The following is a 110,862-nucleotide window of genomic DNA, read 5'->3' on the forward strand; positions in this document are numbered from 1 at the left end:
ATCCTCCGCCCGCCCTTCCTGGCGATGCCCTTCAACCGTTCGATCCTTGGCACCAAGGGCGGCCCGCGCACCAACGAACATGCGGAGGTGCTGCGTCCGGATGGCAGCGTCATCGCCGGGCTGTTCGCCGCCGGTGCCTCCTCCGCCAACCCGCTCGGCACCCGTGGCGTCGGCACCGGCACCACGATCGGGCCGTACATGGCATGGGGGCACGTTGCCGGGTTGCGCCTGGCGCAGCGCAACGCGGGGCCGTAGCCGGATGCGACCCGGGCCTGGATGATCCGCGCCGATGGGAGCGCGGGTCATGATCTAGCCTTTTGGCACTTCTGCGTAATTCATGCCTTCGGCAATCACGCTCTAGCCCGACCGCCGCTTCAGCATCCGCAGCGCATCCCGCAGGTCGAGCCCTCCCAGCAGCTGCGCCATGCCGAAATACGTCACCATCCCGCTGCCGACGAGCATGGCCAACGCCGCGAAGCGGGCGAGGCTGCCTGCCACCGGGAACAGCACCGCCTCCAGCCCCCACAGCACTGCGCCCATGGCCAGCGCCGCCAGCAGCAGCCGCGGTACGCGCTGGCGCAGCCGGCGGTCCAGCACCAGCTGCCGGCGCCGCACCAGCAGCACGGCCAGGATACCGACATTCACCCAAGCGGCGATCGAGGTCGCCAATGCCACGCCGACATGCGCCAGCAGCGGCATCAGCACCAGGTTCAGCGCCAGGTTCAGCGCCACCACGAAGATGCCGATCTTCACCGGCGTGGCGGTGTCCCCGCGCGCGAAGAAGCCCGGCGTCAACGCCTTCACCAGCACGAAGGCCGGCAGGCCCAGCGCACCCGCCATCAACGCCGCCGCAGTGGCCGAACTGGCCGCGGCACTGAACTGGCCGCGCTCGAACAGCGTGGTGATGATGGCCCCTGCCGTGACGATCATCGCCAGCGCGGAGGGCAACGCGAAGGCCAGGGACAGCTCGATGGCGCGGTTCTGGCTGCGATGCGCCGCCAGCGCCCGCCCGGTACGCAGTTGCCGCGACAGCAGCGGCAGCAGCGCCGTGCCCACCGCGGCGCCGATGACGCCGAGTGGCAGCTGCGCGACGCGGTCGGCATAATACAGGTAGCTGACGGCGCCGGCCGGCAGCAGCGAGGCCAGGATGATGTCGATGGCCAGGTTCAGCTGCGTAACCCCGGCCCCCACCAGGCCCGGCAGCATTCGCTTCAGCACCAGGCGCACATCCGGGGTCATGCGCGGCCGGGTCAGCGGGTTGATCGCCATGCCGGCCATCCGCACCGCCACCAGCAGAAGCAGCAGCTGCACCACGCCGGAGGCCGCGACACCCCAGGCCAGCGCGTGGCCGGGCGTCGCGACATAGGGCGTCAGCCCCAGCAGCGCCGCCATCATCACCAGGTTGAACAGCACCGGCGTGGCGGCGGCGGCGGCGAAACGATCCATGCCGTTCAGCACGCCGGACACCAGCGCCGCCAGGCAGATGAACAGCAGGTAGGGAAAGGTGATGCGCGTCAGCTCGACCGCCAGCGGAAACCGCTCCGCCTCCCCCACGAAGCCGGGTGCCAGCACGAACAGCACCTGCGGCATGAAGACGATGCCGAGGATGACCAGTCCGGACAGCCAGATGCTCATCAGCCCGGCCAGCGAATTCGCCAGCGCCCGCGCCTTGGCCGGGCCATCCAGCGCGAAGCTGCCGGCGAAGGCGGGCACGAAGGCGGAATTGAACGCGCCTTCCCCGAACAGGCGGCGGAACAGGTTGGGCAACTTCAGCGCGATGAAGAAGGCATCCGCCACCGGCCCGGCGCCGAGCCGGGAGGCGATGAGCATGTCCCGGGCGAAGCCGAGGATGCGGCTGGCCATGGTCCAGCCGCCGACGGTGAAGACACTGCGAAGCATGCGGCCTGTGTAGGGGGTAATCGCCCGGGCCGAAACCGGGGGAGCCGACCGCCGCCTTAAAGGTTTGGTTGCCGCCGCCATGGCAGGGTGGGGCATGAAATTTTGCAACCACGCCGCGAAGGCGCGCGGCGCGCACCTCGCGACAGCCGCGGCGCCGGCCCTGCTGCTCGCGGCGACGCTGGGGCTTGGGCTGGCGCAACTGGTGCCCCGGCCGGGCCAGCCCGTGGCGCTGCTGTTTTCGCCCGGCCTGGGGCAGGACGCGGCCCTGCGCCAGATCCTGGCCCAGCCGGGGTGGGACCCGGTCGCGGTGCGCCAGATCGGTCCCTTCACCCTGGCACTGGTCGCACCCGCGGCCCTCGCCTTGCCCGGGCAACCCGGCCACTCCCTGCCGGCCGCGGCCTGGCTGGTGCTGGCCGCGCCCGGCCTGCCGCCCTGCCTTGCCACCCCTCTGCCGATCACCTGAACTGGACAAGCCCAATGGATCTCGATCTCGTACGCCGCGACAGCGGCAGGGCGCTGCTGGCACTGCTCGGCCTGTTCGCCGCCGCCATGCCGCCGTTGGCCTGGATCAATGGCGCGGCGGAGGCGGAGATTTGGGGCGGCGGGGCGCTCGCCGGCCTCGCCGCCCTGGCCGGCTTCGCCGCCGCATCCCGCGGTGTGTCCCAGCCGGCGGCGCGGCAGGTCCTGGCGGTGGCGCTGATGGTGCAGGTCTCGGTGCTGGTCTGGGTGGTGCCGCCGGCCCTGCGCACGGACCTGCACATGGCGTATTTTGCCGTGCTGGCGATGCTGGCCGGGCTGGTCGACCGCCACGCCATCCTGCTGGCGACGCTGACCGTGGCGCTGCACCACACGGTTCTGTCCCAACTGGCGCCCCTTGCGCTGTTCGGCGGCGGCGGCACGCTGGGCCGCGTCGCGCTGCATGCCGCCATCCTGGTGGCGGAAGCGGCGGTCCTGCTGCTGATCGTGAGCCACCTGGAACGCGCCGCCACCGCCGCCCGCCAGGCCGCGGAGGCGACCGGCGTGGCGCAGGCGCGGGAGGCCGCCGAACAGGCCCGGCGCCACGCCATGGAAGCCGAGGCCACGCTTGCCGCCCGCCGCGGCCGCCTCCGCCTGGCGGATGCCGTGGCCGGCGATTTTGATGGCGTTGCCCAGGTGGTGACGGCGGCGGCCGAACATCTCGGCACCGCAGCCGCCGCCCTGTCCCGCACCTCGCGGGATGGTGCGCAGGCGTCGCAGGCGGCGTCGCAGGCCACGACGGAAGCCGCGGGCGGGGTTCAGACCGTTGCCGCGGCGGCTGAAGAACTGGCGACCTCTGTGCAGGAGGTCACACGCCAGGTCGCCAACGCCGCCGCTGTGGCACGCAACGCGGCGGACCGGGCGCGCAGCACGGACGCCATCGTCTCCGGCCTGTCGCAGGGAGCCGGCCGAATCCATGAGGTGGTGGTGCTGATCGGCGCCATCGCCGGCCAGACCAACCTGCTGGCGCTGAACGCCACGATCGAGGCCGCCCGCGCCGGAGAGGCCGGCAAGGGCTTTGCCGTGGTGGCCGGGGAGGTGAAGGCGCTGGCCGCGCAAACCGCCCAGGCCTCCGAGGAAATCGGCCGCCAGGCGGCCAGCATCGGCGCCGCGACCGGCGACGCCGTGCTCGCCATCCGCGGCATCGTGGAGGTGGTGGCGGAGCTGGAGCACGTCGCCAGCGCCATGGCCGCGGCGGTGGAACAGCAGGGCACCGCGACGCGGGAGATCGCCGGCACCGCCGCCCATGTGGCCCAGAGCACGGGTCGCGCCTCCGGCGCCGTCGACCTGGCCGGCGAGGCCATGGCTGCGACCGGCCGCGAGGTTGCCGCGCTGGAACGGACGGCGGGACAGCTGGATCAGGGCGCGGCGTCCCTGCGCCAGGCGCTGCGGACGACGCTGGAGGGCCTGCGCGCGGCGTGACCGGCGGCCCGGTGATCGCCGCCCGGTGATCGCCGCCCGGTGATCGCCCCCCGGTGATCGCCGCCCGGTGATCGGCGGCCCGATGATCTGCGGCCCGGCCGGCTACGCCTTGCCGCGGTGCAGCAGGCCGCTTAGGTGAAGCGTCACGCTTACCCCCCTCTGCGAGTCAGAAATCTCGATCATGAGCGATACCCAGGACACGCCGACCCCCGCGGAGGCGCAGGACAGCCAGCCGAACGGCAGCCAATCGAACAGCGCCCAGCCCGAGGCGCCGCCGCCCACCGACGCGGAGCGCATCGAGATGCTGGAGGCGGAGCTCGGCCAGATGCGTGACAAGTGGCTGCGCGCCGAGGCCGACATGCAGAACCTGCGCAGCCGCACGAAGCGGGAGGCCGAGGATGCCCGCCTCTACGCCGTGCAGAAATTTGCCCGCGACGTGGTGGAGACGGCGGAGAACCTGCGCCGCGGCCTGGACAGCCTGCCGCCGCCGGCGGAGGACGAGCCCGAGTTGCTCGGCAAGCTGCGCGGCGGGTTCGAGAGCGTGGAGCGCGCCTTCGTCGCCATGCTGGAACGCCATGGAGTCGCCAGGGTAGAGGCCCAGGGCCAGCCGTTCGACCCGGAGCTGCACCAGGCGATGGCCGAGCAGCCGGCGCCGGAAGGCACCGAGCCCGGCACCGTCATCCAGGCCTGGACCCCTGCCTGGACGCTGCATGGCCGCCTGCTGAAGCCGGCCATGGTGGTGGTGGCGGGGAAGGACTGAGAGCCTATCCCCTCCGCCGCCGTCGGCGCATCCGCACCCAGACCAGCGCCGCCACCACCGGCACCATTACCGCCAGGATGATGTCGAGCTGCAACCCGGTGGCGCCGAAAGGCACCGGCTTCAGCGCATAGCCGGCCAGCGACAGCACGTAGTAGCTGATGCCGGCGACGGAGAGCCCCTCCACCGTCTCCTGCAGGCGAAGCTGGGCGCGGCCGGTCTCGGCCATGGCGGCCAGCAGCTTCTGCGTCTGGGCTTCCTGCGCCACGGCGACCCGGGCGCGCAGAAGGTCCACGGCGCGGCCGCAGCGGACGGACAGGGCGGAGATCCGCGCGCCCGTGGCCTGCACCGTGGCCAGCGCCGGGTCCAGCCGGCGTTCCAGGTATTCCGTCAGCGTCGGCAGCCCATGCAGCCGTTCCTCCCGCAGCACCTGCAGCCGGCGGCCGACCAGGGCGTGGTAGGCGTGGGCGGCTGAGAATCGATCCGCGGTCGCGTTCGCCAGTTGCTCGATGCCGGTGGCGAGGTCGGATAGCTCCTCCAGCGCCTCGCGCTCCGCCTCCAGTTCCTCCAGCGCCGTCAGGCGGGCGGACAGGGAAGCCAGCCGGTCGGAGGACCGGGCGAGGTCGCCGGAGGCCGCGCGGGCCTGAGGCAGGGCGAGCAGTGCGAACAGCCGGTAGGTCTCGATCTCCCACAGCGCCTGCGCCAGGCGGCCGGTGAGCGCCGGGGTCAGGCCGTGGTCCTGCAGCAGCACCCGGGTGAAGCCATCCGGCCCCAGCCGGAAATCGGTCCAGGCGGTGGCGGCGCCACCGGCGAGGGAGGCACCGGCCAGGCCATCCGGCGCGAAGCAGCCGGGCGGCGGCGCCTCATCCTCTCCGTCCGTCCGGTGCACCGCGATGTGGGCAGCGACCAGCGTGTGGCCGGGCAGGCCCGCCAGCCAGTCCGTCGGCACCGCGGCGATGGCGGTGAAGGCGAAGGGGTCGTCCGGGTGGTCGGACAGGCCGGGCCGCAGGAAGGTCCAACCGTCGAATTCGGTGTGCCGTTCATAGCGCAGCCGGAAGGCGCCGAAATCCGCCAGCACGAAATCCGCGCCCGGCGCCGGTGGCGTGACGCCGTAGCGCCGGCACAGCACCGCCAGGTGCGCCACCGCGGCGCCGCGATCCGCCCCTGACTCCCCAGCCAGCGCCAGGCGGCTGATCGCCACCGGGGTGTGCAGGGGAAGCGGGGGCCGGGCATGGAGTTCGCCCGTCAGCACATCGCGCTGCGGGTGGGGGGGGAGGTTCTGGATCATGTCGCAGTCGCACCTTAGGCATCGCGGCGCGCCGCGAACAGCAGATTGCTTGGCGTCCGGGGTCTTGTCCGCCGCCCCCTGCCTGAATACATGACGGACGCGCGGCGGCGGGTGCGAAACCCGTCCGTCGCTTCCGTGAACCACCCCCCTACCCCACCACCATCCGTCAAGGATCTGGGGGCGGGCGCGGTGCCGAAGGGTTCTTCACCCATGGGCCGCCCCCGTCCGCCGCACAGGAGATAGACTCGGATGAGCAAGGTCATCGGCATCGACCTCGGCACCACCAATTCCTGCGTCGCCATCATGGAAGGCAAGGACGTCAAGGTCCTGGAGAACGCGGAAGGTGCCCGCACCACCCCCTCCATGGTCGCCTTCGCCAAGAATGGCGAGCGCCTTGTCGGCCAGTCCGCCAAGCGGCAGGCCGTCACCAACCCGACCAACACGCTGTACGCCGTGAAGCGCCTCATCGGCCGTCGCTTCGACGACCCGATGGTGAACAAGGACAAGGGCCTGGTGCCCTACCAGATCGTCCGCGCCGCCAACGGCGATGCCTGGGTCGAGGCCGACGGCAAGCCCTACGCGCCGCAGCAGATCAGCGCCAACATCCTGACCAAGATGAAGGAGACGGCCGAGGCGTACCTGGGTGAGAAGGTGACGCAGGCCGTCATCACCGTCCCCGCCTACTTCAACGATGCCCAGCGCCAGGCGACCAAGGAAGCCGGCTCGATCGCGGGCCTCGAGGTGCTGCGCATCATTAACGAGCCGACGGCAGCCGCGCTGGCCTACGGCATGGACCAGAAGAAGGGCGGCACCATCGCGGTGTACGACCTGGGCGGCGGCACCTTCGACGTCTCGATCCTGGAAATCGGCGACGGCGTCTTCGAGGTGAAATCCACCAACGGCGACACCTTCCTGGGCGGCGAGGACTTCGATGCCCGCGTCATCGACTACCTGGCCGATGAGTTCAAGAAGGAGCAGGGCATCGACCTGCGCGGCGACAAGCTCGCCCTGCAGCGGCTGAAGGAAGCCGCGGAGAAGGCCAAGATCGAGCTGTCGTCGAGCAAGCAGACCGAGGTGAACCTGCCCTTCATCAGCGCCGACGCCTCCGGGCCCAAGCACCTGGTGATGCAGCTCAGCCGCGCCAAGCTGGAAGCGCTGGTCGACGACCTGATCACCAAGACGCTCGAGCCCTGCAAGCAGGCGCTGAAGGATGCGCAGGTCACGGCCGGCGAGATCGACGAGGTGATCCTGGTCGGCGGCATGACCCGCATGCCCAAGGTCATCGAGCTGGTGAAGCAGTTCTTCGGCAAGGAGCCCGCACGCAACGTCAACCCGGACGAGGTCGTCGCCATCGGCGCCGCCATCCAGGGCGGCGTGCTGAAGGGCGACGTCAAGGACGTGCTGCTGCTCGACGTGACCCCGCTGTCCCTGGGCATCGAGACGCTGGGCGGCGTGTTCACCCGGCTGATCGACCGCAACACCACCATCCCGACGAAAAAGTCGCAGGTCTTCTCGACGGCCGACGACAACCAGTCCGCGGTCACCATCAAGGTGTTCCAGGGCGAGCGCGAGATGGCGGCCGACAACAAGCTGCTCGGCCAGTTCGACCTGACCGGCCTGCCGCCGGCGCCGCGTGGCGTACCGCAGGTGGAGGTGACCTTCGACATCGACGCCAACGGCATCGTGTCGGTCTCCGCCAAGGACAAGGCGACGGGCAAGGAACAGCAGGTGCGCATCCAGGCCAAGTCCGGCCTGTCCGATGCCGACATCGAGCGGATGGTGCGCGACGCCGAGGCGAATGCCGAGGCGGACAAGGCACGCCGCGCCGCGGTGGAGGCGCGCAACGGCCTCGATGCGCTGGTGCATTCGACCGAGAAGACCATCCGGGAGAACGGCGACAAGATCCCGGCCGCCGAGAAGGCCGAGGTTGAATCCGCCATCGCCGCGGCACGAACTGCCATGGAAGGCCAGGACCTCGACGCCATCGCCAAGGCGAACGAGACCCTGTCCCAGGCCGCGATGAAGATGGGCGAGTCGCTGTACAAGGCGCAGGCCGCCCAGGCCGAGGCTGCCCCGGCCGACGGCACTGGTGCACCGGGCGGCAACCCGAACGACAAGGTGGTGGACGCCGAGTTCGAGGAGGTTGATCCGAACAAGAAGAAGCCGTCATAAACCACGGCTTCTTCCGGATCACCTGAACCGGCGCGCCCGGCGTCCATCTCCTCCGGAGATGGGGCCGGGCGCTGCCTTGTCGACCACGCCGCCCCGCGAGGACCCCCGGGACCATGGCCAAACGCGACTACTACGAAATCCTGGGCGTCGCCCGGGACGCGAGCGAGGAGGACCTGAAGAAGGCCTACCGCAAGCTCGCCATGCAGCACCACCCCGACCGCAACAAGGGCGACACGGGGTCGGAAGCCAAGTTCAAGGAGGCGAACGAGGCCTACGACGTGCTGAAGGACGCCGAGAAGCGCGCCGCCTATGACCGCTTCGGCCACGCCGCCTTCGAGCAGGGTGGCGGCGGCAGCGGTGGCGGCGGGGCCGGCTTCGGCGGCGGCAACCCCTTCGGCGGCGCCTTCGAGGACATCTTCGAGGAGATGTTCGGCGGCCTCGGCGCCCGCGGCCGCGGTGGCAGGCCCGCCGCGGGGCGTGGCAACGATCTGCGCCAGCAGGTCGATGTCACGCTGGAGGAAGCCTTCGCCGGCGTGAAGAAGACCATCCGCGTGCCGTCCTCCGTCGTCTGCGAAGCCTGCAAGGGCAGCGGCAGCGAAGGCCCGGCGGCACAGGCAGCGGCCACCTGCACCACCTGCAACGGCGCCGGCAAGGTGCGGGCGCAGCAGGGCTTCTTCCTGATCGAGCGGACCTGCCCGACCTGCTCGGGCAGCGGCCGCATCATCAAGAATCCCTGCAAGGTCTGCGCCGGCCAGGGCCGTACCCAGCGCGACCGCACCCTGTCCGTGACCATCCCGGCCGGCGTCGAGGACGGCACCCGCATCCGCCTGTCCGGCGAGGGCGAGGCCGGGCTGCGCGGCGCGCCGGCCGGCGACCTGTATGTCGACGTGGCGGTGAAGCAGCACGCGCTGTTCCAGCGCGACGGCGCCAATATCTTCGTCCGCGTCCCGCTGCGGATGACGCAGGCGGCGCTGGGTGGTGGTGTGGAAGTGCCGGTCATCGATGGTGGCCGCGCCCGCGTCACCATCCCGGCCGGCACCCAGACCGGCGACCAGTTCCGCCTGCGCGGCAAGGGCTTCTCCGTGCTGCGCTCGGCCGCACGTGGTGACATGTATGTGCAGGTGGCGGTGGAGACGCCGCAGAACCTCTCGAAGCGGCAGCAGGAATTGCTGACGGAGTTCGAAGCGGATTGCGAGAAGACCGGCCGCAGCAGCCCGGAAACCGAGGGCTTCTTCGCCAAGGTCAAGGAATTCTGGGACGGGCTTGGCCGCTAGGGCGCGTCCTGGCTGCAACGGTCAAGTTTTTTCCGATGTGGATGGAACCCGCCGCGGCGGGCTAACGTTGAAGCTCCCGACCGCCGCATCCCCCCTGCGGCGGCCCCGGCAGGCGGTGGCACGGTTCCCCTGGTCCCAACCCGTGCCCCCGCCGGCCCCCCTCCCTTCTCCCCCTTGGCTTGACCCCCCATCGCCTTGACCGCGGGCGCCCGCTTCGCGCAGCCTGCGGCACGAAACCGCGGGGGCCCCACTTCATGATCCGCATCGGCATAACGGGCGCTGCCGGCCGAATGGGGCGGCTGCTGGCGGAGGAGATCGTCGCGGCCGGCGCCACCCTGTCCGGCGGCACCGTGCGCCCCGGCTCGGATCGCGCCGTTTCCGCCGACATCACCCTGATGCCCGATGCGGCCGCGCTGTTCTTTGCCAGCGATGTCGTCATCGACTTCACCCATGCGGAGGAGGCGGTGCCGCACGCCACCCTCGCCGCCCGCACCGGCACGCCCCTGGTCCTCGGCTCCTCCGGCCTATCACCAGCGCAGGAACGCGCGGTGGCGGAGGCGGCGACGCAGGTGCCCGTGGTGCACGCCGCGAATTTCGCGCCCGGGGTGAACCTGGTGCTGGCCCTGGCCGAGCGCCTCGCCGCCGCGCTGCCGGGCGAGAGCTACGACGCCGAGATCGTCGAGATGCATCACCGCCAGAAGGTTGATGCCCCCTCCGGCACCGCCATCGCCATCGGCCGCGCCGTCGCTGCCGGACGTGGCACCACACTGGAGGACGCCGGCCGCGAGAGCGGGCGGGATGGCCACACCGGAGCACGCGGCACCGGCACCATCGGCTTCGCCGCGCTGCGCGGCGGCCAGGTGGTCGGCGACCATACGCTGCTGTTCGCCTCGGCCACCGAGCAGATCTCCCTCACCCATCGCAGCTTCGACCGCAGGTCCTATGCCGTGGGCGCGGTGCGGGCGGCGATGTGGCTGCGCGACCGGCCACCGGCGCTGTATTCCATGATGGACGTACTGGGCATGCGCTGATGCGCTGGGATGCCGCGGCGTTCTGCGCGGCGACCGGCGGCGTCGTCTGGCACGTGGCCGCGGTCGCAGCCCTGCCGATGCTGCACCGCCACGGGCTGTTGACTGCCGCGGATCTGGTCGCGCTGTTCGAGGTGCCGGAGCCCGAGGCGACCCGGCTGCTGGAGCAGAACCGCAGCCGCTTAGTGACCCTGGCCCACCCCCGGCACGGCCAGGTGGAATTGCGCCGCCAGCAGATGTGGGACAGCAAGCTCGGCCCGGCCCTGGCCGGCAGCGGCACCTCGCCCGCCGCCTGGCGCCGGCACATCAACGGCCATGTCTTCTTTTGGCTGGATCGCGCGCGGGCGCAGCGCCTGGCGGATGCGGACCCGAAGCGCCCGCAGGTCGCGCTGCGGATCGATGCGCGGCGGCTGCTGGCCCAGCACGGCGATGCGGCCTGGCTCACCCCGATCAACACCGGCGCGGTGCGCCACCCTGGCCACCGGCGCAGCCTGGCGGACTGGCATCGCCTCGGCGCCTATGCCGATCCAAAGGACCGGCGGCCCGTGGAACTGGCCCTGCAACGATCGCTGCCGGACCTTGCGCAGGTCCTGCTGGTGGACCCCTGGCCAGCGGGCTGAGGCGCGGGCCCGCTTCGGCTTGACCCCGCTACAGTGCACTGCAATACGCACCCATCCCGGATCCCCCGGGCCATCCAGCCAGGCCGGGGCGAACCGGTCTTCCCGCGACAAGAGGCCGAATCACGCCATGCGCGACACAGGCGAATACCTTTTCACGTCCGAAAGCGTCTCCGAAGGCCATCCGGACAAGGTGGCGGACCGCATTTCGGATACCGTGCTCGACGCCTACCTCTCGGCCGATCCCTATTCCCGCGTGGCCTGCGAGACGCTGGTGACCACCAACCGCGTGGTGCTGGCGGGCGAGACCCGCGGCCCCGGGAATGTGACGCCGGAACTGCTGATGCACCTGACGCGCATGGCGATCCGCGACATCGGCTATGAGCAGGATGGCTTCCACTGGCAGAATGCCAGCGTCGAATGCCACCTGCACGCGCAGTCCGCACATATCGCGCAGGGCGTCGACGCGGCCGGCAACAAGGATGAAGGCGCCGGCGACCAGGGCATCATGTTCGGCTATGCCTGCCGCGAGACGCCGGAGTTGATGCCGGCGCCGCTGTATTACGCCCACCTGATCCTGCGCCGCATCAGCGAGATGCGCCGCGCCGGCGACCTGGCCGTGTCCGGCCTGCTGCCGGACGCCAAGTCCCAGGTGACGCTGAAATACGTGGACGGCAAGCCGGTGGGCGCCACCAGCATCGTCGTCTCGACGCAGCACGAGGAACGCCTCGACCAGGCCGAGATCAAGCGGATGATCCGCCCGATCATCGAGACCAGTCTGCCGAAGGGCTGGATGTGCCCGGACAACGAGCTGTACGTGAACCCGACCGGCACCTTCGTCATCGGCGGGCCGGATGGTGACTGCGGTCTGACCGGGCGCAAGATCATCGTCGACACCTACGGCGGCGCGGCCCCGCATGGCGGCGGCGCGTTCAGCGGCAAGGATCCGACAAAGGTCGACCGTTCCGCGGCCTACGCGGCCCGCTACGTCGCGAAGAACGTCGTCGCCTCCGGCATCGCGGACAAGTGCACGATCCAGGTGAGCTACGCGATCGGCGTCTCCAAGCCGCTGTCGGTGTATTTCGACCTGCACGGCACCGGCCAGGACGTCGACGAGACCAAGCTGGCGAAGGTGATGGATGGGCTGATGAACCTGTCCCCGCGCGGGATCCGGGAGCATCTGCACCTGAACCGCCCGATCTATGCCGTGACCAGCGCCTACGGCCATTTCGGCCGCACGCCGGATGCGGAGAAGGGCACCTTCACCTGGGAGAAGACCGACCTGGCCGACGAGATCCGCCGGGCCTTCAACCGGTAGTCCACGCAAACCCACTTTGACCTGTTGGGCGGCGGGCGCAGGCTCGCCGCCCCTTTTCTTTTCGAGGCCTGCATGACAGCGGACCGCCCACCCCTGGCCGAAGGTGTCCCCGACCGGCTCTATGGCCGCCAGCGCGGCCACAAGCTGCGGCCGCGGCAGCAGCGCCTGCTGGACGAAACCCTGCCGCGCCTGCGCCTCTCGCCCGATCAGGCCGCCGATCCTCGTGCGGCCTTCGGCGTGCCGGATGCGCCGCTATGGCTGGAAGTGGGTTTCGGCGGCGGCGAACACGCCCTGGAACAGGTGCGCGCCCATCCTCGGGTCGCCTACATCGCGTCCGAGGTGTTCGAGAACGGGCTGTGTTCCCTGCTGACCCGGCTGGTGCCCGAAGGCGGGGAGGCGACGGCGCCGCTGCCGGCAAACCTGCGCCTGTGGCCACAGGATGCGCGCCACCTGCTCGGCCTGCTGCCGGAGGCATCGCTGGACCGGCTGATGCTGATGTTCCCTGACCCCTGGCCGAAATCGCGCCATTCGAAGCGCCGCTTCGTGCATCCGGAACTGCTGCCGCTGGTCGCCCGCGTGCTGCGCCCCGGCGGCGAGTGGCGCATCGCCAGCGATGACCCGACCTACCAGGCCTGGGTGGCGGAGGTCTTCGCCGGCACTAAGCTGTTCACCCTCACCGAGCGCCACACGACCCGCCCCGAAGGCACGCCCGGCACGCGGTACGAGGCCAAGGCCATGCGGGAGGGGCGGCATCCGATCTGGTGGGTGTTCGTGCGGGCCTGACTCCGCTTGCAGCCGCCACGACGCTTCGCTATATCTGTTGCACGAGTTCGCTTTCCGATGTGTCCGGGAGGTGGCCCCTAACCGGGCCGCCTTTTTTGTTGGCCGATCCTGGCCCCGGGCGTTTCGGCCTGGAATGCACGCATGGACGACGACCAGCCACAACATGAGGGCCTCGAGGCCCGGATCGCCACGAGCATCCTGCCCACGCTCGGCCAGCTTGGCTATGAGCTGGTCCGCGTGCAGGTCAGTGGCAAGGAACGCCCGGTGGTCCAGATCATGGCCGACCGCGCGGATGAGGCGACCTTCACCGTCGAGGATTGCGAGGCGATCAGCCACGCCGTCGGCGCCGTGCTGGATGTCGAGGACCCGATCCGCGGCGAATGGCAGCTGGAGGTCTCCTCCGCCGGCATCGACCGGCCGCTGACCCGCGCCAAGGACTGGAACCGCTACGCCGGGCAGCTGGCGCAGGTGGAACTCGCGGTGCCGCAGGATGGCCGCAAGCGTTTCCGTGGTATCGCGTTGGGCGCCGATGCGGCGGAGGCGCGGTTGCGGCTGGAGGATGGCACCGAGCTGGTGGTGCCGCGCGGCAACATCCGCCGCGCCAAGCTGGTGCTGACAGACGAGCTGATCGAGGCCAGCGCAGCGTTGGCCGCGGCCGCGAATGCACGCCGGGATGCGCTGCGGCCTGCCGAAGACGTGCCGACGGATGACCTGCCGGCCGAAGACATCTCCGACGAAACCGACGATTCCAAGAGGAACTGACGCCATGGCGATGGATGTCGCGATCGCGCGCCCGGAACTGCTGCTGGTGGCGGATGCCGTCGCCCGCGAGAAGATGATCGAGCGCGACGAGGTGCTGGAGGCGATGGAGCAGGCCATCCAGAAGGCCGGCCGCGCCAAGTACGGCCACGAGAAGGACATCCGCGCCGTCATCGACCGCAAGTCGGGTGAAGTGAAGCTCTCCCGCTGGACCGAGGTGGTGGACGCCGAGCCGGTGGAGAACGAGGCGACGCAGCTTTCGCTGCGCATCGCCCAGAAGATCAAGCCGGGCATCAAGACCGGCGAGTTCATCATCGACCCGCTGCCGCCGATCGATTTCGGCCGCATCGCCGCCCAGACCGCCAAGCAGGTGATCGTGCAGCGGGTGCGCGAGGTCGAGCGCAACAAGCAGTACCTGGAATACAAGGACCGCGTCGGCGAGATCATCAACGGCGTCGTCAAGCGCACCGAATACGGGAACCTGATGGTCGAGCTCGGCAAGGCGGAAGCCCTGCTGCGCCGCGACGAGACCATCCCGCGGGAGGCGTTTCGGAATGGCGACCGCGTGCGCGCCTACATCTATGACGTGCGCGAGGAGCCGCGGGGCCCGCAGATCTTCCTCAGCCGCACCCATCCCGGCTTCCTGGCAAAGCTGTTCGCGCAGGAAGTGCCGGAAATCTACGACGGGATCATCGAGATCAAGGCGGTGGCTCGCGACCCCGGCTCCCGCGCCAAGATGGCGGTGATCTCCCGCGACAGCAGCATCGATCCGGTCGGCGCCTGCGTCGGCATGCGCGGATCGCGCGTGCAGGCGGTGGTGCAGGAGCTGCAGGGCGAGAAGATCGACATCATCCCCTGGTCCGGTGACCAGGCGACCTTCATTGTCAATGCCCTGGCCCCGGCCGAGGTCACCAAGGTGGTGCTGGACGACGATGCGCGGCGGGTCGAGGTGGTGGTGCCGGACGACCAGCTTTCGCTGGCCATCGGCCGCCGCGGCCAGAATGTGCGCCTTGCATCACAGCTCACGCGCTACGATGTAGACATCCTGACCGAGGCCGAGGAATCGGAACGCCGGCAGGAGGACTTCCGCAAGCGCAGCGGGCTGTTCGTCGAGGGCCTGGATGTCGACGACGTCATCGCCGGCCTGCTGGTGACCGAGGGCTTCGGCTCGATCGAGGACATCATCAACGTCGACGACGAGGAACTCGCCGAGATCGAGGGCTTCGATGAGAACGTCGCCACCGAACTCAAGCGCCGCGCCCAGGCCTTCCTCGACAAGCGCGAGGGCGAGATGGACGACAAGCGCCGCGAGCTCGGCGTCGAGGACGCGGTCGCCGAGGTCGGCGGCTTCTCCGCAGCCATGCTGGTGGCGCTCGGCGAGAAGGGCGTGAAGACGCTGGAGGACCTGGCGGATCTGGCCGGTGACGAGCTGGTGGAAATCCTCGGCACCGATGCGGTGGACGAGGATACCGCCAACGCCGTGATCCTGGCCGCACGCCAATCCGCCGGCTGGTTCGGCGACGAGGACGTGGCCGGCGCCCACGCCGCGGCGCATGGCGGCTATGAATATGCCGAGGGCGAGGACGCCCCCGAGAGCGAAGACGAAGGTGCCGAGGGCGTGGACGTAGCCGCCGAAGGCGGGGACGTGCCGGCCGAAGGGGAGCCCGCGGATGAAACCGCCGGCGAGCCCACCGATGGGGAACAAGACGACGCAGCCCGCTCATGACACCCAGCCCGATGATCTGACGCCCGATCTGCCGGACGCGGACGAGCCCGAGACCGGCCCGCTGCGGCGGTGCCTGGTGACGCGCGAACGGCTGCCGAAGGAGGCGATGCTGCGCTTCGTGCTGTCGCCGGACCGCGAGTTGGTCCCCGACCTGAACGCAAGGCTGCCCGGCCGGGGAATGTGGTTGAGCGCGCGGGCCGATGTGTTAGAACGTGCCGCGACCCGCGGGGCCTTTGCGAAGGCCGCGCGTGGTCCGGTGCACGTGCCCCCCGATCTTCGCGCGCGGATCGAGACCGGCCTGCAGGGGCGGGTTCGTGATCTCATCGGGCTCGCCCGGCGCGCCGGGCAGGCGGTGAGCGGGTGGCAGGCAGCCCTCGAATGGCTGCAGGCGGGGCGCGCGGCGCTGCTGGTCCAGGCTTCGGACGGCAGCGCGGCGGAACGGGCGCGGTTGGTGGGGCTCCGGCAGGTCCCGGCGGTGACGCCGCTGACCGGCACGGAGCTTGGGGTGCTGTTCGGACGTGACCGGGCGGTGCATGTTGCAGTGGCGCCAGGTAAGCTGGCGCAGGCGATCGCGGCGGAAGCCGCACGGCTCGCGGGCGTCGCCGCCGCGGCCGACAGCAGGGGTGTCGCGCCAAAAGCGCCACCCTAGGCGGACTGCCCCCTCGGCCGGAGGCCGGGGTTTTTTACCCGGCCCAGCGCCGGGGATTCGATCGTCGCGCTCCGTGTTCCAGGGGTGCGGTTAAGACTTCACCCGCGTTCGCGCGGACTGCACAGGGTGTCGCGCTTCGGTGCGGCTGGATATGACGGACGAAAGATCAGGTTCGGATCGGCGGATGAGCGACCAGAACGACCAGGATGCGGCCAAGGGCCGGCTCTCACTCCGGCCGGGTGGGCGCCTGGAGCTGGGCAAGACGGTGGATGCTGGCAGCGTGCGCCAGTCCTTCAGCCATGGGCGCAGCAAGGTGGTGCAGGTGGAGGTGCTGAAGAAGCGCGCCGCCCCGGCCGCCGCACCGGCGCAGGCGAGGCCCGGGGTCTCGCCGCCAACGCCAGGCGCGGCAGGACCGCGTCCTGCCGTGGGCGGGCCGCCGAAATCCGGCAGTGCCGCGCCGGCAGGCAAGCCGCCGGCGGCCGCGGGCCGCCCGCTGACGCAATCGGAACTCGCCACGCGCCAGCGCGTGCTTGAGGAGCAGCGCCGCGCCGAGGCGCAGCGCCAGCGCGAGGAGCGTGAGCGCCAGGCCCTCCAGGTGCGCTCCGCCGCCGAGGAAGCGCAGCGTCGCGCCGAGGAGGAGCGTCGCCGCGCCGAGGACGAGGAGCGCCTCGCTGCCGAGGAGGCGCGTCGCGCCGCCGAGGAAGCACGCCGCGCGCCGAAGCCGCCGGTGGTCGAGCAGGAGCCGGAGGACGAGCCGGCGGAGCCGCAGGCCCCGCCTGTCGCCGCCGCGCCTGCCCCGGCTGAATCCGGCCCGACGCCGGCCGCCGCGCCGCAGCCGCCGGCACAGCCCGTGTCCCGTGGCCCCGCGCCGCGCGCCGCGGAGCCTGCCCCGGCCCGCTCGCCATCCGGTCGTCCCGGCATGCCGTCCCTGGCCCGTCCGATGGCGCAGCCGCTGCGCACCGGCCGTCCCGGCCCGGTGCCGACGGCGCTCGGCGCACGGCGTCCCGCCGCGGCCGCCCCGGCCCCGGCCGCGCAGCCCGGCGCCGTGCCGGGTGCGAAGCCGGCCGCCCCGGCCAGCGATACGCCCGCCGCCAAGCTGACCCTCAAGGCCCGCACGCCGCTGACCGACGAGGATGAGGCACCGCGCGGTGTCGTCCGCCGCCCCGGCATGCCCGGGCCGGCGGGTGCCGCGAAGAAGCCGGCGCTGCCGCCGGCGAAGAAGTCCCTGGTACCCGGCGGCGACCGTCGTCGCGACGGCCGCATCGACGTCTCGGCCGCGATCGAGGGCGAGGATGAGCGCACGCGCTCCATCGCCTCCGTGCGCCGTGCCCGCGAACGCGAGCGCCGGCAGCAGGAGCTGCAGCGCCTGCGCTCGGGCGCCGAGAAGGTGGTGCGCGACGTGGTGGTGCCGGAAGCCATCACCGTGCAGGAACTCGCCAACCGCATGGCCGCCCGTGGCGGCGAGGTGGTGAAGGCGCTGTTCCGCATGGGCGTGATGGCGACCCTGACCCAGTCCATCGACGCCGACACGGCGGAGCTGGTGGTGCAGGAATTCGGCCACCGGGTCCGCCGCGTCGCCGAAAGCGACGTGGAGATCGGGCTGGAGGGCGAGGTGGATGTCGACGCCGACATGCAGCCGCGCGCACCGGTCGTCACCATCATGGGTCACGTCGACCACGGCAAGACCAGCCTGCTGGACGCCCTGCGCCAGGCCGACGTGGCAGCGCGGGAAGCCGGTGGCATCACCCAGCACATCGGCGCCTATCAGGTGACCGTGCCGGGTGGCCAGAAGGTGACGTTCATCGATACGCCGGGCCACGCCGCCTTCACCGCCATGCGCGCCCGTGGCGCCAGCGTGACGGACATGGTGGTGCTGGTGGTGGCGGCCGATGATGGCGTGATGCCGCAGACGGTCGAGGCCATCAACCACGCCCGCGCCGCCAACGTGCCGATCATCGTTGCGATCAACAAGATCGACAAGGAAGGCGTGCGGCCGGAGCGCGTGAAGCAGGAGTTGCTGCAGCACGAGATCGTGGTCGAAAGCCTGGGCGGCGAGACGCAGGAAATCGAGGTCTCGGCGACCAAGAAGCTGAACCTCGACCGCCTGCTGGAAGCCATCGCGCTGCAGGCCGAGATCCTCGACCTGCGGGCCAATCCGAACCGCGCCGCCGAAGGCACCGTCATCGAAAGCCGGCTGGATCGCGGTCGCGGCCCGGTGGCCACCGTGCTGGTGCAGAAGGGCACGCTGAAGACCGGCGACATCGTCGTGGCCGGCGCCGAGTGGGGCAAGGTTCGCGCCATGCTCGACGACAAGGGCCGCCAGCTGAAGACGGCGCTGCCGTCCCTGCCGGTGGAGATCCTGGGCCTGTCGGGCGTGCCGACGGCCGGCGAAAACTTCATCGCCGTCGAGGACGAGACCAAGGCGCGCGAGATCAGCGAATTCCGCCAGCGCAAGCTGCGGGAGAAGCAGGTGGCGGCGGTCTCCGCCGGGCGCGGCAGCCTGGCCGACATGCTGGCCCGCATCCAGGCCGGTGCGCAGAAGGAAGTGGCTGTCGTCGTCAAGGCGGATGTGCAGGGCAGCGCCGAGGCGATCGCCGTCACTCTGGCAAAGCTCGGCAACGAGGAAGTCCGCGTGCGCATGCTGCACAGCGCGGTCGGCCAGATCACCGAGAGCGACATTCAGCTGGCCAAGGCGTCCAACGCCGTCATCGTCGCCTTCAACGTCCGCGCCACCACCCAGGCGCGCGACCTGGCGACGCGCGACGGCGTCGAGATCCGCTACTACTCCATCATCTACGAGGTGGCGGACGACATCGAGGAACTGGTGCGCGGCAAGCTGGCGCCGGTGCAGCGGGAGAAGTTCCTGGGCTACGCCCAGATCCTGCAGGTCTTCGAGGTCAAGCGGATCGGCAACGTGGCGGGCTGCCGCGTGACCGAGGGCGTCGTGAAGCGCGGCTGTGGCGTGCGCCTGCTGCGGGATGGCACCGTCATCCACCAGGGCGAGCTTGCGACACTGCGTCGCTTCAAGGACGACGTGAAGGAAGTGACCAACGGCTACGAGTGCGGCATGTCCTTCGTGAACTACAACGACATCCGCGTCGGCGACCAGATCGAGTGCTACGAGACCGAGACGGTCGCCGGCACGCTCTGACGCTTCATTGGCCGCAGGATGAAGGGCGCGGCGCACCAGCGCCGCGCCCTTTCCCGTTGAAGGATTTTCGCACATGGCTCGCAAGACCCGCGATGCCGCGGATGCGCCGCGGCGCGACACCAATTCTGCCCTCGATCGCGCCACACGGCCCGCCGCGAAGAAGGGCGGCGCACAGGGGCCCAGCCAGCGGCAGCTGCGCGTGGCGGAGGAAATCCGGCACGCGCTTTCCGCCGTCTTCACGCGGGAGGAGTTCCGCGACCCGGACCTGTTCGACCTCAAGGTGACGGTGACGGAGGTTCGCGCCTCCCCTGACCTCAAGCACATGACGGCCTTCGTCAGCGGCCTGGGCAAGGACCTGACTTCCGCCCAGTTCGCCGGGCTGAAGCGCATCCAGCCCTTCCTGCGCACGCAGGTCGCGAAGGCCGTGCGCCTGCGGGTGGCGCCGGAGCTGCATTTCCAGCCGGACACCGCGCTCGACTACGCCATGCACATCAGCAAGGTCATGCAGCTTCCGGTGGTCCAGCAGGACCTCGGCAAGCCCGCGGAACCGCCTCAGGACTCCGAAGAACCGTGAACCAGCCGAACCGCCACCGCCACCGTAGCAAGAAGCCCAAGGGGGTCGCCCTTGATGGCTGGTTGATCGTGGACAAGCCCTCCGGCATCGGCTCCACCGACGTCGTCAACAAGGTGAAGCGCGCCTTCGATGCGCAGAAGGCAGGCCACGGCGGCACGCTGGACCCGCTGGCCACAGGGCTGCTGCCGGTCGCCTTCGGCGCCGCGACCAAGACCGTGCCCTACGTCATGGACGGCACCAAGACCTACCACTTCACGCTGAGGTTCGGCGAGGCGCGCGACACCGACGATGCCGATGGCGCCGTCATCGCCACCAGCGACATCCGCCCGACCGACGCCGAGATCGAGGCGGCGCTGCCGGCCTTCCGCGGCGACATCATGCAGGTGCCGCCGGCCTATTCCGCGATCAAGATCAATGGCGAGCGCGCCTACGACCTGGCGCGCGACGGCCAGGTGGTGGAGATTGCGCCGCGTCCCGCGCGGATCGACCGCTTCGACCTGATTTCCCGCCCGGATGCCGATACCGCCATCTTCCACGTGGAATCCGGCAAGGGCGTCTACATGCGCAGCCTGGGCCGCGATATCGCCCGTGCGGTCGGCTCCGTCGGCCACATCACGGCGCTGCGTCGCCTGCGGGTCGGCCCCTTTCGGGAGGAGCATGCAATTCCCCTGGACAGGCTCGTCGGAACCGGCGATACGCCTCCCCCTTCCCCGGACCTCCTGCTTCCGGTGACGACCGCGCTGGCCGACATCCCGGCACTGGCCGTCACCGCTGAGGAGGCCATGCGTCTCGATCAGGGCCAGGCGATCAGCCTGGTGGAACTGATGGGACGGATTCCTCGCAATGCCGATCCCGAAGGGGGCCTGCTGCGCGCGATGGCGGGGGAGCGTCTGCTCGGCCTGTGCCGGCTGGAGAGTGGTTGGATGCAGCCCGAGCGGCTGATCCAGCTCGATTCCGGGCAACAGTCGCGCAACGTGGCTTAACCCCGACCTGGAGGATCCCTGATGTCGACGACGACCACCCCGGCCACCGAGCCGAAGCCCGCTGCCAAGATCATTGCGGCGACCGATACCGCCGCCCGCGCGGCGCTGATCAAGGAATACGCCACGAAGCCGGGCGACACGGGCAGCCCGGAGGTTCAGGTCGCCCTGATCTCCGCCCGTGTCACCATGCTGACGGAACACCTGAAGGCGCACCCGAAGGATTTCCACAGCCGGCGCGGCCTGCTGGTGCTGGTCGGCCAGCGCCGCGGCCTGCTGGACTACGTGAAGCGCAAGGACCAGAAGCGCTACGAGACGCTGATCGGCCGCCTCGGCCTGCGTCGCTGATACCGGCCGCGGCCGGGGATCAAGCCCCCCGGCCGCGCCGAACCTGCGGAGTTCCTGCCCGTGCTCGCCTTGCGCGTGATCCCGTGCCTGGACGTCAAGGACGGACGGGTGGTCAAGGGCGTCAACTTCCTCGAATTGCGCGATGCGGGCGACCCCGTCGAACAGGCACGCATCTACGACCGCGAGGGCGCGGACGAGGTCACCTTCCTCGACATCGGCGCGAGCCATGAGGGCCGCGACACCATCCTCGATGTCGTCTCCCGCACCGCGTCCCAGGTCTTCATCCCGCTGACCGTGGGCGGCGGCGTGCGCCATGTGGACGACATGCGCCGCCTGCTGCTGGCCGGCGCCGACAAGATCTCCATCAACTCCTCCGCCGTCGCCGACCCGGCGCTGGTGACGCGCGGCGCGGAGGCCTTCGGAAGCCAGGCCATCGTCGTCGCCGTCGACGCGCGCGGCGACGGCAAGGGCGGGTGGGAGGTCTTCACCCATGGCGGCCGCCGCGGCACCGGAATTGATGCCGTGGCGTGGTGCCGGCAGGCCGAGGCGCGCGGCGCCGGAGAGATCCTGTTGACCTCCATGGACCGCGACGGCACCCGCGCCGGCTTCGACCTGGACCTGCTGCGCGCGGTGCGGGCGGCGGTCCGCCTGCCTATCGTCGCCTCGGGCGGGGTGGGGGAGGCGCGACACTTCGTCGAAGGCGCGCAGGCCGGCGCCACCGGGCTGCTCGCCGCGAGCGTGTTCCACTACGGCCAGATGCGGATCGGCGAGGCGAAGGCGGCGCTGGAAGCCGCTGGCCTTCCGGTGCGTCCCCTGGCGGAGTCCACCTGAATGGCCAAGACCGCGAAGACCCGTACCGGAAAGGCGCCCGTCGCCAAGCGCCCGGCGGCCAAGCCTGCGAAGGCGAAGCCGGCGAAGGCCGTGAAGGCCGTGAAGGCCGTGAAGGCCAAGCCCGGCAAGGCGCAGCGCAAATCCGCCAAGGTGGCCGCCGCCCTGCCGATCCCGGCCTCGATCCCGGTGCCGGAGCGGCTGGCCCGGCCGCGCGCGCTGGACGCCGGCAACGGCGCGCTGGCACCCTACGCCGTGGAGGGGGCTGGCGCGGATATTCTCGACACCCTTTGGCGAACGGTCGAGGCGCGTCGCGCCGCCGGCGACATCGCCACCTCCCACTCCGCACGCCTGCTGGCGCGCGGCACGCCGAAGGTGGCGCAGAAGCTGGGCGAGGAGGCGGTCGAATGCGTCATCGAGGCGACGCTGGGCAACCGTGCCGCCACGGTGCTGGAGAGTGCGGACCTGCTGTACCACCTGATCGTCGTCTGGGTGGATGCCGGCATCGACCCGTCCGAGGTCTGGGCCGAACTGGCCCGCCGCCAGGGCATCTCCGGCATCGCGGAAAAGGCGGCGCGTCCGAAGGCACTGGTCCGCGCGGCCAACACCACGAAACTACCCTGAACCGCTACCGCACCAGGTCGCGGATATCGTTGTTGCGCCAGGGCGCCGGCAGGCTCGGCTGGGGGCAGAGCCGGGCGCGGGCGGACCAGCCATCCGTGCTCGTCAGGCGGTAGGAGGTGCGGTTCGGTGTCTCGTAGGTGACGGTGATCGTCTCGGCGGGACCACCACCTTGCAAATCGCCGCAGGCCTGCGTCACGCGAAAGCGGTTCGGCCCGGCAGGCTCGATCCGCTGGAAGCGGCAGAAGTCCCGCGCACCGCCGATGCCGTCCCGGCGCAGCAACTGCAGCGTGGCGTGGGAGGCGCGACCGCAGGGCGTGCCTTCCGCGACATAGTAGCCGCGGTCCAGCGGCAGCATCGCCTGGGCGGCGGCCAGGTTGGGCAGCATCCAGAACACCATGCCCATCAACGCGCGCCGTATCTTCTGGCTCGGGCTCGGCTGGATCCGGCGCATCGCGGAAGCTCCTCGGCTGTCCTGCAACCATGGCGAATGCATCCACGCGCCGCACCTCACATCCCGGCGCTTGCGCAGGGGCCGCACCCTCGCCAGAACAAGGGTGATCCACCGGAGAGCCACGATGCGCGTGACCGGCCTGCCGCCCTACGACCCCGGCAACATCTTCGCCCGCATCCTGCGCGGCGAGATTCCGGCACAGACGCTGCATGACGATGCCTTCGCGCTGGCCTTCCGCGACATCAACCCGCAGGCGCCGGTGCATGTGCTGGTGATCCCGAAGGGCGCCTATGTCAGCCAGGCGGATTTCGCCGCGAACGCCTCGGATGCCGAAATCGCCGGCTTCTGGCGTGCCGTCGGCAGCGTCGCCCGCGCGTTAGGGCTGGAGGAGCAGGGCTACCGCATCCTGTCCAACATGGGCGAGGATGCGGGGCAGGAGGTGCCGCATTTCCATGTCCACATCTTCGGCGGCCGCCGGCTCGGCCGCATGGTTCCGCAAGCCGGGAGCTGAGGGATGGTCCCGCGAAGGGCGGGCTGGGCCATGACCAACGCCGAGGCCGAGGCCCGGGCGGCACTGGCCGCCATCGGCAGCCTGCCCGATGCCGAGATCGACATCGCCCAGGCGGCGCTGCAACTGGCCCGCATCGACGCCCCCGCGCTGGATTGGCGTGCCGGCGCGGAGCACCTGACGGCCCTGGCGCGTGAGGCCGTGGCAGCCGCGGCCGCCGACCCTGTCGCCGATGCCGGCGATCCCTCCCGCCGCCGCGCCGTGCTGGCCGAGGTGATCCATGGCCGCTTCGGCTATGGCGGCGATGGCGACACCTATGAGGACATGGCTAACGCGAACCTGCTGCGGGTGATCGAACGGCGCCGCGGCCTGCCCGTGACGCTCGGCATCCTCTGGCTGCACGCGGCGGAGGCGGCGGGGTGGGAGGCGCATGGCGTGGACTTCCCCGGCCACTTCCTGATCGCCCTGGCCGGGCGCGGCAAGGTGGTGGTGGATGTCTTCGCCGGCGGCACCGCCATGGATGCGCGCGACCTGCGCGCCACCCTGAAGCGCTTCGCCGGCGACCAAGCGGAACTCGGCCCCACCAGCCTGGCGCCGATGGACCGCCGCGCCGTGCTGCTGCGGCTGCAGAACAACATCAAGGTGCGGCGCCTGCGGGACGGCGACTTGGCGGGTGCCGTCGCCTGCACCGAGGACATGCTGCGCATCGCCCCGGATGCCGCGCCGCTGTGGCGCGAGGCCGGGCTGATGCACCAGCGCCTGGACCATATCGGCGCCGCCATCGCGGCGCTCGAGACCTTCCTGACTCTGGCGCCGGAGGGGGTTCAGGCGATGCGGGTGCGCGGGCTGCTGGAGGAATTGCGCCAGCGCCTCAACTGAGCCGCGGACTCAGCCGGCGGGGGCGCAGCTGGTGAAGGTGACGCGCAGCACCGTGTTGTCCCGCGTCGAGCCACCCGGCGTGAACGCCTGGATCGAGGCTTGCCCGCCCGCCGGCAGCACGCCCGAGCTGATCGACCCGGATTTCCGGCTGTTATTGCCCGAAAGCTCGACATTGGCGGTGATGCGCACCGGTGCGGTACCGTCGTTGCGGACAGTCAGGAAAATGTTGCTGAGGCCAAGGCTGCCGCTGTGCGTTGCCATCGGCGTCCGCAGCCGGCAGCCATTCATGGTGTTGCCCGATGACAGCAGGGTCGGGCCGCTCCAGGTATAGGCGGCCTGCGCCATCGCCTGGGCCGGGGCCAGGGAGGCGAAGCCGCTGCACAGTAGGGCGGCCGCGATGATCTTGCGCATGATTGGGTTGTCCCTGTTCGTCCGGCGCGATTGCCGGTGCAGGGGCAGAATGACCGGACAGGGCGCCGAGGTCGATGCGGTGCCGTCGATACTGCCGATAGATCAGGCCTTGGCGTCAGCGGCGCGCAGATCCGCGACGAAGGCGGCAAAGCCCTCGGCCTGCATCGCCGGGTCGGGCAGCCGCAGCAGGTAGCTGGGGTGGACGGTGGCGAAGACCGGGTGCCCGGTGAGCCCCGTCACCACCTGCCCACGCGTCTTCAGCACCGGCAGCTTCTTGCCCGTCACCGCCAGCAACGCGGAGGCGCCCAGCGCGACCACCATCCGCGGCCCCACCGCCGAAATCTCCCGCGCCAGGAAGGGCCGGTAGTAGGTGATGTCGCCGGCATCCGGCGACTGGTGCAGGCGGCGCTTGCCGGTGGGCGTGTATTTGAAGTGCTTCACGGCGTTGGTCATGTAGGTCTCGGCGCGAGCCACGCCGGCCTGCTCCAGGGCGCGGTTCAGCAGACGCCCGGCTGGGCCGACGAAGGGGCGGCCGGCGATGTCCTCCTCATCCCCCGGCTGTTCTCCCACGAACAGCAGCTTCGCGCCGACCGCACCCTCGCCGAACACCGGTTGTGTCGCGCGCGCGGCGAAATCCGGCAGGTCGGGGCGGGAGAGCAGTTCCTGGCGCAGATCGGCCAGGGCGCGCTCGGGGTCGGGATGGGCGTCAAGGGCTGTAAACAGGCTCATATCCGCCGGAACGCCGGTGGGCGCCGAAAGATGCGCATCGAGGTACCGGGCATCCTGCGGCCGCGGATTGGGCGCGGAGGCGCCGCGCGCCACCATCTCCGCCACCCGGCGCGGAGCCTCCGCCATCAGGCGCGGAATCTCCGCCGCCTCCGGCAGGTTGCGCCAGTATTTGCGCGGCATCTCGGCCCGCATGGCGCCGGGCTTCAGGCGCGCCGGGTTGAAGATGGAGACGTAGTAGGCGCGCCACAGCGGCTCCATCGCATCATCCGGCGGCACGTCGGCGCGGCGGCCACCGGGGCCGAATGCCAGCGCCTGACCGTCCCAGGCGACGCTGCGGCGCGGAGTGACGATGGACCATCGCAGGCTGGCGAAGCGGCGGACGAAGAAATCCGCCTCGGCTTCCTCGATGTGGTGGTCAGGCTCGAACCAAGCGACGTGGCGCGGGCCGTCCTCGGCCTGCACCTCCCGGAACCGGACGAAGGCGTGCATCTTGTGCGCGTCGCGCCGCACCGCCTTCACCAGGGTGGAAAGCCGGATGATGGCCGGATCGGTGGCCAGCTGCATCAGGTGCCGCTCCCCCTGCACCAGGCGCCAGAGCAGGCCGTACAGTAGCGCGAAGCGCTCGCGGTCGCTGTGCCGGATGGCAATCGCGGCCTGTTCCACGAAGGCGCGCGGCACGCCAAGGGGTGCGGTGGAAACCGGCGCCGGTGCCTCCGCGAACAGCCCCGCGGCCTCGCCCGCCACCTGCCATTCCACCGCATCCGGTGGGATGCCCGCCGCCACCAAGCCGCGCGCCGCCTGGCGCCAGCCAGGGAAATCGGCGGGACCAGGCAGGGTCGCCAGGTGGATCATCAGAACAGGGAAAGCTGCGCCGGGCGGGCGCCGCCGGGCAGGGCCGTGGCGAAGCCGGTGGCGGGCAGCAGCAGGCGGCGCAGGCCGGTGCTGTCCAGCCCGCGCGGCGCATGGTCCGCCAGCACCACGAAGGGCAGGATTTTTGACAATTTCACCCGCAGCCGCGCCAGATCCGCAACGCGCAGCGTGGTGTGGCGGCGGGCCGCCAGCAGCCGATCCACCGTCTTCGCGCCGAGCGCCGGCACGCGCAGCAGCGCCTCCCGCGGGGCGCGGTTCAGATCCACCGGGAAGTCCTGGCGGGACCGCAGCGCCCAGGCGGTCTTCGGGTCCAGCTCCAGGTCCAGCATGCCGCCCTGGCCGCCGGCCATGATCTCCTCGCGGGAGAAGCCATAGAAGCGCAGCAGCCAATCCGCCTGGTATAGCCGGTGTTCCCGCACCAGCGGCGGCGCGACCGGCGGCAGCAGCCGGGACGCGTCCGGAATCGGACTGTAGGCTGAATAATAGACGCGCCGCATCCGGTAGCTGGCGTAAAGGTCCGTCGCCGTGCCGAGGATCGCGCCATCATCCGCCGCATCGGCGCCGACGATCATCTGCGTGCTCTGCCCCGCCGGGGCGAAGCGCTTTGGCCCGGCGCGGCGCGCGGTCTTCACCTCATCCTGCGAGCCCTCGATCCGCGTCCGCAGGCCGGCCATGGCGTGGCGGATCCGGCGAAAATCCTTCTCCGGCGCCAGGGATTCCAGCCCGGCGACGGTCGGCAATTCCATGTTGATGGACAGCCGGTCGGCATACAGACCGGCCTCCGCCAGCAGTTCCGGCGCCGCATCCGGGATGGTCTTCAGGTGAATGTAGCCGCGGAAGCCGTGGTTCAGCCGCAGGGTCCGGGCCACGCGCACCACCTGTTCCATGGTGTAGTCCGGCGATCGGATGATGCCGGAGGACAGGAACAGACCCTCGATGGTGTTGCGGCGGTAGAAGCCGAGCGTGAGTTGCACCACCTCCTCCACCGTGAACCGCGCCCGTGGCGTGTTGGAGGAAGCGCGGTTGATGCAGTAGGCGCAGTCGAAGACGCAGGCATTGGTCAGCAGCAGCTTGAGCAGCGAAATGCAGCGGCCATCCGGCGCATAGGCATGGCAGATGCCGCTGCCCTCGGTACTGCCAATGCCGCCCTTCAGACTGTTGCGCTTGCTGGTGCCGGAGGAGGCGCAGGAGGCATCGTACTTCGCCGCATCGGCCAGGATTTCGAGTTTCTGCAGCAGCTCCATGGGCGAGGGCATCCTGGGGCGGGTTCATCGTTCATATTATGTTCCTAGCGACGTACGCAAGGCCGCCCGGTGTCGGAAAACCTACAGTCTTGTCTATGGCGCCCGTTCTGCTCCAATATTGTGGAAATGTCCTCACACGCTGACCAGCAAGAACCTGATCCGGAAGCCGCGGGGCCGCTGCCCGTAGCGCGGTCGCTCGATTCGATCCTGCTGGAGCTGCGTCAGCTTGCCTTGATCGCGCTGGATTCCGACCAGCCCATGGCCGCGGTTCTGATCGCCGGCACCGCCGACCGTCTGGAGGCGACGATCCCACCACTGCCGCCGAGGCCCAGCTACCCTTAGCAGGCTGTGGAAACCCGCCGAAAAGCCCTCTCGCCCACGTCTCTTGGGGTTCGGCATATATGCCGAGCGTTAGGTGAGGAGGTCATGCAAGTAGCTGCGATCTCTCACTAATTTCGCGCCCCCCTCACCCGAACCCTCTCTCCACTGTGGGTGGAGAGAGCCTTTTCCGCAGCCTATTGGCGTCGCCTCCCGGCGCTTTCTCAGCTTCCGAGCGGAGCGATGCGGCAGGTCAGGCTGCCGCGGCCGGCATAATGCCCCACCAGCACCCCACCCGCCGCCGGCACCGGCAGCAGGCCGGTCTGGCTGCCGAGCGTCACCACCTCTCCGGCCTGCGGCGCATGGCCGATGGCGCGGCAGCGGTCGCGCCAACCCAGCACCAGCTCGTCCAGCGGCATGGACCGGTGCGGCCCGACGTGATGCGCCACGTCGATGCCATCGACGCTCAGCCGCATCTCCAGCGTTTCGACATCCGCCCAGTCCCAGGCACCGGTGGGCGGGCCGAAGCTGCAACTGCCGTTGGAGACGCAATCCGCCAGCTTCTCCAGCTCACTGGCGGGCGGCTCCGCGGCGAAGCGGGTTTCCACCCATTCATACAGGATCACGAGGTCGGCGATGGCAGGGATATCCTCCACCCGCAGCGCCGCCAGCGCCGTATCGTCCAGCGCCCGGGTCAGCCGAAAGGCCGCCTCCAGCTCCATCCCGGCGCCGAGCGGCAGGTGCAGCGTGGCGTCGCCGGCTTGTGCCAGCGCCGTCGCGGGCAGCGGCGCCGCGATCGGCCGGCCCTGGGCGCGGCCGACCTTCCAGCCGCCGATGGACCAGCCGAGGGCGGCATAGGTCGCCAGCTGCATCGCCTCGGCTTCCGCGATATCCTGTGGGCGCAGCGCCTCCGGCAGGCCGGGCAATGGCGCGCGGCGGCCACGGCGGACATCGGCAAGCAGCGCGGCGGCGCCGGCGATGCGGGAGGCAGGGGTTTCGGCGGTCTGGAACATCCGGACATCTCCTTCGGAACGCGAAGGGTAGGCCGGACGATGGCGCGGCGGAACCTCAGCCCGCCTTAAAGCTCAGGCGGGACTGCCGTTCCACACCGGGAAGCTGCCGCGCGCCACCTTCTGCCCGGCATCCCGGAAAATCGCGCGCCAAGCTACCTGTTCAAACACCACGCCCATGTGGACCATGTGGCCGCCCGCGGTCAGCTCGATCTCCGCCAGCGCCGTTCGCTGCGCCGGGGCCAGGCCTTGCAGCACATGCGCCTCCAGCGCATGCCGCGGCACGCCATGGATGGCGGCGTCGACGGGCAGCGGGCCGGGCGGCAGGAAATCGAAGGGCATCTCTGTCTCCGCGACGCTGAGAGGGAGACCCGTTTTTCGGGGCAGGCAGCGGCGATCCTGGCCGGCGAGGACCATTAGACGCACCGAGGATTGAAAGAGGGTTAATCGCAACGGCCCTTTCCGCACCGCCCGCCATGCGCCATGTGCGAAGGATGAACCGACGCCTCCTGCTCACGGCCGCCGCCGGCCTGCTCGCGCCTCGCTTTGCCTCGGCGCAAGGCAACCTGGACCGTGCAGCGATCGCGCGGGTCGAGGCCTATCTGAACGGACTGCGCACGCTGCGCGCGCGCTTCCTGCAGGTGGCGCAGAACGGCGCCTCCGCCCAGGGCACGGCACTGATCAGCCGCCCCGGCCGCATGCGCTTCGACTACGACCCGCCCGAACCCCTGTTGCTGGTCGCCTCCGGCGGCCAGGTGCTGATGTATGACCGGGAGCTGCGCCAGCCGACGGCGGTGCCGGCCTCCTCCACCCCTCTTGGCATGCTGCTGCGGCCGGAGATCCGCCTGGCGGGCGACATCACCGTGACCGCCACCGAACGCTCGGGTGGCTTCCTGCGGGTCTCCATGCACCGCACCGGCGCGCGGGCGGAGGGGCTGCTGACCCTGGCGCTGGCGGAACAGCCGATGGAATTGCGGCAATGGACGGTGCTGGACGCGCAGGGCCGCGAGACTCGGGTCACCCTGTACGAGGTGCAGACCGGGATGGCGTTGGAAAACCGCCTGTTCGACTTCAACGATCCGCGCTTCCTGGAAGGTGAGGCACGGCGCTGATCAGGGTTTCCGCTGGCCTTTCGGGCCACTTCATGCCATAGGCCGAGCGGGTTGGTCCCGATTCCGGGGGCGACCTTCGCTGCGATGGCAGCGGATGCCTCGCGGACCAGCCGCGCCCGGGTGGGCGATGACGGCGCCTCCGGCCACATGGGCGGCCCTCTCAGCGCCGTCCCCATCGCGTCTTCCCTGGCCTCGGGGCAGAAACGCGGTGGGACCCATGCCGCCCGAGTCGCCGCGCATCTTCCGGGCTCGAACCCCTGGTCAGCCTCATGGGCATCCGCCTTCGTCGCGTTCTGGCCGGTCCTGCGCCCCGCGCGTGGCCGGCGACATGCTGTGGCCCCGCATCCGGCGGGTCCAAGAAGGACGATCCATGTTCGACAAGTATTTCCGCAAGGACATCTCCTGGGGCGGCCAGCTGCTGACGCTGGAAACCGGCAAGATCGCCCGCCAGGCTGATGGCGCCGTGCTGGCCCGCCTCGGCGACACCATCGTGCTGTGCACCGTGGTCGGCGCCCGGTCCGTGAAGCCCGGCCAGGATTTCTTCCCGCTGACCGTGAACTACCAGGAAAAGGCCTTTGCGGCCGGCAAGATCCCGGGCGGCTTCTTCAAGCGCGAAGGCCGCCCGAACGAGAACGAGACGCTCGTTTCCCGCCTCATCGACCGCCCGCTGCGCCCGCTGTTCCCGGATGGATTCCGCAACGAGGTCCAGGTGGTCGCGACCGTGCTGTCGCATGACCTGGAGAACAACCCGGACGTCGTCGCCCTCGTCGGCTGCTCCGCCGCGCTGACGCTGTCCGGCATTCCGTTCTTCGGCCCGGTCGCCGGCGCCCGCGTCGCCTACATCGATGGCGGCTACGTGCTGAACCCGACCGCCGCGCAGCTGCAGCAGTCGCAGCTTGACCTGATGGTCGCTGGCACCGCCGAGGGCGTGCTGATGGTGGAATCGGAAGCGCAGGAGCTGTCCGAGGACGTCATGCTCGGCGCCGTGGAATTCGGCCACAAGTCGTTCCAGGCGGTGATCCAGGGGATCATCGAGCTCGCCGAGGTCGCCGCCAAGGAGCCCTGGGCCCTGCCGGAGGAAGCCGACAGCGTGAAGACGCTGAAGGCCCGGATCTCCGAGCTCGGCCGCGCGCCGATGGCCGAGGCCTACAAGGAGACGCAGAAGCTGCTCCGCCAGGGCCAGGTTTCCGCGGTGAAGAAGCAGGTCGTGGCCGCGCTGGAGGCCGAGGGCCTGGATGCCGGCGCCGCCAAGGGCCTGCTCAAGGACCTCGAGGCCGACGTCGTCCGCAACGCCATCCTTGACACCGGCATGCGCATCGACGGCCGCGACACCAAGACCGTGCGCCCGATCGTGGCCGAGGTCGGCATCCTGCCGCGCGCCCATGGTTCCGCCCTGTTCACCCGCGGCGAGACGCAGGCGCTGTGCGTCGCGACCCTCGGCACCGGCCAGGACGAGCAGGTCATCGATGCCCTCGCGGGCGAGTACCGCGAGAACTTCATGCTGCACTACAACTTCCCTCCGTACTCGGTGAACGAGACCGGCCGCATGGGCTCGCCCGGCCGCCGCGAGATCGGCCACGGCAAGCTGGCGTGGCGCGCGCTGCACCCGCTGCTGCCGGAGAAGGACAAGTTCCCCTACACGATGCGGGTGGTGTCCGAGATCACGGAATCCAACGGCTCCTCCTCCATGGCCACCGTCTGCGGCACCAGCCTCGCGCTGATGGACGCCGGCGCGCCGCTGAAGCGCCCCTGCGCCGGCATCGCCATGGGCCTGATCAAGGAAGACCGCGGCTTCGCCGTGCTGTCCGACATCCTGGGTGACGAAGACCACCTGGGCGACATGGACTTCAAGGTGGCGGGGTCCGAGGCCGGTATCACCGCGCTGCAGATGGACATCAAGATCACGTCCATCACCTTCGACATCATGAAGATCGCCCTGGGCCAGGCCAAGGACGGCCGCCTGCACATCCTGGGCGAGATGGCCAAGGGCCTTTCGGGCGCCCGCGGCGACGTCGCCGCGACGGCGCCCCGCATCACCGTGATCAACATCAACAAGGACAAGATCCGGGACGTGATCGGCTCGGGCGGCAAGGTGATCCGGGAAATCACGGAACAGACCGGCACCAAGATCGACATCGACGACGACGGCACCATCAAGGTCGCTGCCACCACCATCGAGGCTGCCCAGAAGGCCATCGACCGCATCATGGGCATCGTCGCCGAGCCGGAGATCGGCAAGATCTACAACGGCAAGGTGGTGAAGACCGCCGAATTCGGTGCCTTCGTGAATTTCCTCGGCGCGAAGGACGGCCTGGTCCACATCTCCGAACTGCAGAACGAGCGCGTCCAGAAGACCACGGACGTGGTCAAGGATGGCGATGCGGTGAAGGTGAAGGTCATCGGCTTCGACGACCGTGGCAAGGTGAAGCTTTCCATGCGCGTGGTCGACCAGGCGACCGGTGCCGACATCTCCGAGCAGGTCGGCGCCCGCCGGCCGCGCGAGGAGGGCGAGAGTGGTGGCGGCGAGCGCGGCGCGGAGCGTCCGCGTGGCGACCGTGCCCGCCGCGATGGCGGCGAGCGTGGGTTCCGCCCGCGCCGCGAAGGCGCCGCGGAGTAATCCGCGCTGAATCCGCAGGGGACCCCCTCCCCTGCGGCATCTGTGTCGCCATATTACAATGATGCGCGGGGCACCTAGGGGTGACGGCGCAACGTACAGTTCGCGGAGCCCGAAAAAATTGAAGGCGATCAACCCGATTCGCATGGGTGGCGTCGATGTCCTGCCGCTGATCGAGGGCGGCAAGGGCGTTGCGGTCTCCAACGGTGCCACCTGCGGCGGCTGGGCCTCCGGCGGTGGCGTCGGTACCTTTTCGGCCGTCAATGCCGACAGCTACGATGCCGAAGGCAACGTCATCCGGCAGGTCTATCACGGCCGCACCCGGCTGGATCGGCATGAGGAGCTGGTGGCCTACGGCATCGCCGGCGGCATCGCCCAGGCGCAGGAAGCGCATGAGCGATCGGGCGGCGTGGGCCGCATCCACACCAACATCCTGTGGGAGATGGGCGGTGCGGAACGCGTGGCACGCGGCATCCTGGAAGGCGCCAAGGGCCTGGTCCATGGCGTGACCTGCGGCGCCGGCATGCCCTACCGCCTGGCCGACATCGCGCGCGACTACGGCGTGCACTACTACCCCATCATCTCCTCCGCCCGCGCCTTCAACGCGCTGTGGAAGCGCGCCTATTCGAAGACGCGGGAATGGCTCGGCGGCGTGGTCTACGAGGATCCCTGGCTGGCCGGCGGCCACAACGGCCTGTCCAATTCCGAAGACCCGAAGAAGCCGGAAGACCCCTTCCCCCGCGTTCTCAAGCTGCGCCAGCAGATGCGCGAATTCGGCCTGGGCGACGTGCCGATCATCATGGCCGGCGGCGTCTGGTGGCTGGAGGAGTGGGAGGACTGGATCGACAATCCCGACCTCGGTCCGATCGCCTTCCAGTTCGGCACCCGCCCGCTGCTGACCCAGGAAAGCCCGATCTCGGAAGCCTGGAAGCAGCGCCTGCTGAGCCTGAAGCCGGGCGATGTCTCGCTGCAGCCCTTCTCCCCGACCGGCTTCTATTCCAGCGCGGTCCGCAACGAGTTCCTGCGCGAGCTGGAGGAGCGCAACGAGCGCCAGGTGGCCTATACGTCGGAGCCGGTGGGCGACCATGTTGCGCCCTTCGGCGTCGGTCCGCGCAAGCGCCTCGTCTACCTGACGCCGCACGACCTGGCGCGGGTCCGGCAGTGGGAAGCGGATGGCTTCGTCGAGGCGATGCGCACGCCTGACAACACGCTGATCTTCGTGACCCCGGAGAAGCTGGCCGAGATCGTCAAGGACCAGGTCGACTGCATGGGCTGCCTGAGCCATTGCCGCTTCTCGAACTGGGCGCAGGTGGAACCGGACTACTCGACCGGCAAGAAGGCGGACCCGCGCAGCTTCTGCATCCAGAAGACCCTGCAGGACATCGCCCATGACGGGGCGCTGGAGCGCAACCTGATGTTCGCCGGCCACAACGCCTACCGCTTCGGCAGCGACCCCTTCTACTCCAACGGGTTCGTGCCGACGGCCAAGCAGCTTGTGGAGCGTATCCTGACCGGGCGCTGAGCGCCCGCGTCCGGGGCGGCCAATATGTCGGCCGCCCTTTCCGTACGCCCCCGCATGGCGGTATCCTGCTCGCGATCTCGGGAGCCTGACTGCACGCCATGCGAAACCTGCTGCACGCGCTGGACCGTGACCGCCTCGTTGCACATCTCCGCAACGCGCTGCTGCGGGACCTGGTGGTGGGTGAACGCCGCCTGATCGCCCTGGCCGAAGGCGCCAGCATGACGGGCGGCAGCTTCTGCGCAGCACCCGCCAACGCCCTGGCTGCCGAATTGCTGGCGCAGCCCGAGATCCGCGACGCGGACCCGGCCTTTGCCGATGGCATCCTGGATTTCGTGATGGCCATGGCCGATGCACCGCTGCCCTGCCGGCGCGCTGCGGCCGGCGGGATCGAAGTGCTGCGTGAGAACCTCGGCGATTTCGAGATCCTGACCCCCTTCCACCGCTTCACCGGCGACCTGTCGGCCGGGGTGGTGCGCCAGGAACCGCGGGATGGGTCGCAGCCGCCAGCCGAGGTGATGCACACTGGCAACCTGGTGGAATTCCGCCTCGACCGGCATCGGAACGGCGTCGATGCCGAGAACACCATCACGCATTTCACGCTGCGCCGGACGACCGACGGCATCGTGCTGATGCATGAAAGCCGCATCATGGGCACGGCCGGGTGGCTCCGGCCGCGCCAGGTGGAAGCCGGCACGCTGCGCTACCAGTACGAGATCCTGGCTGGCTCGCCGCTGCTCCGGCTTTCCGTGACCTTCACCGCGGCACCGCGTCGTCGCATCCGCCACCTGCGGCTGACCACCGCGGTGGACCAGTTGGGCGGCGGGGGCACCGCCATAGCGGAAGCGATGGTTGGCACAGGTCCGGCGGGCGCCATGGCCTGGCGCGACATCGGCGTGCCGAAGCTGCCCGGATTGAGCGTCTGGTCGGATGGGAAGCCTGTGCCCCATGTCGCGCTGGGGCGCACGGGTTGGCCGGCGCAGGCTCCGGTGCTGCACGTCCGTCCGGCCGCCGCCGACGGGGTGATGTCGGTGAAGGCGGTCGCGCAGCGTGCCGGCGCATTGCACTGGGTGATCCTGCGGCATGGCCCGCACGCGCTGGCAGGTGGCGCCTCCGTGGAGGTGCGGGAGGATCGCCTGCTGACCACCGGCGGCGCACCGGATGCCGTGGCGTCCGCCATGGCGCTCGCCGCCAGGGCCGGCGATTCGGTACTGGGGCTGGACCTGGAGGCGATGCCGCCGAGCGGGGCGGCGCTGAACGCGGTGGCGACCCAGTTGCTGATGACGGCGCATGGCGCCTACCGCTCGCCGCCCACCCCCGCGCGTGTCGCGGCGCTGGAAGCCTGGTTCGACCGGGAATTCGCGGCCCTGATGGCCGGGCAGGCGAAGCCGGTGGATCTCGGCCACGCGATGCTGGCGACGGAAGCGCGGTTGCGGGCCGGCAGCAGCGTGGAGCCTTTCGGGCCACTCCTGCAGCAGGTCCTGGCGCTGCAGGTCCCGGATGGCCGCTTCCAGGGGCGGGGCGAGCCGCCGGCACCGCTGGCCGATCACGCGGTGATGCTGCTCGCCCTGGCCCGCGCCGTGCCGTATTTCGAACCGGCGGTGCTGGCCGGGCCGATCGCGCGCGCGCTGGCCGCGGTGCAGCCCGGCACGGTGACGCTGGCCGAGGGCGTGCGCAGCAGCACGGTGGAGGCCCTGGCCCTGGTCGGCGGCGGCGCGATGCCACAGCAGGATTACGCGCTGGCCATCGGGCTGATGGCACGCGCGCTGGGGGCGGTATTGCTGGCCGATGAGGTCCGGCCCGGCACTGTGCCGGCCGATGCGCTGGCGCATGCCCAGGCGCTGCACCGGCAGGCGCTGGCGCTGCTGCGCCCCCTGGTGCGGCCCGCCGGAGCGGCGCTCGAGGTGGCGTCCTCGCCCCTTGGCGGCTCGGCGAATCCGGCCGGGCAGGCCGCGCTGGTGCTGGGGCTGATGGCGCCGGATGCGACCATCCTGCGGCTGGTTCCGGTGGCGGCTTGAGGCACGCAGCTTGAGGGCGGGGGCCTGGGCAATCCTGCTGGCCCTGCTGGCCGGCTGCGCCGCGCCCGCACCGCCGCCACAGCCGCCGCTTCCCTACCCACCGGCTGCCGCGCAGCGCGTCGTGCGTCTGGCCCTGGCCGAGTGGCGCGACTGGGGCAGCCCGGTTCGGCACGCCTGGACGCCGGCGGCCGAGGCACCGCCCGCCGAATCCGCGCCGGCCAATTTTCCGCGCGTCCTGGCCTACTGGCGCGCGGTGGAGGATGACGAGGGCGCCATCCGCGACAACCGCCCACTATACCTTTCCGCCCTGGCCGGCACCGCAGCCACCGAACTGTGGTCCGAACCGGCCTGGTCGGCCGCCTTCATCTCCTGGGTGTTCCGCAGCGCCGGCGTCGATGCGCGGGAGTTTCCGCCGAACGCCACACATTCCTTGTACCTTGACGCGCTGATCGCCGATGCGCTGCGCTTCCCCGCCCTCGCACCTTTCCTGCCGCGCGATCCCGCCGAACATGCGCCGCGGCCCGGCGACCTGGTCTGCTTCGACCGCAGCAGGGCGAAGCTCGCACAGTGGCGCGACCGGCTGGCCGAGACCGGCCGCCCGCGCCCGATGCACTGCGACATCGTGACTGGCATCGCGCCCGGCGTGGTGGAGGTGGTGGGCGGCAACGTCTCCGATGCCGTCACGATGACACGCTACCCCGCCGATGCCGCCGGCCTGCTGGTCCAGGCGCCGCCGGGGCAGACCCCGGTCCTGCTGGTGATGGAAAGCCGGCTTGGGCGACTGCCGCCTTTTGACACCTCACTTATCGCCACCGCACAGGATTTCTCGACCCGATGACCGATCTGTTCTCCCCCCTGACCCTCCGTGGCGTGACCTTGGCGAACCGCATCGGCATCTCGCCGATGTGCCAGTATTGCTGCGACGACGACGGCCGCCCGACCGACTGGCACCTGGCGCACCTGCTACAGCGTGCCATCGGCGGCGCCGGGATGGTGATGGCGGAGGCGACCGCGGTGACCGCCGAGGGTCGCATCACGCCGGGCGACCTCGGGCTGTGGGAGGATGGGCAGATTGCCGGCCATGCGCGGCTGGCGAGCGCCATTGAACGCGCCGGTGCGGTGCCGGCGATCCAGATCGCCCATGCCGGGCGCAAGGCCAGCCGGGCGCCGGCCTGGATCGACGCGCCGGCCGAGCCGGGGTGGGACATCGTCTCCGCCTCCAACCTGCCGATGGGCCACTTCGCCGCGCCGCGGCCGATGACGGAGGAGGAAATCCTCGCCATCCCCGCCGCCTTCGCGGCCACCGCCCGGCGGGCGGTGACGGCGGGTTGGAAACTGATCGAGCTGCATGGCGCGCATGGCTACCTCCTGCACCAGTTCCTCTCGCCCATCTCCAACACCCGCAACGACCGCTGGGGTGGCGATTTCGAGGGCCGCACGCGGCTGCCGCTGGCCGTCGCGAAGGCGGTGCGGGAGGCAGTGGGCGAGGATCTTCCCCTGTTGCTCCGCATCTCCCACACCGATTGGCTGGAAGGTGGCTGGACCACCGAGGAGTCGGTCGAGCTCTCGCGGCGCATGCAGGCGGTCGGCATCGACATGATCGACGTCTCCTCCGGCGGCATCGACCCGGCCCAGAAGATCGTGCTCGGCCCGGGCTACCAGGTGCCGGGGGCGGAGGCGGTGAAGCGCGGCGCCGGCGTGCTGGTCGCGGCCGTGGGCCTGATCACCGAGCCGGAGCAGGCCCAGGCCATCATCACCGAGGGCCGTGCCGACCTGGTGCTGCTGGCGCGGGCCACGCTGCGCGACCCCTACTGGCCGATGCGCGCCGCCGTGGCGCTCGGCCGGGTGGATGCGGTGCGCAGCCCGCCGCAATACGACCGCGCCTGGGGCACCATCGCCCGCATGGCGATGCGCGCCGAGACCGGGGAGCCGATGCCGGCGCTGTAACGGCCGGCGGGCGCGCTACCGGCTCTGCTCGTAGCGCGCCTTGGTCTCCGCGTTCGGCGGGTACAGCCCCGGCAGGGCGAGGCCCTTCTCGACCTCGCCCATGATCCAGGCCTCCAGCCGCTCCTGCTCCACGGCGGCTTCCGTCACAGCCTCCAGCAGCGCCGCCGGGATGATGACGGCGCCGTCCTGGTCCGCCACCACGATATCCCCTGGGACCACGGTGACGCCGCCGCAGCCGATGGTCTCCTGCCAGCCGACGAAGTTCAGCGCGGCGACGGAGGCCGGCGCCACGTAGCCCTGGCAGAACACCGGCAGCCCGGTGCCGATGACGCCGGCGCCGTCCCGCACCATGCCATCCGTCACCAGCCCGGCGACACCGCGCTTCGCCATGCGGGCGCACAGGATGTCGCCGAAGATGCCGGCCTGGGTGCTGCCCATGGCATCGGCGATGGCGACGCAGCCTTCCGGCATCGCCTCGATTGCGGCGCGGGTGGAGGTGGGGGAGGACCAGCTTTCCACCGTCGCCAGATCTTCGCGCGTGGGGGTGAAGCGCAGGGTGAAGGCGGGGCCGACGATGCGGCGCGTCGGGCCAGGCACGATCGGCCGGGCCGCGGCGACGTAGCAGAAGCGCACGCCCTTCTTCAGCAGCACGGTGGTGAGGGTGGCCGTGGTGACGCCCATCAGGGCGTCCTTCACCGATGCGTCCATGGGAGTGTCTTCCGTCCTGATGCCCCGCCGCTTGAAGCGCAGTGGCGGGCTTGCGTCCAGATGACCTCCGCACCGTGACAATTGCACAAGGCGACGGAACGAATCCCGCCGGCCGTCGTTCGCGCTGCCAGGAGGCGGCGGCGTCGCTGCCAAAAACGCGGCACTGCCCCGACGAAGGGAACCGACCCTTGATAGCAGAAGTGTTTGTAGTTCCTGAAATATAATGTCTTTTGACAGAATTTCTCAATTCTCGTAGGTTCATGCCAACCATTGAAGATGAGCGGCGCCCGGAATTGAAATGGCGCCGGTCGTATTTCGCGATCTGCTCACGCGATACACCTCATCCTGAGCCTCATCGTACCAAAAATGAAGGAGAAATCCTATGGACATGCTGTCCTTGGAGGCCCGGTCGGGCCGTTTCAGCCATTGCGTTAACATTGATGCGGGAGTGGGTTGATTGGCGGCGCAGCGCCCGGCACAGGCTGCCGCCCGTCCCTCCCGCGCGCCGAAGCGTGCTGCGGCCCCCGCTGCCGCACAGCCCGCGGCTATGACGCCACCTCCGGCCGAGGCTGCCCCAGCCCCCAAGGCAAGGGCCATCTACTACGCCTCGCCCCTGCTGCTGGGCGGCGGCGGGGTGCGCGACGCGCATCTGAAGCGCATTGCCGGCCTCGGCTTCGACACGCTGCTGATCGCCCCGCCGAGCCGGCCCGGCCGCAGCGGCAACCTGTTCGACATCGGCGAGGTGGACCGGCTGCATCCGCTGCTGGGTGAAGGCCCGGTCTCGGACTACCTGGCGGAGCTGTCCCAGGCCGCCGCCGCGCATGGCATGACGCTGTTCGTGGATCTGGTGACGGACCACCTGGCGGCGGATTCGCCGCTGGTGCCGGCGCATCCGGATCTGTTCCGCCCCGGCGGCACGGCGGATGGCCTGCCGCCCGATCCGCGCCGGCCGCTGACCCGGCCGGATGCCACCTTCGCGCAGTTCGACAGCCAGGCGGCGCATGACCAGGCGCTGGCGCTGTTCGGCGGCATGCTGCGCGACTGGGCCCAGGCCGGCGTCACCGGCATCCGCGCGCTGGCGCCGCAGCGCGTGCCGCCCGAGTTGTGGCAGCGCCTGCTGAGCGACCTCCGCGCCACGCATCCGGGCTTCACCGCCATCGCCTGGACCCCGGGCCTTGGGCCGGAACAGGTCACGGCGCTGGGCGAGGCCGGGTTCGACCGCAGCGTCGCCAGCACCCCCTGGTGGGATTGGCGCGCCAGCTGGCTGGCCCGCGAGTATGAGGTCCGCCGCACGACCCTGCCCTCCATCGGGCTGGTGGAGGACCCGGCCGGGCCGCGGCTGCGGCTGCATGGCGCGGATGCCGGTGCCGCTCGCCGCGCGCTGCGCCGGGCGCTCGCCATCGCGGCGGCCAGCGGCGCCGGGCTGATGCTGCCCATGGGGGCCGAGCGTGGCGCCCGCCGCGCCATGGACTTCACCGCCGACCGCCCCTCCGACTGGGATTGGCGGGAGGACCCCGACCAGGCGGAGATGGCCGGCGACGTGGCGGAGGCGCTGGCCCTGCTGCGCGGCTGCGCGCCGCTGTCCCAGCCCGGCCAGATGCTGCCGCTGTCCGGCCCCGGTGCCCCCGTGGTGGCCTTCGCCCGCGCCAGCGGCGGCGACATGCGCCAGGCCGAGGAGGCCGCCGTGGTGGTCGCCACCACCCGTGCCGATGCCGGTGCGACGCTTCTGCCCGACCACATCCTGTCCGCCTTCGACGGCCGCTTCCCGGCGCTGCGCCAGGTCTTCCCCTCGCGGTCGGACGAGATACTGGTGCCCGGCCGGCCGGTGACGCTGCTGGCCGGCGAGCTGCGCATCTATGCCGGCCGCGCCGCACCCACACCGAAGCTGACCCTGCCCGCCCTGACGCAACAGGCCGCCCGCGCCATGCCGCGCGTGGCGATCGAGCGCGTGGCGCCGGCGGTGGATGACGGCCGCTTCGCCGTGAAGCGCCTGGCTGGTGAATCCGTCGAGGTCGAGGCCGACATCTTCGCCGATGGCCACGACAAGCTGGCCGCGGTGGTCGCCTGGCAGGTGCCGGGTGATGCCACCTGGCACGAGGCGCCGATGCTGCGCGGCGTGAACGACCGCTGGACGGGGCGCCTGCCGCTGACCGCGCTCGGCACCCATCGCTTCGTCATCGAGGCCTGGCGCGACCTGTTCGCGAGCTGGCGCGACGAGGTGGAGAAGAAGCACGCCGCCGGCATCCCGGTCTCGCTGGAGCTGCGCGAGGGCATCGCGCTGGTGCAGCAGGCCGCGACGCGGGCCAAGGGCGCCGATGCCGCAACCTTCACAGGCCTGCTCAAGCGGCTGGAAGCCGGTGGTGATGGCGACCGGCTGCATGAGTTGCTGTCACAGGATGCCATCGCGCTGATGGCGCGCTGCGCCGAACGTACGCAGGCGGTGCGGACGAAGCCCTATCCGGTGATGGCGGACCGTCGCGCCGCGGCCTTCGCGAGCTGGTACGAGATGTTCCCGCGCTCCGCCGCCAACGACGTGACGCGGCATGGCACCTTCGACGATGTCATCACGCATCTGCCGCGCGTCCGCGCCATGGGCTTCGACGTGCTGTACTTCACGCCGATCCATCCCATCGGCAAGTCGAACCGCAAGGGGCGCAACAACACGCTGACACCGGGCCCGAACGACCCGGGCAGCCCCTACGCCATCGGTGCGCCGGAAGGCGGACATGATGCGCTGCATCCGGAGCTTGGCGGGCGCGACGCTTTCCAGCGGCTGATCAAGGCCGCCCGCGACCAGGGCCTGGAACTGGCACTGGACTTCGCGATCCAGTGCAGCCCGGACCATCCCTGGCTGAAGGACCATCCCGGCTGGTTCGCCTGGCGGCCCGACGGCAGTCTCCGTTATGCCGAGAATCCGCCGAAGAAGTACGAGGACATCGTCAACGTCGAGTTCTACGCGCCGGATGCCGTGCCGTCGCTGTGGCTGGCGCTGCGCGACGTGATCCTGCACTGGGCGGAGGAGGGCGTGCGCACCTTCCGGGTGGACAACCCGCACACCAAGCCGCTGCCGTTCTGGGAGTGGATGATCGCCGAGGTGCAGGCGCAATTCCCCGACGCGCTGTTCCTGTCGGAAGCCTTCACCCGGCCGAAGATGATGCAGCGCCTGGCGAAGCTCGGCTTCACGCAGAGCTACACCTACTTCACCTGGCGCAACACCAAGGCGGAGATGACGGAATACCTGACCGAGCTGACGCAGACCGAGGCCGCCGACTTCTACCGGCCGCATTTCTTCGTCAACACGCCGGACATCAACCCGGTATTCCTCCAGACCTCCGGCCGCGCCGGCCACCAGATCCGCGCCGCGCTGGCGGCAACGCTGTCCGGCCTCTGGGGCGTCTACAACGGCTTCGAGCTGTGCGAGGCAACGCCGATGCCGGGCAAGGAGGACTACCTGGACTCGGAGAAGTACGAGATCCGCGCCTGGGACTGGCATCGCCCCGGCAACATCATCGCCGATGTCAGCGCGCTGAACCGCATCCGGCGCGAGAATCCCGCCTTGCAGACGCATCTCGGCCTGCAGTTCCTGAACTGCTGGAACGACAACGTGCTTGCCTACCGCAAGATGACGCCGGACCGCGGCAACCTGGTCCTCGCCACCGTCAGCATGGACCCGCACCATGCGCAGGAAGCCAGCTTCGAGGTTCCGCTGTGGGAATTCGGCCTGCCCGACGATGCGGAAGTCCAGGTTGAGGACCTGATGGATGGCCGCGTCTTCACCTGGCGTGGCAAGGTCCAGCATATCCGGCTCGATCCCGGCGTCCGTCCCTTCGCCTTGTTCCGCATCACCCCCCCGGGGAGCCCCGCATGACCACCGCCGCCAATGCCGAAGCCAACACGCCCGGCAACAAGGACCCTTTGTGGTTCAAGGACGCCATCATCTACCAAGTGCATGTGAAGTCCTTTTTCGATTCGAACGATGATGGCATCGGCGACTTCGAGGGCCTGATCCGGCGGCTGGACTACATCGCGGGTCTCGGCGTCAACGTGATCTGGCTGCTGCCCTTCTACCCCTCGCCACGGCGCGACGACGGCTACGATATCGCGGACTACCGCGGCGTCCACCCGGACTACGGCACGATGCGCGATTTCAAGCGCTTCGTGGCGGAAGCCCATGGCCGCGGGCTGCGGGTCATCACCGAACTGGTGGTGAACCACACCTCCGACCAGCATGAATGGTTCCAGCGCGCGCGCCGTGCGCCGAAGGGATCCTGGCAGCGTGACTTCTACGTCTGGCGCGACGACGACAAGGGCTTCGGCGATACGCGCATCATCTTCGTCGATGCGGAGAAATCCAACTGGGCCTGGGACGACGTGGCGAAGGCGTATTACTGGCATCGCTTCTACAGCCACCAGCCGGACCTGAACTTCGACAACCCGCGCGTGCTGCGCGCCATTCTCGACGTCATGCACCTGTGGCTGAAGATGGGCGTGGACGGGCTTCGGCTGGACGCCGTGCCCTACCTGATCGAGCGCGAGGGCACGAACAACGAGAACCTGCCGGAGACGCACGACATCATCAAGAAGGTGCGCGCCGAGATGGACGCGCACTACCCCGACCGCATGCTGCTGGCGGAAGCCAATCAGTGGCCGGAGGATGTGAAGGACTACTTCGGCGACGGCGACGAATGCCACATGGCGTTCCACTTCCCGCTGATGCCGCGCATGTACATGGCGATCGCGCAGGAGGACCGTTACCCGGTCACCGACATCCTGCGCCAGACGCCGGCGATCCCACAGACCTGCCAATGGGCGATCTTCCTGCGCAACCATGACGAGCTGACGCTCGAGATGGTGACGGAATCGGAACGAGACTACCTGTGGAACACCTACGCGACGGACCGCCGCGCCCGCATCAACCTCGGCATCCGCAGGCGCCTGGCGCCGCTGCTGGAACATGACCGCCGGCGCATCGAGCTGATGAACGGCCTGCTGCTGTCGATGCCCGGTACGCCGGTGATCTACTACGGCGACGAGATCGGCATGGGCGACAACATCTTCCTCGGCGACCGGGACGGCGTGCGCACGCCGATGCAGTGGTCTCCCGACCGCAACGGCGGCTTCTCCCGCAGCGATTTCGCCCGCCTGGTGCTGCCGCCGGTGATGGACCCGATCTACGGCTTCCAGGCGGTGAACGTGGAGGCGCAGCGCGCCGATGCGCACAGCCTGCTGAACTGGACGCGCCGGATGATCACGGTGCGGCAGACCCACGCCGCAACCTTCGGCCGCGGCGAATACCGCTTCCTGTACCCCGGCAATCGCAAGATCCTGGCCTACATGCGCGAGCATGACGGGGAATCCATCCTTTGCGTCGCCAACCTCTCCCGATCCCCGCAGGCCGTCGAACTGGACCTGGCGCAGTGGCATGGCCGCGTGCCGGTCGAAATGCTCGGCCGCACGCCGTTCCCGCCGATCGGCGACCTCACCTACCTGCTGACGCTGCCGCCCTACGGCTTCTTCTGGTTCGTGCTGGCGGAGGAACACGCGCTGCCGAACTGGCACACGCCGACGCCGCAGCCGATGCCGGAACTCGTCACCTTCGTATTGCGCGACGGGCTGCGCACCGCCTTCGGCGATGCCGACCGCAAGGTGTTCGAACAGCAGGTGCTGCCGGCCTACCTGCCGCTGCGCCGCTGGTACCACGGCAAGGGTACGAAGCTGGCCGAGGCGCGCGTGCTGGAAGCCGTGCAGATGCCGACGCCGGACGGCGAGATGGTGCTGCTGCAGGTGGAGACCGCACCGGGCAGCACGGACCGCTACATGCTGCCGCTGGCCGTGGTGTTCGAGGACCAGGACCGGCCCTCCGCGCTGTCGGTGCAACTCGCCCTGGCGCGCGCGCGCCGTGGCCGCCGCGTCGGGCTGGTGACGGATGCGATCTCCCGCGATGCCTTCACCCGCGCCATGCTGTCCAACCTGGCATCCGGCGCCACGCTGAAGGCCGGCAGCGGCGAGATCCGCTTCCGCCCGACGCCGAGGCTGGGTGAGCTGGAGCTGGATTCGGAAGCCGCGATCTCGCGCTTCGGTGGCGAACAGTCGAACAGCACGGTCATCGTCGGCGACGTGGTGCTGAAGATCGTCCGCCGCACCTTCGTGGGTACGCATCCGGAAGCCGAGATGGGCCGCTACCTGACGGGCCCCGGCGGCTTCGAGGGCACGCCCGCCTTCCTCGGCGATGTCGTGCAGGTGGAGCCGGACGGGCAGGAACGCCTGATCGCGGTGGCGCAGGCCTTCGTCCGCAACCAGGGCGATGCCTGGACCTGGACGCTGGCCCAGCTCAACCGCCTGCTGGACGATGCGCTGGTGCATGACGGCGTGGCCGGCGATGCCACGGCGGTGGCGGAGGCGGCGCAGCCGCTGGAGACGCTGGCCCCCTTCCTCGCCACGCTCGGCCGCCGGGTTGGCGAGATGCACCTGGCGCTGGCACGGGACACGGAGGACACCGCCTTCGCACCTGAGCCCTTGCAGGCGTCCGATGTCGAGGACTGGACCGCGACCGCCGTTCGCGAAGCCGCGGCGGCGCTGGACCAGTTGGCGACGCGCACGGAGGATCTGCCGCCGGACGCAGCCCTGTCCGCGGCCGCGTTGCTGGAAGGCCGCGAGACACTGCTGGAGGCGATCCGCGCCCTCGGCCAGCCCCTGCAGGGCGGGCTGAAGACGCGCATCCATGGCGACCTGCATCTCGGCCAGGTGCTGGTGGCCGCCGGCGACGCGGTGATCGTGGACTTCGAGGGCGAGCCACTGCGCCCGCTGGAGGAGCGCCGCGCCAAGGGTCCGCCGGCGCGCGACGTGGCCGGCATGCTGCGCAGCCTGGACTACGCCGCCGATGCCGCGCTGCGCGGCCTGGCGCCACAGCCGCCCGGCTCGCCGGATGTCCGCGTCGCGCTGGTGGAACGCTGGCGCGTCGCGGCACGCGAGACCTTCCTCGGCGGCTACGACACGGCCATCGGCAACTCGCCCGCCTGGCCGAGCGATGCGTCTGAACGGCAGGCCTTGGTGAAGCTCTTCGTCGCTGCCAAGGCCGCCTATGAACTGACCTACGAGCTGGCGAACCGCCCGGCCTGGGTCGGCATTCCGATCGCCGCGCTGCTGGCGCTGGCGGGCATCGCGGTGCCGCAGCAGGGAGACGATGCGCATGGTGCATGACCTGAACGCCGCGATCCCGGCCATCGTCGAGGGCCGCCACGGCGACCCCTTCGCCGTGCTCGGCCCGCATGGCAAAGAAGTGCGGGCCTTCCTCCCCGGTGCGCGTGGCGTCGAGGTCATCGGCGCCAACGGTACCTCGCGGGGCACGCTCGCCCGCCGCCACGATGCCGGATTCTTCGCTGGAGAAATCTCCGGCACCGGCGCCTATCGCCTGCGCATCGACTGGCCGGGCAGCGTGCAGGAGACGGAGGACACCTACGCCTTCCCGCCGCTGCTCGGCCCGCTCGACCTGCACCTGATCGCGGAAGGCCGGCATCGCGAACTCGGCCGCGTGCTCGGCGCCCATGCCGTGACGGTGCAGGAAATTCCGGGCGTGCGCTTCGCCGTCTGGGCGCCGAACGCGAAGCGTGTCTCCGTCGTTGGCGACTTCAACGGCTGGGACGGCCGCCGCCACCCCATGCGGCTGCGCATCGAGGCCGGCGTGTGGGAAGTGTTCATCCCGCGCATCGGCCCCGGCAGCCGCTACAAGTATGAGGTCGTCGGCCCGGATGGCGTAACGCTGCCGCTGAAGGCGGACCCCTGCGGCGGCCAGGCGGAACTGCCGCCGGCGACCTCCTCCATCGTGCCGGAGCCGCCGCCGCCGCGGCATCGCGAGGGCCATGGTCCCTCCCACGCACCCGACGCGCCGATCAGCGTGTACGAGGCGCATGCCGGGTCCTGGATGCGCCACGAGGACGGCACGCGCCTGACCTGGGACCAGCTTGCGGACCGCATGATCCCGTACGTCGCCGGCATGGGCTTCACGCATATCGAGCTGCTGCCGATCACGGAACATCCCTTCGATGGCAGCTGGGGCTACCAGCCCGTCGGCATGTTCGCGCCCACGTCGCGCTTCGGCCCGCCGGATGGCTTCCGGCGCTTCGTCGATCGTGCACATGCGGCCGGCATCGGCGTGATCCTGGACTGGGTCCCGGCGCACTTCCCGACCGATGCGCATGGCCTCGGCCAGTTCGACGGCACCGCGCTGTACGAGCATGCGGACCCGCGGGAGGGATTCCACAAGGACTGGTCGACGCTGATCTACAATTTCGGCCGGCACGAGGTGCGCGGCTACCTGATTGCCTCCGCCCTGCATTGGCTGCGCGAGTATGGCTGCGACGGCCTGCGCGTCGATGCCGTGGCGTCCATGCTGTATCGCGACTATTCGCGGAACGAGGGCGAGTGGACGCCCAACATCCATGGCGGGCGGGAGAACCTGGAGGCGATCGCCTTCCTCAAGGAACTCAACGAGGCGGTTGCCGAGCACGCGCCCTGGGCCACCGTGATCGCCGAGGAAAGCACCTCCTTCCCCAAGGTCTCGGCACCGGTTTCCGAAGGTGGGCTCGGCTTCGGCTACAAGTGGAATATGGGCTGGATGAACGACACGCTGCACTACATGCAGCGCGACCCGGTGCATCGCGGCTTCCACCACAACGCCATGACCTTCGGCATGGTCTACGCCTTCAGCGAGCGCTTCCTGCTGCCGATCTCCCATGACGAGGTCGTGCACGGCAAGCGCAGCCTGGTGAACAAGATGCCGGGCGACCGCTGGCAGCGCTTCGCCAATCTACGCGCCTATCTCGGCTTCATGTGGGGGCATCCCGGCAAGAAGCTGCTGTTCATGGGCAACGAGGTGGCGCAGGAACGCGAATGGAACCACGACGCCGAAGTGGACTGGAACGCGCTGGGCGACCCCATGCATCTCGGCGTGCAGCGCCTGGTGCGGGACATGAACCGCCTGCTCACCGGCCTGCCCGCGCTGTACCGCAAGGACACGATGCCCGAGGGTTTCAGCTGGCTGGTGGCGGATGACAGCCGGAACAGCGCCTACGCCTTCCTGCGCCACGGCGCGGAAGACGAGCAGCCTGTGCTGGTGGCCTGCAACTTCACCCCGGTACCGCGCCACGACTACCGCATTGGCGTGCCGCGCCCCGGGAATTGGGCGGAACGGCTGAACTCGGACGCCGCGGAGTATGGCGGCTCCGGCCAGGGGAATGGCGGCGTGGTGATGGCGGAGCCGGTTCCGATGCACGGCCACGCGCATTCGGTCGCGCTGACGCTGCCGCCGCTGGCCACCCTGATGCTGACGCCGATGGAAGGCTGACCGCAACCGGCCGCGCCGGGCCCGCGTTGAACGCCCTCAACTGAGCGGGAGCCGCAGCATGGACGACAAGGACAGGGCAGGCGAGGCCCGGGGCGCCGAGGACGCGTTGCGTCCTACGTTGCCCGGCGGCGAGCGGGTGCGGGAGGGTGAGAGCGGCAGCGAGCCCGAGAAGGCCTCCGGCACCATCGACCGGCCGATCCAGCCCGGCGCGGTGCAACCGGGCGAAACCATGGAACAGGCGCAGCTTCGCGGCGGGCCGGTGGACATCGCGCCGGAGCGCCCGCGGCGCTGAGGGCGCGTCGGTTGCGTTGACAGCCTTCCTGGTGACGGTGGCGCCCGCGAAGGCGGACGTCATCTTCACCTTTCGTCAGGTCCAAGGCAGTCTGGCCTTCGGCACCTTATCCTCCACCATCGCCCGCCAGCTCTTCCAGGGTGGCCCGCGCACCTTCAGCGGCCAGACCACCACGACGACTGCGGCGGATGCGGCGGCGGACTGTCGCGCCCTGGCCGGCCTCAGCCATAGGCCAGGGAGGCAGCGGCCAGATCCTCCCCGGCCCAGCCGACGGACTTGAAGACCGTCACCTCGGCCGGCGTCGTCCGGCCGGGGTGTTCGCCGCGGCAGAGTTGCGCCAGGTCCGCCACCACATGCGCCTCGGTGATGGCGCCCTCGGCCACCGCCTGCACCAGGTCACCGGCCTCGGCCAGGGCGCCGGCCCGCGTGTCCACCACCAGCGTGGCACGCGCCAGCAGGGCGCCGTCGCTTTCCCGCATGGTCGGCCGGAAGGCGCCGACAAGATCGACATGGGTGCCCGGGTCCACCGCCGCGCCACAAACCAGCGGCACCTCGGACAGGGTGGCGGCGCTGACGATGTCGAAGCCGCGCGGATTGGCCTCGGCCATGGCGCGGGCCGGCAGGCCGTGCGCCTTGAGGCGATCCGCCAGCGCCCGGGCATGCGCCGGGTTGCGCGACCAGATCGCCGCCTCCTCGATCGGGAAGCGGTCGCACCAGGCTTCCGCCAGCGCGGCGCCGACGCGGCCGGCGCCCAGCACCAGCAGCCGCCGGCTGTCCGGCCGCGCCAGGAACCGCCCGGCTAGGGTGCTGGCGGCCGCGGTGCGGCGGTCCGTCAATTCGCCGCCATCCAGCATCGCCAGCGGCTGGCCGGTGGCGGCATCCGACAGCAGGTAGACCGCCTGCACCGCCGGCAGGCCGCGGGCGCCGTTGCCGGGGGCGACATGCACGATCTTCACGCCGGTATGCCGGGCATTCCAGGCCGGCATCAGCAGCAGCATCCCCTCCGCCGCCGCGCCGGCGGGCGGCAGCGCGTGGCGGTGGCGCAGCGGCGCTGCACAGCCGTCCCGGAACACCGCCTCCAGCGCCGCCTCTAGGCCGGCCCAGGGCAGCGCCGCCCGGATTTGCTCCGCCGAGATGATCCGCATCCGCCCTGTCCCTGCTGCCCGACAGGGACGCTGTCGCATCCCGCATCGTGCGGTGCAACAACGCGGATCGGCTTTGCGTCACAGGTTTGACAGCGCCTTTCCGCCCCACTAGGCGAGCACGGGCGCGCGCCAATTTGCGCGTTGATCCAGGCCCGGGGCGGGCGCAGCATGCCAGCATGCGGCCGTCCGGACCGGTTCACCGAAGGGCCGGACAGGCCGCAAGAGAATGAGGGAGTTCACGGAATGAAGGCACTTCGCCTTAGCTTGAAGGGCGCCATGGCCGGCGCCGCGCTGATGGCCGCCTCGGCCCTGGCGCCCGCCGCGGCGCAGGCCCCGGCCGCCGGATCGCCGACGCTGGACGCGATCCGCGCCCGCGGCACGCTGATCTGCGGCGTCAACACCGGCCTCGCCGGCTTCGCGCAGCCCGACAGCCAGGGCGTTTGGCGCGGCTTCGACGTCGACTATTGCCGTGCCGTCGCGGTCGCCCTGTGGAACGACCCGAACAAGGTGCGCTACGTGCCGACCACGGCGCAGAACCGCTTCACCGCGCTGCAGTCCGGCGAAGTGGACATGCTGGCCCGCAACACCACCTGGACGCTGTCGCGCGACACCTCGCTCGGCTTCGACTTCACCGGGATCAACTTCTTCGACGGCCAGGGCTTCATGGTGAAGACCGCCGCCGGCGTGCGCACCGCGCGCGACCTGAACGGCGCCACCATCTGCGTGCAGCCCGGCACGACCACCGAACAGAACCTGACCGATTGGGCGCGCGCCAACCGCATCCGCTTCACCCCGGTGGTGATCGAGCGGCTGGAGGAAGTGGTGGGCGCCTATGTCGCCGGCCGCTGCGATGCCTACACGACCGACGTCTCCGGCCTCGCCTCCACCCGTTCGGCGCAGCCGCGCCCGGCCGAGCACATGATCCTGCCGGACGTCATCAGCAAGGAACCGCTTGGCCCGGCAGTGCGCCACGGCGACCAGCGCTTTGCGGACCTGGTGAAGTGGGTGCATTTCGGCCTGGTCGGTGCCGAGGAACTGGGCATCACCGCGGCGAATGTCGCCCAGGCGGCGCAGTCCGACGCGCGGCCGGACGTGCAGCGCATGCTGGGCCGCAGCGGCGAGCTCGGCCAGATGCTCGGCGTCGACAATCTGTGGATGGTCAACATCATCCGCACGCTCGGCAACTACGGCGAGATCTTCGAGCGCAACCTGGCGCCGATCGGCCTGCAGCGCGGCCCGAACGCGCTGTGGACCAATGGCGGCCTGCAATACGCCCCGCCGATCCGCTGACCTGAACGCCCCCTCCCCCCCACCCGGGGGGAGGGGGTTCTTTCGGGGCCGCGGCCCCGGACTTGCATGACCTGCGTGCCCGACCACGCTCACGCCTGCCGCCGGGAGCCAACCCGCCGGATCCGATGCCATAGCAGGGATGCTTCATGTCCTCATCGACCGCCGATCCGCGCCTCGCCAAGGCCGGGCCGCCCCGACGACCGATCCGCCTGTCCTGGTCCGATGAACGCCTGCGCGGCATCGTCTGGCAGCTTCTTGTGGTCGGCGTGGTCGGGGCCATCTTCTACTGGCTGTGGTCCAACACGGTGCACAACCTGGAAGTCCGCCGCATCGCGACCGGCTTCGGCTTCCTCGGCCGGGAAGCGGGCCTGCCGATCGGCGAGAGCCTGATCGCCTACGACCCCACCGACACCTACCGCCGCGCCCTGACCGTCGGTGTGCTGAACACCCTGAAGGTCGCGGTGGTCGGCGTGGTGCTGGCCACCATCCTCGGCACGCTGATCGGCATCGCCCGGCTGTCGCACAACTGGCTGCTGTCGAAGATCGCCGGCCTGTATGTCGAGATCATCCGCGACCTGCCGCTGCTGCTGCAGCTTCTGTTCTGGTACACCCTGCTGCAGAGCCTGCCGGGGCCGCGCCAGGCGCTGAACCCGGTGGACGGCGTGGTCCTGTCCAACCGCGGCCTGCTGCTGCCCTTCATCGAATGGATGCCGGCGCACAACTGGGCCCTGGTCGCCTTCGTCGCCGGCGTTATCGGCACGCTGCTGTTCAAGCGCGTGATGCGGGCGCGGCAGTACGCCGACGGCCAGCCGCGACGCGTGTGGCCGGCGGCGCTGGCGCTGATGATCGGCCTGCCGCTGCTGGTCTGGATCGCAAATGGCGCGCCTTTCACGCCGGATATCCCGGCGCTGCGCGGCTTCAACTTCCAGGGCGGCCTGTCCATGACGCCCGAGTATTTCGCCCTGCTGCTCGGCCTCGTGACCTACACCGCCGGCTTCATCGCGGAGATCGTGCGTGCCGGCATCCAGGCGGTGAACCAGGGGCAGTGGGAAGCCGCCCAGGCGCTCGGTATGCGGCGCGGGGATATCCTGAACCGGATCGTGCTGCCGCAGGCGCTGCGCGTGATCATCCCGCCGATGACCAGCCAGTACCTGAACCTGACCAAGAACAGTTCGCTCGCCGTCGCTATCGGCTACCAGGACATCGTCAGCATCGCCAACACCACCCTGAACCAGACCGGTCAGGCAATCGAGGGCATCGCCATCATCATGGCGGTCTACCTGACCATCAGCCTGTCGATCAGCTTCTTCATGAACTGGTATAACTCGAAAATCGCGCTGGTGGAGCGTTGAGCATGAGCGACGTCACGCTGAATGCCGCGACCGCCAACGCGGAAGCCGCCCCCCGCACCGCCCCCGTCGCCACCACCGGCACGGTGGCCTGGCTGCGCACCAACCTGTTCTCCTCCTGGATCAACACCGCCGTCACGCTGGTGCTGGCCTACCTGGTCATCCGCTGGACCATGGGCTTCATCGACTGGGCCTTCATCAACGCCATCTGGTCGGTGCCGATGCAGGGCAACGTGGCGCAGACCCAGGCCTGCCGGGCGCTGGAAGGCTCCGGCGCCTGCTGGGCGGTGATCGGGGAGAAGCACCGTTTCATCCTGTTCGGCACCTACCCGTATGAGGAACACTGGCGGCCGCTGCTGGTCTGCCTGCTGTTCATCGGCCTGTATGTCGTCTCCGCCATGCGGCGCTTCTGGTCATGGGTGCTGATCCCGATCTGGATCGGCACGCTGACGCTGATCGGCGTGCTGATGTGGGGCGGCGTGTTCGGCCTGTCCTACGTGCCCCAGGAACGCTGGGGCGGCCTGCCGATCACGCTGATCCTGTCCACCTTCGGCCTCGCCTTCGCCTTCCCGCTGGCGGTGCTGGTGGCGCTCGGCCGGCGGTCGAAGCTGCCGGCCATCAAGATGCTCTGCGTGCTGTACGTGGAACTGGTGCGCGGCGTGCCGCTGATCAGCCTGCTGTTCATGGCCAGCGTGATGTTCCCGCTGTTCCTGCCGGAGGGCATGAACATCGACAAGCTGCTGCGCGCCCAGGTCGCCATCACGCTGTTCGCCGGCGCCTACTTGGCCGAAGTGGTGCGCGCCGGCCTGCAGACCCTGCCGCGCGGGCAGTACGAGGCGGCGGACGCGCTCGGCCTGTCCTATTGGTACAAGACCGGCTTCATCATCCTGCCGCAGGCATTGCGCCTGGTGATCCCGCCCCTGGTGAACACCTTCATCGGTTTCTTCAAGGATACGAGTCTCGTCCTTATCATCGGGATCTTCGATCTGCTGACGGCCGGCAAGACCGCCATCGTGGAGCCCGTCTGGCAGGGCTTCGGGATCGAGGTCTACGTCTTCGTCGGCGCCATCTACCTGGTCTTCTGCTTCGCCATGTCGAAGTACAGCCAGGACCTGGAACGCGACCTCAACCAACATCGCCGCCGTTGAAGCGGGCTAGGGAAGCAGAACAAATGGGTGAGACCATCGAGACCGAGGGCCGCTTCGCCTCCGCCATGCGGGCCGACGCACCGCCCGCCATCGTGCTGGAAGGCGTCAACAAGTGGTTCGGCGCGCTGCACGTGCTGCGCGACATCAACCTCAACGTCGGCACCGGCGAACGCGTGGTGGTCTGCGGCCCCTCCGGCTCCGGCAAATCCACCATGATCCGCTGCATCAACCGGCTGGAGCAGCACCAGCAGGGCAAGATCATGGTGGACGGGATCGAGCTGTCCGACGACCTGCGCAGCCTGGACGCCATCCGCCGCGAGGTCGGCATGGTGTTCCAGTCCTTCAACCTGTTCCCGCACCTGACCATCCTGGAAAACTGCACCCTGGCGCCGATCTGGGTGCGGCGGATGCCGAAGAAGGAGGCCGAGGAGCTGGCGATGGAATACCTGACCCGGGTGCGCATCCCGGAACAGGCGAAGAAGTACCCCGGCCAGTTGTCCGGCGGCCAGCAGCAGCGCGTAGCCATTGCCCGCGCGCTGTGCATGAAGCCCAAGATCATGCTGTTCGACGAGCCGACCTCGGCGCTCGACCCGGAGATGATCAAGGAGGTGCTGGATACCATGGTGATGCTGGCCGAAACCGGCATGACCATGATCTGCGTGACGCACGAGATGGGCTTCGCCCGGCAGGTGGCCGACCGCGTGGTTTTCATGGACCAGGGCGAGATCGTGGAGAGCGGGGAGCCCGAATCCCTGTTCAGCAACCCCAAGACCGATCGCCTGCGCCTTTTCCTGAGCCAGATCCTGCGCGGCCACTGAGGGCGGCGCGGCCGCGGAACGGTCAAGGCCCGCCCGGCACATGTCGGCGCAACCCTGCCACGCCCGGACGCGCTTGCACCGCCCCGGGCGTGGGGCCTATGCCTTGGACGGTTCCGCCTCTGGAGCGATATCTTGAGCCATACTCCCGCAGCCGAGCGTCCGGTGACCTTGGCAGCGCTGATCGGCGTGCTGGGTGTCGTCTATGGCGACATCGGCACCAGCCCGCTCTATGCCCTGCGTGCCTCCCTGCTGCATTTCTCCGCCGATGGGATCGAGCGGTGGGAGGTGCTGGGCCTGCTCAGCCTGATCTTCTGGGCGTTGGTGCTAACCGTCACCGTCAAATACGTGCTGTTCATGCTGCGCGCCGACAACCGCGGCGAAGGCGGCATCCTGGCGCTGATGGCCCTAGCGCAGCGCCATGCGCGGTCCGAGCGCGGTCGCTGGATCGTGGCGTTGATCGGCATCGCCGGTGCCAGCCTGTTCTTCGGCGACGGCATCATCACCCCGGCGATCTCCGTGCTCTCGGCAGTGGAGGGGCTGAAGGTCATTTCCCCGGCTTTCGAGGATGCGGTGGTGCCCATCGCCCTGGTCATCCTGCTGGCGCTATTCCTGGTGCAGTACCGCGGCACTGGCAGCATGGGCGCCATCTTCGGACCGATCTGCGCTCTTTGGTTCGCCGTCATCGGCCTGCTGGGGCTGATCGAGGTGGTGCAGGAACCGGAGGTGCTGGTGGCACTGCTGCCGACCTATGCCATCAACTTCTGCCTGCACTACCACCTGGCCGCCTTCATCGCCTTCGGCTCGGTCGTGCTGGCGGTGACGGGGGCGGAGGCGCTGTACGCCGACATGGGGCATTTCGGCCGCAAGCCGATCCAACTGGCCTGGGTGGCGCTGGTGCTGCCGGCCCTAGCGCTGAACTATTTCGGCCAGGGCGCGCTGCTGCTGTCCAATCCGGCGGCGATCGAGAACCCCTTCTTCCTGCTGGCCCCGGAATGGCTGCGGCTGCCGCTGGTGGTGCTGGCGACCATGGCGACGATCATCGCCAGCCAGGCGATGATCTCTGGCGCCTTCTCCATCGCCCGGCAATGCGTGCAGATGGGCTTCCTGCCGCGCCTGACCGTGCAGCACACCAGCGAAACCGAGCAGGGCCAGATCTACCTGCCGCAGCTCAACATGATGATGCTGATCGGCGTCGTCATCCTGGTGCTGGAATTCAAGAACAGCGACAGCCTGGCGGCGGCCTATGGGCTGGCGGTGACGGGGACCTTCGTCTGCACCTCCTGCCTCGCGCTGCTGGTGTTCCGGCGTGCCTATGGCTGGTCCTGGGTCCTGGTGCTGGCCGTGTTCGGGCCGCTGCTGCTGATCGACCTCGCCTTCTTCGTCTCGACGGCCCTGAAGATCCCGGAAGGCGGCTACGTGCCGCTGATCCTGGGCATCGTCATCTTCACCCTGATGCTGACTTGGCGGCGGGGCCGGGACCTGCTGTTTGCCCGGTTTCGCCAGGACAGCCTGCCGCTGAAGTCCTTCCTGGCCCGCCTGCCGCAAAGCCGCACCCTGCGGGTGCCCGGCATCGCCGTGTTCATGACCAGCCAAGCGGATTTCGTGCCCGGTGCGCTGCTGCACAACCTCAAGCACAACAAGGTGCTGCACCAGCGGGTGTTGTTCGTGACCGTGATGAACGAGGACATCCCCCGCGTCGAGGACCGGCGGGAGGTGACGGAACTCGCCCCCGACATCCACCGCGTCATCCTGCGCTACGGCTTCCTGGAAAGCCCCAACCTGCCGAAGGAGCTGGAGGCGCTGCGCGACATCGGCATCCCGTTCGAGCCGATGCAGGCCAGCTACTTCCTGGGGCGCGAGACGGTGGTGGCGGCCGCGGTGCCGAAGATGCCGCGCTGGCGGCAGTGGCTGTTCACCATCATGAGCCGCAACGCCCTGCCGGCCACGGAATTCTTCCGCATCCCCTCCGACCGCGTGGTGGAGCTTGGCGTGCGCGTCGCCATTTGAACCGATCCTCGGCGCCGGGCGTTCAACCGGCCTACTGGAGAAGGAATGGCCGGATTGTCCGCGGCGAAGCTGGTTGACGTGACGCTGGTGCGCACCTGGAGCCCGGCCGCGCCGGAGGACCAGGGCGCCCACCGGATCACCTTCGGCATGGCGCTCGACGCCCATGGCGGACCCGATGCCGAGGCTTGGCTGGCCGACCCCAACCCCTGGCCGGCGCGGCGGGAGTCGAGTTCCGGCTCCAACCTCGCGGGTGATGTCGCGCATGACGAGGAAGGATGGTCGCTGCGCTTCTGGCCCGAAGGCAGCCAGGCCTCCGAGGCGCCGCTCGCCCGCATCCTGGGCGGCCCCGGCTGGCTGCGGCCCGGGGAGGTGGTGACGATCCGGGAGCCGGACGGGGCGGAGGCAGCCTGGCGGGTGGTGGCGGTGGGCTGATCGCGCGACACCGAAACCTTCACGGTGTGGCAGCGTTCGGCCACGGATGTTCCAGGCTGCAGGACCGAAGCGCGAGGACTGCAGCCCATTGCGGGCGGCCATCGCGATTCCCGCCCACAACGAAGCGGGCCGCCTGCCGGCCTGCCTCGGCGGCCTTGCCGCGCAACGGCTGCCGCAAGGGGGCTGGGACGGAATCGGCGTGCTGGTGCTGGCCAACAACTGCACCGATGACACCGTGGCCCAGGCGCGCGCGTTGGAAGCGGCGCTGCCGTTCCGCCTGATCCTACGGGACGTGATGCTGCCCGAAGCCTCCGCCGGCCAGGCGCGCCGCCGGGCCATGGCCATGGCCGCCTCCCTGGTGGCGGAGGATGGCGCGCTGCTGACGACCGATGCCGATGCGGTGCCCGATGCGGGCTGGCTGGCCGGCAACCTAGCCTGGCTGGCCGCGGGCGCGGATGCGGTCGCCGGCGCCATCCGCCTGGATTCCGCCGAGGCGGCGCAACTGCCGCCGCTGCTGCGGGAGCAGATCCGGGCGGAGGAGCGCTATGCCCTGCTCCTCGACCGCCTCGCCAGCCTGGTCGATCCGGAGCCGATGGACCCCTGGCCGCGGCACTCCCGGCAATCCGGCGCCAGCTTGGCGCTCACGCGTCGCGCCTGGGCGCGGATCGGCGGCGTTCCGGACCAGCCGGCGGGGGAGGATCGCGCCCTGGTTGCCGCTCTGCGGCGCGCCGGGCTGCGGGTGCGGCACGCGCCGGAGGTTCGCGCCACGGTCTCCGCCCGGCTCGATGGCCGTGCCGCCGCCGGCATGGCCGAAACCCTGCGCCACCGACTGCTGCGTGTCGCGACCACGGCCGACGATCGGCTGGAGCCGGTTGGCCAGGCGCTGTTCCGCCTGCGCTGCCGTGCCCGGTTCCGGCAGGCCTGGCAGCTACGCGCGGCCGATGGCACCGCCCCGCTGCCGGCAGCGCTGGCCGGGCTGGCCGCCGCGACACTGCACCGTGCTCTCGGCGCCGCGAGTTTCTGGGCCGGCTGGGAACAGGTGGAGTCCGCGTCGCCGCACCTGGCCCAGCAGGTTCTGCCCCTGGCCGCGCTCCGCACCGAAAGCCTGGCGGCGCGCGGCATGATCACCGCGCTCAAGTCGCGGTCGGATGCCCTGCCCCATTCGACCAAGGCGCGAACCCTGGCTGGCGGAAGCTGAAGGCGATCAGAGCCGCAGCAGGTCGAGCCGGTATTCGGGCTGCCGGTCCTGCCGCAGGATGCGGACCTTCGGGCCCAGCGCCGCGATGAAGGCCTCCGCGGCGGCATCGCCGGTCATCGGGTAGTCGGTCTCGCCGGTCCAATGTACCGCAAGGATGTCCGCGCCCGGCGCCGCGGTCTCGCGGACCCGGCGGGCCAGATCCGCCACCTCGGCCGCTTGCAGGTAGTAGATCACCTCCGACAGCAGGATCAGGTCGAAGGGTCCATCAGCCTGGGGTCCTTCAGCCTGGGGCCAATCGCCTGGCACCCAGGCGCGGCGGATGCGGACCTGCGGCAGCGCCGCCACCCGCAGCCGCGCCTGCTCCAGCGCCGCCTCCGCCCCGTCCAGCGCCAGCAGCGCCTCGCAGCGCGGCGCCAGCAGCGCGGTCAGCACGCCGATGGCGCAGCCGACCTCCAGCGCCCGGCCGTAGCGCGGGCGGGGCAGGGCGGCGAGCGTGGCAGCGTATTTCGCGCGTTCATATGGGCTGGTCTCGAAGGCCCATGGGTCGGGCGACTTCGCGTACAGCGCGTCGAAGTAATCGACCGGCAGGCTCATGCCAGCACCAGTTCTTCGGGCTGCTGGAACAGCGCCAGCGCCTCCGGCCCCAGGCGGAAGCCGGTGGGGTCGTCGGCGATCAGCCCGGTGGTCTGCGAGCGGTGCGCCGCCACAGCGAGCCGCTTCGCCGCCAGGTGCCGGCCGGCGCTGAAGCGCCAGCCCTGCGGTGCCCCCTCCGGCTCCGGCTCCGCACCCAGGCCGAAGCCGGGCGGCGGCGTAACGAAGGCCCAGCCCCAGACGACATAGGACCGCAGCCGGGCCTTGCAGCCGGCCGCCAGCGCCACGGCGATGGCTGCGGTCGCCGCGTGGTCCGCATGCGGGTCATGCCGCCACGGGCCGAGCACTATCGCGGGCGCGAAAGGCACAAGGCCCCGCAACGCCTCCACCGCGGCGGTCCGCGGCGCGCCGCCTGTCGGCACCCCGCAATCGGGCAGGCCGAGGAAGGACAGGTCCCGCGCAGGGTCCAGGCCGAGTTCCGCCACCGCCGACCGCGCCTCCGCCTGCCGCAGGGCGACCAGCCGTTCCGCCGGATGGGTACGGGAGCGTGGGTGGGAAAGGCGCCCGTCGCTGACAACGACGACATGCACAAGGCGGCCTTCCGCGGCGCAGGCCGCCAGCAGCGCACCGCAGCCCAGGCTTTCGTCATCCGGATGCGGCGCCAATACCAGCAACGGGCCGGCGCCGCCGAGCGCCTCGGCCGGATCCGCCGTCAGCGGCAGATCCGCCTGCGCCCGGCGCAGCCACGCGCCAGCCTTCACGCCCAGATCTCACCGGCCGGACCTGGGGCATCGAGCAGATGCGCCGCCCCCGCCGCCAGGGCCCCATCCGGCCCGGGCTGGCGCAGATAGGTGGCAAGGTCGCGGCACAGCCGCTGCAAGGGATGCGCCGCCATGAAGGCCTGCAACCCGACGGAGCGCTGCGCCAGTTCCAGCAGGTCCAGCGCCGCCCGTTCCACCGCGCTGCGTGCCAGGTTGGTGTAGGCGGCGCCATCCGCGGCACCTCTCTCCGCCCGGCCTGCCGCCGCCTCGACCCACAGCCGCGCGGATTCCACGGCAATGGCGGCCTGGCCAAGCCGGGCCGCCTGGTTCGGGTCGCCGCCGCGCCCGGTGCGCCGGTGGTGCGCCAGCAACTGCTCCAGCACCGCCTCCATCCCGCCGCACTGTACGGCGGCGAAACGCCAGGCACCGGCGGAGAAATCGGGCTGCGTCGCGTAGGCCCCCGGCGCGCCGATGCGTGACGCTTCGGGCACCGCGATCCCGTCGAAATCCATGGCGCCGGAAACCGACGCCTTCATGCCGAGCGGCGTCCAGCCGGACAGGTCCGCGCGTTCCCCTGGCTGAAGCTCCAGCAGCAGCATCTGCGGCGGCGCGTCGGGCGCCGTCCGCGCCGTCACCAGGGCCCGCGGCACATGGCCAGCGCCTGAGCACAGGATCTTGCGGCCGGAGAGAACGCCCTCCCGCAGCATCAGCGGCGCCGCGGTGTCATCCGTGTTCCAGACGGCGAACAGGTGCCCGGCCGCCGCATCCCGCCCGGCCTGCCGGCGCTGCCCGGCATCGGCATGCCGCAGAACCAGGCGCAGCGCGTTGACATGGCCCTCGTACAGCCGGCCGAGCGGCAGGCTGGCGCGGCCGATCCGGCGCAGGGCCAAGGCGAGCGCCGCGGCGCCCTCCGGCGCGGTGCCGAGGCCGTCCAGCGGGGCGCGCAGCAGCCCGATGCCGGCCAGGGCGGCGATGCCAGCCTCGGGGAAGCGGCCATCGCGGTCACCCTGTTCGGCCTCCGCCTCCAGCCGTGAGTGGAGCGCACCGAGGGCCTGGAGTGGCGCGGGTTCGGAAAGCCTGGGGGGAAGGATGTCCATTGCAAAGGACAACGACGTCGGGGGCCGAAAGATGCCGCACGCCCCAAAAGCGAAACCGCCAGCCCCGGTGACGGAACTGGCGGCTCGAAAACCTGGTGGAGCCAAGGGGAGTCGAACCCCTGACCTCTTGAATGCCATTCAAGCGCTCTACCAACTGAGCTATGGCCCCGCACGCAGTCGCGAGGCGCGCCGTATAGCCCTGGGTCCGAAGTGGCGCAAGCCCGGCTTCCCCCCTTTCGGAGCGGCGCGGAGGCGCATAGTTTCCCGCCATCACGGGCTGAGGGCGACAGGCGGGCCATGGGCAAGATCTATGCGGATGCGACGGCGGCGCTGGCGGGCCTGCTGCGGGACGGCATGACCATCATGTCCGGTGGCTTCGGCATCAGCGGCATCCCCTCCGTCCTGATCGAGGCAATCCGCGAAAGCGGCGTGAAGGACCTGACCGTGGTCTCCAACAATGCGGGCATCGACGATGCCGGCCTCGGCCTGCTGCTGCACACGCGGCAGATCAGCAAGATGATCAGCAGCTACGTCGGCGAGAACGCGACCTTCGCGAAGCAGTACCTGGCCGGCGAACTCGCCATCGAGTTCAACCCGCAGGGCACGCTGGCGGAGCGCATCCGCGCCGGCGGCGCCGGCATCCCCGCCTTCTTCACCAAGACCGGCTACGGCACGGCCGTGGCGGAGGGGAAGGAGACGCGGGAATTCGATGGCGAGCACTACGTGATGGAGCGGGGGCTGTTCGCCGACCTCGCCATCATCCACGCCTATATGGGGGATCACGAGGGCAACCTCGTCTATCGGAAGACGGCACGGAACTTCAACCCGATCATGGCGACCGCCGCCCGCGTCACCGTCGCGCAGGTGGAGCATCTGGTCCGCCCCGGTGAGATCGACGCCGACCACGTCCACACGCCCGGCATCTTCGTGAAGCGCATGATCGCGCTGCCGGCGGATTTCCAGAAGCGCATCGAACAACGCACGGTCACCAAGCGCCCCGCGCCCGCCGCCGCCGGCGCGACCGCCTGAAGGAGACGAGAAAATGCCCTGGACCCGCGATGAGATGGCGGCGCGCGCGGCGCGCGAACTGCAGGACGGCTTCTACGTGAACCTCGGCATCGGCATCCCGACGCTGGTGGCGAACCACGTGCCCGCCGGCATGACCGTGCAGTTGCAATCCGAGAACGGAATGCTCGGCCTCGGCCCATTCCCCTTCGAGGGGGAGGAGGACCCGGACCTGATCAATGCCGGCAAGCAGACCATCACCCAGTTGCCCACCAGCAGCTTCTTCGACAGCGCCCAGTCCTTCGGCATGATCCGCGGCGGGCATATCGACCTGTCCATCCTCGGCGCGCTGCAGGTGGCGCAAAATGGCGACCTGGCGAACTGGATGATCCCGGGCAAGATGGTGAAGGGCATGGGTGGCGCCATGGACCTGGTCGCCGGCGTCAAGCGCGTGATCGTGCTGATGGAACACACCGCCGGCGGCAAGCCGAAGCTGCTGCGCGAATGCACCCTGCCGCTGACCGGGCGCCGGGTGGTGGACATCGTGGTGACCGAGCTCGGCGTCTTCGGCATCGACAAGAAGGGCGATGCGCCGATGCGGCTGCTGGAGATCGCGCCCGGCGTGACCGAACAGGAAATCCGCGAAAAGACCGAGGCAGCCTTCGAGACGGCGCTGGTCGCCGCCTGAAATCCACGGCGCCGCGGGCCCGCCCCGCGGTGCCGTCTGCTGGCGCCTACTGCAACTGCGGCTGGCGGTCCTGCTGGTAGCGCAGGCGATCGTCTTCCAGGATCCGGCGCAGGCGCTGCAATTCCCGTTCCCGGTCCGCCAGGGACCGTTCCCAGTCGCCACCACCCACGGAGGCCGCCTGGCGCTGCGGCGTGGACCGCGCCGGCAGGGCGGCGCTTTCACGTTCCACCGGCGGCGCGGCACGACGCACCGTGCGGCGTGGCGGGGTGCGGCGCTGCGCGCGCGGCGGCGTCGTGGCCACCGGCGGCGGCGGGACCCAATCCAGCAGCGGGATCGGGCCACGCGCCGTGGAGTCGGCCACCGGCGCGCCGCGCGAGGAGAAGCTCGGCGGCGCAGGCGCGCGCTCCCGGAAGGTCTCAAAATCGGTGATGGTCGAACTCAGCAGATCCCGCCCCGGCGCAGAATCATTCCAATGCTGGGCCGTGGCCGGCAGGCTCAGTAGCAGCCCCAGCGGCAGGGTCAGGAGGGCAAAACGGCGCATGGCGCGATCCCGATCGACGACGGAAAATTGACGGCAGGTTGAGCGAAGATGACCGCAGCGGCGGTTGCGCACAAGCTTCCAATTCGTTGCGGCGCCAGCATTTGCCGCGCTGCGGGATGCGGCGGGCTCAGATCAGGCAGAGCGCCTCAAGCTCCCGCCGCAAGGCCGGCGGCAGCGCGTCCATACCATCCGCGGCCAGCGCCGCCCTCGGCGCATCGGGCGGCGCGGCGGCAGGCTCCAGGTAACGCCAGCCCTGGAACGGCTTCTGCGGCCGGGGCTGCAGCAGCACCAGCTCCGGGTCGAGCACCAGGCCGGCGCAGGCGGTGCCGTCGTCCCAGCGGTCCTCGCGCACCTCAAGGATGCGCTGCCGCACGCGGATCAGGCCAGCCAGCACCCAGTACAGGGAGCCACCCTCGACCAGTTCCGCCGCCCGCTTCGGCACCATACGTGTCTGATGCCGCAGCGGCGGGTCGAGCACGGCGCGGCGTGCCTGCCCGGCGGCGAGTTCCGCCACCTCCTTCGGCCCGACGCAGAGTTTCAGCAGGTGCAGCATGCCGGACTGCATGTGGCCTGCGGCCGAGTCCCGGCAAGCCCGTTCAACAGTGTATGTCGACACAACGGGCCTGAAAGCTTGCCTCAGGCGGTGATCCGGGGTTAATCGGAAGCAACGAAACTGTCCAAGGGAGACAAACCATGCGCCGCCGCCACCTGCTTGCCGCCACGGCCCTGGGTGCTGCCGCCCCCCTTCTTTCGACACCCTCCCTCGCACAGCCGAAGAACGCGTCCTGGCCGCGCGCCCTGAACATGGGCACCGCCGCGCCGGGCGGCACCTACGCGCTGTATGGGCCGGCCTGGGGCCAGTTGGCGCAGGAAGCCACCGGCGTGCAGATCTCCTACCGCACGACACAGGGTCCGAACCAGAACATCATCCTGGTGAACCGCAAGGAAATCGAGCTCGGCATGGCCACGATGGGCGTGGCGCTGCAGGCCTGGAACGGCGTCGGCGCCTGGACCCAGGGCAACCGCTTCCGCGACATCCGCGCGCTGTTCCCGATGTACGACACGCCCTTCCACGGCATCGCCCTGAAGCGCACCGGCATCACGAAGCATGCCGACCTGAACGGCAAGAGCGTCGGCGTCGGCCCGCGCGGCGGCACGCCGGGCACCTACTACCCGCAGATCCTGACGGAACTCGGCATCACCCCCTCCGCCGTCCGCTACGGCTCCGCCTCCGACCTTGTGGGCCAGATCCAGGACGGGCTGCTGGACGCCTTCCTCTTCGCCTCCGGCGTGCCGGTGCCGGCCTTCAGCGAGATCGAGGTGCAGGCCGAGGTGAACTTCCTGGACTTCACACAGGAGGAAACCGCGAAGCTGACGGCGAAGTATCCGGAACTGGCCGCGGGGTCGCTGCCCATGGGCACCTACCGCACGCAGCAGAAGCCGCTCGGCATCGTCGGCATGTACAACTTCGCCATCGCCCACAAGTCGATCCCGGACGACCTGGCGTATGAGATCACCAAGTCCGTGCTCGGCCAGAACGCCCGGCTGAAGGCGGCGATCGCGGCGGCGTCGGAGACGCTGGCGGCGAACTGGACCAAGAACACCTTCCTGCCCTTCCACCCCGGCGCCGCGCGCTACCTGCGGGAGAACGGGCAGGCGGTGCCGGACAACCTCGTCATGGCGTGACCATCGCGGCCCCGGTCACCGCCGGGGCCGCCTTCGGCCTTCCGTTCACGGGATGGCAATGTCGGCCCCGGCATGCTGCGACCTTCGCTGCAAGCCGGAGCCTGCATGATGCGCCTTCTTCTTGACATGTCGGTCGGCCGAAAGCTGGCGGCTTCCGCCTGCCTGGCCCTGCTGCTGCTCATGGGCCTGGTCGGCGTGATCTGGCGCGAGAGTGCCGGCATCCTGGCGGAACAGGATGGCTCGGCACGCACCCAGGAAGCCATGGACGCCATGGAGGCCGGGGCCGACCGCCTGCGCGACGTGGCGGTGCTGGAGCGCGACCTGCTTCTGACGCATGACGAGGCCGGCCAGGGGCCCGCCTGGACCCAGATCAGCAGCGTCCTGGAGGAGGGTCTGGCGCAGGTTCAGATGGCGGCGGCGAGCGTCGGGGAACCGCGGCTGCTGGCCGCTGCCGACAACCTGGCCGAGGCGGCCGAGACCTACCGGGTCGCGCTGCAGCTGGTGGCGACGCAGCGGGCCCGCATGATCGTGGCGCGGGACCGGGAGCTGTTTCCCCTGTCCGCAGCCTACGATTCCACCTTCGAGTCGATTTCCACCAGCTTCGAGTTTGACCTGCCCCCGGCTGAGCGCGAGGAGGCGCGGCACCGGCTGTTGACGGTGCATGCAGCGGTCAACGACGTGCGGATCGGCGTGCAGCGTCTTCTGGCGACGGGCGAGCAGGAGCAGGTCCGCCGCATCCGCCGCGGCATCGCGCAGTCCCGCGTCCACAGCCGCGGCATGCTGGCCAATTCCAACGCGCAGCGGCTGCGGGACGACCTGCAAAAGCTGGTGGAACACACGCAGGGCCTCGGCACGGCCGCAGGCGCCATCCTGGACGCCGGGGAGCAGGTCGCCAAGGCACGGCAGGACCAAGTGGCGCCGGCGCGCCTGGCGATGCGGGAGGCCGCCGCAACCCTGGCCGCCGCCGGCGCCGCCATCGCCGCCGAGCAGCGCGGACAGGTCTCCGAGCGCACGGTGCTGGTCAGCATGGGCACGGTCTGGATCGGTCTTGCCATCGGGCTGGTGCTGCTGCTTTCGGCCCTGGCCATGGCGCGCACCATCAGCACCCCGCTACGCCGGCTGGCCGCCGTCATGGCCCGGATCGCGTCCGGCCAGGCCGACATGGCCGTGCCGGACCGCGGCCGCCGCGACGAGATCGGCAAGATTGCGGAGGCGCTGGAAGCCCTGCGCGGCACCGTGCGGACGGCCTTCGCGCAGAGCCAGATGGTGGAGCAGCTTCCGGCCGCGGTGATGAGTGCGGACCCGAACGATGGCTTCCGCATCACCTACATGAATGCGGAGACCAGGCGCCTGCTCGACAGCATCCGCCGCGTGCTGCCCATGGGGCCCGAGGACATGCTGGGCCAGTCCATCGACATCTTCCACAAGAACCCGGCGCACCAACATGCCATGCTCGCCGATACCTCGCGCCTGCCGCACACGGCCCGGATCCGCCTGGGGGAGGAGGTGCTGGAGCTGCGCATCTCCGCCATCCTCGACGCCGCCGGCGCCTACAGCGCGGCAATGCTGACCTGGACGGTGGCGACGGAGAAGGTGCGGCTGGCGGACACCTTCGAGACGGAGATCGGCGCCGTCGTCGCCGCCGTGGCCGACTCCGCCGCGCGGCTGCAAGACTCCGCCGTGGCGCTCAGCGGCACCGCCGCAACCTCCGGCCAGGAAGCCGCGGCGGTGGCGGCGGCCGGCGGGCGGGCGCAGGGCGACGTGCATGCGGTGGCTGCGGCGGCGGAGGAAATGGCCAGCTCCGTCCACGAGATTTCCCGCCAGGTGGGGGAGGCAGCGCAGGTCGCGCGCCGCGCAGTGGCGGAGGCACAGGCCACCGACACCACGGTGCAGGGCCTGTCGGAGGCCGCCGCCCGCATTGGCGACGTGGTGCGGCTGATCGGCGATATCGCGGGCCAGACCAACCTGCTGGCGCTGAACGCGACGATCGAGGCGGCCCGCGCTGGGGAGGCCGGCAAGGGCTTTGCGGTCGTGGCGTCCGAGGTGAAGTCCCTCGCCGGCCAGACCGCCAAGGCGACCGAGGAGATCGCCGCCCAGATCGGCCAGATGCAGCAGGCGACGAGCCAGGCCGTGACGGCGATCCGCGGCATCGGCGCCACGGTGGAACGCACCAGCGAAATCGCCACGGCCATCGCCGCGGCGGTGGAAGAACAGGGCGCTGCCACCCAGGAAATCGCCCGCAGTGCCGCGCAGGTGGCGGAGGCGACGCAGACGGTGGCGCAACGGATCGAAGGCGTGCGCGGGGCCGCGGAAGCCACCGGCGCCTCGGCGGGAGCCATGCGCGACGACAGCGGCGCCCTGGCGGGCCAGGCGCAGCAGTTGAAGGAAAAGACCAATAGCTTCCTGCGCAGCGTCCGGGCCATGTAGGCGCGCGGAACCTTGCCCATCCGGCCCCGAAGCGCCTAAGCCCGCCGCCACATCGAAGGAACGGCAGCATGGGCTACAGGATGGCCGTGGTCGGCGCCACCGGCGCGGTGGGGCGCGAGATCCTCAAGACGCTGGCGGAACGCAGCTTCCCGGTGGACAGCATGGTGGCCCTCGCCTCCGGCCGGTCCGCCGGGCAGCAGGTCTCCTTCGGCGAGGACCAGGTGCTGACGGTGAAGTCGCTCGACAGCTTCGACTTCACGGGCATCGACATCGCGCTGTTCTCGCCCGGCGCGGCGATCAGCGCGGTGCACGCGCCGCGGGCGGCGGCCGCCGGTTGCGTCGTGATCGACAACACCAGCCAGTTCCGCATGGACCCCGACGTGCCGCTGGTGGTGCCGGAGGTGAACCCGCAGGCGCTGGCGCGCTTCAAGAAAAGGCGGATCATTGCCAATCCAAACTGCTCCACCATCCAGATGGTGGTGGCGCTGAAGCCGCTGCACGATCTGGCGCGGGTGAAGCGGGTGGTGGTGTCCACCTACCAATCCGTGTCCGGCGCGGGGCGGGAGGCGATGGACGAGCTGTGGTCGCAGACCCGCGGCGTCTACGTGAACGAAACCCCGCCTTCCGAGCAGTTCACCAAGCAGATCGCCTTCAACTGCATCCCCCACATCGACAATTTCCTGTCCGACGGCTCGACCCGGGAGGAGACGAAGATGGCGGAAGAGACGCGAAAGATCCTCAGCCCGGACATCGCCGTGATGGCCACCTGCGTCCGCGTCCCCGTCTTCATCGGCCACGCCGAGGCGGTGCATGTGGAGTTCGAGGAGCCGATCACAGAAGCCGACGCCCGATCCGCCCTGCGGGAGGCGCCGGGGATCATCCTGCTCGATCGCCGGGAGGATGGCGGCTACGCCACCCAGGCCGAGACCGCCGGCGAGGACGCCGTCTATATCAGCCGCCTGCGCCGCGACCTGACAGTGCCGAACGGACTCGCCTTCTGGTGCGTCAGCGACAATCTGCGCAAGGGCGCAGCGCTGAACGCGGTGCAGATCGCGGAGGAACTGGTGGCGCAGGGGTTGCTGGCCTGACGCGGCCGCGAGTCTCAATAATTTTCACGCAAGAATGTTTCGAAATAATTGACAAACCACGCGCCGCAGAAGAGAACGGCATACAATCTTATGCTGAGAGTCCCTGTGCGCCTGGCCCTCCAGACTACGTTCATCGCGGCAGCGTCCTGCCTGCTCCTCGCCTGCCAAAATCCAGAATGAGCCAATGAGTTCGCGCTTCGGAACGGCGCACCAAGGCCAAATGCGGCGCAGCTGCGGGAGGCGCAGACGACACGACTTCCGACGGCGGATGAGCTCCTCGTTCTCTCCGAGGCGACCCAGGCGCTGCAGGACCTTGGCTACACGGTCGAGGAAAGCGCGCCACGTGCCGGCGTGCTGGCCGGCAGCAAGGATCGGGATGCGACCGAGGCCCCGCAGATCGCCGGCCAGATCGCCCTGACGATCGGCTTGGCGCTGCTCGGCGTTCATCACCAGCCGGTCTGGGATACCGACCAGCTGATCCGCGTTACCCTGACGACGAGACCAGATCCTATCGGCCAACAGACCGCCCTGCGCGCCTCCTTCGAACGGATCGTGATGAACAACCAGGGCATGGCCCGCGCCGAGCCATTGGAGGACCGCGCATTCCATGACGACCTGTACGCCAAGCTGCGCAGCGGGTTGGCAACCCGCGGCGTGACGCTGTGATGCGTAGTCTTCCGATAGTCCTTCTTGCGGGGCTGCTGGCCTCAGCATGCGTCGCGCCACCGGCGCAACCAGTCTTCGAGCCCAGCGCCAGATCCGCAGTCGAGCTTCGCGCCATGCAGACGCGGATCGTGGACGGGGAGGAAAACGCCGTCCTGAGGGGCGTTGTCGCGACGCTGCAGGATCTGGGATACCGGATCACGCGTGCCGAAGCCGGCGCCGGCACAGTATCCGCAACGCGTCTCACCGGCCTGCGCCTAGCCGTCGTGGTGCGGGGGCAGGCGGGCGGCCGCAGCCTAGTGCGCGCCAATGCGACCGTGCTCGGATTGGGGCGCGAGCGGCAGGTCGACTCACCGGAATTCTACCTCCGCAACTTCTTCATCCCGCTCCAGGATACCATCGGCCGGGAGATGCTTGTTGCCGATGCCGCGATGGTTGCGCCCGAAGCGCCGCGGCCGACCGCCGAAATCCTCCCCGGCCGGCGGGCGCCGGTCGCCCCCGCATCGACACCCGCAACCGGCGGTTCCGGTCCCGAGGGACGCACACCATGAAGGCCTTTTCAACGACGGGCCGGAAGCTGGCCGGCTTCGCGCTACTGTTCGCGCTCGCGTCCGGCTGCGCCAGCGTGACGCAACAGGCGAACGACGTGGCCACGGCCGCCGCGGCGGGAGACCGCGTCACGGTGGGCACCGTGCAGCGGGAAATCCGCGTCGGCATGAGCGGAGCCGAAGTGGTGACCGCACTGGGCGCGCCCAACATCGTGAGCAGCGACGAGCGTCGACGCGAGGTTTGGGTCTATGACCGCATCGCGACCGAAAGCGTCTCCTCCTCCAGTTCCGGCGGCGTTAACGCATTGTTCCTGGCCGGCGTCAGCGGCCGGACCGGAGTCGCGCGCACCTCGCAGCGCAGCCTGACCGTCATCGTCCGCTACGACGAGCAGGCGCGGGTGCGTGATTTCTCCTACCGATCCAGCAGCTTCTGATGCGGCAGGCGGGTCGCCGGTCGCTCATCCGGTCGGCCTGCGGCGTGGTGGCGACAGCTTGCGCCGCAGCCCTGGCTGTGGCCTGCGTGCCGCGGCCCGATCAGCACGCCGCCGCCCTGACGCCGGACCTGCGGGCCGTCGCGCGGCGCCAGCAACAGGCGCGACGCTTCGACACGCTGGACGAAACGATGCTGCTGCAGGCGGCGATCGGCGTCCTGCAGGATCTGGGCTACACCATTCAGGAAAGCCAGCAGGCCTACGGCATCGTCGTCGGCAGCCGGGCCACCCCATTTCCTGTCAGGGTGCAGGTTGTCGTGCAGGCCGCCGCGGCGTCCGGCCGTGGGGTGCTGGCGCGGGCGAGCTTCCAGCGCGTTGCCCGCGGCTATGCCGCCGGAGAAATGCTGGATGACCCGGCCCTGTACCAACGCTTCTTCGAAGCGCTCTCGCAATCCGCATTCCTGACGGCGCATGAGATCTGACATGTCCTGGCGACCCACTTTGCTGCTGCTGGGGGCGAGCCTCTGGCTCGCCGCCTGCCAGATGGACAGCCGGCAGCAGGTGCTCGCCATGTCCAATACGCAGGCCCAGCAGCGGGCCATCTCGACCCGCGCCTTCGACACGGCAGACCGCCGCCAGGTCTTCAGGGCCGTGATCAGCACGCTGCAGGATCTCGGCTTCGTCGTGGATCGCGCCGATGACGTGCTGCATACCGTCAGCGCGACACGCTTTGGGACTCATGTCGTGCGGCTGACGGTGACCGTCCGGGCCGGCACGGGAGACCGGACGCTGGTGCGCGCCTCCGGCCAGTTCAATCAGGACCCGCTGGCCGATGCCACCACCTTTCAGCGCCTGTTCGAGGCGCTTTCACAGGCGCTGTTCCTGCAGGCCAACCAGATCGACTGAAACCCACGGCCCACTGCGTGACCGCGCAGGGTCCTCGGACCCTGATTCGATTTGCCGGGTACGGCGGTCAGAACAGAAGCCGCAGGATTGTCGCCAGCGCCGCACCCGCCGTCAGCATCTTGTGCAGCACGTCCAGCACCGGCTGCCATGGCGAGGGCTTGGGCTTCGCCGCCGGCTTGGGCGCGCGTTTGCGGGCCTGACGCCGAGGGGCGAAGCGGGGCAGCTTGGCGCGGGGATCCGGCTTGGGCATGAGGCAAGGATATCATTCCTAATCGCTTCGTTCACCCCCTATTTGTTCTCGTTTTCCCGCCGCGCTGCGTTGCGCTATGGCGCGCTGCACCATAGAACGCTGTTGACAGTGTGCGCCGCGACCCGGGCAGCCAATCCGGTACGCCGCGCACCATGAGGAGCGGGCACCGCATGTCATCGTTGCAGGATCAGCAGGACCCCACCATGCTGGGTCTCCGGACCGACGGCACCCAGGTTCGCCGGCCGCTGTCACCGCATCTGCAGGTCTACGACATGATGCAGATGACCAGCGCGCTGTCGATCTCGCATCGCATCACCGGCACGATCTGGGCGGCTGGCACCGTCGTGATGGTGTGGTGGCTGGTCGCCGCCGCCTCCGGCCCCGTGGCGTTCGATCGGGTGCAGTGGTTCCTCGGATCCTTCGTCGGCATCCTGCTGCTGATGGGCGTCACCGCCGCCGCGTGGTTCCATACCCTGGCCGGCATCCGCCACCTGTTCTGGGACGCGGGCTACGGCTACGACATCCCGACCACCTATAAATCCGGGCGCATGGTGCTGGTCGGCACGGCGGTGCTGACGGCGCTGACCTGGCTCGCGCTGCTGCTGTCCTGGTAAGGAACGAGACGATGGCCACCCAGGACCCCTCGCTGCGCCAGACCACGCTCCGCACTCCGCTCGGCCGGGTGCGCGGCTCGGGGTCGGCGAAATCCGGCACGCACCACTGGTGGATGCAGCGTGTCAGCTCCATCGCGCTGCTGCCGCTGACCATCTGGTTCGTCGTGTCGCTGGCGACCTCCGCCGGCATGACACAGCTCGAGGCCGCGGCCTGGATCGGGCACCCGTTGAACGCGGTGCTGCTGCTGGCCTTCATCGGGCTGACCTTCCAGCACACCGCCTCCGGCCTGCAGGTGATCCTCGAGGACTACGCCAAGCCGGAATGGGTGAAGATCGCGTCCATCCTCGTGGTGAAGGGCGCTTGCATCCTGCTGGCGCTGGCCGCGGCGCTGGCGGTTTTGCGCCTTGCGGTCCGGGTCTAAGCACCAAATACGATACCAACCGGCGCGGGCCATTTCGCCCCGCCACACGGATGGACGGCAGACCAGATGAACGCCATCTCCAAGCCCGCAATCGGCGGCGGAGCCTATCGCATCGTCGACCACACCTATGACGTGGTCGTGGTCGGTGCCGGCGGTGCGGGGCTTCGTGCCACCTTCGGCATGGGCGCCTCGGGCCTCAAGACCGCCTGCATCACCAAGGTGTTCCCGACGCGCAGCCACACCGTGGCCGCCCAGGGCGGCGTCGGCGCCGCGCTCGGCAACATGGGCGAGGATGACTGGCGCTGGCACATGTACGACACCGTGAAGGGGTCGGACTGGCTCGGCGACCAGGACGCCATCGAATACATGTGCCGCGAGGCGATTCCCGCGATCATCGAGCTGGAACACTACGGCGTCCCGTTCTCCCGCACCGAGGACGGCAAGATCTACCAGCGCCCCTTCGGCGGCCATATGCAGGACTACGGCAAGACGCCGGCGATGCGCGCCTGCGCCGCCGCGGACCGCACCGGCCATGCCATCCTGCACACGCTGTACCAGCAGGCGCTGAAGGCGAACTGCGAGTTCTTCGTCGAATACATCGCGCTCGACCTGATCATGGACGACGAGGGCGTCTGCCGCGGCGTCACCGCCTGGAACCTGGAAGACGGCAGCCTGCACCGCTTCCGGGCGCAGACGGTGGTGATGGCGACCGGCGGCTATGGCCGCGCCTACTTCTCCTGCACCTCCGCCCATACCTGCACCGGCGACGGCGGCGGCATGGTTCTGCGGGCCGGCCTGCCGCTGCAGGACAACGAGTTCGTGCAGTTCCACCCGACCGGCATCTACGGCTCCGGCTGCCTGGTCACCGAAGGCGCCCGCGGCGAGGGCGGCTACCTGACGAATTCGGAGGGCGAGCGCTTCATGGAGCGGTATGCCCCGACGGCGAAGGATTTGGCGTCCCGCGACGTCGTCTCCCGCGCCATGTCGATGGAAATCCGCGAGGGCCGCGGCGTCGGCCCACAGAAGGACCACATCCACCTGCACCTGGAGCACCTCGGCGCCGCACTCCTCCACGAACGGCTTCCCGGCATTTCCGAAACCGCGAAAATCTTCGCCGGCGTGGACGTGACCAAGGAGCCGATCCCGATGCTGCCTACCGTCCACTACAACATGGGCGGCATCCCGACGAACATCCACACGGAGGTCCTGAACCCCACGGCGCAGGACCAGGACCGGGTGGTGCGCGGGCTGATGGCGGTGGGCGAGGCCGCCTGCGTGTCCGTGCACGGCGCCAACCGCCTGGGCACCAATTCACTGCTCGACCTGGTGGTGTTCGGCCGCGCCGCGGCGCACCGGGCCGCGGAGACCATCAAGCCGGGCGCGAGCCAGGCCCCGCTGCCGCCGGGCGCCGGCGAGAAGTCCTTCGCCCGCTTCGACAAGGTGCGCAACGCCAAGGGCGGCTCCACCGTCGCCAATGTGCGCTCGCAGATGCAGCGCACCATGCAGGAACACGCGGCCGTCTTCCGCACCTCCGAGCTGCTGAAGGAAGGCGTGGACAAGATGAACCTCGTCGCGGCCAGCTACGACGACATCAGGATCGCCGACCGCAGCCTGATCTGGAACAGCGACCTGGTCGAGGCGCTGGAGCTCGACAACCTCATCGGCAACGCGCTGACCACGGTGGTGGGCGCCGAGGCGCGCAAGGAAAGCCGCGGCGCGCATGCGCATGAGGACTATCCGGACCGCGACGACGCCAACTGGATGAAGCACACCCTTGCCTGGGTGGACGACAAGCGGAACGTGAAGCTGGACTACCGGGACGTGAAGATGCGCACCCTGACCAACGAGGTTCAGGTCTTCCCGCCCAAGGCGCGCGTCTACTAGGAGCCCGATCACGACCATGGCCACCTTCACGCTGCCGAAGAACTCGACCATCACGAAGGGCAAGCACTTCCCCGCGCCGGCCGGTGCGAAGAACGTGCGGCCCTTCAAGATCTACCGCTGGGATCCCGACTCGGGCGAAAACCCGCGCACGGATACCTTCGACATCGACCTCGACCAGTGCGGACCGATGGTCCTGGACGCGCTGATCAAGATCAAGAACGAGGTCGACACCACGCTGACATTCCGGCGGTCGTGCCGGGAGGGCATCTGCGGCTCGTGCTCGATGAACATCGACGGGCTGAACACGCTCGCCTGCCTGAAGCCGATCGAGGATGTGAAGGGCGAGGTCCGCATCCACCCGCTGCCGCACATGCCGGTGGTGAAGGACCTGGTGCCTGACCTGTCGCAGATCTACGCACAGCTCCGCAGCGTCGAGCCCTGGCTGAAGGCGGACACCCCGCCGCCGCCGGATGGCGAGCGCCTTCAGTCGAAGGAGGAACGCGCCAAGCTCGACGGGCTCTGGGAGTGCATCCTGTGCTTCTGCTGTTCCACCGCCTGCCCGTCCTACTGGTGGAACGGCGACCGCTACCTCGGCCCGGCCGTGCTGCTGCAGGCCTATCGCTGGATTGCGGATTCGCGCGATGAACACACCGGCGAACGGCTGGATGCGCTGGAAGACCCTTTCAAGCTGTACCGCTGCCACACCATCATGAACTGCACCCGAACCTGCCCGAAGGGGCTGAACCCGGCGCAGGCCATCGGCGACATCAAGAAGATGCTGGCCGAACGGGCAGCCTGATTGACCGTCCTGCTGGTCATCGCGCTGTTCGCCACGGCGCTGTTGTTCGGCGGGATGGCCTTCTTCGCTGCCATCATCGCGCCCGTCGTCTTCCGCCTGCTGCCGGCGGAGATGGCGGGCCGCTTCCTGCGGGGCGTCTTCCCGCCCTACTACCTCTGGGTCCTGGCAACCTCGGCCGCTGCGGCGGTTGCGCTGTATCCCCTCTCGCCGCTCGATGCCGGCATCATGCTGGTCATCGCCGGCATGACGTTCTGGCTGCGCCAGGTGCTAATGCCACGGATCAACGCGCTGTCGGACCGCGCAAAGGCGGGCGACGCGGCGGCGAAACGAGCCTTCGACCTTTCGCACCGCCTGTCGGTCGCCGCCAACCTGCTCCAGATGGTTGCGGCCGGCGCCGTCCTGGCCCGATTCTTCGTATAACTCCGGCCCGCGGCCTATTTCCGGCCGCCTGCGGATCGCCTAATCCTGGCGACAGAAGCGGGCGTGTGCCGTCCGCGCCCTGAACAGGGAGGATGTCCATTGAATCGCCGTTCCATGCTGGGCGCCGCCGCCGCGGCCGCCCCCCTCGCCCTCGCGACCCCCGCCCTCGCCCAGGCGAACCCGGAAGTGCGCTGGCGCGTGCAGTCCGCCTTCCCGCGCGTCTTCGACGTGCTGTACGGCCAGCTGGAGCGCATCGCCGCCCGCGTCGGCCAGCTCACCGACGGCAAGTTCCGCATCCAGCCCTTCCCGGCCGGCGAGATCGTCGGCACCTTGCAGATCCTGGACGCGGTGCAGCAGGGCTCGATTGAGGCCGGGCACACCGCCTCCTACTACTACATCGGCAAGGACCCCGCCTTCGTCCCCTTCACCGCGATGTCCTTCGGCCTGACCACGCGGCAGATGACGTCCTGGTTCCGCTTCGGCGGCGGCAATGAACTCGCGGCGGAGCTGTTCCGCGACTACAACGTCCACGGCATCACCGCCGGCGACACCGGCGCGCAGATGGGCGGCTGGTTCCGCAACGAGATTTCCTCCGTCGACCAGCTCCGCGGCCTGAAGTTCCGCATCACCGGCCTGGCCGGCCGCCTGTTCCAGCGGCTCGGTGCCGAACCGACCCTGATCGCGCCCGCCGACATCTACCCGTCGCTCGAGCGTGGCGTGATCGACGCCGCCGAATTTGTCGGCCCGCATGACGATGAGCGCGCCAACTACGTCCGCGTCGCCAAGTACTACTACGCCCCGGGCTTCTGGGAGCCGGGTGCCAGGCTGCACTTCATGTCGAACCAGCGCGCCTGGGACGCGCTGCCGGCGCTGTACAAGCACGCCCTCGAAGTCGCCTGCGCCGAGGCCGACAGCGACATGGTCGCCCGCTACGACCACCTGAACCCGCAGGCCCTGCGCCGCCTGGTCGCGTCCGGCGCGCAGCTGCGCTTCTGGCCGCGCCCGATCCTGGAGGCCGCCTGGAAGGCGAACGAGGCGATGGTCGCCGAGATCGGCGCCGGCAATCCCCGTTTTGCCAAGATCATGGAAAGCTACAACCGCTTCCGGACCGAGCAGTTCCAGTGGTTCCGGATTGCCGAGAACAGCTTCGACAACTTCGCCTTCTCGGCCGCGCAGACCGTTCGCTAGACCAGGCTCCGCGCCGGTAGAAGCGCGGAGCTCGGCTAGCCCTTTGTTTCTACGCGTGTTTCACGCCTCCGGCCGTTCAAGCCATCGGTGATCACGCTTAGGTCCAACGACGACGTGAGGACGGGGGCAGCAGCCCCCTCCTTATCCCGGCAGGACAATCGGGCTATACATCGCCCGGACCTGGGCGGATGCAGCTTTAATGGACTTCGCTACTTTTCTGGACGCCTTCCTGATGGGCGTCGTGGAGGGCGCGACCGAGTTCTTGCCCATCTCCTCCACCGGACACATGATCCTGCTGGGGGAGTTGATCGGCTTCCAAGGCCCGCCCGGCAAGACCTTCGAGATCTGCATCCAGCTTGGTGCCGTTCTGGCGGTGGTGCTCGTGTTCCGCGCCACCCTGTGGCGTCTGGCGATGCTGGCCTGGAGACCCGGGCCGGAACGCTTCTACGCGCAGAACCTGGTCCTGGCCTTCCTGCCCGCCGCCGTCATCGGCGCCCTGCTGCACGGCACCATCACGGAGCTTCTGTTCAATCCCTGGGTGGTCTGCGCCGCCCTGATCCTTGGCGGCATCGCCATCATCGCCATCGAACGCTGGCGCCCCGACCCTTCCATCCACTCCATCCCGCAGATGGGGCCCCGCGCCGCGCTGCTCATCGGCTTCGGGCAGGCGCTGGCCATGATCCCCGGCACCTCCCGCTCCGGCGCCACCATCATCACGGCATTACTGGTCGGGGTGGAGCGGCGTACGGCCGCCGAGTTCAGCTTCGTCCTCGCCATCCCCACCATGTTCGCCGCCACCGCCTACAGCCTGTACAAGGCCCGCGCCGACCTGGACCTGTCGAGCCTCGGCCAGATCGGCATCGGCTTCGCCACCGCCTTCCTCGTCGCCCTGATCGTCGTGCGCTGGCTGATGAAAGTGATCAGCCGCATCGGCTTTACCCCCTTCGGCTGGTACCGCATCGCCCTCGGCTGCACGATGCTGACCTTCCTGATGCTGCGCTGACCTGATGCTGCGCTGACCGGGGCGCGGTTCGCCTGGTAGTTGCGCTGGTTGTTCGCAGGAGGGCGTCGGCCCCCCTGCACCCCCGACCAGGTGGCAGGGCCACCTGGACCGCCGGGACCTTGAACAGGAAGGGAGAGGGGCATGGCGGTCGCTTAGAACAAGCGATCGCGTCGCGCCCCTCTCCCTTCCTGTTCATGAATCAATGGGTTCCAAGGGGCCGCTGCCCCTTGGCAGGTGGGGTGCGGGGAGGGCAGCGCCCTCCCTGCGAATCATCCGGCACTACCCCAGGGCAGACCGCCCGCGGCCCGCGTCAGTTTCCGAACAGGCGCTGCAGGCGGTTGGAGATGTCGGGCAGGGTCAGGCCGGAGGTGGGGGGTGGGGTGCTGCCTTCCGGGACGCGGCTGCGGTAGCGGGTCAGGGCGTCGCGCGTCTGGGTGAGGCGCAGTTCGGCCGGCTCGGCGCGGTCGGAGCCGGCGCCAAGGCCGGTCATGCGGACCAGGGCGGTGTTGGCGGCGGGCAGTTCCGCGGCGGCGCGGGCGGCGTCTTCCGGCCTTGGTGCGCAGACCAGGCTGCGGCCTTCCAGGGTGCAGGGTAGTTCGAAGTAGCGGTTGGGCGGGAAGCGGAGCTGGGCGGTGCCGGTCATCGCCAGCAGGCCGCGGCTGGCGGATTCCAGGCCCAGGTCACGCGCCGCCACCACGGGCACCAGGTGGCCGCCGCGGTCCTGCACTTCCAGCACCAGGGAGGAACCGGTGGCGCTCTGGGCGGGTTCCACCGGCTCGCGGTGGCGCAGCAGGCAGTCGGCGCGGTCGGTCATGCGGTCCTGCAGGCAGGACAGCCGCCAGGAGCCGATTTCCTCCGGCACCTGCCCCTGCACAGTTGGGACGGGTTGCGCGTTGGCGAGGCAGGCGGCGACCATGAAGGCCGAGAGCGGCAGCGCGGTGCGGATCATGGCGCGGAGATGGGATGAGGGAGGCGGAGGTTCCATGGATCAGGTGCGGTTTCGTGATGGGGCGGTGGTGCCGGCGCTCGGCCAGGGAACCTGGCGCATGGGCGAGGGCGGCGACCGGCGGGCGGAGGCGGATGCGTTGCGGCTGGGCCTCGACCTGGGCCTGACGCTGATCGACACGGCGGAAATGTATGGCGAGGGCGGCGCGGAGGAAGTGGTGGGGGAAGCCATCGCCGGGCGGCGGGAGGAGGTGTTCCTGGTCTCCAAGGTCTATCCGCACAACGCCTCCGCGAAGAAACTGCCGGTGGCGCTGGCGGCGAGCCTGAAGCGGCTGCGGGTGGAGCGGTTGGACCTGTACCTGCTGCACTGGCGCGGCAGCGTACCGCTGGCGGAGACGGTGCAGGCGATGGAGGCGGCACGCGCCCGCGGCCAGATCGCCCGCTGGGGGGTTTCCAACCTGGATGTGGCGGATTTGAAGGAGCTCGGCCCGGCGCTGGCGGATTGCGCGACCGACCAGGTGCTGTGGAACCTGGAGGCGCGCGGCCCGGAATTCGACCTGCTGCCGTTCTGCGCGGAGCACGCGATGCCGGTGATGGCGTATTCCCCCATCGGCCAGGGCGGCGCGCTGCTGCGGCACAAGGCGCTGCGGGCAGTGGCAGGCCGGCACGGGGTGGCGCCGGCGCAGGTGGCGCTGGCCTTCGTGCTGGCGCGGCCAGGGGTGATCGCGATTCCGAAGGCGAGCGACCCGGCGCATGTGAGGGCCAATGCGGCGGCGCGGGACCTGCGGCTGGCGGCGGAGGATCTGGCTGAACTTGACGCGGCCTTCCCGCCGCCGAAGCGCAAGCGGTCCCTGGAGATGATCTGAGCGCCATGCGGGGCGGCGGGTCGCTCCGCGATCCGGCCCGGCCCGGTGGGAAGGGGCACCGGCGCGCCGCCGGTGCCCCATTTGAGATGCCTTTGGCCGTCAGCGCATCGGCGGCGCGTATTGCAGCCCGCCATTGGTCCAGAGGTTGTTCACGCCGCGCGGGAAGCCGATCGGCGTCATGTTCCGCTCCCACACCTCGGAGAAGTTGCCGACGGCGCGGACCACCCGCACCGCCCAGTCATTCTCCAGCCCCATCATCCGGCCAAGATCGCCGGTGCGGCCGAGGAAGCGCTGCACGTCCGGGTTCGGGCTGTTCGTGAAGGTCTCGATGTTCGTGCTGGTGATGCCGAGTTCTTCCGCCGTCACCATGGCGAAATGCACCCAGCGCACGATGTCGAAGAAGCGCCAGTCGCCCTTGCGGACCACCGGGCCCAGCGGTTCCTTGGAAATGATCTCCGGCAGCAGCAGGTAGCGGCTGGCGTTCGCGCCCTGGCCCGCGGCGAAGGAGGCGAGGGAGGAGGCATCGTTGGTATAGGCATCGCAGCGCCGGGTGATGAAGGCGTTGCGGATCTCCTCGATGTTCTCGATCACCACCGGGGTGTAGCGCAGCCGGTTGGTGCGGAAGAAATCGGCCATGTTGAGCTCGGTCGTCGTGCCGGGCTGCACGCAGACCGTGGCGCCGTCGAGCTGCCGCGCCGAGGTCACGCCGCTGTCGCGGTGCACCATGAAGCCCTGGCCGTCATAGACATTGACCCCGGCGAAGGCGAGGCCGAGCGACACTTCGCGCGCCAGTGTCCAGGTGGTGCTGCGGATCAGCACGTCGATTTCGCCCGATTGCAGCATGGTGAAGCGCTGCTGGGTGGAGGACGGCACGATCCGGAACTTGGTCGCGTCGCCCAGGACCGCGGCCGCGATGGCGCGGCAGTAATCGACATCGATCCCTCGCCACACGCCCTGGCTGTCCGGGAGGGAAAATCCGACGGTGGAGGGTGCGTGCGAGCAGACGAGCTGACCGCGAGAGCGGATGGCGGCGAGGGTGTCAGCGGCGGGCTGCGCGAAGGCCGGCAGCGCGAGGCCCGCACCCAGGATCAATCCCCCGAGCACGACGCCGAATTTGGCAAGACGCATAGTTGAAGCTCTCCCCAGAGACTTGGTTCTGCCAGCCTGGACACGGGCGGCAGGGCGAGCTTGGAATGGAGGAAGAACCGCGGCAAGCTCCATCACACGCCAAGGTGAAGCGGCGGGGGCTTGCAGAGCGCGCTACGGGCCTATTCCGGCGCGGCTTCGGAACGGGTGGCGGCACCGCGCCTCACCAGTAGCCCGCCATGATCTCCCGCGCCCAATCCGGCTCCCGGACATCGCCGCGCGGGTCGAACCCCGTCATGTGCGGCTTCACGTCGAAGACCGGCGAGCCATCCACCGCATCCAGCCCGCGCACCCGCAGCGCCATCCCCTCGACGCCGAGCAAGGCGCAGGTGGTGACACCGAGGCGGTTGGGCCGCGGTGCGCCGCGCTGCGCCAGGATGCCGGTGCGGGGCCAATCCAGACGACCACGCGGGTGGCGGGCGTTGCGCTCCACCTGCTCAGGGTCCAGCCGGTGGAAGCCGAACACCACGACGACATGGCTGAACCCCTCCAGCCCCAGCGCCGCCTCCGGCCCCAGCACGGTCGGGTCCAGCACGATCTCGGCCGTGACCGCATCCCAGGCATCGTCGGCGGGTTCCAGCCGGCCGCCGTGCACGGTGCCGAGGGGGGTGAGGATCATTGGAAGATCGGCACGCTCGGCATGTCCGGTGCCGGCATCGGCGGCGGCATGTCGATGATGACCGTGCTCGGGTCCGCCCGCGGCGTGCGGTCCAGCCAGTAGGTCACGCTCTGCGGCCAGAAGATCACGATGGCGACCAGCACCAGTTGCAGCCCGAGCCAGGGGATGGCGCCCCAGTAGATGTCCCGCGTCAGCACGGATTTGGGCGCCACGCCGCGCAGGTAGAACAACGCGAAGCCGAAGGGCGGGTGCATGAAGGCAGTTTGCATGTTGATGCAAATCAGCACGCCGAACCACACCAGATCGATGCCCAGCGACTTCGCCGCCGGGGCCAGCAGCGGGATGACGATGAAGGCGATCTCGAAGAAGTCGAGGAAGAACGCCAGGAAGAAGATGAAGACGTTGACGAAGATCAGAAAGCCGGTCTGCCCGCCCGGCAGCAGCGCCAGCAGGTGCTCGATCCAGATACCGCCATCGACGCCCTGGAACACCAGGGTGAACACCGTGGCGCCGATCAGGATGAAGATGACCATGGCGGTGATGCGCATGGTGGTGCCCATCGCCTGGCGGATCAGCGGCCAGGTCAGCCGCCGGTTCAGCGCCGCCAGCACCACGGCGCCGACCACGCCCATGGCGCCGGCCTCGGTCGGCGTCGCCAGGCCGAGGAAGATGGTGCCGAGGACCATGAAGATCAGGCCCATCGACGGCACCATGCCCTTCAGCACCCGCCACCACAGCCGCCAGTCGCGCGGCGCCAGGGCTTCGGGTGGCAGGGGCGGCACCTTGTGCGGCTGGAAGATCGAGACGCCCCAGATGAACAGCAGGAACAGCGCGATCTGCATCAGCGACGGCCCGATCGCCCCGGCATACATGTCGCCGACCGACTGCCCGAGCTGGTCTGACAGCACGATCAGCACGAGGGAGGGCGGGATGAGCTGGGTGATGGTGCCCGAGGCGGCGATGACGCCGGTGGCGATCCGCATGTCGTAGCCGTAGCGCATCATGATCGGCAGGCTGATCATGGCCATGGAAATCACGCTGGCGGCGACCGTGCCGGTGATCGCACCCAGGATCGCGCCGACGATGATGACGGCATAGGCCAGCCCGCCGGGGATCTTGCCGAACAGCTGCCCGGTGCCCTCCAGCAGATCCTCCGCCAGGCCGCAGCGTTCCAGCACCGCGCCCATCAGGGTGAAGAAGGGGATCGCCAGCAGCAGGTCGTTCGACAGGATGGCGAAGACCCGCAGCGGCAGGTTGAACATCCAGGCCTCGGGGAACAGGCCGAGCTCGATTGCCAGGAAGCCGAAGAACAGCCCGACCGCGGCCAGCGAGAAGGCGGCCGGGAAGCCGATCAGCAGGAACACCACCAGCCCGCCGAACATCAGCGGCGGCATCGTATCCGTGTTGAGAAAGGACATTTTTTCAGGCCCTCAGACGGCGGGCGGCGGCATCCGCTGCCTTGCCTTCGCGCCGTGCGCTGGCCGTCCCGGCCGTGCAGTTGCACCGGGCGCTGCACTGGGCGCTGCACTGGGCGCTGCACTGGGCGCGGCCAGCCTTCGCGGGCTCGGCCGAACTGGCTGCCAACTCCGACATCCAAAGCGCCATGGAAGGGCTTCCGCTCACTGGTCGGGCCGGGCGTAGGAGGCGTGCAGGCGGCCGGGTGGCAGTTCGATCCCGCGCAGCATGGCGATGCGCTTCACCAGTTCGGACAGCCCCTGCAACGACATCAGCAGGAAGCCGAGCGGCAGCAGCAGCTTTACCGGCCAGCGCAGCAGGCCGCCGGGTGCCGGCGAAACCTCCGCCCGCACCCAGGATTCAACGAAGAACGGCCCGGTCATCCAGGCCAGCAGCGCCATGGCCGGCATCAGGAAGAACAGGATGCCGAGCACATCCACCCAGATCCGCGCCCGCTGCCCCAGCGCACCGTAGACCAGGTCGACCCGCACATGCTCGTTGCGGAACAGCGTGTAGCTGGCGCCGAGCATCACCATGCCGGCGAACGCATACCACTGCGCTTCAAGGAAGGCGTTGGAGCCGGAGGAGAAGCCGTAGCGGGCGAAGGCGTTGCCAGCACTGACGGCACAGGCGATCAGCACCAGCCAATCGGCGATGCGCCCGAACGCGGCGTTCAGGGCATCGACTCCGCGGCTGAAGGCGAGCAACGGGCCCAACGAGACGCCCCCCGGATCCTGAGTTGCGGGCCGATCCGCCCGGTTGATGGTTCGCGTGCCCGCGCAGCGCCCGCGGCCGCGCCATCTAGCGCCGTGCCGCGCCGTTGGAAAGCAGCAAGGCCCAGGCTGGGGCGCTGAATGCGGTGCCAGCCGGGCAGACTTGATCAGATGACCTCCCGCGCCCCCTTATGCCGGGGGTGCGGCCTGTCTATCCTCGCCGCAGTGACCCGCTTCGCGCCCCTGCCGTGCTGACGGCTTTCCTTTTCCTGCTGGCGGGCCTCGGGCTGCTGGCCCTGGCGGCCGTGCCGCTGGCGCGGCTGCCCTGGGAGATGAAATGGGGTGCCATCGCGGTGCATGGCGGATCGCTGGCTGCCTGCGTCGGGTTCGCCGGGATCGGGCTCGCCGTGCTGTTCACCGGCCCGCTGGCGGCCCAGGCGCTGCCGCTTTCCGTGCCCGGCCTGCCGGCGCTGGTGGCGCTGGATGCGCTGTCCGCCTGGTTCCTGCTGTTGCTCGGCCTGGCCGGCGCCTGTTCGGCCCTGTTCGCGCTGGCGCATGGCGGGCATGGTCCGCCGCGGCTGCTGGCCGCCTATCCGCTGTTCCTGGCCGGCATGGCGCTGGCGCTGGTCGCCGCCGATGGCTTCACCCTGCTCCTGGGGTTCGAGGCGATGTCGCTCGCCTCCTGGGTCCTTGTCGCGGCAGACCATGAGGCGCGGGAGAACCGGCGTGCCGCCCGGCTGTATCTCGGCTTCGCCATCTTCAGCGGCGCCTGCCTGATCCCGGCCATCGGCCTGCTTGGCGTCGGCGGAGACCTGTCATTCGCCACCATCCGCGAAAACCCTCCCGCCGGCTGGCAGGCGGCCGCGGTGCTGGCGCTGGTGGTGGCGGGCGCCGGGGCCAAGGCCGGGCTGGTGCCCTTGCACGCCTGGCTTCCGCTCGCCCACCCGGCGGCGCCGAGCCATGTCTCCGCCCTGATGTCCGCCGCCATGACCAAGGTGGCGCTGTACGTGGTGGCCCGGCTGCTGCTGGACCTGTCCGGGCCGGCGCAGCCGCTGTGGTGGGGCGTGCCGCTGCTGGTGCTGGGCGCGGCATCGGCGGTGCTCGGCGCGCTGCGCGCAAATCTGGAGGAGGACGGCAAGACCCTGTTGGCCTGTTCCACCATCGAGAATGTCGGGCTGATCGCCCTCGGGCTCGGCCTCGCCGCCTGTTTCCGCGCGGCCGACCTCGGCGTGCTGGCCGGGCTGGCGGCGGGGGCGGCGCTGCTGCACGCGCTGAACCACGCGCTGTTCAAGTCGCTGCTGTTCCTGGGATTGGGGGAGGTGCTGCACGGCGCCGCCTCCCGCCGGCTGGACCGGCTCGGCGGGTTGATCCACGCCATGCCCTGGACGGCGGGCGCGGTGCTGGTCGGCGCCGGCGCCGCCGCCAGCCTGCCGCCGCTGTCCGGCTTCGCCAGCGAATGGCTGCTGCTGCAGGCGCTGCTGGCGGCCTGGCGGGTGGGTGACCTGGCCTTCCAGGTGCTGGCCGTCGCGGTGGTGGCGGCGGTGGCGCTGGCGGTGGCGCTGGCGGCCGCCGCGATGGTGCGGCTGTTCGGGATGGTGTTCCTCGGCCGGCCGCGCACGCCGCGCGCCGCAGGCGCGGTGGACGGCCGGAGGCTCGCGCGACTGGCGCTGCTGCTGCCGGCGGGTCTGACCATCCTGTTCGGGCTGCTGCCCGGGCCGATGCTGGCGCTGGCGGAGCCCGCCGTGCAGGTGCTGGTGCCGCATGGCATGGTGGAACGAGGCAGCGCCGTGCTGGTCCGCGTCGGCGATGGCGGCGCGCGCTACTGGCCGCTCGGCCTCGCGCTGCTGCTGGCGGCAATGGCAGGTGCCATCTGGTGGGCGCTTCGCGGCCGCAGCCCGGCCGGCGTGGCGCGGAGCCCGGCCTGGGATTGCGGCTTCATGGCCCCGCCGCAACATCTGCCCTTCGGCGACCCGGTGACGCAGCCCTCGGCCGCCGGCCTCGGCCAGCCGCTGCGGCGGATGCTCGGCACGACGCTGCTGGCGGCGCGGGAAACGGCGGCGATGCCGGCACCAGGCGACCCTCGCCCCGCACACCTGGAGTCAGGCTTTGCCGACCCGTCAGACACCTGGATGATGGCGCCGCTGGTCCGGCTGCGGGATGCCCTGGCAACCCGGGCCGAACGGCTGCGCGACCTGTCGCTGACGCGGCTCCTGATGCTGCCCTTCGGCACGCTGGTGACGCTGCTGGCGCTTTCAGCCTGGCTGGAGGCGCGGTGATGTGGGTCGTCACCGGTATCCTGACGCAGCTTGTGCACCTGGCGCTGGTGCTGGCGGCGGCGCCGCTGGTGGTGGGCGGGATCCGCTGGCTGAAGGCGCGGATGATGGGCCGCACCGGCGCCTCGCCGCTGCAGCCCCTATGGGATTTGCGGAAATTGCTGCGCAAGCGGCCGGTGCTGGCGGAGAATGCAAGCTGGATCAGCCGCGTCGCGCCCTATGCCGGCGCCACCGCGGCGCTCGCCGCCCTGGCCCTGGTGCCGAGCTTTTCGCGCGGCATGGCTTTCGCCCCCATGGCGGACCTCGTGCTGATCGCCGGCCTGCTGGCGCTGGGCCGGGTGGCGATGGCCTTGGCCGGCCTCGATGTCGGCACCGCCTTCGGCGGGTTGGGCGCCGCCCGGGAAATGTCCTTCGCCGCACTGGCGGAACCAGCGCTGCTGCTGGTGGCGCTGGTGCTGGCGATCCTGGCCGGAACCACGGGGCTGGAGCAGGTGGGCATCATCTTCCAGGACGGCAGCCTCGGCCTGCGCGTCTCGCTCGGGCTGGCGCTGGTCGCGCTGCTGGCGGTGGCGGTGGCGGAGAATGCCCGCATCCCGGTGGACAATCCGGCCACCCACCTCGAGCTCACCATGGTGCACGAGGCGATGATCCTGGAAGCCTCCGGCCGCCATCTGGCCCTTTGGGAGGCGGCGTCCGCGCTGCGCCTGACGCTGTGGCTGGCGCTGCTGGCCGCCATCTTCTTCCCCTTCGGCACGGCGCCGGCGGGCTTCGCGCCGCTCGGGTGGGTGGTCGGGCTGCTGGCGTGGGTGGCGAAGATGGCGGTGCTCTGCCTGGCGCTGGCGGCCTTCGAGAGCGCCATCGCCAAGATGCGGGTGTTCCGGGTGCCGGAGTTCCTGGGCGCCGCGCTGCTGCTGGCGCTGCTGGCGGCGCTGCTGCTGTTCCTTTCGACGAGGCTGGCGTGAGCGGGCGCCGATCCGGCACGGCCCCCCCTCACCAAACCCTCTCCCCCCCAGGGAGGAGAGGGTTTTCGCAGGTGGGCGGACGATGAGTTTTGGCAGCCCGGACTACGACATCGCGCATCTGCTTGGCGGCGGGGTGCTGCTGCTGTCCTTCGTGCTGCTGTACCAGCGGCGGCTGGAGGCGGTGATCAACGCCTTCGCCATCCAGGGCGGACTGCTGGCGGCGGCGGCGGCGTGGCAGGCCTACGCCCAGGGCGAGCCGGAGCTGTACGTGACGGCAGTCCTGGCCTTCGGCGCCAAGGCGCTGCTCATCCCGGTCGCGCTGCGGCTGCTGCTGCGCCGGCTTGGTCTGCACCGCACGGTCGAGACGGCGCTCGGGGTCGGGCCATCGCTGCTGGCGGCGGTGGCGCTGGTGGGCCTCTCGGTCCTGGTGGTGCTGCCGGTGACGGCCGGCCAGGCGCAGGCGGTGACGCGGGAGAACCTGGCGCTGGCGCTGTCCGTGGTGCTGCTCGGGATGCTGATGATGATCTCCCGCCGCAACGCCATCAGCCAGGTGATCGGCCTGCTAAGCCTGGAGAACGGGCTGATCCTGGCCGCCATCGGCGTCCAGGGCATGCCGCTGGTGGTGGAGCTTTCGACCGCCGCCCTGGTGCTGATGCTGGCCCTGGTCGCCGGCATCGTGGTGTTCCTGCTGCGCGACCGGCTGGCGACGCTGGACACCGGCACCCTGCACCGCCAGCGCGGCGAGGCGGAGCCGCCATGATGCCGTTGCCCTGGCTTATCGTGTTCCTACCCTGGGCAGGCGCCCTCGTCCTGGCGCTGATCCCGCCGCGCGGCCGCCTGCCGGCTTTCTTGAACATCGGCGTCTCCGCCGGCACCGCGCTGCTGGCGCTGGCACTGCTGGCCCTACCGGAAGGCGTGCAGGGCTGGACCCGGACGGACGCAGTGAACCTGCCGCTGGTGGCGCTGGCCGGGATCATCGGCCTGGCCGCCGCCACCTTCTCCGCCGCCACGGTCGATGCCGAGCGCTTCGACGGCCTGCGCGCCCGCGCCTATCATGCCGCCTTCCAGGTGTTCATGGGTGCGCAGTTCCTGGCGCTGCTGTCCGACAATCTCGGCGTCATGTGGGTGGCGATCGAGATCGCGACACTGGCCTCCATCCTGATCGTCGCCATCCATGGCACGCCGGCGGCCATCGAGGCTGCCTGGAAGTTCTTCGTCCTGTGCGGCGTCGGCATCGCCTTGGCGCTGTTCGGCACCATCCTGCTGTATCTCGCGGCCCTGCCGGTGGTGGGCAGCGGCGATCCGGGCCTGTCCTGGGGTGCGCTGCGGGCGGTGGCGATGCAGTGCGATGCCGGCATCCTGTCGCTCGCCTTCGTCTTCCTGGTGGTGGGCTACGGCACCAAGGCCGGGCTGGTGCCGCTGCATGCCTGGCTGCCGGATGCGGAAGCCGAGGGGCCGCTGCCGATCTCCGCCGTGCTGTCCGGCCTGCTGCTGAACGCGGCCCTGGTCGCCATCCTGCGCGCCAAGGCGATCGTAGGCCTGAACCCCGGCGCGCTGGCGCCTGGGCCGCTGCTGGTCGGCTTCGGCCTGGCCTCCCTGCTGCTGGCGGCCTTCGCGCTGTGGCGGCGGCGCGATGCGCGGCGCCTGTTCGCCTGGAGCAGCATCGAGCATATGGGCCTGGCGACGCTCGCCTTCGGGCTGGGCGCCAACCTGGCCGGGATGCTGCACCTGATGGGGCATTCGCTGGTGAAAAGCGCGGTGTTCTTCGCGGTCGGCGCTGCCGCGCATCTCAAGGGCAGCCAGAAGATCGCCGATATCGGCGGCCTCGCGGCGAGCCATCCAGTGCTGGGCTGGGGGCTGGCGCTGGGCATCGCCGGCCTCGCCGGGCTGCCGCCCTTCGCGCTGTTCGTCTCGGAATTCCGGCTGGTGACGGAGGCCGCGGCACGGGCGCCCTGGCTGCTGCTGCCGCTCGGTCTCGGCCTGCTGGTCGCGGGGGCGGCGCTGGTGCGGGCGTTGCAGCGCCTGTGCCTCGGGGTGCCGACGCAGGACCGCCCGCAACCGGAGGCCTTCGCACTGCCGGGCGGGCTGCTGTGGGCCAGCGTGCCGGTCTGGTCGCTGCTGGGATTGGCCGTGCTGCTCGGCTTCGCCGCGCCGGCCTTCCTGCTGGCCCTGCTGGCCGATGCCGCGAGGTTGCTGGGATGAGCGCCAGCCTGATGATCCGCCGCGGTGCGCGCCAGGGCTGCAAGCCGCATGAGCGCTTCCTGCTGACGCCGACTGAATTCGCCCGCATGGCCGCCGCCTTGGTGGAACAGCCGATGCTGGCGCTGCTGTCGATGTGGGCCGAGCCGGCCATGGTCCACGCGGCGTTCCTGGAGGAGTCGACCGGGAAGCTGCTGCTCGCCTCCTGCCCGGCGACCGAGCGGAAATATCCGGCCCTGTCGCCCGCACGGCCCGGCGCCGTGCGGTTCGAGCGCATGATCCGCGACCTCTGGGGCCTGGAAGCGGCGGGCGGCGTGGATCTCCGCCCCTGGCTCGATCATGGCCGTTGGCCGCTGACCGAACCCATGGCGGCCCGTCCAACCCGCAACGGCGCCATCCCGGAACAGCCGGTTTTCCTGCCGACAGAGGGCGAGGGCTGGCATCAGATTCCGGTGGGCCCGGTGCATGCCGGCATCATCGAGCCCGGCCATTTCCGCTTCACCGTGCAGGGCGAGATGGTGGTCCGGCTGGAACAGCGGCTCGGCTACACGCACAAGGGCACGCTCAGCCTGATGTCCGGCAAGTCGCCGCGCACCGCCGCCCGCTTCGCCGCCCGCCTGTCCGGCGACAGCACCGTGGCGCATTCGCTCGCCTTCGCCGAGGCCGCGGAAGCCGCCACCGCCACCACCCCGCCGCCCCGCGCGCTGTGGCTGCGCGCGGCGATGCTGGAGCTGGAGCGGATCGCCAACCACCTGGGCGACTGGGGGTTCATCTGCAACGACGCCGCCTTCGCCTGGCCGCATGCGCGCTGCGGCGTGCTGCGCGAAGGCGTGCTGCGGGCCAACGCCCAGGTCTTCGGCCATCGGCTGATGATGGACCGCGTCATCCCCGGCGGCCTGGCGCTGGACCTGACGGATCCCGGCCCGATCCTGGCGGCATTGAACGCGGTGGAGGCGGAAATCCCCGCGCTGGTCGCAATCTATGAAAGCCATGCCAGCCTGCAGGACCGCGTGGTCGGCACCGGCATCCTGGCACCGGCGCTGGCCACGCGCTTCGCCGCCGGTGGCGTGGTCGGCCGCGCCTCCGGCCGCCGCTTCGATGGGCGGCTCGCCTTCCCCTCCGGCCCCTATGCCGGCGGGCCGCCGATGCTGATGGTGCGGGAGGAGGGCGACGTGGATGCGCGCGTGCAGGTCCGCATCGCCGAACTGACTGAAAGCATCCGCCTGGTCCGCCGCACCCTGGCCACGCTGCCGCCGGGCGAGATCTACACCGCGCTGCCGCAGCGGGGCGGCGAGGGTCTGGGTATCGTCGAGAGCTTCCGGGGCGAAATCCTGACCTGGGTGGCGCTGGACGACGGCGGCCTGATCCGCGCGGTGTTCCCGCGCGACCCGTCCTGGCTCACCTGGCCGCTGCTGGAGGCCGTGGTGGAGGGCAACATCGTCGCGGATTTCCCCTTGTGCAACAAGAGCTTCAACTGTTCCTACAGCGGGGTGGATCTGTGAGGCCGCTGGCCCGGGCACAAAACCGGCGGCCGGTGCCCTTCGCACCGGCCGAGGCCGCGCCTGCGGCCCACTCCCCGATCATCGGCCCGGCGCGGCACCCCAGTGCACCGGCGCGCAGGCAAGGCCGCGGACGCGGCCGCCCGCCGCGTGAGGGCAACAACACATGAGCGGGCGCTATCCGACCAAGGCCGGTGCCGCCGCGGGCGCCACGGGCCTGTTCACCATCACCCTGGTCCGCCCCGGCCCGGATCGCGGCATGATGGAGCATTGGGCCTATGACGACCGCGCCCATGCGCTGGACGAGATCGGCTGGCTTGCGCAGCGTGTCGCGCCCGGCACCGAGATGATCCTGCGCGACCCGGAGGGCAACGACCTGTTCCGCGTCGCCCGCACAGCCTGAAGGAACCGCGCCGCATGCTCTGGCCCCAACTGGCGAAGCGCCTGCTCTCCCGCCCCCTGACCGAAGCGGTCCAGCCGCCGCCGGAGGAGGTGGTTCAGGCGCTGGCGGCGAAGCTGGAGGCGACCTCGCGCGCCCGCCTCGGCCGCAGCCTTTCGATCCGCCAGGTGGATGCAGGGTCCTGCAATGGCTGCGAACTGGAGATCAACGCGATGTCCGGCGTGCTCTACGACCTGGAACGGCTCGGCCTGCGCTTCGTCGCCTCGCCGCGCCATGCCGATGTGCTGCTGGTCACCGGCCCGGTGACGCGCAACATGCGGGAGGCGCTGGAGCGCACGCGGGCCTGCGCCGCGGAGCCCTGCTGGATCATCGCGGCCGGCGACTGCGCCGTGGATGGCGGCGTCTTCAAGGGCAGCTACGCCGTGGAAGGCGGCGTAGCGCCCGTGCTGGCGGTGGACCTGCTGATCCCCGGCTGCCCGCCCACGCCGTCCCAGCTTCTGGAGGGATTGCTGGCCTTGATGCGGGCGCAGGACCCGCCGGTGCGTGCGACTGCGCCACGCGTGCTCCCGGACCTGCCGCCGCCGGGTTAGTTCAGCCCGAGCAACCCGCCGAGGGAGGCTGGAGCCTCCCAGCTTTCCGGATTGGGCAGGTTGTGCCGGAACGCCTGGTAGACGCTTTCCTCCCGCAGGGAGAGCGTGGAGATGATGATCAGGATGTAGGCGTGCTTGGCGTCGAAGAAGCCCTGCCGGCCCCAGTTGCCGAGATAGGCCAGCTTCATGAAGCCGCTCTGGATCGCCTTGTAGGTCTGGAAGACCCGTTCCTCGAAATGCTGCTGCGCAAGGGCATAGCCGGCCGGCGTGTTCATGTGGCCGAGGGTGAGCCGGAACAGATCCTCGGTGCTGGTCATCTGGCGGGCGATCTGGCGAAGCGCCTCCTGGTCCAGCAGCTTGCCGCCGCCGGGGGCCTTGCGCGGGGGGTTTTCCACCACGCGTGGCATGCTCGCCAGCGCGATCTGCCCGACATCGGTTTCCGTGAAGTAGAAGTGCAGCAGCTTGGGCGCCGCCTTGGCGTTCTTCGCCAGGATGCCGACGAAATGCTTGTACACCGGGTCCCACCCGCCGGCGGGCAGGCGGCCCGCCATGGGGCCGTCGGCGCCGACGCGGCTGGCCATGTCGCCGATCCACCGGGCATAGCGCACCTGCACGGGCAGGGCGTTCCAGATCTGCAGCCATTCCGGCGCGGGCTTCGGCGGCGGGCCGCCATTGCCCGGCGGGGCCCCGAAGCGCCGCATCAGCGCGGCTTCGGTCGCGAAGCCGACCCAGCCATCCTGCTTCAGCGGTGCGGTCTTCGCCTGGAAGCCACGCACCGCCTTGGCCAACCGGGTCGCCGCCGCGGCGTCGCCACTGGCCGGCCCGGCACCCAGCTTCGCGTGCAGCCACTCGAGGTAGTCGGGGCTCAGGTGGTTCAGGCGGATGATCTGGTTCTGGGTGTTCGGTCCGATCTGGAAATCGGCGATGCCCGGGTCCCTGATCCGCAAGGAGAGCTTGAACTCCCGCAGAACCTCCCGCCACGGGCCGATGTCACGTCCATCGACGGGCACCGAGCGACCCATGATGCGGTTCAGGGACCGTTGCACCCAGCGGACATAGCCATCCTTGTCGAAAGCCTGGGCCACGAGATCCTCCCGGACCCCCGTCCGGATGGGATCGCTTCCGCAACCATAGGCGCTTCGCCGGCCACCGCTATGCGCCTCGGCCCCCAGTGAAACCGGGTGAAACCCGGTGAAACCCTGGCTACAGGCGCACAGCCCGCCAGAAAAAACCGCCCCAGCGCGCCGGCGCTGCCAGGTTGCTCAGCGCGCCGGCGCTGCCAGGTTGTTCGGGTCGAGGCCCATGGCGGCGGCGGTCGCCGGGGTCAGCTGGCCGTTCGGCTGCAGGCCGCGGCCCTGCTGGAACTGCTCGATCGCCGCCTGCGTGGTCGGCCCCCAGATGCCGTCCACCCCGCTGCGGTAGAAGCCGAGCGAGCGCAGCCGCCCCTGCACGTTGCGCACCACCGCCTCGCTCAGCGTTTCGGCCGAGGCTGCCGGGGCGGGCCCGGGCGGTCCACCAACCAGATCCGCCGGGTTGAGGCCGAGCACGGTGGCGGTGGCCTGGTTCAATTGGCCGGTCACCTGCAGGCCGTTGCGCTGCTGGTAGCGCTCCAGGGCCGTCTGGCTGTCCGGCCCCCAGATGCCGTCGACGCGGCCGGAATAGGCGCCGGCCTGTCGCAGCCGATCCTGCACCCGGTTCACCGCCTCCGGCCCCAGGGGCTGGGCGTAGGTCAGGGCCGGCGGCGCCTGGGCCGCGGCCGGCACGGGGGCCAACAACGGGGACAGCAGCAGCGGGCCGCCGAGCAGCAGCCCGAACAGCATGGCTGAACGCTTCATCTCGCGCCTCCTTCCGATTTCGTGCCGGAAGAACCGCGCCGCATGGGGTTTGGTTGCATCGGCACAGGTCGAAGGAGGCTGTGCGCTACCCCTGGCGCGGCGTCGCCGGCTGGCGGGCCCGGCGGGCGGCACGCGCCTCCCGCTGCCGAACCAGGCGCGCGGCACGCAGTTCGGGCGTCTCGGCCGCGCGGGCGGCGGCGCGGGCCTCGCGCTGGCGTACGAGTCGTGCCCGGCGGGCTTCGGTCATCGGCCGGGCCGGCCGCTGCGCCACGGCGCGGCGGGCGCGCGGTGGCGACGCCACCTGCGGGGCCGGAGCGGCCGCGGTGGCAGCCGGCGTGGTCTGTGCAAGGGCGCCGGGCCTTGGCGAGGCAAGCAGTGGCGCACCGAGCAGGGCGGCGGCCAGAAGCAGGCGGATGGTCAGACGCATGATGCAGGTCCCGTTCGGGCATGATTCGCCCCTACGGATAGGCTACGCCCGCACAGTTCGCGCCAGGATGGGGAAATGCTGACGTCGGGTTAACCCGCGACCACCTTCGCCGGATCGGTGTTGGACCCGCAGACCACCACGGCCACCCGCGCGCCGGGCGGCGGCACGAAGGCGCCGCTGGTCAGCGCCGCCAGCGCCGCCGCGCCGCCGGGTTCCACGACCAGGCGCAGCGCGGACCACAGCCGGCGCTGCGCGTCGAGGATGGCCGCATCCGGCACCAGCACCGCCCGCGCCACATGCCGCCGCGCCACCGCGAAACCCAGCGCGCCCACCTGCCGCGCACCCAGGCTGTCCGCCGCCAGGCCGCCGACCGGCGCGGGCAGCGGATGGCCGGCGGCCAACGCGTCGTGCAAGGCCGGGCAGCCCTCGGGCTCGACGCTGATCACCTCCACACCCCGATCCGCATACCAGGCCGCGATGCCGCCGATCAGGCCGCCGCCGCCGGTCGCCACCAGCACATGCGTCGCCTCCGGCGCGTCCTGCCACAGCTCAAGCCCGACGGTGCCTTGGCCGGCCAGGATCTCCGGCTGGTCGTAGGCATGCACCAGCAGCGCGCCGGTGCCGGCGGCATGCGCCTCGCTGGCGATGCGCGCCTCGTCATAGGCGGCGCCGATGCGGTGCAGGATGGCGCCGGAGGCCTCGATGCGGTCGGTCTTGGCGGAGGGCGTTGCAACCGGGCAGAACACCTCCGCCTTGTGGCCCAGCGCCCGCGCGGCATAGGCGACGGCGGCGCCGTGGTTGCCGCCGGAGGCCGTGACCACGCCCGCCGCCGGCACCGGCACCGACAGCATGCGGTTGAAGGCGCCGCGCGGCTTGAACGACCCGGTGGCCTGTAGCAGCTCCAGCTTCAGGATCAGCGGGATGTCCAGGCCGAGGTCGGTGCCCGGCATGCGCAGCAGCGGCGTGCGGCGGATGTGGTGGGCGATGCGAGCGGATGCCGCTTGGATATCGGAATGAGTCGGCGCAATCATGCGCGGAAGCTGGCAGGCACCCCGCCTCCTGGCAACCGGCCCAAGGGTTCGAGCGGAGGCGCGGAGGGCCCCTTTAACCCTCGCCACCTTTCTGCCATGGTCCGCCGATACGACTGAGGTTACCAATCCGTCATGTCTCTGCACGGGTCGTGCGTGGCCCAGGATGAGGAGGGTGTTCTGATCCTGGGGCCTTCGGGCAGCGGGAAGTCCGATCTCGTCCTGCGGCTGCTGGGCCGCGGCTGGTCCTTGGTCGCCGACGACCAGGTGGAGCTGACCGCATCCGGCCAGGACCTGCATGCCGCGGCGCCCGATGCGTTGCGCGGCCTGCTGGAAATCCGTGGCCTTGGCCTGTTCGAGGGCCTGCCAACCCTGGCGGCCGTTCCGCTGCGGCTCGCCGTGCAGTTGCTGCCGCCGGGGGCACCGCAGGCCCGGGTGCCGGAGCCGGCGCGGTTCGAGGCGCTCGGCCTGTCCCTGCCGCTTGTGGCGCTGCGCGGGCTGGAAGCCTCCGCCCCGGACAAGATCGGCTACGCCCTCGCCGCCGCCTGCGGCCGCGCCCGCAGCCCGGCGGGGGCGCTGCAGACCGAATTCTCCCCCACCGGGGCGTTCCCCGCTTGAACGCCGCAAGCCCCGAAACGCGCCGCCCGGTGCTGCTGGTCACCGGCTTGTCCGGCGCCGGCAAGGCTTCCATCCTGCGGACGCTGGAGGATCTGGGGTTCGAGACGGTGGACAACCCACCCTTGCAGATCCTGCAGGAACTGGTGGCGGATGGCAGCGCGCCGCTCGCGATCGGCGTCGATGCGCGGTCGCGCGGCTTTGATGCCGCGGAACTGCTGCGTGCCGTCGCCCGGCTGCGGGACTCGCCCGGCATTGCCGCCAACCTCATCTTCGCCACGGCGGAGGAGCCGGTGCTTCTGCGCCGGTTTTCCGAAACCCGCCGCCGCCACCCCCTCGCCCCGGGCGGCCCGCTCGGCAGCCGGGTGACGGAAGGCATCGCGCGGGAGGCCGCGCTGCTGGCCCCGCTGCGGGAGGCGGCGGATCTGGTGGTCGATACCTCGGAGATGCCGCTGCCGGAATTGCGCCGGCAGATCGAGCGCCGGTTCCGGCCGGAGAATGCCAGCGGCCTTGCCATCGGCATCGTCTCCTTCGGCTTTCCCAAGGGGCTGCCGCGGGAGGCCGACATGGTCTGGGACGTGCGCTTCCTGCGCAACCCGCACTACGACCCGGTGCTGCGGCCGATGACCGGGCGCGATGCGCCGATCGCCGATTTTGTCGAAGCCGATCCCACCTACGCCCCATTCTGGGATCGCATGACCGGGTTGATCGAGCTGCTGTTGCCCCGCTACGCCGCGGAGGGGAAGAAGTATCTCACTGTCGCCATCGGCTGCACCGGTGGGCGGCATCGTTCGGTCCTTGTCGCCGAACGTCTGGCTTCCCATCTCGCATCCTCAGGCTGGCGGGTGGACCTGATCCACCGCGATATGCCCAGCTCCCCGGCACCAGGGGGGGCATCTGCGGGGCGGGAGGCCCTGGCACACTCATCATGATAGGTCTCGTGCTCGTCACCCACGGCCGCCTCGCGGAGGAACTGCGGCTTGCCATGGAACACGTGGTCGGGCCGCAAGGTGCGGTCGCCACCGTGTGCATCTACCCCGAGGACAAGCTGGAGGCGCGGCGGGAGGATATCCGGCACAGCATCGCCCGCGTCGACCAGGGCGATGGCGTCGTGGTGCTGACCGACATCCTGGGCGGCACGCCGTCCAACCTCGCCTTCCAGCTGTGTGACCATCGCACCGTGGAAGTGATCGCCGGCGTCAACCTGCCGTTGCTGGTCAAGCTGGCCAAGATCCGCGGTTCGGAACCGCTGCCGGAGGCGGTGGCACATGCCACGGCCGCGGGCCGGAAATACATCGCCAGTGCGGGCGACATGCCGGATGGCCAGAAGCCGCCGAATGGGCATGATGCCGGGAACGGAGACGCCACATGAACGAATGGCCCGACGAAGCCGGGGAATCCAAGGCCGCCGCCGCGCCGATCGGCGCGCTGGAGGCAGAGGGTCCCTGCGGCTGCGACCCGTCCGGCGGCCTGGCGATGCGCAAGACGGTCAAGATCGTGAACAGCCGCGGCCTGCATGCGCGCGCCGCCGCCAAGCTGGTGACGGTGGCGGAACGCTTTTCCGCCTGCGTCAACGTCTCCCGCCACGGGCAGTCGGTGCCGGCCTGCTCCATCATGGGGCTGATGATGCTGGGCGCAGGCCAGGGTAGCGAAGTGGTGGTGGAAGCCGAGGGCTGGGACGCGAAGGAAGCGCTGGAGGCCATCACCGGCCTCATGGAAGCCGGATTCCATGAGGATTAGCGGAGCGAGGGTTCCGCATGAAGACTGAGAAGCCGGACGGCAGGCCGGACGCCAAGGGTCCCGAGACCGCGCGCAAGCCCACGCGCCGCGGCAAGGAAGTCCTGATCCGGGGCATCCCGGTCTCCCAGGGCATCGCCATCGGCGCCGTCTTCGATACCACCGAACCACCCGCCGAGGCGCCGCGCCGCACCATCCTGGAGGTCGCCGTCGACTCGGAAAAGCAGCGCCTGGCCGCGGCCGTCGCGGCATCCCGGAAGCAGGTCGCCAAGCTGAAGATGCGGCTCGGCGTGCTGCCGGAGGAGGCGCAGGAGGAACTCGAGCCGCTGCTCGACGCCTACGCCATGATGCTGGGCGACAGTCGCCTGATCCGCGGCGCCCGCAAGCGCATCGAGCACAATTTGCTCGCCGCCGAGACCGCCGTGGCGGATGAGGCGGATGCGATCGCGGAGGTCATCCTCGGCGCGCGGGACGACGACAAGGCTGGCCTGCGCCGCCGCGCCGGGGAGGTGCGGGAAATTGCGCGCCGCCTGACCCGCAACCTGACCCAGAACCCCTTCCGCAGCTTCAAGGACGTGCCGGAAGGCGCCATCCTGGTGGCGGAGGAAGTCACACCCGCCGATGCCGCCCTGCTCGACCCCGCCCGCATCGCCGGCGTGGCGACGGAGGAAGGCGGTGCCGATGGCCACACCGCCATCATGCTGCGGGCGCTGGGCATCCCGGCGGTGCTCGGCGCGCATGGGTTGACGGAGGCTGCGCGGCGCGGCGACCAGGCCGTGCTGGATGGCGCGGCCGGCACCATCGCGCTCCACCCCACCGCCGCCACCCTGGCCGCGGCGAAGGACCAGGTCGCTGGCTATGCGCGGGAGCGCACGCGACTGGCCAAGCTGCGCCGGCTGCCGGCGGTGACCACGGATGGCGAGGCGGTGGAACTGCTCGCCAACATGGAAATCCCGGCGGAACTGCCGCTGATCGCCCAGGCCGGCGCCCAGGGCATCGGCCTGTTGCGTACCGAATTCCTGTTCATGAACCGCGAGGACCTGCCGGACGAGGACGCCCAGGTGGCGGCCTATGCGCCGATCGTCGCGGCGATGGGCGGCGACCCGGTCACCATCCGCGTGCTCGACTGGGGCGGCGAGAAGGACATGGAGGCGCTGGCCGCCGGCATCGAGCCGCATTCCAGCCCCAACCCGGCGCTCGGCCTGCGCGGCATCCGCATGCTGCTGAAGCGCACCGAGCTGCTGGAGGCGCAGTTCGCCGCCATCCTGCGGGTCGCCGGCGGCGCCCCGGATGGTGTGGTGCGCGTGCTGCTGCCGATGGTGACCATCCCGTCCGAGGTGAAGGCGGCGCGCGAGATCTATGAGCGCGTGGCACGTCGGCTGCGGCGGCGTGGCGAAAGGCTGCCGGACAAGCTGCCGGACCTCGGCGCCATGGTGGAAACGCCCGGCGCCGCCCTGGCCGCGGACGCCATCGCGCTGGAGGCGGATTTCTTCGCCATCGGCACCAACGACTTGGCGATGTACACGCTGGCGGTGGACCGCAGCGATGCCGAGGTCAGCCACCTGTACGACCCGCTGCACCCTGCCGTGCTGCGCCTGATGCAGTTCGCCACGGAAGCGGCGCTGCGGTTGCGCATGCCGGTTTCCGTCTGCGGCGAGATGGGCGGCAATCCGCGGCTGGTGCCGCTGCTGCTGGGCCTCGGCATCCGCAGCCTTTCGATGAATGCCAGCGCCATCCCGCGTGTGAAGCAGGCAGTACGCAGCCTGGACATCGGCGATTGCGCGCGGTTTGCCCGCCGGGTCATGGAACAGTCCGACCCGTCCCGCATCCGCGAACTGGTGGATGGCTTCGCCAGCGGCGTGACCGAACGCGGCTGAGATTGCACCGAGGATAAGATCCTCGCGCCACAGTGAATGATGTCTCAACCTTGCCGCTGTCATGCCGCCTCAGGGACACGTCATAGTGTCCGGATAACGCAGAACAGCCAGGGAGACAGCACCCGTGGGCACAATCCGCCGCGCCGCCGTCACCGGCCTGTTCGCCGCCTGGCTGGCGCCCCTGACCGCCAGCGCGGACCATGCCTCTGGACGCGACGCGGGCGGCGACCTGCGGGCTGAACGCCCGGCGGACCCGGAGCTTGAAGCGGTGGCGGAGCCGGACCAGCAGGCGGCGTCCTGGGAAGCCGATTCCGGGCCTACCGCCGAAACATGACCAGCAGGTTGTTCGCCGGCATCTCCAGGACCTTCCCCAAGCCGAGGCCTTCGGCCGCGGCGGCCGCGGCCACATCCTCCAGCCGGCGCAGGCCCCATTCCGGGTTGCGCTCGCGCAGGCTGGCGTCGAACTCCTCGTTGCTCGACGCGGTCGGCACGCCTTCGCGGCGATAGGGGCCGTACAGGATCAGGGGCGCGCCCGGTGGCAGCAGCCGGGCGGCACCGCGCAGCAGGCCGGGCGTCGCCGACCACGGGGCGATATGGATCATGTTGATGCAGAGCACGGCCGCGGCGTGCTCCAGCGGCCAGTCCACGGCCGCGGCATCCAGGGCCAGGGCCGGGCGGATGTTCGGGATGCCGGCGCACCAGGCATCGATGCTGGCGCGGGATTCGGCATCCGGGTCGCTCGGCTGAAACACCAGGCCGGGCAGCGATTGGGCGAAATACGCGCAATGTTCACCGGTGCCGCTCGCCACTTCCAGAACAAGGCCCTCGGCCGGCAGCAGGTGGCGCAGCGCGGCCATGATGGGGTCGCGGTTGCGCGCGGCGGCAGGGGCGACACGGCGCGGATCTTCCATGATCGGGAGCGTCATCGGGGGGCGATCCGGCCTTCCAACCGCGGTGCCACCTGGCCGAGCGCGGCCAGATGCGCGGTGAAGGCGTCCTCCATCGGCGGACCGGAATCATACGCCTCCAGCGCGTGGTCGCGCAGCATGGCGTAGCCGTCGCCGCCGCGGCGCAGGAAGTCGTTGGTCACCAGCAGATAGTCGGCCTCCGGCTGCACCGGACCGAGGCGGCGCCCGGTGGTGAGACGCGCCTGCGCGATGCGCTGCCCGGCGGGGGCGGCGGCATCCCAGGTGAAGACAAGACCCGCCACCTGCGGAAAGCGGCCGCTGCCGGGGTTGGAGACGCCGTTCTCCAGCGCCGCCAGCAGATGCGCGCCGCGCAGCCGCACCGTGGCCACCGTGTTGCCGAAGGGCAGCGTGGTCAGCACGTCGCCGAGCGTGATGATGCCGGATGGCAGCCCGGTGCGGATGCCGCCGGCATTGGTCAGCGCCAGGTCGGCCCCCGGCACCGCGGCCAGCAGCGCATCCGCCAGCAGGTTGCCGACGCCGCATTCGCCGAGCCGGCATGTGGTGTTCTCGAGTCCGCCGGCCGATTGCGCGACCAGCCGGCCGCGCACCTCCCCGAGCGGCGCGGCGAACTCCGCCACCAGCCGCGCGGTGGCGGGGTCTTCCGGCAGGTCTGCGGTGACTTCCGCCGCCTCGCCCTGGGCCGCCGACACCCGGCCATCCGGCGCCAGGTCGAGGTCCAGCCGCCCGCGCCAGCGGCCGAGCGCGCCGGCCTGCACGATGCGCACCGGGCGGTCGGCGCCCTCCACCACCAGGGGGCTCTGGAGGAAGCTGTGCGAATGGCCGCCGACGATCACGTCGATGCCGGGCACCGTGGCCGCCAGCGCACGATCGGCCTCCAGCCCGTGGTGCGACAGCACCAGGATCGTGGCGGGGCCGCCGGCGCGGATGCGCGCCGCCTCCCGCGCCACCGCTTCCTCCGGCGCGGTGAAGCGCAGGTTGGGGCCGGGGGAGGAGATCTGCGGGATGCCCTGCAGGGTCACGCCGATGACGCCGATGCGGGCGCCGCCCACCAGGAACACGGCAGACGGTGCCACCAGCCCGGCCAGCGCCGGTTCAGCCGAGATATCCATGTTGGCGGCGAGCAACGGCGCGCCCAGCGCCCGCAGGTAGCGAGCCAGGGTTTCGGGCCCACCGTTGAAGTCGTGGTTGCCGGGTGCCATGGCCTGTACGCCCCATTGGCGCTGCACCGCGGCCTCGGCCAGCCCGCGATGCATCGTGTAGAACAGGCTGCCGAGGAACTGGTCCCCGGCATCCAGCGCCAGAACCGCACGGCCTTCCGCCCCCGCCGCGGCCCGCGCCGCGTGGCAGCTGGCGACGAGCCGCGCGGCGCCGCCGGCGCAGGGCGCGCCGACACGGCAGGACGCGCCGCCGGCCTGGGCGCCTTCGTGGCGGCTGTGGAAATCGTTCAGGTGCAGGATCGCCACGCGGTGCGCCGTGTCCGCCCGGGCCGGGCGCAGCGCTGGAAGCGCGAGCGGCAGGGAGGCCAGAAGCTGGCGGCGGTGCAGGGTCATGGCTCGGCGCTCCCGCGGGACGGCGGCCCGCATAGCGGATCGCAACGGCTGCGTCACATGATGTTCGCAAGGCACGCCCGCCTATGCCCCCGCAGGCACGTCCACCTATGCCCCCGCGGGCACGCCCGCCTATGCCCCCGTAGGCACGCCCACGATGATCTGACCGTAACGACCTTCAAACCCGCCCCGCCCTGCCTTGCGGTGCGGGGCGCAGGGGTCGATACGGGATGAACTTGCCGCAAGATCGAGTGCCGGACGCGGAATGCAGGTCTATCTGCCGATTGCCGAGATGTCGGTGGATGCCCTGCTGCTGCTGGGCATCGGCTTCGGCGTGGGCTGGCTGTCCGGGCTGTTCGGCGTCGGCGGCGGCTTCCTGCTGACGCCGCTGCTGATCCTCATCGGCATCCCGGCGCCGGTCGCGGTGGGCTCCGGCGCCAACCAGACGATCGGCGCCTCGGTCTCCGGCCTGATCGCGCAGTGGCGGCGGGGCAACGTGGATTTCCGGATGGGCACGGTGCTCATCATCGGCGGCTTCTTCGGCTCCCTGGCCGGGGTGCAGCTGTTCGCCTGGCTGCGCCGCGCCGGCCAGGTCGACCTGGCGGTGGCGATCTTCTACGTCGTGGTGCTGGGCAGCGTCGGCGGGCTGATGGTGCGCGAAAGCCTCGGCGCGATCCTGCGCCGCAAGCGCGCCCGCCCGGCCCGGCTGCACGAGCACCTCTGGATGCACGGGCTGCCCTTCAAGATGCGGTTCCGCAAGTCGCGGCTGTACATCTCCGTCATCCCGCCGCTCGGCATCGGCTTCGGCATCGGCGTGCTGTCCGCCATCATGGGCGTCGGCGGCGGCTTCATGCTGGTCCCGGCGATGATCTACCTGCTCGGCATGCCGACGGCGGTCGTCATCGGCACATCTCTGTTCCAGGTGGTCTTCGTCACCGCCAACGTCACGTTTCTGCAGGCCATCCAGGTCGGCAGCGTCGATATCGTGCTGACCTTGCTGCTGCTGGCTGGCGGCGTTTCGGGGGCCCAATTCGGTGCGGCGATGGGCACCAAGCTGCGGGGGGAGGAAATGCGCGCGCTGCTCGGCGTGCTGGTGCTGACGGTGGCGCTGTCGCTGCTGTGGGACCTGCTGCGGGTGCCGGATGCGCTGTTCGTGATCGGGCCGGTTCCGTGAACAGGGCAAAGCGCCTGCTGGCATGCCTCGCGCTGCTGCTGGGTGGGCCGGCGCTGGCCCAGACACCGCCACCACCCCCGGCACCGCCGGTTGTGGCCCCGGTCGCGCCACCCTCCCTCGCCGCTGACCTTTCGCTGCGGCGGATCGAGGTCACCACCGCCTTTTCCGGGGCCGAGATCCTGGTCTTCGGCGCCACGGAGCGGCTGATCGGCCCGCAGGGCGACGAGGTGCTGGTGCTGGTCACCGGGCCCGAGACCTCGATGATGGTGCGGCAGAAGGTCAATGTGCTGGGCTTCTGGGTGAACGGCGCCGCCGCCCGCTTCAACCGGGTGCCGAGCTACTGGGCGCTGGCCTCCACCCGCCCGCTGACCCAGCTTCTGGACCGGGTGGAGCGCGGCGACCTGCGCCTGGCGCTGGACCAGTTGCCGCTCGTGCAGTTGGGCGCGCAGGGCGCTCCCTTCCGCACGGCGCTGGCGGAATTGCAGCAGGGCGCCGGGCTGTGGGTGGACCGCGACCGCCCGATCGAGGTCTCCGGCGGCCGGCTGTTTCATGCCCGGCTGCCGCTGCCGGCCACCGTCGTGCACGGCGCCTACCTGGTTCAGGTGATGCTGGTGCGCGACCGCCGCGTGGTGGCGCGGCAGGAATTGCGGCTGGACGTGGTGCGCACCGGCAGCGCCGCCTGGATCGCGGACATCGCGCGAGGCCAGCCGGTGCTGTATGGCATCGCCTGCATCATCCTGGCGGGGCTGGCCGGCTGGTTCGGCAGCGTGGTGTTTCGGCGCAGCTAGACCATGATCCGCGCTGACAGAAGCGCGGAGCATGATCTAGCCCTTTGTTTGTTCGCGTGATTCATGCCTCCGGCCGTTCCAGCCTCCGGCGATCACGCTCTAGATTCCGGGGGATTTGGACATGGGCGAGACGGCCGAGGCCGCGCAGGCGCGGCGGGACCGGGTCTTCCTGGTCGTGGTGGATGACAGCCCGGAGCGCACCCTGGCGCTGCGCTACGCGGCACTGCGCGTGCGCAAGTCCGGCGGCCGGGTGGCGCTGCTGCGGGTGATCGAGCCGGCGGGCCAGGTGGAATGGGCCGGCGTCGGCGCCATGCTGTCGGAGGAACGGCGGGAGGAAGCGGAGCGCCTGCTCTCCGGCCTGGCGGCGGAGGTGAACGAGATCACCGGCGGGCTGCCGATGCTGCTGATCCGAGAGGGCGATGCACGCGACGAGCTGCTGGCCCTGCTGGCGGAGGACCCTCGGATTTCCATCCTGGTGCTGGCCAGTTCCACCGGCGGGTCCGGCCCCGGCCCGCTGATCCAGGCGCTGACCGGCCGCTACGCCAACAAGCTGCCGGTGCCGATGACCATCGTACCCGGTGGCATCAGCGACGCGGAGCTGGAGAGAGTAACCTGATTTGGTGAGCGGCTTCAAAATTGCGAAGCCGCTCCCTCAGGCGCCGGCGACCCTCGGGGCCCGGGCTCGTCATGCCGAAGGCATGCCAGCGGCATCACGCAGAGCCGGCAGGCCGTATTCGCGGCCTCGGCCGGTGCTGCCGGCCGCAGGCCACGCGAGTCGCCCCGCGGGCGCCGCGTCACGCCGGCGGCCCTGCCCGTTGCAGCAGGACTTAAAACGGACCACATAGGTCGGGTATCGCCAGCACTGCGGAAGCGAAGAACATGTTCATCGAGACGGAAGCCACCCCGAATCCGGCCACGTTGAAGTTCCTGCCCGGCCGGGACGTCATGGCCGCCCGCGGCACCGCCGACTTCACCACCGCCGAGGACGCCACCGGCCGCAGCCCGCTCGCCGCCCGAATCTTCGGCGTGGGCGACGTCGCCCGCGTCTTCCTCGGCCAGGATTTCGTCACCGTCACCAAGACGGACGGGGCCGAATGGCAGATGCTGCGCCCGCGCGTGCTGGGCGCGGTCATGGAGCACTACCTGGCCGGCCTGCCGGTGATGGAAGGCGCCGACGCCGAGGCAGAGGCCGAGGATTTCGACCCGGAGCATGGCGAGATCGTCGACCAGATCAAGGAACTGCTGGACACGCGGGTCCGCCCGGCCGTGGCTGCCGATGGCGGCGACATCGTCTTCCGCGGCTTCCGCGAAGGCGTCGTCCGGCTGCACATGCAGGGCGCCTGCGCCGGCTGCCCCTCCTCCCGCGCCACGCTCAAGCACGGCGTCGAGACCATGCTGCGCCACTACGTGCCGGAAGTGGTCCGGGTGGAGCAGGTAGAGGCCTGACGCACCCCGATCGGCGGCCCGTTGGCGGCCCATCAGCGGCAGGGATGATGATCATCATCTCGCCCCCGTATTGGGCTGCGGCGCGGCGGCCTCATATGCCGGCTCCCAGCGAAGGAGCCTTCGGCACATGACGGATACCTTGGACGCAGCGACCCTGGACGATGCGGCGCTCGATACCCTGTTCCGGCAGGCGCGGACGCAGAACAAGTGGCAGGACCGGCTGGTGCCGGACAGCAAGCTGGAGGAGGTCTACGACCTCCTGAAGTTCGCGCCGACCTCGGCCAATTCTTCCCCCGCCCGCTTCGTATTCGTGCGGACGGATGACGGCAAGGCGCGGGTGAAGCAGGCGCTCTCGCCGGGCAATGTCGAGAAGACGATGACGGCGCCCGTCATCGCCATCGTGGCGCATGACACGGCCTTCTACGACAAGCTGCCCTTCCTGTTCCCGCACGCCGATGCGCGGTCCTGGTTCGCGGGCAATCCGGCCCTGGCGGAGACGACCGCCTTCCGCAACGGCACCCTGCAGGGCGCCTACCTGATCCTGGCGGCGCGCGCCGCGGGCCTCGATGCCGGTCCGATGAGCGGCTTCGACAATGCGAAGCTCGACGACCTGTTCTTCGCTGGCACCACCTGGAAGTCCAACTTCCTGGTCAACCTCGGCTATGGCGACCCCAGCGGCCTGTTCCCGCGCAGCCCGCGGCTGAGCTTCGATGAGGCGGCGCGGCTGGAATAGAGTCGGGACAGGAGGCTTGCGGGCAGCGTGCGGCGCACCGGAGCCGCACTCTCACAGGATGGTCCGGATTTCGTCCCACAGCGGGTTGGCTGAAGGCAGGTAGCGCCGAAGGCCTGCCTTCGCCTTTTCGAACTCCTCGACGAATCGGGCGGGATCCTGCAGCGGCAGCCGATGCAGGTCCGCAAGCTCGTAGTCCCACCATCGGGTGGCGGACAGGGACCTGCACAGGTCTTCGTCGAACCTGAACCGGATCAGCTTGGCGGGAGTGCCGCCGAAGACCGCATAGGCAGGCACATTCTTCGTGACCACCGACCCCGACGCGATGATGGCGCCATCCCCGATCGAAACGCCCCCCGAGATCATGACGTTGGATCCGATCCAGACGTCATGGCCGATGATGATCTCGCGCCTTTGCGGCTGCGGCGTCGGCACCTGGTTGAAGACGGGCGCCTGCCCATCCCTGGCCTCGGCATCCTCCAGATAGGACGCCACGAATTCCCTGTGCCGGTTGAAGACCGCGGAGGAGGTCGAGACGGCTTCAACCGGATGGCGGAACCCCACCATCCTCCCGCCCCCGGCAATCGAGCAATACCGGCCGATCCTCGTGTTGAACGGGAAGGCGGACATGACGGACCCGAAGGAGCCCAGGTGGTAGATCTCCTTGCCGGCTCCGATCGTCGTATAGCGCTCGATCACCGCCGCCTTGTTGAGCGTCACGATCGAGCCGATTTTCCACCGGCGGACATAGGGCCCGGTATACTTTGCCTTGTTTGCCCCGGTTCGCTCCTGGAAGATGTCCCTGCTTTCCAGAAACTCGTGAAATGCCTGCGTGACCTCGATGAACGCCCTGGATTTGTCTTCCGAGACCAATGACATACGATTTCCCCTACGCGCCGCGGGCTTCTTGGCAGGATCGGGTTCGATCGGCGGGCTGGCGCCCTTCGCAGATCCGGCCGCGCCGGTCGCGAACCGGCAGCGCACGAATCACAGCACGCCGTGCCGGGCAAACACTTCCGCCAGCTTCGCGCCGCGTTCCAGTTCCGCCATGGTGCTGTCCTCGCGCGACAGTTTCTCGGCGGCGGCGGCCAGCACGGCGTCCTCCAGCGCGCGAGGAATGACGACGATGCCATCGATGTCACCGAACACCAGGTCGCCCGGCGCCACCAGCACGCCGGCCACGGTGCAGGGCACGTCGATGGCGCGGATCTCGCCGCGGCCCTGGCTGTCCAACGGGCCGATGCCGGCGTGGAAGACGGGAAACTGCCGGGCGCGAACCTGCCGCACGTCGCGGACATAGCCATCGGTCAGGCAGCCCGCGGCGCCGCGGGCCTTGGCGGCGGTGGTCAGCAGCCCGCCCCAGGGCGCGATGCGCAGCGACCCGCCGACCGCCAGCACCACGACCTCCCCGGCCTGCAAGTCATCGACCAGTTGCATCTCCAGCGCATAGGGGTTGTGGCCGGGCGGAACCTCCGCGACCTCCATGTACTGGCCGGTGCGGGCGCGGCCGACCATCACCAGGTCCTCGTCCAGCGGCCGGATGCGCGGCGGCAGCGCCTGGTGGCGGGCGCCGCAGGCATCCAGGCTGTCCGACAGCAGCGGCGCGTTCAGCCGCGCCAGCAGGGCCGGGTCGATCATCTCGGGGTTTCCTCCGCGCTTGGGCAGCGACAGGTCAGCACGCGGCGGGGCGCGGGGACAACCGGTGGGAACCCCGGATTTGCACCGGGCGTTTCTCAGGCTGGGCAGAAGGAGTTCCGGCCATGTCGCCGAACCCGCTTTGGATCCTGGCCCGCAACCTGCTGGCCGGCTTCGGCATCGCCACGGCGGCGGTGACCGCATTGTGGATCGCCGACCCCGGCGGCCTGGGCGGCCTGCTGCTGCGGGATGCCAGCCATCCCGTGCCGCTGGCGCTGCTGTGGCTGTTCCTCGGCCTGACCTGCGGCGCGGTGCAGTTCGGCATCGCGTTGCAGTCGGGGTCGGGACCGCCACCGCCTCAGCCGCGCTTGCGCACCCGGGTGGACCAGATGTGCCACGCGTACGTGGCGATGAAGCCGCCGACGACGAGATAGGCCAGCGGTTCCAGCCAGCCCTCGATCCGGTCGTACTGGTCTTCCATGTAGTAGCCGGCCAGCGTCAGGAAGGTGATCCAGACGGTGCTGCCGAGCGCCGTCCACAGGTAGAAAACGTGGCGCGGGATGCGGATCAGCCCGGCCGGGATGGAGATCACCGTGCGGATGCCCGGCAGCAGCCGGCCGAAGGACAGCGCCACCGGGCCGTATTTCTCCAGCGTCGCCTCCGCCTTGCGCAGATCGTCCTCCCCCACCGCGAACCAGCGGCCGTAGCGGCCGACCATCGGGCGGATGCGGTCCGCGCCGACCAGGCGGGACAGCTCGTACCAGAACACGTTGCCGAGCAGCGTGCCGACGACGCCGGCGATCAGCGCCGCGACCAGGGACATCTGCCCGCGCGCCGCCGCGAAGCCGGCCAGCGGCATGATCACCTCCGACGGGATCGGCGGGAACAGGTTTTCCAGGAACATCAGCGCCAGCACGCCCGGCCAGCCGCCGGCGGCGACCACGCCCGTCACCCATTCGATCATTCGGCAACCCCGTACAGCATGATGGCGACCTGGCGGCCGCGGGAATAGTTGAAGCCGGCGACCAGCCCATGCTCCCGCACCGGCAGGCCGCGCGCGGCGGCTTCGGCGCGGAAGGCACCCTCCTGGCGGTCGGCGACGGCGACCAGCCTTCCGGGTCGGCCGCCCAGGAACTCGGCCGCGGCGGCGCCATTGGCCAGCAGGGCGATGTCGCCCCCCATCGCGAACAACAGAGAGGGTTCGTGGTAGCCGGCGATCCCGAACTGGGCGGCCGGCAGCGCCGGTGCCGCCTGCCGCACCGCGTCCGCGATGCGCGGCGAAAGCCAGGGCGTCGTCAGCCGCGGCAGCACGCCGCCGAGCGCCACCGCTTGCAACGGCACCGCCAGCATCACCGCCAGCAGCGCGGCACGGGCCGGCGCGCCCTCCCTCAGCATGCGCAGCAGGCCCCAGGCGAACAGCGCCGCGGCGGGAAGGCCGAGCAGCGCCATTACGGAAACCTGCCGGTCCGCCACCACCGGCAGCACGGCACAGGCGACGGCCAGGCCCACCGCCGTGGCGATGGCGCCGAAGGTGGCGAGGCCCGCCAGCCAGCGCGGCGGGGCGCGGCGCAGCGGGTCCAGCGCCCAGGCGGCGGCCAGCAGCATCAGCGCCGGATAGGCGGGCAGGGCGTAGTGCGGCAACTTGGTCGTCACCGCCTCGAACATCAGCCAGACCGGCACCGCCCAGGCGAGAAGGAAACGCGTCGCCGGCCGCAACCGGTCGGACCACACTCCAGGCGCCGCGCGCAGCACCAGGAAGGCGGCGGGGAAGGCCGCGATGCCGAAGCTCAGCAGGTAATAGCCGGGCGGGCCCCAGTGGTTCTCGTCGGCGCCGCCGACCTTGCCGAGCATGTCGCCGCCCAGCGCCTCCGCGATGAAGCGGCCCTCTGTCGCGATGGTCACGGCGACGAACCAGGGGGCGGCGGCCAGCAGCATCAGCGGCACACCCCAGGCCGGGCGCAGCAGCCGCAGCCAGGGCGCGCTCCGGTCCGCAATCGCCAGGGTGATGCCGGCCAGCAGCGGCACCAGCGGCCCGATAGGCCCCTTCAGCAGCACCGACGCCCCCAGCACCAGCCAGAATGCCGCCGCGTGTCGTGCGCCGAAGCCGCTGGGTGCGACATAGGCGCGCCCCATCAGCCCCATCGCCACGACGATGGTCCCCAGCAGCGCGGCATCGGTCTTGGCGATATGCGTCTCCACCCCCAGCACGAAGCAGCCGGCGAGCAGGGCGGCGCCGAGGAAGGCGGCCCGCCGGCCGACCAGCGCCCGGCCGAAATGGGCGGTGGCCAGCACCGACAGCATGGCGCCGATCAGCGACGGCAGGCGGTAGGCCCAGATGTCGGCACGGGTGCCGACGCCGAGCGCTTCGACCGCGTGCACCGCGGCGGCCTGCGCCCAGTGGATGCCAGCCGGCTTCTTGTTGCGCTCGACCTCGCCCAGGCGGATGCGGACGTAGTCGCCGGTCTCCACCATCTGGCGGCTGGCCTGGGCGAAGCGGCTTTCGTCGCGGTCGCCGGCGGGCAGGGTGAAGAAACCGGGCAGCCAGAACAGCAGGCACAGCAGCGCGAGCCAGGGAAGCGGCCGCCGCGTCTCCGGCAGCCGATCGAGAAACTCGCGGAGCGCCTGCATGGCGGCGCCCCTAGCATGGCGGGGTCCGGGGGGCCATAAACCGCGCGACATGTCCCCTGAAAATGCCCCCGACCGTCCCGCCGCGACCCGGCGGGTGACGGCCAAGCCGCCCAATTCCCGCGCTGCCCGCGCTGCCCCCCCGCCCGGCACGCGCAGCGCCGCGCTGGACCTGCTGGCCGCGGTGTTCGAGCGTCGGCGACCGCTGGAGGAGGCGCTGGACCAGTTGCCCGCCGCCATCGAACCCCGCGACCGCGCCGCCGCGCACCGCCTGGCGGCCGCCGTGCTGCGCCGGACGGGCAGCCTGGACGCGGTGCTCGAGCCCTTCCTGCGCCGCGAGCCGCCGCCGGTGGTGCGCGCCGCGCTGCGGATGGGCGCGGCCGAATTGCTGCTGCTGAACACGCCCGCCCATGCCGCCGTCGCCGCCACCGTCGCCGTGGTGCCGCGGCCCTTCGCCGGGCTGGTGAATGCCGTGCTGCGCAAAGTGGCGACGGAAGGCCCGGCCGCCTTCGCCGCGCTGGAATCCGAGAGGCTGGATACGCCGCCCTGGCTGTGGTCCGCCTGGCACGCCGCTTATGGCCCGGCGGTTCGCGCCATCGCCCGCGCGCATCAGTTTCCGGCGGCCCTCGACCTGACCCTGGCCCCGGGCGCGCCGCCGCCGGAAGGTGCGGTGCAATTGCCGACCGGAAGCTGGCGGCTGCCGGAGGGCACCCGGGTGACGGACCTGCCCGGCCTGGCGGCGGGCCATTTCTGGGTGCAGGACGCCGCCGCCGCCCTGCCGGCGCGGCTGCTGGCGGTGCAGCCCGGTGAGCGCGTCGCCGACCTGTGCGCCGCGCCCGGCGGCAAGACCGCGCAGCTCGCCGCCGCCGGCGCGCGCGTCACGGCGGTGGAGCGCGACCCGAAGCGGGCGGTGCGGCTGCGGGAGAACCTCGCGCGGGTCCATATGGAGGTCGAGGTGGTGGAGGCCGACGCCGCCACCTGGATGCCCGACGAAGCCAACTTCGACGCCATCCTGCTCGACGCGCCCTGTTCCGCCACCGGCATCATCCGCCGCCACCCCGACATCCCCCACCTGAAGCGCCCGAAGGACCTGCCCGCGCTGGTGGAGGCGCAGGCGCGGCTGCTGGCGCAGGCAGCGCGGCTGCTGCGGCCCGGCGGGCGGCTGGTCTATGCCACCTGTTCCCTCCAACCGGAGGAAGGCGAGGCGCATCTGGCCCGCGCCGAGCGCTTCGGCCTGGTGCCGGACCCCTTCTCGCCCACCGAGCTGCCCGGTCTGCGCACCGCGCTGATCCGCGGCGGCACGCTGCGCACGCGGCCTGACATGTGGGCCGAGCATGGCGGCCTGGACGGCTTCTTCGCGGCGCGTTTCCGCCTGCCCTGAATTGATCCCGGAGAAAACTGTGCTACCAACACCCGAATTCCGGGTTTTTGGGCAAAAATGGCTGCTGCCGAACTGGACCGAATCGACCGCGAGATCCTGCGCCTCATCATGCAGGATTCCTCTCGTTCCCTCGCCGAGATCGCGCAGGAGGTGGGTCTCACGCCCACTCCCTGCTGGAAGCGCATCCGGCGGATGGAGGAAACCGGCGTCATCACCGGGCGCGTCGCGCTGGTGGACCCGGCCAAGGTCGGGCTGCCGATCTCGGTCTTCGTCGCGGTCGAAACCGGTGACCATTCCGCCGAGTGGATCGCCCGCTTCGCCGCCGCCGTGGACAGC

At 70.4% G+C, this 110,862-nt stretch carries 109 protein-coding genes and 1 tRNA gene (2 of these 110 only partly in view); 78 read left to right on the top strand and 32 right to left on the bottom strand.

What is annotated here, in order from left to right; all coding sequences use genetic code 11:
• On the top strand, window positions 1–255 hold the final stretch of the coding sequence (locus ACLF3G_RS05745) for an FAD-dependent oxidoreductase (protein WP_430668384.1). The gene continues 1,362 nt to the left of window position 1, outside the view; only the last 255 of its 1,617 coding nucleotides appear in the window; its start codon lies off the left edge, out of view; it ends in the stop codon at window positions 253–255.
• A 102-nt stretch (window positions 256–357) separates the two neighbouring features.
• On the opposite strand, the gene murJ is transcribed toward ACLF3G_RS05745, so the two are convergent.
• On the bottom strand, window positions 358–1,899 hold the full coding sequence (gene murJ, locus ACLF3G_RS05750; RefSeq protein WP_430668385.1) for a murein biosynthesis integral membrane protein MurJ: 1,542 nt from the start codon (window positions 1,897–1,899) through the stop codon (window positions 358–360).
• 94 nt (window positions 1,900–1,993) lie between these two features.
• Here murJ and ACLF3G_RS05755 point away from each other — a divergent pair, with 94 nt between their 5' ends.
• The 3 genes from ACLF3G_RS05755 (at window position 1,994) to ACLF3G_RS05765 (ending at window position 4,597) form a co-directional block, all read left to right on the top strand.
• Window positions 1,994–2,362: a hypothetical protein gene (locus ACLF3G_RS05755; protein ID WP_430668386.1), complete on the top strand. Its 369-nt coding sequence runs from the start codon at window positions 1,994–1,996 to the stop codon at window positions 2,360–2,362.
• Window positions 2,363–2,376: 14 nt separating this feature from the next.
• Window positions 2,377–3,837, top strand: coding sequence for a methyl-accepting chemotaxis protein (locus ACLF3G_RS05760; RefSeq protein WP_430668387.1), 1,461 nt, complete (start codon window positions 2,377–2,379; stop codon window positions 3,835–3,837).
• Between the two features lie 181 nt (window positions 3,838–4,018).
• Window positions 4,019–4,597, top strand: a complete 579-nt coding sequence (locus ACLF3G_RS05765; RefSeq protein WP_430668388.1) for a nucleotide exchange factor GrpE — start codon at window positions 4,019–4,021, stop codon at window positions 4,595–4,597.
• 4 nt (window positions 4,598–4,601) lie between these two features.
• Here ACLF3G_RS05765 and ACLF3G_RS05770 read toward each other — a convergent pair whose 3' ends face one another.
• Complete coding sequence (locus ACLF3G_RS05770; RefSeq protein WP_430668389.1) at window positions 4,602–5,882, bottom strand: DUF3422 family protein; 1,281 nt, start codon at window positions 5,880–5,882, stop codon at window positions 4,602–4,604.
• Between the two features lie 249 nt (window positions 5,883–6,131).
• Here ACLF3G_RS05770 and dnaK point away from each other — a divergent pair, with 249 nt between their 5' ends.
• The 15 genes from dnaK to ACLF3G_RS05845 all read left to right on the top strand — a co-directional run bounded on the left by dnaK (window position 6,132) and on the right by ACLF3G_RS05845 (window position 22,713).
• Window positions 6,132–8,054, top strand: a complete 1,923-nt coding sequence (dnaK, locus tag ACLF3G_RS05775) for a molecular chaperone DnaK (RefSeq protein WP_430668390.1) — start codon at window positions 6,132–6,134, stop codon at window positions 8,052–8,054.
• Between the two features lie 113 nt (window positions 8,055–8,167).
• On the top strand, window positions 8,168–9,328 hold the full coding sequence (gene dnaJ, locus ACLF3G_RS05780) for a molecular chaperone DnaJ (protein ID WP_430668391.1): 1,161 nt from the start codon (window positions 8,168–8,170) through the stop codon (window positions 9,326–9,328).
• Between the two features lie 257 nt (window positions 9,329–9,585).
• Window positions 9,586–10,359, top strand: coding sequence for a 4-hydroxy-tetrahydrodipicolinate reductase (gene dapB, locus ACLF3G_RS05785; RefSeq protein WP_430668760.1), 774 nt, complete (start codon window positions 9,586–9,588; stop codon window positions 10,357–10,359).
• A complete protein-coding gene (locus ACLF3G_RS05790; RefSeq protein WP_430668392.1) occupies window positions 10,359–10,976 on the top strand; it encodes a DUF7002 family protein in 618 nt (205 codons plus the stop codon). The genes dapB and ACLF3G_RS05790 overlap by 1 nt, the downstream gene beginning before the upstream one ends.
• 127 nt (window positions 10,977–11,103) lie before the next feature.
• Window positions 11,104–12,291, top strand: a complete 1,188-nt coding sequence (metK, locus tag ACLF3G_RS05795; RefSeq protein ID WP_430668393.1) for a methionine adenosyltransferase — start codon at window positions 11,104–11,106, stop codon at window positions 12,289–12,291.
• A gap of 72 nt (window positions 12,292–12,363) precedes the next feature.
• Window positions 12,364–13,074, top strand: a complete 711-nt coding sequence (gene trmB / locus ACLF3G_RS05800) for a tRNA (guanine(46)-N(7))-methyltransferase TrmB (protein WP_430668394.1) — start codon at window positions 12,364–12,366, stop codon at window positions 13,072–13,074.
• Window positions 13,075–13,215: 141 nt separating this feature from the next.
• A complete protein-coding gene (gene rimP / locus ACLF3G_RS05805) occupies window positions 13,216–13,836 on the top strand; it encodes a ribosome maturation factor RimP (protein ID WP_430668395.1) in 621 nt (206 codons plus the stop codon).
• A gap of 10 nt (window positions 13,837–13,846) precedes the next feature.
• On the top strand, window positions 13,847–15,559 hold the full coding sequence (nusA, locus tag ACLF3G_RS05810; RefSeq protein ID WP_430668761.1) for a transcription termination factor NusA: 1,713 nt from the start codon (window positions 13,847–13,849) through the stop codon (window positions 15,557–15,559).
• Complete coding sequence (locus ACLF3G_RS05815) at window positions 15,528–16,208, top strand: RNA-binding protein (RefSeq protein ID WP_430668396.1); 681 nt, start codon at window positions 15,528–15,530, stop codon at window positions 16,206–16,208. Before nusA ends, ACLF3G_RS05815 begins: the two co-directional genes overlap by 32 nt.
• Window positions 16,209–16,392: 184 nt before the next feature.
• Window positions 16,393–19,359 carry a translation initiation factor IF-2 gene (infB, locus tag ACLF3G_RS05820; protein WP_430668397.1) on the top strand — a complete coding sequence of 989 codons (2,967 nt, stop codon included), beginning with the start codon at window positions 16,393–16,395 and terminating at the stop codon, window positions 19,357–19,359.
• A 73-nt stretch (window positions 19,360–19,432) separates the two neighbouring features.
• Window positions 19,433–19,933 (top strand): 30S ribosome-binding factor RbfA, encoded by a 501-nt coding sequence (gene rbfA / locus ACLF3G_RS05825; protein ID WP_430668398.1) that lies wholly within the window; start codon window positions 19,433–19,435, stop codon window positions 19,931–19,933.
• The gene (gene truB / locus ACLF3G_RS05830; protein WP_430668399.1) at window positions 19,930–20,916 is read left to right on the top strand and encodes a tRNA pseudouridine(55) synthase TruB; all 987 of its coding nucleotides are present in this window, start codon (window positions 19,930–19,932) and stop codon (window positions 20,914–20,916) included. Before rbfA ends, truB begins: the two co-directional genes overlap by 4 nt.
• A gap of 21 nt (window positions 20,917–20,937) precedes the next feature.
• Window positions 20,938–21,261, top strand: coding sequence for a 30S ribosomal protein S15 (gene rpsO / locus ACLF3G_RS05835; protein ID WP_430668400.1), 324 nt, complete (start codon window positions 20,938–20,940; stop codon window positions 21,259–21,261).
• Window positions 21,262–21,321: 60 nt separating this feature from the next.
• A complete protein-coding gene (gene hisF, locus ACLF3G_RS05840) occupies window positions 21,322–22,092 on the top strand; it encodes an imidazole glycerol phosphate synthase subunit HisF (protein WP_430668401.1) in 771 nt (256 codons plus the stop codon).
• Window positions 22,093–22,713, top strand: coding sequence for a phosphoribosyl-ATP diphosphatase (locus ACLF3G_RS05845; protein ID WP_430668402.1), 621 nt, complete (start codon window positions 22,093–22,095; stop codon window positions 22,711–22,713).
• A gap of 4 nt (window positions 22,714–22,717) precedes the next feature.
• Here the strand turns inward: ACLF3G_RS05845 and ACLF3G_RS05850 are convergent, their stop codons facing one another.
• A complete protein-coding gene (locus ACLF3G_RS05850) occupies window positions 22,718–23,164 on the bottom strand; it encodes a hypothetical protein (RefSeq protein ID WP_430668403.1) in 447 nt (148 codons plus the stop codon).
• 124 nt (window positions 23,165–23,288) lie between these two features.
• Between ACLF3G_RS05850 and ACLF3G_RS05855 the strand changes: the two genes are divergently transcribed.
• Entirely contained in the window at window positions 23,289–23,675 is a 387-nt protein-coding gene (locus tag ACLF3G_RS05855) for a histidine triad nucleotide-binding protein (protein WP_430668404.1), read from the top strand.
• A 30-nt stretch (window positions 23,676–23,705) separates the two neighbouring features.
• Window positions 23,706–24,551 carry a SirB1 family protein gene (locus tag ACLF3G_RS05860; protein ID WP_430668405.1) on the top strand — a complete coding sequence of 282 codons (846 nt, stop codon included), beginning with the start codon at window positions 23,706–23,708 and terminating at the stop codon, window positions 24,549–24,551.
• Between the two features lie 9 nt (window positions 24,552–24,560).
• On the opposite strand, the gene ACLF3G_RS05865 is transcribed toward ACLF3G_RS05860, so the two are convergent.
• From ACLF3G_RS05865 to ACLF3G_RS05875, 3 genes are all read right to left on the bottom strand, one after another.
• Window positions 24,561–24,962 carry a hypothetical protein gene (locus ACLF3G_RS05865; protein WP_430668406.1) on the bottom strand — a complete coding sequence of 134 codons (402 nt, stop codon included), beginning with the start codon at window positions 24,960–24,962 and terminating at the stop codon, window positions 24,561–24,563.
• 102 nt (window positions 24,963–25,064) lie between these two features.
• The gene (locus ACLF3G_RS05870) at window positions 25,065–26,543 is read right to left on the bottom strand and encodes a UdgX family uracil-DNA binding protein (protein ID WP_430668407.1); all 1,479 of its coding nucleotides are present in this window, start codon (window positions 26,541–26,543) and stop codon (window positions 25,065–25,067) included.
• Window positions 26,543–27,805 carry a putative DNA modification/repair radical SAM protein gene (locus ACLF3G_RS05875; RefSeq protein ID WP_430668408.1) on the bottom strand — a complete coding sequence of 421 codons (1,263 nt, stop codon included), beginning with the start codon at window positions 27,803–27,805 and terminating at the stop codon, window positions 26,543–26,545. Before ACLF3G_RS05875 ends, ACLF3G_RS05870 begins: the two co-directional genes overlap by 1 nt.
• A gap of 126 nt (window positions 27,806–27,931) precedes the next feature.
• Between ACLF3G_RS05875 and ACLF3G_RS05880 the strand changes: the two genes are divergently transcribed.
• A complete protein-coding gene (locus ACLF3G_RS05880) occupies window positions 27,932–28,147 on the top strand; it encodes a hypothetical protein (RefSeq protein ID WP_430668409.1) in 216 nt (71 codons plus the stop codon).
• Between the two features lie 200 nt (window positions 28,148–28,347).
• Here ACLF3G_RS05880 and ACLF3G_RS05885 read toward each other — a convergent pair whose 3' ends face one another.
• Window positions 28,348–29,136 carry a hypothetical protein gene (locus tag ACLF3G_RS05885; protein WP_430668410.1) on the bottom strand — a complete coding sequence of 263 codons (789 nt, stop codon included), beginning with the start codon at window positions 29,134–29,136 and terminating at the stop codon, window positions 28,348–28,350.
• Between the two features lie 72 nt (window positions 29,137–29,208).
• Window positions 29,209–29,475 carry a hypothetical protein gene (locus ACLF3G_RS05890; protein ID WP_430668411.1) on the bottom strand — a complete coding sequence of 89 codons (267 nt, stop codon included), beginning with the start codon at window positions 29,473–29,475 and terminating at the stop codon, window positions 29,209–29,211.
• 152 nt (window positions 29,476–29,627) lie between these two features.
• Between ACLF3G_RS05890 and ACLF3G_RS05895 the strand changes: the two genes are divergently transcribed.
• From ACLF3G_RS05895 to ACLF3G_RS05920, 6 genes are all read left to right on the top strand, one after another.
• Window positions 29,628–30,245, top strand: a complete 618-nt coding sequence (locus ACLF3G_RS05895) for a LolA family protein (protein ID WP_430668412.1) — start codon at window positions 29,628–29,630, stop codon at window positions 30,243–30,245.
• A gap of 370 nt (window positions 30,246–30,615) precedes the next feature.
• Complete coding sequence (gene pnp / locus ACLF3G_RS05900) at window positions 30,616–32,862, top strand: polyribonucleotide nucleotidyltransferase (RefSeq protein ID WP_430668413.1); 2,247 nt, start codon at window positions 30,616–30,618, stop codon at window positions 32,860–32,862.
• Window positions 32,863–32,980: 118 nt separating this feature from the next.
• Window positions 32,981–34,381 carry an NAD(P)H-dependent flavin oxidoreductase gene (locus ACLF3G_RS05905; RefSeq protein WP_430668414.1) on the top strand — a complete coding sequence of 467 codons (1,401 nt, stop codon included), beginning with the start codon at window positions 32,981–32,983 and terminating at the stop codon, window positions 34,379–34,381.
• 98 nt (window positions 34,382–34,479) lie between these two features.
• Entirely contained in the window at window positions 34,480–36,396 is a 1,917-nt protein-coding gene (locus ACLF3G_RS05910) for a hypothetical protein (protein ID WP_430668415.1), read from the top strand.
• 10 nt (window positions 36,397–36,406) lie between these two features.
• Window positions 36,407–37,234 (top strand): DUF2272 domain-containing protein, encoded by an 828-nt coding sequence (locus tag ACLF3G_RS05915; RefSeq protein WP_430668416.1) that lies wholly within the window; start codon window positions 36,407–36,409, stop codon window positions 37,232–37,234.
• A complete protein-coding gene (locus ACLF3G_RS05920; RefSeq protein WP_430668417.1) occupies window positions 37,231–38,343 on the top strand; it encodes an NADH:flavin oxidoreductase/NADH oxidase in 1,113 nt (370 codons plus the stop codon). The genes ACLF3G_RS05915 and ACLF3G_RS05920 overlap by 4 nt, the downstream gene beginning before the upstream one ends.
• Before the next feature lie 15 nt (window positions 38,344–38,358).
• Here the strand turns inward: ACLF3G_RS05920 and ACLF3G_RS05925 are convergent, their stop codons facing one another.
• The gene (locus ACLF3G_RS05925) at window positions 38,359–39,051 is read right to left on the bottom strand and encodes a ribonuclease activity regulator RraA (protein WP_430668418.1); all 693 of its coding nucleotides are present in this window, start codon (window positions 39,049–39,051) and stop codon (window positions 38,359–38,361) included.
• A gap of 547 nt (window positions 39,052–39,598) precedes the next feature.
• Between ACLF3G_RS05925 and ACLF3G_RS05930 the strand changes: the two genes are divergently transcribed.
• From ACLF3G_RS05930 to ACLF3G_RS05945, 4 genes are read left to right on the top strand one after another with little or no spacing between them, the layout of a single operon-like run.
• Window positions 39,599–42,919, top strand: coding sequence for a maltotransferase domain-containing protein (locus ACLF3G_RS05930; RefSeq protein WP_430668419.1), 3,321 nt, complete (start codon window positions 39,599–39,601; stop codon window positions 42,917–42,919).
• Window positions 42,916–46,251 carry a maltose alpha-D-glucosyltransferase gene (gene treS, locus ACLF3G_RS05935; RefSeq protein ID WP_430668420.1) on the top strand — a complete coding sequence of 1,112 codons (3,336 nt, stop codon included), beginning with the start codon at window positions 42,916–42,918 and terminating at the stop codon, window positions 46,249–46,251. The genes ACLF3G_RS05930 and treS overlap by 4 nt, the downstream gene beginning before the upstream one ends.
• Window positions 46,241–48,394: a 1,4-alpha-glucan branching protein GlgB gene (gene glgB, locus ACLF3G_RS05940; RefSeq protein ID WP_430668421.1), complete on the top strand. Its 2,154-nt coding sequence runs from the start codon at window positions 46,241–46,243 to the stop codon at window positions 48,392–48,394. Before treS ends, glgB begins: the two co-directional genes overlap by 11 nt.
• Window positions 48,395–48,452: 58 nt before the next feature.
• Complete coding sequence (locus ACLF3G_RS05945) at window positions 48,453–48,686, top strand: hypothetical protein (protein ID WP_430668422.1); 234 nt, start codon at window positions 48,453–48,455, stop codon at window positions 48,684–48,686.
• Window positions 48,687–48,907: 221 nt separating this feature from the next.
• On the opposite strand, the gene ACLF3G_RS05950 is transcribed toward ACLF3G_RS05945, so the two are convergent.
• Complete coding sequence (locus ACLF3G_RS05950; RefSeq protein WP_430668423.1) at window positions 48,908–49,831, bottom strand: ornithine cyclodeaminase family protein; 924 nt, start codon at window positions 49,829–49,831, stop codon at window positions 48,908–48,910.
• A gap of 243 nt (window positions 49,832–50,074) precedes the next feature.
• Between ACLF3G_RS05950 and ACLF3G_RS05955 the strand changes: the two genes are divergently transcribed.
• From ACLF3G_RS05955 to ACLF3G_RS05985, 7 genes are all read left to right on the top strand, one after another.
• The gene (locus ACLF3G_RS05955) at window positions 50,075–51,121 is read left to right on the top strand and encodes an amino acid ABC transporter substrate-binding protein (protein WP_430668424.1); all 1,047 of its coding nucleotides are present in this window, start codon (window positions 50,075–50,077) and stop codon (window positions 51,119–51,121) included.
• Window positions 51,122–51,267: 146 nt separating this feature from the next.
• The gene (locus ACLF3G_RS05960) at window positions 51,268–52,473 is read left to right on the top strand and encodes an amino acid ABC transporter permease (RefSeq protein WP_430668425.1); all 1,206 of its coding nucleotides are present in this window, start codon (window positions 51,268–51,270) and stop codon (window positions 52,471–52,473) included.
• Between the two features lie 2 nt (window positions 52,474–52,475).
• Window positions 52,476–53,618 carry an amino acid ABC transporter permease gene (locus ACLF3G_RS05965; protein WP_430668426.1) on the top strand — a complete coding sequence of 381 codons (1,143 nt, stop codon included), beginning with the start codon at window positions 52,476–52,478 and terminating at the stop codon, window positions 53,616–53,618.
• 23 nt (window positions 53,619–53,641) lie between these two features.
• On the top strand, window positions 53,642–54,436 hold the full coding sequence (locus ACLF3G_RS05970; protein ID WP_430668427.1) for an amino acid ABC transporter ATP-binding protein: 795 nt from the start codon (window positions 53,642–53,644) through the stop codon (window positions 54,434–54,436).
• Window positions 54,437–54,568: 132 nt separating this feature from the next.
• A complete protein-coding gene (locus ACLF3G_RS05975; protein ID WP_430668428.1) occupies window positions 54,569–56,443 on the top strand; it encodes a potassium transporter Kup in 1,875 nt (624 codons plus the stop codon).
• A 45-nt stretch (window positions 56,444–56,488) separates the two neighbouring features.
• A complete protein-coding gene (locus tag ACLF3G_RS05980) occupies window positions 56,489–56,875 on the top strand; it encodes a hypothetical protein (RefSeq protein WP_430668429.1) in 387 nt (128 codons plus the stop codon).
• An 88-nt stretch (window positions 56,876–56,963) separates the two neighbouring features.
• On the top strand, window positions 56,964–58,073 hold the full coding sequence (locus ACLF3G_RS05985; protein ID WP_430668430.1) for a glycosyltransferase: 1,110 nt from the start codon (window positions 56,964–56,966) through the stop codon (window positions 58,071–58,073).
• Window positions 58,074–58,079: 6 nt separating this feature from the next.
• On the opposite strand, the gene ACLF3G_RS05990 is transcribed toward ACLF3G_RS05985, so the two are convergent.
• From ACLF3G_RS05990 to ACLF3G_RS06005, 4 genes are all read right to left on the bottom strand, one after another.
• Window positions 58,080–58,667 (bottom strand): SAM-dependent methyltransferase, encoded by a 588-nt coding sequence (locus tag ACLF3G_RS05990; protein WP_430668431.1) that lies wholly within the window; start codon window positions 58,665–58,667, stop codon window positions 58,080–58,082.
• Window positions 58,664–59,425, bottom strand: coding sequence for a PIG-L deacetylase family protein (locus ACLF3G_RS05995; protein ID WP_430668432.1), 762 nt, complete (start codon window positions 59,423–59,425; stop codon window positions 58,664–58,666). Before ACLF3G_RS05995 ends, ACLF3G_RS05990 begins: the two co-directional genes overlap by 4 nt.
• Entirely contained in the window at window positions 59,422–60,522 is a 1,101-nt protein-coding gene (locus ACLF3G_RS06000; RefSeq protein ID WP_430668433.1) for an acyl-CoA dehydrogenase family protein, read from the bottom strand. Before ACLF3G_RS06000 ends, ACLF3G_RS05995 begins: the two co-directional genes overlap by 4 nt.
• A 93-nt stretch (window positions 60,523–60,615) precedes the next feature.
• Window positions 60,616–60,691: transfer RNA gene (locus ACLF3G_RS06005), tRNA-Ala, on the bottom strand.
• A gap of 128 nt (window positions 60,692–60,819) precedes the next feature.
• Between ACLF3G_RS06005 and ACLF3G_RS06010 the strand changes: the two genes are divergently transcribed.
• Both ACLF3G_RS06010 and ACLF3G_RS06015 read left to right on the top strand, forming a co-directional pair.
• Window positions 60,820–61,551 carry a CoA transferase subunit A gene (locus ACLF3G_RS06010; protein ID WP_430668434.1) on the top strand — a complete coding sequence of 244 codons (732 nt, stop codon included), beginning with the start codon at window positions 60,820–60,822 and terminating at the stop codon, window positions 61,549–61,551.
• 13 nt (window positions 61,552–61,564) lie between these two features.
• The gene (locus tag ACLF3G_RS06015; protein ID WP_430668435.1) at window positions 61,565–62,215 is read left to right on the top strand and encodes a CoA transferase subunit B; all 651 of its coding nucleotides are present in this window, start codon (window positions 61,565–61,567) and stop codon (window positions 62,213–62,215) included.
• Between the two features lie 46 nt (window positions 62,216–62,261).
• Here ACLF3G_RS06015 and ACLF3G_RS06020 read toward each other — a convergent pair whose 3' ends face one another.
• Entirely contained in the window at window positions 62,262–62,756 is a 495-nt protein-coding gene (locus ACLF3G_RS06020; RefSeq protein WP_430668436.1) for a hypothetical protein, read from the bottom strand.
• Window positions 62,757–62,883: 127 nt separating this feature from the next.
• Complete coding sequence (locus ACLF3G_RS06025; RefSeq protein ID WP_430668437.1) at window positions 62,884–63,309, bottom strand: DUF1489 family protein; 426 nt, start codon at window positions 63,307–63,309, stop codon at window positions 62,884–62,886.
• A 140-nt stretch (window positions 63,310–63,449) separates the two neighbouring features.
• Between ACLF3G_RS06025 and ACLF3G_RS06030 the strand changes: the two genes are divergently transcribed.
• From ACLF3G_RS06030 to ACLF3G_RS06065, 8 genes are all read left to right on the top strand, one after another.
• Window positions 63,450–64,442, top strand: a complete 993-nt coding sequence (locus ACLF3G_RS06030; protein WP_430668438.1) for a TAXI family TRAP transporter solute-binding subunit — start codon at window positions 63,450–63,452, stop codon at window positions 64,440–64,442.
• A 105-nt stretch (window positions 64,443–64,547) separates the two neighbouring features.
• Window positions 64,548–66,869 carry a methyl-accepting chemotaxis protein gene (locus ACLF3G_RS06035; protein ID WP_430668439.1) on the top strand — a complete coding sequence of 774 codons (2,322 nt, stop codon included), beginning with the start codon at window positions 64,548–64,550 and terminating at the stop codon, window positions 66,867–66,869.
• A gap of 68 nt (window positions 66,870–66,937) precedes the next feature.
• Entirely contained in the window at window positions 66,938–67,957 is a 1,020-nt protein-coding gene (locus ACLF3G_RS06040; protein WP_430668440.1) for an aspartate-semialdehyde dehydrogenase, read from the top strand.
• A gap of 351 nt (window positions 67,958–68,308) precedes the next feature.
• The gene (locus ACLF3G_RS06045; RefSeq protein ID WP_430668441.1) at window positions 68,309–68,623 is read left to right on the top strand and encodes a hypothetical protein; all 315 of its coding nucleotides are present in this window, start codon (window positions 68,309–68,311) and stop codon (window positions 68,621–68,623) included.
• Between the two features lie 113 nt (window positions 68,624–68,736).
• Window positions 68,737–69,171: a hypothetical protein gene (locus ACLF3G_RS06050; protein WP_430668442.1), complete on the top strand. Its 435-nt coding sequence runs from the start codon at window positions 68,737–68,739 to the stop codon at window positions 69,169–69,171.
• Entirely contained in the window at window positions 69,168–69,602 is a 435-nt protein-coding gene (locus ACLF3G_RS06055) for a hypothetical protein (protein WP_430668443.1), read from the top strand. The genes ACLF3G_RS06050 and ACLF3G_RS06055 overlap by 4 nt, the downstream gene beginning before the upstream one ends.
• Before the next feature lie 86 nt (window positions 69,603–69,688).
• Complete coding sequence (locus tag ACLF3G_RS06060; protein WP_430668444.1) at window positions 69,689–70,081, top strand: hypothetical protein; 393 nt, start codon at window positions 69,689–69,691, stop codon at window positions 70,079–70,081.
• Between the two features lies 1 nt (window position 70,082).
• Entirely contained in the window at window positions 70,083–70,505 is a 423-nt protein-coding gene (locus ACLF3G_RS06065) for a hypothetical protein (protein WP_430668445.1), read from the top strand.
• A 67-nt stretch (window positions 70,506–70,572) separates the two neighbouring features.
• On the opposite strand, the gene ACLF3G_RS06070 is transcribed toward ACLF3G_RS06065, so the two are convergent.
• Window positions 70,573–70,755, bottom strand: coding sequence for a hypothetical protein (locus tag ACLF3G_RS06070; RefSeq protein ID WP_430668446.1), 183 nt, complete (start codon window positions 70,753–70,755; stop codon window positions 70,573–70,575).
• A 170-nt stretch (window positions 70,756–70,925) separates the two neighbouring features.
• On the opposite strand from ACLF3G_RS06070, the gene sdhC reads away from it, so the two are divergent.
• The 7 genes from sdhC to ACLF3G_RS06105 all read left to right on the top strand — a co-directional run bounded on the left by sdhC (window position 70,926) and on the right by ACLF3G_RS06105 (window position 77,085).
• On the top strand, window positions 70,926–71,369 hold the full coding sequence (sdhC, locus tag ACLF3G_RS06075) for a succinate dehydrogenase, cytochrome b556 subunit (protein ID WP_430668447.1): 444 nt from the start codon (window positions 70,926–70,928) through the stop codon (window positions 71,367–71,369).
• Between the two features lie 11 nt (window positions 71,370–71,380).
• Window positions 71,381–71,791, top strand: a complete 411-nt coding sequence (sdhD, locus tag ACLF3G_RS06080) for a succinate dehydrogenase, hydrophobic membrane anchor protein (RefSeq protein ID WP_430668448.1) — start codon at window positions 71,381–71,383, stop codon at window positions 71,789–71,791.
• A gap of 66 nt (window positions 71,792–71,857) precedes the next feature.
• On the top strand, window positions 71,858–73,675 hold the full coding sequence (sdhA, locus tag ACLF3G_RS06085; RefSeq protein ID WP_430668449.1) for a succinate dehydrogenase flavoprotein subunit: 1,818 nt from the start codon (window positions 71,858–71,860) through the stop codon (window positions 73,673–73,675).
• Between the two features lie 16 nt (window positions 73,676–73,691).
• Window positions 73,692–74,474 (top strand): succinate dehydrogenase iron-sulfur subunit, encoded by a 783-nt coding sequence (locus tag ACLF3G_RS06090; protein ID WP_430668450.1) that lies wholly within the window; start codon window positions 73,692–73,694, stop codon window positions 74,472–74,474.
• On the top strand, window positions 74,475–74,894 hold the full coding sequence (locus ACLF3G_RS06095; RefSeq protein ID WP_430668451.1) for a DUF4149 domain-containing protein: 420 nt from the start codon (window positions 74,475–74,477) through the stop codon (window positions 74,892–74,894).
• 99 nt (window positions 74,895–74,993) lie between these two features.
• Entirely contained in the window at window positions 74,994–76,082 is a 1,089-nt protein-coding gene (locus tag ACLF3G_RS06100) for a TRAP transporter substrate-binding protein (protein WP_430668452.1), read from the top strand.
• A gap of 199 nt (window positions 76,083–76,281) precedes the next feature.
• Window positions 76,282–77,085 (top strand): undecaprenyl-diphosphate phosphatase, encoded by an 804-nt coding sequence (locus ACLF3G_RS06105; RefSeq protein ID WP_430668453.1) that lies wholly within the window; start codon window positions 76,282–76,284, stop codon window positions 77,083–77,085.
• A 310-nt stretch (window positions 77,086–77,395) separates the two neighbouring features.
• Here the strand turns inward: ACLF3G_RS06105 and ACLF3G_RS06110 are convergent, their stop codons facing one another.
• Entirely contained in the window at window positions 77,396–78,034 is a 639-nt protein-coding gene (locus ACLF3G_RS06110; protein WP_430668454.1) for a hypothetical protein, read from the bottom strand.
• 34 nt (window positions 78,035–78,068) lie between these two features.
• Between ACLF3G_RS06110 and ACLF3G_RS06115 the strand changes: the two genes are divergently transcribed.
• On the top strand, window positions 78,069–78,896 hold the full coding sequence (locus tag ACLF3G_RS06115) for an aldo/keto reductase (protein ID WP_430668455.1): 828 nt from the start codon (window positions 78,069–78,071) through the stop codon (window positions 78,894–78,896).
• Window positions 78,897–78,995: 99 nt separating this feature from the next.
• Here ACLF3G_RS06115 and ACLF3G_RS06120 read toward each other — a convergent pair whose 3' ends face one another.
• The 4 genes from ACLF3G_RS06120 to ACLF3G_RS06135 all read right to left on the bottom strand — a co-directional run bounded on the left by ACLF3G_RS06120 (window position 78,996) and on the right by ACLF3G_RS06135 (window position 82,823).
• A complete protein-coding gene (locus ACLF3G_RS06120; RefSeq protein WP_430668456.1) occupies window positions 78,996–80,024 on the bottom strand; it encodes an amino acid ABC transporter substrate-binding protein in 1,029 nt (342 codons plus the stop codon).
• 181 nt (window positions 80,025–80,205) lie between these two features.
• Window positions 80,206–80,661 (bottom strand): TrmO family methyltransferase domain-containing protein, encoded by a 456-nt coding sequence (locus ACLF3G_RS06125; RefSeq protein ID WP_430668457.1) that lies wholly within the window; start codon window positions 80,659–80,661, stop codon window positions 80,206–80,208.
• Window positions 80,658–82,079, bottom strand: coding sequence for a TRAP transporter large permease (locus ACLF3G_RS06130; protein ID WP_430668458.1), 1,422 nt, complete (start codon window positions 82,077–82,079; stop codon window positions 80,658–80,660). The genes ACLF3G_RS06125 and ACLF3G_RS06130 overlap by 4 nt, the downstream gene beginning before the upstream one ends.
• A 201-nt stretch (window positions 82,080–82,280) precedes the next feature.
• Window positions 82,281–82,823 carry a TRAP transporter small permease subunit gene (locus ACLF3G_RS06135; protein ID WP_430668459.1) on the bottom strand — a complete coding sequence of 181 codons (543 nt, stop codon included), beginning with the start codon at window positions 82,821–82,823 and terminating at the stop codon, window positions 82,281–82,283.
• Window positions 82,824–83,077: 254 nt separating this feature from the next.
• Between ACLF3G_RS06135 and ACLF3G_RS06140 the strand changes: the two genes are divergently transcribed.
• The 7 genes from ACLF3G_RS06140 (at window position 83,078) to ACLF3G_RS06170 (ending at window position 90,752) form a co-directional block, all read left to right on the top strand.
• Entirely contained in the window at window positions 83,078–85,105 is a 2,028-nt protein-coding gene (locus tag ACLF3G_RS06140; RefSeq protein WP_430668460.1) for a proton-conducting transporter membrane subunit, read from the top strand.
• A complete protein-coding gene (locus ACLF3G_RS06145; protein WP_430668461.1) occupies window positions 85,105–86,064 on the top strand; it encodes a respiratory chain complex I subunit 1 family protein in 960 nt (319 codons plus the stop codon). Before ACLF3G_RS06140 ends, ACLF3G_RS06145 begins: the two co-directional genes overlap by 1 nt.
• An 82-nt stretch (window positions 86,065–86,146) precedes the next feature.
• A complete protein-coding gene (locus ACLF3G_RS06150) occupies window positions 86,147–86,824 on the top strand; it encodes a hydrogenase-4 component E (protein ID WP_430668462.1) in 678 nt (225 codons plus the stop codon).
• Between the two features lie 5 nt (window positions 86,825–86,829).
• The gene (locus tag ACLF3G_RS06155) at window positions 86,830–88,266 is read left to right on the top strand and encodes a proton-conducting transporter membrane subunit (RefSeq protein ID WP_430668463.1); all 1,437 of its coding nucleotides are present in this window, start codon (window positions 86,830–86,832) and stop codon (window positions 88,264–88,266) included.
• Window positions 88,263–89,765, top strand: coding sequence for a hydrogenase expression protein HypE (locus ACLF3G_RS06160; protein WP_430668464.1), 1,503 nt, complete (start codon window positions 88,263–88,265; stop codon window positions 89,763–89,765). Before ACLF3G_RS06155 ends, ACLF3G_RS06160 begins: the two co-directional genes overlap by 4 nt.
• A 163-nt stretch (window positions 89,766–89,928) precedes the next feature.
• The gene (locus ACLF3G_RS06165; RefSeq protein ID WP_430668465.1) at window positions 89,929–90,165 is read left to right on the top strand and encodes a hypothetical protein; all 237 of its coding nucleotides are present in this window, start codon (window positions 89,929–89,931) and stop codon (window positions 90,163–90,165) included.
• A 14-nt stretch (window positions 90,166–90,179) separates the two neighbouring features.
• Window positions 90,180–90,752, top strand: a complete 573-nt coding sequence (locus ACLF3G_RS06170; RefSeq protein ID WP_430668466.1) for an NADH-quinone oxidoreductase subunit B family protein — start codon at window positions 90,180–90,182, stop codon at window positions 90,750–90,752.
• Here ACLF3G_RS06170 and ACLF3G_RS06175 read toward each other — a convergent pair.
• The 4 genes from ACLF3G_RS06175 to ACLF3G_RS06190 all read right to left on the bottom strand — a co-directional run bounded on the left by ACLF3G_RS06175 (window position 90,749) and on the right by ACLF3G_RS06190 (window position 94,045).
• The gene (locus tag ACLF3G_RS06175; RefSeq protein ID WP_430668467.1) at window positions 90,749–91,837 is read right to left on the bottom strand and encodes a hypothetical protein; all 1,089 of its coding nucleotides are present in this window, start codon (window positions 91,835–91,837) and stop codon (window positions 90,749–90,751) included. The genes ACLF3G_RS06170 and ACLF3G_RS06175 overlap by 4 nt on opposite strands.
• 177 nt (window positions 91,838–92,014) lie before the next feature.
• Entirely contained in the window at window positions 92,015–92,587 is a 573-nt protein-coding gene (locus ACLF3G_RS06180) for a peptidoglycan-binding domain-containing protein (RefSeq protein WP_430668468.1), read from the bottom strand.
• 85 nt (window positions 92,588–92,672) lie between these two features.
• The gene (locus ACLF3G_RS06185; protein ID WP_430668469.1) at window positions 92,673–93,014 is read right to left on the bottom strand and encodes a hypothetical protein; all 342 of its coding nucleotides are present in this window, start codon (window positions 93,012–93,014) and stop codon (window positions 92,673–92,675) included.
• Between the two features lie 89 nt (window positions 93,015–93,103).
• Complete coding sequence (locus tag ACLF3G_RS06190) at window positions 93,104–94,045, bottom strand: threonine/serine dehydratase (protein WP_430668470.1); 942 nt, start codon at window positions 94,043–94,045, stop codon at window positions 93,104–93,106.
• Between the two features lie 132 nt (window positions 94,046–94,177).
• On the opposite strand from ACLF3G_RS06190, the gene ACLF3G_RS06195 reads away from it, so the two are divergent.
• From ACLF3G_RS06195 to ACLF3G_RS06220, 6 genes are all read left to right on the top strand, one after another.
• Window positions 94,178–94,660 carry an HPr kinase/phosphorylase gene (locus ACLF3G_RS06195; RefSeq protein WP_430668471.1) on the top strand — a complete coding sequence of 161 codons (483 nt, stop codon included), beginning with the start codon at window positions 94,178–94,180 and terminating at the stop codon, window positions 94,658–94,660.
• Window positions 94,657–95,589 (top strand): RNase adapter RapZ, encoded by a 933-nt coding sequence (rapZ, locus tag ACLF3G_RS06200; protein WP_430668472.1) that lies wholly within the window; start codon window positions 94,657–94,659, stop codon window positions 95,587–95,589. The genes ACLF3G_RS06195 and rapZ overlap by 4 nt, the downstream gene beginning before the upstream one ends.
• Window positions 95,586–96,029 carry a PTS sugar transporter subunit IIA gene (locus tag ACLF3G_RS06205; protein ID WP_430668473.1) on the top strand — a complete coding sequence of 148 codons (444 nt, stop codon included), beginning with the start codon at window positions 95,586–95,588 and terminating at the stop codon, window positions 96,027–96,029. Before rapZ ends, ACLF3G_RS06205 begins: the two co-directional genes overlap by 4 nt.
• Before the next feature lie 104 nt (window positions 96,030–96,133).
• Complete coding sequence (locus tag ACLF3G_RS06210; protein ID WP_168049409.1) at window positions 96,134–96,397, top strand: HPr family phosphocarrier protein; 264 nt, start codon at window positions 96,134–96,136, stop codon at window positions 96,395–96,397.
• 17 nt (window positions 96,398–96,414) lie between these two features.
• Window positions 96,415–98,271 (top strand): phosphoenolpyruvate--protein phosphotransferase, encoded by a 1,857-nt coding sequence (gene ptsP, locus ACLF3G_RS06215; RefSeq protein ID WP_430668474.1) that lies wholly within the window; start codon window positions 96,415–96,417, stop codon window positions 98,269–98,271.
• Window positions 98,272–98,395: 124 nt separating this feature from the next.
• A complete protein-coding gene (locus ACLF3G_RS06220; protein WP_430668475.1) occupies window positions 98,396–98,605 on the top strand; it encodes a hypothetical protein in 210 nt (69 codons plus the stop codon).
• On the opposite strand, the gene ACLF3G_RS06225 is transcribed toward ACLF3G_RS06220, so the two are convergent.
• Window positions 98,589–99,197 (bottom strand): DUF938 domain-containing protein, encoded by a 609-nt coding sequence (locus ACLF3G_RS06225; RefSeq protein ID WP_430668476.1) that lies wholly within the window; start codon window positions 99,195–99,197, stop codon window positions 98,589–98,591. The genes ACLF3G_RS06220 and ACLF3G_RS06225 overlap by 17 nt on opposite strands.
• On the bottom strand, window positions 99,194–100,750 hold the full coding sequence (locus tag ACLF3G_RS06230; protein ID WP_430668477.1) for a bifunctional metallophosphatase/5'-nucleotidase: 1,557 nt from the start codon (window positions 100,748–100,750) through the stop codon (window positions 99,194–99,196). The genes ACLF3G_RS06225 and ACLF3G_RS06230 overlap by 4 nt, the downstream gene beginning before the upstream one ends.
• A gap of 262 nt (window positions 100,751–101,012) precedes the next feature.
• Here ACLF3G_RS06230 and ACLF3G_RS06235 point away from each other — a divergent pair, with 262 nt between their 5' ends.
• The 5 genes from ACLF3G_RS06235 to ACLF3G_RS06255 all read left to right on the top strand — a co-directional run bounded on the left by ACLF3G_RS06235 (window position 101,013) and on the right by ACLF3G_RS06255 (window position 104,888).
• Window positions 101,013–101,921 carry a sulfite exporter TauE/SafE family protein gene (locus ACLF3G_RS06235; protein ID WP_430668478.1) on the top strand — a complete coding sequence of 303 codons (909 nt, stop codon included), beginning with the start codon at window positions 101,013–101,015 and terminating at the stop codon, window positions 101,919–101,921.
• On the top strand, window positions 101,918–102,709 hold the full coding sequence (locus tag ACLF3G_RS06240) for a TIGR02186 family protein (RefSeq protein ID WP_430668479.1): 792 nt from the start codon (window positions 101,918–101,920) through the stop codon (window positions 102,707–102,709). Before ACLF3G_RS06235 ends, ACLF3G_RS06240 begins: the two co-directional genes overlap by 4 nt.
• Before the next feature lie 121 nt (window positions 102,710–102,830).
• Window positions 102,831–103,325: a universal stress protein gene (locus ACLF3G_RS06245; RefSeq protein ID WP_430668480.1), complete on the top strand. Its 495-nt coding sequence runs from the start codon at window positions 102,831–102,833 to the stop codon at window positions 103,323–103,325.
• 263 nt (window positions 103,326–103,588) lie between these two features.
• Window positions 103,589–104,155: a NifU family protein gene (locus tag ACLF3G_RS06250; protein ID WP_430668481.1), complete on the top strand. Its 567-nt coding sequence runs from the start codon at window positions 103,589–103,591 to the stop codon at window positions 104,153–104,155.
• A 127-nt stretch (window positions 104,156–104,282) separates the two neighbouring features.
• Window positions 104,283–104,888 carry a malonic semialdehyde reductase gene (locus tag ACLF3G_RS06255; protein WP_430668482.1) on the top strand — a complete coding sequence of 202 codons (606 nt, stop codon included), beginning with the start codon at window positions 104,283–104,285 and terminating at the stop codon, window positions 104,886–104,888.
• 51 nt (window positions 104,889–104,939) lie between these two features.
• Here the strand turns inward: ACLF3G_RS06255 and ACLF3G_RS06260 are convergent, their stop codons facing one another.
• Both ACLF3G_RS06260 and ACLF3G_RS06265 read right to left on the bottom strand, forming a co-directional pair.
• Entirely contained in the window at window positions 104,940–105,869 is a 930-nt protein-coding gene (locus ACLF3G_RS06260; RefSeq protein WP_430668483.1) for a CatB-related O-acetyltransferase, read from the bottom strand.
• 3 nt (window positions 105,870–105,872) lie between these two features.
• Window positions 105,873–106,523 carry an RraA family protein gene (locus ACLF3G_RS06265; RefSeq protein ID WP_430668484.1) on the bottom strand — a complete coding sequence of 217 codons (651 nt, stop codon included), beginning with the start codon at window positions 106,521–106,523 and terminating at the stop codon, window positions 105,873–105,875.
• A gap of 122 nt (window positions 106,524–106,645) precedes the next feature.
• On the opposite strand from ACLF3G_RS06265, the gene ACLF3G_RS06270 reads away from it, so the two are divergent.
• Window positions 106,646–106,954, top strand: coding sequence for a hypothetical protein (locus tag ACLF3G_RS06270; RefSeq protein ID WP_430668485.1), 309 nt, complete (start codon window positions 106,646–106,648; stop codon window positions 106,952–106,954).
• Here the strand turns inward: ACLF3G_RS06270 and ACLF3G_RS06275 are convergent.
• Window positions 106,879–107,484, bottom strand: a complete 606-nt coding sequence (locus ACLF3G_RS06275) for a DedA family protein (RefSeq protein ID WP_430668486.1) — start codon at window positions 107,482–107,484, stop codon at window positions 106,879–106,881. The genes ACLF3G_RS06270 and ACLF3G_RS06275 overlap by 76 nt on opposite strands.
• Window positions 107,481–109,148, bottom strand: a complete 1,668-nt coding sequence (locus tag ACLF3G_RS06280) for an ArnT family glycosyltransferase (protein ID WP_430668487.1) — start codon at window positions 109,146–109,148, stop codon at window positions 107,481–107,483. The genes ACLF3G_RS06275 and ACLF3G_RS06280 overlap by 4 nt, the downstream gene beginning before the upstream one ends.
• A 49-nt stretch (window positions 109,149–109,197) precedes the next feature.
• Between ACLF3G_RS06280 and ACLF3G_RS06285 the strand changes: the two genes are divergently transcribed.
• Together ACLF3G_RS06285 and ACLF3G_RS06290 are read left to right on the top strand one after the other, a co-directional pair.
• A complete protein-coding gene (locus tag ACLF3G_RS06285; RefSeq protein WP_430668488.1) occupies window positions 109,198–110,526 on the top strand; it encodes an RsmB/NOP family class I SAM-dependent RNA methyltransferase in 1,329 nt (442 codons plus the stop codon).
• Between the two features lie 57 nt (window positions 110,527–110,583).
• A protein-coding gene (locus ACLF3G_RS06290) for an Lrp/AsnC family transcriptional regulator (protein ID WP_430668489.1) crosses the window boundary here: on the top strand, window positions 110,584–110,862 show its 5' portion. The gene runs 189 nt beyond the window's last position; the window shows 279 of its 468 coding nt (coding positions 1–279); its start codon is at window positions 110,584–110,586; its stop codon lies off the right edge, out of view.

It is taken from the genome of Falsiroseomonas sp. HC035 (genome assembly GCF_050563525.1).
Lineage (GTDB): Bacteria > Pseudomonadota > Alphaproteobacteria > Acetobacterales > Acetobacteraceae > Falsiroseomonas.

What these genes read in the sequence shown, in the direction of transcription:
- ACLF3G_RS06065 (WP_430668445.1), top strand. Translation starts at nt 70,083, where the DNA reads ATGTCCTGGCGACCCACTTTGCTGCTGCTGGGGGCGAGCCTCTGGCTC.
- ACLF3G_RS06250 (WP_430668481.1), top strand. Translation starts at nt 103,589, where the DNA reads ATGTTCATCGAGACGGAAGCCACCCCGAATCCGGCCACGTTGAAGTTC.
- ACLF3G_RS06115 (WP_430668455.1), top strand. Translation starts at nt 78,069, where the DNA reads ATGGATCAGGTGCGGTTTCGTGATGGGGCGGTGGTGCCGGCGCTCGGC.
- ACLF3G_RS06195 (WP_430668471.1), top strand. Translation starts at nt 94,178, where the DNA reads ATGTCTCTGCACGGGTCGTGCGTGGCCCAGGATGAGGAGGGTGTTCTG.
- rbfA (WP_430668398.1), top strand. Translation starts at nt 19,433, where the DNA reads ATGGCTCGCAAGACCCGCGATGCCGCGGATGCGCCGCGGCGCGACACC.
- ACLF3G_RS05925 (WP_430668418.1), bottom strand. Translation starts at nt 39,051, where the DNA reads ATGGACGCATCGGTGAAGGACGCCCTGATGGGCGTCACCACGGCCACC.
- glgB (WP_430668421.1), top strand. Translation starts at nt 46,241, where the DNA reads ATGGTGCATGACCTGAACGCCGCGATCCCGGCCATCGTCGAGGGCCGC.
- ACLF3G_RS05850 (WP_430668403.1), bottom strand. Translation starts at nt 23,164, where the DNA reads ATGCGCCGGATCCAGCCGAGCCCGAGCCAGAAGATACGGCGCGCGTTG.
- rimP (WP_430668395.1), top strand. Translation starts at nt 13,216, where the DNA reads ATGGACGACGACCAGCCACAACATGAGGGCCTCGAGGCCCGGATCGCC.
- metK (WP_430668393.1), top strand. Translation starts at nt 11,104, where the DNA reads ATGCGCGACACAGGCGAATACCTTTTCACGTCCGAAAGCGTCTCCGAA.
- ACLF3G_RS05920 (WP_430668417.1), top strand. Translation starts at nt 37,231, where the DNA reads ATGACCGATCTGTTCTCCCCCCTGACCCTCCGTGGCGTGACCTTGGCG.
- ACLF3G_RS06265 (WP_430668484.1), bottom strand. Translation starts at nt 106,523, where the DNA reads ATGATCGACCCGGCCCTGCTGGCGCGGCTGAACGCGCCGCTGCTGTCG.
- infB (WP_430668397.1), top strand. Translation starts at nt 16,393, where the DNA reads ATGAGCGACCAGAACGACCAGGATGCGGCCAAGGGCCGGCTCTCACTC.
- ACLF3G_RS06010 (WP_430668434.1), top strand. Translation starts at nt 60,820, where the DNA reads ATGGGCAAGATCTATGCGGATGCGACGGCGGCGCTGGCGGGCCTGCTG.
- ACLF3G_RS05970 (WP_430668427.1), top strand. Translation starts at nt 53,642, where the DNA reads ATGGGTGAGACCATCGAGACCGAGGGCCGCTTCGCCTCCGCCATGCGG.
- ACLF3G_RS06280 (WP_430668487.1), bottom strand. Translation starts at nt 109,148, where the DNA reads ATGCAGGCGCTCCGCGAGTTTCTCGATCGGCTGCCGGAGACGCGGCGG.
- ACLF3G_RS05815 (WP_430668396.1), top strand. Translation starts at nt 15,528, where the DNA reads ATGGGGAACAAGACGACGCAGCCCGCTCATGACACCCAGCCCGATGAT.
- ACLF3G_RS05890 (WP_430668411.1), bottom strand. Translation starts at nt 29,475, where the DNA reads ATGCCCTTCGATTTCCTGCCGCCCGGCCCGCTGCCCGTCGACGCCGCC.
- ACLF3G_RS05955 (WP_430668424.1), top strand. Translation starts at nt 50,075, where the DNA reads ATGAAGGCACTTCGCCTTAGCTTGAAGGGCGCCATGGCCGGCGCCGCG.
- ACLF3G_RS05880 (WP_430668409.1), top strand. Translation starts at nt 27,932, where the DNA reads ATGTCCTCACACGCTGACCAGCAAGAACCTGATCCGGAAGCCGCGGGG.
- ACLF3G_RS06160 (WP_430668464.1), top strand. Translation starts at nt 88,263, where the DNA reads ATGAGCGCCAGCCTGATGATCCGCCGCGGTGCGCGCCAGGGCTGCAAG.
- dnaJ (WP_430668391.1), top strand. Translation starts at nt 8,168, where the DNA reads ATGGCCAAACGCGACTACTACGAAATCCTGGGCGTCGCCCGGGACGCG.
- pnp (WP_430668413.1), top strand. Translation starts at nt 30,616, where the DNA reads ATGTTCGACAAGTATTTCCGCAAGGACATCTCCTGGGGCGGCCAGCTG.
- ACLF3G_RS05980 (WP_430668429.1), top strand. Translation starts at nt 56,489, where the DNA reads ATGGCCGGATTGTCCGCGGCGAAGCTGGTTGACGTGACGCTGGTGCGC.
- ACLF3G_RS05945 (WP_430668422.1), top strand. Translation starts at nt 48,453, where the DNA reads ATGGACGACAAGGACAGGGCAGGCGAGGCCCGGGGCGCCGAGGACGCG.
- ACLF3G_RS06125 (WP_430668457.1), bottom strand. Translation starts at nt 80,661, where the DNA reads ATGATCCTCACCCCCCTCGGCACCGTGCACGGCGGCCGGCTGGAACCC.
- ACLF3G_RS05990 (WP_430668431.1), bottom strand. Translation starts at nt 58,667, where the DNA reads ATGAGCCTGCCGGTCGATTACTTCGACGCGCTGTACGCGAAGTCGCCC.
- ACLF3G_RS05755 (WP_430668386.1), top strand. Translation starts at nt 1,994, where the DNA reads ATGAAATTTTGCAACCACGCCGCGAAGGCGCGCGGCGCGCACCTCGCG.
- murJ (WP_430668385.1), bottom strand. Translation starts at nt 1,899, where the DNA reads ATGCTTCGCAGTGTCTTCACCGTCGGCGGCTGGACCATGGCCAGCCGC.
- ACLF3G_RS06110 (WP_430668454.1), bottom strand. Translation starts at nt 78,034, where the DNA reads ATGATCCGCACCGCGCTGCCGCTCTCGGCCTTCATGGTCGCCGCCTGC.
- ACLF3G_RS06230 (WP_430668477.1), bottom strand. Translation starts at nt 100,750, where the DNA reads ATGACCCTGCACCGCCGCCAGCTTCTGGCCTCCCTGCCGCTCGCGCTT.
- ACLF3G_RS05910 (WP_430668415.1), top strand. Translation starts at nt 34,480, where the DNA reads ATGCGAAACCTGCTGCACGCGCTGGACCGTGACCGCCTCGTTGCACAT.
- sdhA (WP_430668449.1), top strand. Translation starts at nt 71,858, where the DNA reads ATGAACGCCATCTCCAAGCCCGCAATCGGCGGCGGAGCCTATCGCATC.
- ACLF3G_RS06055 (WP_430668443.1), top strand. Translation starts at nt 69,168, where the DNA reads ATGAAGGCCTTTTCAACGACGGGCCGGAAGCTGGCCGGCTTCGCGCTA.
- ACLF3G_RS06020 (WP_430668436.1), bottom strand. Translation starts at nt 62,756, where the DNA reads ATGCGCCGTTTTGCCCTCCTGACCCTGCCGCTGGGGCTGCTACTGAGC.
- ACLF3G_RS05870 (WP_430668407.1), bottom strand. Translation starts at nt 26,543, where the DNA reads ATGATCCACCTGGCGACCCTGCCTGGTCCCGCCGATTTCCCTGGCTGG.
- ACLF3G_RS05765 (WP_430668388.1), top strand. Translation starts at nt 4,019, where the DNA reads ATGAGCGATACCCAGGACACGCCGACCCCCGCGGAGGCGCAGGACAGC.
- ACLF3G_RS06255 (WP_430668482.1), top strand. Translation starts at nt 104,283, where the DNA reads ATGACGGATACCTTGGACGCAGCGACCCTGGACGATGCGGCGCTCGAT.
- ACLF3G_RS06015 (WP_430668435.1), top strand. Translation starts at nt 61,565, where the DNA reads ATGCCCTGGACCCGCGATGAGATGGCGGCGCGCGCGGCGCGCGAACTG.
- ACLF3G_RS06235 (WP_430668478.1), top strand. Translation starts at nt 101,013, where the DNA reads ATGCAGGTCTATCTGCCGATTGCCGAGATGTCGGTGGATGCCCTGCTG.
- ACLF3G_RS06035 (WP_430668439.1), top strand. Translation starts at nt 64,548, where the DNA reads ATGATGCGCCTTCTTCTTGACATGTCGGTCGGCCGAAAGCTGGCGGCT.
- ACLF3G_RS06185 (WP_430668469.1), bottom strand. Translation starts at nt 93,014, where the DNA reads ATGCGTCTGACCATCCGCCTGCTTCTGGCCGCCGCCCTGCTCGGTGCG.
- ACLF3G_RS06105 (WP_430668453.1), top strand. Translation starts at nt 76,282, where the DNA reads ATGGACTTCGCTACTTTTCTGGACGCCTTCCTGATGGGCGTCGTGGAG.
- ACLF3G_RS05855 (WP_430668404.1), top strand. Translation starts at nt 23,289, where the DNA reads ATGCGCGTGACCGGCCTGCCGCCCTACGACCCCGGCAACATCTTCGCC.
- ACLF3G_RS05760 (WP_430668387.1), top strand. Translation starts at nt 2,377, where the DNA reads ATGGATCTCGATCTCGTACGCCGCGACAGCGGCAGGGCGCTGCTGGCA.
- ACLF3G_RS06030 (WP_430668438.1), top strand. Translation starts at nt 63,450, where the DNA reads ATGCGCCGCCGCCACCTGCTTGCCGCCACGGCCCTGGGTGCTGCCGCC.
- ACLF3G_RS05860 (WP_430668405.1), top strand. Translation starts at nt 23,706, where the DNA reads ATGACCAACGCCGAGGCCGAGGCCCGGGCGGCACTGGCCGCCATCGGC.
- sdhC (WP_430668447.1), top strand. Translation starts at nt 70,926, where the DNA reads ATGTCATCGTTGCAGGATCAGCAGGACCCCACCATGCTGGGTCTCCGG.
- ACLF3G_RS06025 (WP_430668437.1), bottom strand. Translation starts at nt 63,309, where the DNA reads ATGCTGCACCTGCTGAAACTCTGCGTCGGGCCGAAGGAGGTGGCGGAA.
- ACLF3G_RS06050 (WP_430668442.1), top strand. Translation starts at nt 68,737, where the DNA reads ATGCAGACGCGGATCGTGGACGGGGAGGAAAACGCCGTCCTGAGGGGC.
- ACLF3G_RS06000 (WP_430668433.1), bottom strand. Translation starts at nt 60,522, where the DNA reads ATGGACATCCTTCCCCCCAGGCTTTCCGAACCCGCGCCACTCCAGGCC.
- trmB (WP_430668394.1), top strand. Translation starts at nt 12,364, where the DNA reads ATGACAGCGGACCGCCCACCCCTGGCCGAAGGTGTCCCCGACCGGCTC.
- ACLF3G_RS06190 (WP_430668470.1), bottom strand. Translation starts at nt 94,045, where the DNA reads ATGATTGCGCCGACTCATTCCGATATCCAAGCGGCATCCGCTCGCATC.
- ACLF3G_RS06275 (WP_430668486.1), bottom strand. Translation starts at nt 107,484, where the DNA reads ATGATCGAATGGGTGACGGGCGTGGTCGCCGCCGGCGGCTGGCCGGGC.
- treS (WP_430668420.1), top strand. Translation starts at nt 42,916, where the DNA reads ATGACCACCGCCGCCAATGCCGAAGCCAACACGCCCGGCAACAAGGAC.
- ACLF3G_RS06040 (WP_430668440.1), top strand. Translation starts at nt 66,938, where the DNA reads ATGGGCTACAGGATGGCCGTGGTCGGCGCCACCGGCGCGGTGGGGCGC.
- ACLF3G_RS06120 (WP_430668456.1), bottom strand. Translation starts at nt 80,024, where the DNA reads ATGCGTCTTGCCAAATTCGGCGTCGTGCTCGGGGGATTGATCCTGGGT.
- ACLF3G_RS05960 (WP_430668425.1), top strand. Translation starts at nt 51,268, where the DNA reads ATGTCCTCATCGACCGCCGATCCGCGCCTCGCCAAGGCCGGGCCGCCC.
- ACLF3G_RS06145 (WP_430668461.1), top strand. Translation starts at nt 85,105, where the DNA reads ATGTGGGTCGTCACCGGTATCCTGACGCAGCTTGTGCACCTGGCGCTG.
- ACLF3G_RS06205 (WP_430668473.1), top strand. Translation starts at nt 95,586, where the DNA reads ATGATAGGTCTCGTGCTCGTCACCCACGGCCGCCTCGCGGAGGAACTG.
- ACLF3G_RS05865 (WP_430668406.1), bottom strand. Translation starts at nt 24,962, where the DNA reads ATGCGCAAGATCATCGCGGCCGCCCTACTGTGCAGCGGCTTCGCCTCC.
- ACLF3G_RS05885 (WP_430668410.1), bottom strand. Translation starts at nt 29,136, where the DNA reads ATGTTCCAGACCGCCGAAACCCCTGCCTCCCGCATCGCCGGCGCCGCC.
- ACLF3G_RS06090 (WP_430668450.1), top strand. Translation starts at nt 73,692, where the DNA reads ATGGCCACCTTCACGCTGCCGAAGAACTCGACCATCACGAAGGGCAAG.
- rpsO (WP_430668400.1), top strand. Translation starts at nt 20,938, where the DNA reads ATGTCGACGACGACCACCCCGGCCACCGAGCCGAAGCCCGCTGCCAAG.
- ACLF3G_RS06070 (WP_430668446.1), bottom strand. Translation starts at nt 70,755, where the DNA reads ATGCCCAAGCCGGATCCCCGCGCCAAGCTGCCCCGCTTCGCCCCTCGG.
- ACLF3G_RS06170 (WP_430668466.1), top strand. Translation starts at nt 90,180, where the DNA reads ATGCTCTGGCCCCAACTGGCGAAGCGCCTGCTCTCCCGCCCCCTGACC.
- ACLF3G_RS06150 (WP_430668462.1), top strand. Translation starts at nt 86,147, where the DNA reads ATGAGTTTTGGCAGCCCGGACTACGACATCGCGCATCTGCTTGGCGGC.
- sdhD (WP_430668448.1), top strand. Translation starts at nt 71,381, where the DNA reads ATGGCCACCCAGGACCCCTCGCTGCGCCAGACCACGCTCCGCACTCCG.
- ACLF3G_RS06225 (WP_430668476.1), bottom strand. Translation starts at nt 99,197, where the DNA reads ATGACGCTCCCGATCATGGAAGATCCGCGCCGTGTCGCCCCTGCCGCC.
- ACLF3G_RS05770 (WP_430668389.1), bottom strand. Translation starts at nt 5,882, where the DNA reads ATGATCCAGAACCTCCCCCCCCACCCGCAGCGCGATGTGCTGACGGGC.
- ACLF3G_RS05965 (WP_430668426.1), top strand. Translation starts at nt 52,476, where the DNA reads ATGAGCGACGTCACGCTGAATGCCGCGACCGCCAACGCGGAAGCCGCC.
- ACLF3G_RS05895 (WP_430668412.1), top strand. Translation starts at nt 29,628, where the DNA reads ATGAACCGACGCCTCCTGCTCACGGCCGCCGCCGGCCTGCTCGCGCCT.
- ACLF3G_RS06270 (WP_430668485.1), top strand. Translation starts at nt 106,646, where the DNA reads ATGTCGCCGAACCCGCTTTGGATCCTGGCCCGCAACCTGCTGGCCGGC.
- ACLF3G_RS05950 (WP_430668423.1), bottom strand. Translation starts at nt 49,831, where the DNA reads ATGCGGATCATCTCGGCGGAGCAAATCCGGGCGGCGCTGCCCTGGGCC.
- ACLF3G_RS06130 (WP_430668458.1), bottom strand. Translation starts at nt 82,079, where the DNA reads ATGTCCTTTCTCAACACGGATACGATGCCGCCGCTGATGTTCGGCGGG.
- ACLF3G_RS05790 (WP_430668392.1), top strand. Translation starts at nt 10,359, where the DNA reads ATGCGCTGGGATGCCGCGGCGTTCTGCGCGGCGACCGGCGGCGTCGTC.
- ACLF3G_RS05845 (WP_430668402.1), top strand. Translation starts at nt 22,093, where the DNA reads ATGGCCAAGACCGCGAAGACCCGTACCGGAAAGGCGCCCGTCGCCAAG.
- ACLF3G_RS05875 (WP_430668408.1), bottom strand. Translation starts at nt 27,805, where the DNA reads ATGGAGCTGCTGCAGAAACTCGAAATCCTGGCCGATGCGGCGAAGTAC.
- ACLF3G_RS06245 (WP_430668480.1), top strand. Translation starts at nt 102,831, where the DNA reads ATGGGCGAGACGGCCGAGGCCGCGCAGGCGCGGCGGGACCGGGTCTTC.
- ACLF3G_RS06180 (WP_430668468.1), bottom strand. Translation starts at nt 92,587, where the DNA reads ATGAAGCGTTCAGCCATGCTGTTCGGGCTGCTGCTCGGCGGCCCGCTG.
- ACLF3G_RS05930 (WP_430668419.1), top strand. Translation starts at nt 39,599, where the DNA reads ATGACGCCACCTCCGGCCGAGGCTGCCCCAGCCCCCAAGGCAAGGGCC.
- ACLF3G_RS06210 (WP_168049409.1), top strand. Translation starts at nt 96,134, where the DNA reads ATGCGCAAGACGGTCAAGATCGTGAACAGCCGCGGCCTGCATGCGCGC.
- nusA (WP_430668761.1), top strand. Translation starts at nt 13,847, where the DNA reads ATGGATGTCGCGATCGCGCGCCCGGAACTGCTGCTGGTGGCGGATGCC.
- dnaK (WP_430668390.1), top strand. Translation starts at nt 6,132, where the DNA reads ATGAGCAAGGTCATCGGCATCGACCTCGGCACCACCAATTCCTGCGTC.
- ACLF3G_RS06285 (WP_430668488.1), top strand. Translation starts at nt 109,198, where the DNA reads ATGTCCCCTGAAAATGCCCCCGACCGTCCCGCCGCGACCCGGCGGGTG.
- ptsP (WP_430668474.1), top strand. Translation starts at nt 96,415, where the DNA reads ATGAAGACTGAGAAGCCGGACGGCAGGCCGGACGCCAAGGGTCCCGAG.
- ACLF3G_RS06165 (WP_430668465.1), top strand. Translation starts at nt 89,929, where the DNA reads ATGAGCGGGCGCTATCCGACCAAGGCCGGTGCCGCCGCGGGCGCCACG.